A 115,343-nucleotide genomic window follows, 5' to 3' on the forward strand; every position below is an offset into this window, starting at 1 on the left:
GGCGGCCCGCCGAGGCGAACGTGGCGGCGGCGACGGCCATGACGGCGCGTTCGCCGCGGTGGCCGCGCTGCCCTTCGACGACCTTGGCGCGCAGGTGGACCAGCACCTCCGGGATGTCGATGCGGACCGGGCACGCCTCGAAGCAGGCGCCACACAGGCTCGACGCGAACGGCAGGGACGCGGTCTGCTCGTCGACCGGGTGGCGGTTGATGCCGCGCAGCTGCGGGGTGAGGATCGCGCCGATCGGGCCCGGGTATGCCGAGCCGTAGGCCTTGCCGCCCGTGCGTTCGTAGACGGGGCACACGTTCAGGCACGCGGAGCAGCGGATGCAGCGCAGCGCCTGGCGGCCGACCGGGTCGACGAGCGTGTCGGTGCGGCCGTTGTCGAGCAGGATGAGGTGGAACTCCCGCGGGCCGTCGCCGGGCGTCACGCCGGTCCACACGGACGTGTACGGGTTCATCCGCTCGGCCGTGGAGGAGCGCGGCAGCAGTTGGAGGAAGACCTCCAGGTCCCGCCACGTCGGCAGGAGCTTCTCGATGCCCAGGACGGTGACGAGCACCTCGGGCAGGGTCAGGCACATGCGGCCGTTGCCCTCGGACTCCAACACCACAATCGAGCCGGTCTCGGCGATGGCGAAGTTGCCGCCGGAGACGGCCATACGGGCACGCAGGAACTTCTCCCGCAGGTGCAGCCGGGCGGCCTCGGCCAGCTCGGCCGGCGCGTCGCCGATGCCCTCGGGCGCGGGGCGGCCGACCGCGCCCATCTCGCGGACGAAGATGTCGCGGATCTCGGCGCGGTTGCGGTGGATGGCCGGCACGAGGATGTGCGACGGCAGGTCGTGGCCGAGCTGGACGATCAGCTCGGCGAGGTCGGTCTCCCAGACGTCGATGCCCTCGCGCTCGAGGGCGGCGTTGAGCTCGATCTCCTGGGTCGCCATCGACTTGACCTTGACGATCTCGTCGACCTCGTGCTGCTTGGCGATCCGCGTGACGATCGCGTTGGCCTCGGCGGCGTCGCGGGCCCAGTGGACCACCCCGCCGGCCTCCGTGACCTTCTGTTCGAGGTGGGTGAGCAGCTCGGGCAGCCGGGCCAGGACGTCGTCCTTGATGGCCGCACCGGCCTCGCGCAACGCCTCCCAGTCGGGCATCTCGGCGATGGCACGCAGGCGCCGGTCCCGGATCGTCGTCGTGGCGCGGTCCAGGTTCGCCCGCAGCTGGGCGTCCCGCAATGCCACCCGGGCCGCCTCCGGGAACGGCGGCATGCCGAGAAACGTCGGCGTGCTCATGCCGTCACCTCCGCTGCGCTCCGGCGCCGGCATGAGTCAGACCTGAGCTGATGATTCGCTCGCTGACGCTCGCTCATGTCGAGGCCAGGATCTCAGCGAGGTGCATGGTCCTCACCGGCGAGGCAGAACGCGACATCAGGCCACCGATGTGCATGAGGCAGGACGTGTCGGTGCTGGTCAGCACGTCGGCGCCGCTGCTGGCCACGTCGGCGACCTTGTCCTCGCCCATGGCGACGGACGTCTCCGGGTTCTTCACGCTGAACGTACCGCCGAAGCCGCAGCACTCCCGTGGGCTGGCCAGGTCGACCAGGGTCAGCCCGTCGACAGCGCGCAGCAGCCGGTGGGGCCGGTCGCCGACCTTCAGCAGGCGCAGCGAGTGGCAGGTCTCGTGCAGCGCCACCCGGTGGGGGAACACCGCGCCCACGTCCGTCACGCCGAGCACGTCGACGAGGAACTCGGTGAACTCATAGGTCGGCGGGGTGGCGACCGCCGGATCGACGACCTGGTGGAAGTGGCGCACCATCGAGGCGCACGACGCCGACGGCGTGACCACCGCCTCGTACCCGGCAAAGGTTTCGGCGAAGCCGCGCGCCAGGGGGACGCACTCGCGGCGGTACCCCGAGTTGAAGTGCATCTGGCCGCAGCAGGTCTGCGCCGCCGGGAAGTCCACCTCGACACCGAGACGCTCCAGCACCGTCACCGTGGCCTTGCCGGCCTCCGGGAACAGCGTGTCGTTCAGGCAGGTGACGAACAGCGCGACCCGCATCGCCTCACCTCACTCCGATCCGCGCCGCGGCCGCGTCCCAGGCCTTGGCCGCCGCCCGGTCCGGTTCGAACCGGCGGGTCGGCTGCGACGCCCGGACCACGGCCCGCAGGCTCGCCAGGTCGCGCGGGCCGCCGTCCGCGCCCGCCTGCACGAGCACATTACCGAGCGCCGTCGCCTCCACTGGCCCGGCGACCACGGGCAGGCCGCACGCGTCGGCGGTGAGCTGGCACAACAGGTCGTTGCGCGACCCGCCGCCCACGATGTGCACCTGGTCGACGTCGCGCCCGGACAGCTCCGCCGCCCCGCGCACCGCGGCCCGGTGGGCGACGGCCAGGCTGTCGAACACACACCGGGCGTACGCCGCGGGCGAGGCCGGCACGGGCTGGTCGGTGCGCCGGCAGTACGCGTCGATGCGTGCCGGCATGTCGCCGGCCGGCAGGAAGGTCGGGTCGTCCGGGTTGACGACGCTCACGAACGGCGGCGCGGTGTACGCGGCGGCGACCAGGTCGGCCGTCTCGGCCGACAGACCGACGGCCCGCCAGGCGCGCTGGCACTCCTGCAGCAGCCACAGTCCCATGACGTTGCGCAGGTAGCGGATCGTGCCGTCCAGCCCGGCCTCGTTCGTGAACCCGGCCGCCCGCGAGGCTTCAGTCAGCACGGGCGACGGGAGCTCCACGCCGACGAGCGACCAGGTGCCACACGAGATGTAGGCGAACCGGTCGCCCGTTGCCGGCACCGCCGCCACGGCGGAGGCCGTGTCGTGCGACCCGACTGCCACGAGCGTGCCGTCCAGGCCGGTCGCGGCGCGCAGCGGGCCGATCACCGTGCCCGGGTCGCGCAGCCGCGCGAACAGGTGCCGGGGCAGGCCGGCGGCGGCGATCAGCTTGTCGTCCCAGTCCCGGGCGATCGCGTTGTACAGCTGCGTCGTGGACGCGTTGGTGCGCTCCGCGCCCCGCTCGCCGGTCAGCCAGTACGCGAAGAGGTCCGGCAGCATGAGCATGCCGCCGGCCGCCGCGAGCCGGGCGGGATCGTCGGCGCGCAGCTGGTAGAGCGTGTTGAACGGCTGCTGGGCGAGGCCGGTGCGGCGGTACATCTCGGCCGGGTCGAGCGGGTCGACGCGGTCCCCGGTGCGCCGGTCGCGGTAGTGGTACGGCAGCCCCAGCAGCGCGCCGCCGGCGTCGAGCAGGCCGTAGTCGACGGCCCACGAGTCGATGCCGGCCGACCGGGGCCGGTGCGGCTCCGCGGCGCGCAGCCCGGCCAGCACCTCCTTGTACAGGCCGAGCACGTCCCAGTGCAGCCCGTCGGGCAGCTCGACCGGCTCGTTGGCGAACCGGTGCACCTCGGTCAGCTCGACCCGGTTCCCGTCCACCGCGCCGACGATCACCCGGCCGCTGGACGCGCCGAGGTCGACCGCGACGTAGGCGCTCATCGCAGGAACGCGGCCGCCACGCCCGCGTCGACCGGGATGTGCAGGCCGGTGGTGTGCGACAGGTCGCCGGCGGTCAGCGCGTACACGGCGTTGGCGACGTGCTCGGGCAGCACCTCGCGCTTGAGGATGGTGCGCTGGGCGTAGTACGCGCCCAGCTCCTTCTCGGGGACGCCGTAGACCGCGGCGCGCTGGGCGCCCCAGCCGCCGGCGAAGATTCCCGAACCGCGGACCACGCCGTCCGGGTTGACCCCGTTCACGCGGATGCCGTGCGCGCCCAGTTCGGCGGCGAGCAGCCGGACCTGGTGGGCCTGGTCGGCCTTCGTCGCGCCGTACGCGACGTTGTTGGGGCCGGCGAAGACGGAGTTCTTGCTGGAGATGTAGACGATGTCGCCGCCCATGCCCTGCGCGACCATGGCGCGGGCGCTCTCGCGCGAGACCAGGAACGAACCCTTGGCCATGACGTCGTGCTGCAGGTCCCAGTCCTGCTCGGTGGTCTCCAGCAGTGGCTTGGAGATGGACAGGCCGGCGTTGTTGACGACCAGGTCGACGCCGCCGAACGCCAGCGACGCCGCCGCGACGGCGGCCGCGACCTGCGCCGCGTCGGTCACGTCCACCGCGACGGCGACCGCGACGTCGGAGCCGCCCAGCTCGGCGGCGACCTTCTCCGCGGCCCCCGCGTCCCGATCGGCCACGACCACGCAGGCGCCCACGGCGGCCAGTCGGTGCGCGATGGCCCGGCCGATGCCCGACCCGCCGCCCGTGACCAGCGCGACCCGGGTCGCGAGCGGCTTCGGCTTCGGCATGCGCCGCAGCTTGGCCTCCTCCAGCGCCCAGTACTCGATGCGGAATTTCTCGGACTCGTCGATCGGGGCGTAGGTCGACACCGCCTCGGCGCCACGCATGACGTTGATGGCGTTGACGTAGAACTCGCCGGCGACGCGGGCGGTCTGCTTGTTCGCGCCGTAGCTGAACATGCCCACGCCCGGGACGAGGATGATCGCGGGGTCGGCGCCGCGCATCGGCGGGCTGTCCGGGGTGGCGTGCCGCTCGTAGTACGCCGCGTAGTCGGCCCGGTACTGCTCGTGCAGCTCCTTCAGGCGCGCGGTCACGTCTTCGCGGGACGCGGTCGCCGGCAGGTCCAGCACCATCGGGCGGACCTTCGTGCGCAGGAAGTGGTCGGGGCACGAGGTGCCCAGCGCGGCCAGCCGGGGGTGCTCGGCGCGGGCGAGGAAGTCCAGCACGACGTCGGCGTCGGTGAAGTGCCCGACCTGCGGCCGGTCGGCCGATGCCAGCCCGCGCAGCAGCGGAGCGAGTTCGGCCGCCCGCGCCCGGCGCGCCTCCTCCGGCAGCGCCTCGAAGCCCGCGACCACCGGCCCGAACGGCTCCGCCGACCCGGTCTCGATCAAAAACCTTTCCGCGGTACGGATGATGTCGAGCGAGTTCGCCTCGCACTCGGCGCTCGTCGCGCCCCATGCCGTGATCCCGTGCCCGCCGAGGATGGCGCCGACCGCCTGCGGGTTCGCCGCTTGGATCGCCGCGATGTCCAGGCCGAGCTGGAAGCCCGGGCGCCGCCACGGGACCCACACCACGCGGTCGCCGAAGCACCGGCGGGTCAGCTCCTCGCCGTCGGCCGCCGTGGCCAGCGCGATGCCGGAGTCGGGGTGCAGGTGGTCGACGTGCGGGGCGTCGACGAGCCCGTGCATCGCGGTGTCGATCGACGGCGCCGCCCCGCCACGCCCGTGCAGGCAGTAGTCGAACGCCGCCACCATCTCGTCCTCCCGGTCCTCGCCGGGGTAGACGCCGGCCAGGTCCCGCAGCCGGTCCAGGCGGAGCACCGCGAGGCCGGCCTCGGTCAGGGTGCCGAGGTCGCCGCCGGAGCCCTTGACCCACACCAGCTCGGTCGGCTCGCCGGTGACCGGGTCGGTCGCCGTGCCCTTCGCGGAGGTGTTGCCCCCGGCGTAGTTGGTGTTGCGCCGGTCGGCGCCGAGCCGGTTGGATCGATCCAACAGCTCCGCGACGGCGTCGGGGATGGTCATGAGCGTTCCGTCCTCGGGTGGTGGTGGCGTAGGCCATGAACCGTTTCAATTCCCGGGCGATCGTATGCAGAGCGCTCGCGGGGCGTCAAGAAGCAGCCGGACCCGTAAACGGCTCAGGGCGCGGACCTTGTGGTCCGTGCCCTGGATTCTGCGATGGGTCTTCGCGCCCGTGTTGCCGTAGATTGAGAGCTTGCAATGAGAAGGTGTTGGCCGGGTTACGTCGTCGAGGGTGGGACGACGCCGATCGTGTGCAGCACCTTCACGTACAGGCGCTGGTCGCCGGTGGCGACGGCCAGCGCCAGGCCGGGGCCGCGGCGTAGAAGCCCGCCCGCGCCAGCCGGGTCGGCGCGACCGGGCTGATGAGCTGGCGGAACCGGTCGAAGATCGGCGGCTCGGGCCCCTCGTCGGGCCGCATGAGGTGCGGAACGTACGTGACGGTCAGCTCCCGGGCCTGGATCGCGGCCACCGGTAGCGGGGCGTCGGCGTGCGCGCCCATGCCGACGAGCATCGCCGTCCCGGCCGGTCGCAGCGCCGCGATCGCCGACCGGACCACCGCCTCGGCGCCGGTGCACTCCAGGAGTAGGTCCGGCTCGACGGCGGCCAGGTCCGGCCGCGTACGCGCGTCGATCGCCTGGTCGATGCCCAGTTCGGTGGCCAGGCGCAGCCGGTCGTCGTTGACGTCGACGATGGCCACGTGCGTCCCGATCCAGCCGTGCTCGAAGTAGTGCACGTCCGAGCCGCAGACGCCGACCGACGCGACCCGCACCGTCGCGCTGGTGGCGCAGCCACGCGAGAGCCGCACGCCCGCCCGTGTGCGGATCGCCGCCGAACTCGTGGTCCGCGCGTCCACCCCGGCGACCGCCGACTGACACTGCGACGATCACCATCGGGTGGTTCAGGTGGAGTGCCGTTGCGCTGCTTGCGCGGGCTTCGGTATCGGTCCTCACGGCGTGAACATGTTCGCGCCGACCGTGAACAGCAGGATCGAAGCAAGGATCATCACCAGGCGGCCGGGTCGGCCCAACGGCTGCACCTCCGCCCGATGAGTGCCCACGCGCGATCGTCCCGGGTCCGGCGGTGCAGTCTCCATGTTGCGGTCGTTGGTGCGGTTAGGTGGGTTCCCGGTGGGTAACCGGCTTGGGTCAGCGGCACTCCCGGGTCGCCGTGGACTGGAATCGATCTGATACGGAGGCCACCCGTTACTCGACCGGCAGCTCGAGAGCAGTCAGGTCAGGCCGGACGAGAGACAGCGGCGAGGGCGGAGGCTTGGCTGGATGGGTCTCGGTCCGGGCGTGGCACAGCTGGCAGCGCCGCTGGGGCGTCACCTTGGCGAGAAAGATCGGCTCTGCGGCGTGGGGCAGGCACCGAGGAGGACCCATGGAACTGACGGCCACGACAACCATCCGCAAACCCGTACCGGAGGTCTACGCGTTCTGGCGCGATCTGGAGAACCTGCCGGCGTTCATGGCGCATCTCGAGAAGGTCCGCGTCACCGGTGACCGGACGAGCCACTGGGTCGCCAGTGCCCCGTTCGGAAAGAACGTCGAGTGGGACGCGGAGATCGTCGACGAGGTGCCGGGCGAGAAGATCGGATGGCGGTCGACTGATGACGCGGACGTGCCGAACGCCGGCACGGTCCGGTTCGTGCCCGCGCCGGACGGTGTGAGCACCGAGGTGCGCGTCGTCCTGGTGTACGACATTCCGGGCGGCACGGTGGGCAAGGCGGTTGCCAAGTACTTCGGCGAGGAACCGCACCAGCAGGTCGACGACGACCTGCGCCGGCTCAAGCAGGTGCTGGAGACCGGCGAGGTGGTCCGTTCCGACGGCGCCCCGTGGGGCAAGCGGGCCCGCGAGGAGTTCCCTCAGCGTCCCGCGCAGCCGCTGTCGGACGCCGAACGCGCGAAGGGATCGGACCGGTGAGGGCGAACACCTGGGCGGGCCGCAACAAGGTCGAGGTCCGTGACGTGCCGGACCCGAAGATCCTCAACAGCCGCGACGCCATTGTCCGGATCACCTCAACCGCGATCTGCGGCTCGGATCTGCACCTGGTCAACGGGTATGTGCCCACGATGCAGGACGGCGACGTCATGGGCCACGAGTTCATGGGCGAGGTGATCGAGGTCGGCGCGGGGGTACCCGCGGAAAAGCTGCGGGTCGGCGACCGGGTCGTCGTGCCGTTCCCGATCGCGTGCGGCGCGTGCGCCGCCTGCGCCGCCGAGTTGTACTCCTGCTGCGAGAACTCCAATCCCAACGCCGGGATCGCGGAGAAGATGTTCGGCCACCCGCTCGCCGGGATCTTCGGCTATTCGCATCTGACCGGGGGCTTCGCCGGCGGTCAGGCACAGTACGCGCGGGTGCCGTTCGCCGATGTCGGCCCGTTGAAGATCGAGTCGGAGCTGACCGACGAGCAGGTGCTGTTCCTGTCCGACATCCTGCCCACCGGCTACATGGGCGCGGAGATGTGCGACATCCAGCCGTCCGACGTGGTGGCGGTGTGGGGCGCCGGCCCGGTCGGCCAGTTCGCCATGGACAGCGCCCGCGTGCTCGGCGCAGCCAAGGTCATCGCCATCGACAAGGAGCCGTACCGGCTGCAGATGGCCGAACGCGCCGGCCACACGCCGGTGAACTTCGAGGAGGTCGACGTGCGGTCCCGGCTGCTGGAACTGACCGGTGGGCGGGGACCGGACAAGTGCATCGACGCGGTCGGTATGGAGGCCACCCACGGCAGCGCGCATATCCACGCGTACGACCGGGTCAAGCAGGCCATCCGGTCGGAGACCGACCGCCCGCACGCGCTGCGCCAGGCGATCCTGTCGTGCCGCAGCGGCGGCGTGGTCTCCGTGATCGGCGTGTACGGCGGTTTCATCGACAAGTTCCCCGCCGGCGCGTGGATGAACCGGTCGCTGACCCTGCGTACCGGCCAGTGCCACGTGCAGCGCTACATGAAGCCGCTGCTGCAGCGCATCGAGCGCGGCGAGATCGATCCGACCCGGATCATCACCCACACCCTGCCGCTCGACGAGGCCGCACACGGCTTCGACATCTTCAAGAACAAGCAGGACAACTGCGAGAAGGTCGTCCTCAAACCCTGACGTGGAGGGCATGACCATGCCGAAGGCAGTGGGTATCGACCTTGGCACGACGAATTCGGTGATCGCCACCATGGAGGGCGGTCAGGCCGCGGTCATCCCGAACGCGGAAGGGTCCAGGACGACGCCGTCGGTGGTGGCGTTCACCGAGGCGGGGGAGCGGCTGGTCGGCCAGCTCGCCCGCCGGCAGTCGATCCTGAATCCGAAGGGGACGATCTACTCGGCGAAACGTTTTATCGGCCGGCGGTACGACGAGGTGGCCAGTGAGCTCAACGCGGTCACCTTCGACGTGGTGTCGGGGCCGGACGGTGCCGTGCGGTTCAAGGTGCGCGACAGGCTCTACGCGCCGGAGGAGGTCTCCGCGCTGGTACTGCGCAAGCTGGTGGAGGATGCCTCGAAGTACCTGGGCGAGAAGGTGACCGAGGCGGTCATCACGGTGCCGGCGTACTTCAACGACGCGCAGCGGCAGGCGACCAAGGACGCCGGTCGCATCGCCGGGCTGGACGTGCTGCGGATCATCAATGAGCCGACCGCGGCGGCCCTGGCCTACGGGCTGGACAAGCGCCAGCACGAGACGGTTCTGGTGTTCGACCTCGGCGGCGGGACGTTCGACGTGAGCCTCCTCGACGTCGGGGACGGCGTGGTGGAGGTGCGGGCGACGGCCGGCGACACCCATCTGGGCGGGGACGACCTCGACCGGCGCGTCGTCGACCACCTGGCCGACGAGTTCCAGCGCTCCGACGGTATCGACCTGCGCCGCGACCCGCAGGCGTTGCAGCGGTTGTTCGAGGCGGCGGAGCGGGCGAAGGTGGAGCTGTCCTCGGTCAGCCAGACCACCGTGAACCTGCCGTTCATCACGGCCGACGCGAACGGGCCCAAGCACCTGAACATGACGCTGACCCGGGCCAGGTTCGAGGATCTCACCCGGGACCTGATCGAGCGCTGCCTCGGCCCGGTCGAGCGGGCCATGACCGACGCGAAGGTCACCGCGAACGACATCGACGAGGTGATCCTGGTCGGCGGGTCGACCCGGATCCCGGCCGTGCAGCAGCTGGTGCGCCGCCTGACCGGCGGCAAGGACCCGAACATGACGGTCAACCCGGACGAGGTGGTCGCGCTCGGCGCCGCCATCCAGGCCGGGGTCATCAAGGGCGAGGTCAAGGACGTACTGCTGCTGGACGTCACCCCGTTGTCGCTGGGCGTGGAGACGATGGGCGGCCTGATGACGAAGGTCATCGAGCGCAACACGACGATCCCGGCCCGCCGGACCGAGGTGTTCAGCACCGCCGAGGACAACCAGCCGGCCGTCGACATCGTGGTGCTGCAGGGCGAGCGCGAGCGGGCCGCCGACAACCGGGTACTGGGCCGGTTCCGGCTGGAGAACATCCGGCCGGCTCCGCGCGGGGTACCGCAGATCGAGGTCACCTTCGACATCGACACCAACGGCATCCTGAACGTCACCGCCCGGGACTCCGACACCGGCGCGGAGCAGCGCATCACGATCAGCGAGACGACGAACCTGGACACCTCCGAGATCGAGCGCATGGTCGCCGACGCGGAACGGAACCGGGACGCCGACACCCGCCTGCGCCAGCTCATCGACGCCCGCAACGAGCTCGACGCGGCCGCCTACCAGGTGGAGCACCGGCTGGGCGAGCTGGGTGACGCGGTGCCGGTCCACGAGAAGGCCCGGGCCGAGACCCTCGTCGCCGACGCCCGCCAGGCCATCAAGGAGGAGGCGCCGCTGGAGCGCCTGCGGTCGCTGACCGGCGAGCTGCGGCAGGTCTACCAGAGCCTGGGTGCGGCGGGCGTCCCGCCGCCGCGCCGGGAGCCGTCCGATGGCCAGCCGGGCGGCCAGTCCGGTGGTGCTCAGGACGACGACGTCATCGATGCCGAGTTCAGCGCGGGGTGAGGGGGATGACCGACGAGCAGGCGACCGACCCGCCGACCGTGGAGTCGGCCGAGGCCAGCGAGCTGCGGGCCCGCGTCGCTGAGCTGGAGGACCGGTGGCGGCGCGCGCTCGCCGACTTCGACAACCTGCGCAAGCGGGTCGCCCGCGAGTCGGCGACCCAGCGTGACGCCGAGCGGGCCCGGGTGGCGGGGCTCTGGCTGCCGGTCGTCGACAACCTCGATCTCGCCCTGGAGCACGCGGCCGACGACCCGTCCGCGATCGTGGAAGGCGTCCGGGCGGTCCGGGAGCAGGCTCTCGACATCCTGGCCCGGCTCGGGTTCCCCCAGCGTTCCGACGTGGGGGAGCGGTTCGACCCGGCCGGGCACGAGGCGGTGGCCGCCGTCTCCGTCCCGGACACGTCGCCCGGCACCGTCGTGCAGGTGGTACGGCCGGGGTACGGGGCCGGCGAGCACCTGTTGCGTCCGGCGGCCGTGGTCGTGGCGAAGGGCGACTGATGGCGGCCCGGCGCGACTTCTACGAAGCCCTGGGAGTGGCGAGAAGCGCCAGCCGGGATGAGATCCAGCGGGCCTACCGGAAGCTGGCGCGGCAGTACCACCCGGACATGAACAAGGAGCCGGCCGCCGAAGAGCGGTTCAAGGAGATCTCCGAGGCGTACGACGTGCTGTCCGACCCGGACGCCCGCCAGCGGTACGACCAGTTCGGCCCCGGCTTCCGCCAGGTCGCTGCGGGCGTCGACCCGCAGGCCTGGGCCGCGCGCGGCCGGGCGGGCCCCGGTGCCCGACCCGGCGCCGGCGCGCGGCGCGGTGGCGGCCCAGGCTCCGGTCCGGACGTCTGGTTCGACGCGGGTTCCGCCGACGATATCGGTCTCGATGACCTGCTCGGTGGCTTCTTCGGCGGCCGTGGCCGGCGTGGCTGGGGCCCGATTGCGGGAGCCGACCAGGAGGCGGAGCTCACTCTCACGGTCGACGAGGCATACCGGGGCGGGCGCCGGCGGGTCTCGCTCGACGGGCGCGACCTCGCCGTCACGATTCCGGCCGGGGTCGCCGACGGCCAGCGGATCCGGCTCGCCGGCCAGGGTGGACGGGGTACCGACGGCGCCGCCCCGGGCGACCTCTACCTCGTCGTCCGCCTGGCGCCGCACCCGCGCTACCGGGTCGACGGCAGGGACATCACCGTCGACCTGCCCCTGACGCCCTGGGAGGCGGCGCTCGGCGCGTCGGTCGCGATCGACACCCCGGGTGGCGAGACCAAGGTGAAGGTACCGGCCGGCACGTCGTCCGGGCGGCGGCTGCGGCTGCGCGGACGGGGCCTGCCGCACCCCCGGGGTAGGCCCGGGGACCTGTACGCCGAAGCCAAGATCATGGTGCCCGCCACGCCGTCCGACGACGAGCGGCGGTTGTTCGAGCAGCTCGCCGCGGTGTCCACGTTCGACCCCAGGAGGCAGCGGTGAGCTATCCCCTCGTCCCGTCGTCCACGCTCGCCGGCCGCGGCCCGGATCCCGGGTGCCGCGACGTCGAGTCGTTCGCCCGCGCGACCCGGCTCCATCCGGACGTGGTCCGCCACCTCGTGGTACTCGGGCTGCTCGACCCGCAGCGCGACCGGGCCGGCCGGCTCTGGTTCCCGCCGGCGCAGCTCGTAGTCGCGGCCCGCATCCAGCGACTGCGCAGCGCGTTCGCCCTCAACTACGCCGCCATCGGGCTCGTCCTCGACCTGCTCGACCGCGTCACCGAGCTGGAACGCGAGCTGCGCACGGCGCCACAGAGACCCGCCGGAGGCCGGTCATGGACCTGAACCGCCTGACCCAGAAGTCGCAGGAGGCCCTGCACGACGCGCAGACGAAGGGGCTGCGCTACGGGCACACCGAGGTCGACGGGGAACACCTGTTGCTCGCGCTGCTCGACCAGCCCGAGGGCCTGGTGCCCCGGCTGCTCGACGCGGCCGGCACCGATCCCGACAAGTTGCGCGCGCGACTGGAGGACGAGCTGGACCGCCGCCCCCGGGTCAGCGGACCGGGCGCCGCACCCGGCCAGGTCTACGTGACCCAGCGCCTGGCCCGGTTGTTCGACGCCGCCGAGCGGGAAGCGAAGCGGCTCAAGGACGAGTACGTGTCGGTCGAGCACCTGGTGATCGCTCTGCTCGACGAGGGCTCCGCAACGGCCGCCGGGCGGCTGCTGCAGGCCGAAGGGCTGACCCGCCAACGTTTCCTGGAGGCGTTGACCGGGATCCGCGGCAACCAGCGGGTCACCTCCGCGATGCCGGAGGTCGCGTACGAGGCGCTGGCCAAGTACGGCCGGGATCTGGTCACCGACGCGGCCGCCGGAAAACTTGACCCGGTCATCGGGCGCGACAGCGAGATCCGGCGTGTGGTGCAGATCCTGTCCCGCAAGACGAAGAACAACCCGGTCCTCATCGGGGATCCGGGCGTCGGGAAGACCGCGATCGTCGAAGGGCTGGCCCAGCGGATCACCCGCGGCGACGTGCCCGAGGGGCTACGCGACAAGATCGTCTTCGCGCTGGACATGGGTTCGCTGGTCGCCGGCGCCAAGTACCGGGGCGAGTTCGAGGAACGGCTCAAGGCGGTACTGGGCGAGGTGCGCGCCGCCGAGGGTCGGATCCTGCTGTTCGTGGACGAGCTGCACACGGTCGTCGGCGCCGGGGCGGCCGAGGGCTCGATGGACGCGGGCAACATGCTCAAGCCGATGCTCGCCCGGGGCGAGCTGCACATGATCGGCGCGACGACCATCGACGAGTACCGCAGGCACATCGAAAAGGACGCCGCGTTGGAGCGCCGGTTCCAGCCGGTGCTCGTGGAGGAACCCTCCGAGGAGGACGCCATCTCGATCCTGCGCGGGCTGCGCGAACGCCTGGAGGTGTTCCACGGTGTGAAGATCGCCGACAACGCGCTCGTGTCCGCCGTGGTGCTCAGTCACCGGTACATCTCCGACCGGTTCCTGCCCGACAAGGCCATCGACCTGGTCGACGAGGCGTGCGCGATGCTGCGTACCGAGATCGACTCGATGCCGGCCGAGCTGGACGAGCTGACCCGTCGGGTGACCCGCCTGGAGATCGAGGAAGCGGCGCTTGCCAAGGAGGACGACCCGGCCAGCCGGGTCCGGTTGGAGCAGCTGCGCAAGGAGCTGGCCGACCTGCGCGCGGAGGCCGACGCGCTGCGCGCGCAGTGGGACGCCGAACGCCAGGCGCTCAGGCGGGTGCAGGAGCTGCGCCAGGAGATCGAGCAGGTCCGCTACGAGGCGGACGAGGCCCAACGCCGGTACGACCTCAACCAGGCCGCGGAACTGCGCCACGGCCGGCTGCCCGAGCTGGAGCGCCGGCTGGAGGCCGAGGAGCAACGGCTGTCGGCGAAGCAGGGCGGCAGGCGGCTGCTGCGCGAGGTGGTCACCGAGGAGGAGATCGCCGGGATCGTGTCCCGCTGGACCGGCATCCCCGTCAGCCGCCTCGCGGAGGGTGAGCGGGAGAAGCTGCTGCGGCTGGACGAGATCCTCCACGAGCGCGTGATCGGGCAGGACGAGGCCGTGCAGCTGGTGGCCGACGCCATCATCCGCGCCCGGTCCGGCATCAAGGACCCGCGCCGGCCGATCGGGTCGTTCGTCTTCCTCGGGCCGACCGGGGTCGGCAAGACCGAGCTGGCCAGAGCGCTGGCCGCCGCGCTGTTCGACACCGAGGAGAACATCGTCCGCCTCGATATGAGCGAGTACCAGGAGCGGCACACGGTCAGCCGGCTCGTCGGGGCGCCGCCCGGCTACGTCGGATACGCGGAGGGCGGGCAGCTCACCGAGGCGGTGCGCCGAAAGCCGTACTCGGTGGTGCTCTTCGACGAGATCGAGAAGGCGCACACGGACGTGTTCAACACCCTGCTCCAGGTCCTCGACGACGGCCGCCTCACCGACGCGCAGGGCCGCACGGTCGACTTCCGCAACACCGTGATCATCATGACCTCCAACATCGGGTCGGCGTACCTTCTCGACGGCGTCACCGCCGACGGTGAGATCAAGGAGGACGCCCGCAACGCGGTGCTGGGCGAGCTACGCGGGGACTTCCGTCCCGAGTTCCTCAACCGCGTCGACGACATCGTGCTCTTCAAGCCGCTGACCCAGGCGGAGATCGAGCGCATCGTCGAACTCATGTTCGCCGATGTCCGCGCCCGGCTGGCCGAAAGGCGGATCCGCCTGGAGCTGAGTGAGGACGCCGGCCGGTTCATCGCCAGGCGTGGCTACGACCCGGTGTACGGAGCGCGGCCACTGCGTCGCTTCATTGCCCGCGAGGTAGAGACGCGCGTCGGCCGCGCGCTGCTGGAGCGGGAGGTCCGCGACGGCGCGCTGATCCGGATCGACGTCAAGGGCGACGAACTGACCGTCGCCTTCGAGAACTCCCCGGAGGCTGTCTGAAGCCGCCCCGGTGGGCCGGACAGGTTGTCCGGCCCACCGCGGCGACGTCGATCCCTGGTGTGTCCACCGGGTTCACGCCGGCCCGCGAGTACCGGCAGGTGCTCAGGACATCACGCAGGCGCGCCCGTTGACCGTGCATGACACCGAAGTGGGCGCCTTCTGGTCTGAGATGTCGAACTGCACCCGTAGCGTCTGGCCGTTTCCCGCCGCCAGCGGGGCGCCCGCGGTAAATGTCCAGCTGTTGCCGGTCCGACCGACCTTGGGAGACGGGGCGCCGTCGACCCAGGCCGCGGCGTTTGCCGTGATTCCGCTGCCGTAGGTGAGCAGGATGGTCCAGCTCTGCTGGCTGGCGGTGTCGTTGTGGAGCACCACGGACGCCTGGAAGCGCCCTGTCCAGACGACGTCGAGTGAGTAGGTCCCCGCCAGGGTCGCGGTGGCGGGCGTGGTCCCGGGCTCGGTCGGGGTGGGTCTGGTCGCGGTGGGGCGCGACCGGGCGGCGGTCGTGGGAACCGGACCGGCCGCTTTCGTGGTGGTCGGGGCCCTGGCCGGCGATCCTATGACGCCGTCGGTCCCGGGGCTCGGCGTGCCGGCCTGCGACGGCGGTGCGCCCGAGGTCGCCGCGCCGGACGGCGGGACTTCCAGCGGCGCCGTCGGGACGTACGCGGCCGTCGGCGCACCGTTGCCGGTCACCGGTTCCGCTGGGCCTTTGGCGCGGCCGACGTCGACCAAGGCCCACGCGCCGCACGCTATGACGAGCACCACGATGGCGATGAGTGCCACCGGTCCGGGCTCGCGCGGGAACGACGGCAGGCGCCGGCGCACATTCGGCTCCTGCGCCGGCCTCGCGGCGGAATGTCTGCCCACGGCCAACACGATCTCCGATCCGCCGTTCGGCGCGCAACCGCGCGGGGCGCTCCGCCCGGACCAACTCGGGGTGGCCGGAACGGGAAGCCCACTCCGGGAGCCCTGGCGGCGAGAGGACTGGCAGTGGATCGCGAAGCCCTCGGGGTACATTCCCGACATGGATCACCCGCGGCGGCGGTCGAGGAAAGGACCCAACATCGCCTGGGGAGTGGCCTTTGGATGCCTCATGATCACCATAGCGGCACGCGCACCCTTCCTGCCGTTTCACGGGACGCGATGGGACATAGCCCTGTGGGCCGTCCAGGGCATCTTGATGGCCCTCGTGGCCGTCCTCGTTTGGTGGGAGCGGCGCGGCAAGGCTGACCAGTCCGGGGTCGCCGAATCGTGCCGACACGATCGGGAGCACCCTGGGAGACGATGACAGGCACAAGCGGGAGTACGACGCGAAGCGTCACCGTCACCCTGACTGTGACCCGAGGCCTGTGCTATTACGCTGTCACCGTGTTGCCCGCCTCCGCTCCGCTGCTGCTCGTGCTGGACGGCAACAGCCTCCTGCACCGGGCATACCACGCGGCGCCGTTCGGGGAGATCCTCGACAAGCAGGGGCGCCCTGTCTGGGCCATCAGGGGACTGGTAAGCCTCGTGGCCCGGGCCGCGGCGCGGACCAGACCGGACGCCGTCCTGATCGGGTTTGACTGCGCCGAGCATTCCGCCCGCAAGGACGACTTCTCCGGCTATAAGGCGCACCGCGCGGAGAAACCGGCCGAGCTCGTCGAGCAGTTGCTGGTCGCACCTGAGCTGCTCCGGGCGGCGGGGCTGGGTACGGTCGTGCCGACGTCCTACGAAGCCGACGACGTGCTCGCCAGTGCCGCCGCCCACGCCCGCCGCGCGGGCTGGCGGTCCGTGGTGGTCACCAGCGACCGGGACTCGTTCGCGCTCATCGACGCGTCCACGTCGGTGTTGCGGGTGCGCAACGGGGGTCTCGACGAGGCGACGCTGATGACGGCGACGACGCTCACCGCGCTCTGCGGCGTAGAACCCTGGCAGTACCGTGACTTCGCGGCGCTGCGCGGCGACCCGTCGGACAACCTGCCCGGGGTGCGGGGATTCGGCGCCGCCACGGCCGCCCGGCTGCTGGCCGGGTTCGGCACGGTCGATGCGGCCTGGGCGGCTCAGGACGGCGGGGATGAGCAGGCGGTGCGGGCCGTCGTGGGCTCCGCGGCCAGCGCCGCCCTGGCCGATCCGGCCATGCGCGAGGCGGTGGAGCGCAATCGCCGGCTCATGCGGATGCGGGACGATCTGCCGATGCCGGCGCTGGACTCGGTCCGCCTGCCGGTGCCGTTCGGCCGGATGAAGCGGGCCCTGGCGGAGCGTGGGGTCTTCCTCGGCCCGTCGCTGTGGGCCTTGACCGGCGGCATTCCTCCGGCGGGTGAGGACGACCAGGTGCAGGTTCCGCAGCCGTGGATGTGGTCACCGCGTTCCCGCCGCCGGGAACCCCTACCAGGACAGCTCGCCCTGTTCTGATGCTGACCGGGGGGCTAAACTATGGATTGTGCATAAGTGCGGGGAGGGACCGTCATAGCCACGCCACCCAGGCCGACCGTCGCGCGGGCCGCCAAGACCGCCCAGTCCTGGGCGGTCGACGTGCTCCGCGAGCAGATCATGTTGGGGCAGATCCGGCCCGGCGATCGGCTGCGTCAGGTCGAGATCGCCGCTGAGCTGGAGCTGTCCACGACACCCGTGCGCGAGGCCTTCCGCTCGCTGGCGACGGAGGGCCTGGTGCAGATCGACGAGCACCGCGGTGTCGTCGTCCGCAAGCTCACTCTCGAGGAGTGCATCGAGATGCAGGAGCTGATCGCCATCGTCGAACCGGACAACCTGCGCCACGCCGTGCCGCGGATGGACGCGGCGACGCTGGCCGAGGCCGATGCCATCTGCCGGAAGATGGACCGCGCCGATGTCGGCAACCGCTATGCGTTGCTCAACCGCGAGCTGCACCTCACGTTGGCCCGGGCGTCCGGCCGTCAGCGGGCCATCGCCCTGTTGGCTGAGCTGCTGACCCTCAACGCTCTGCACGTTCCGTCCGACAGCACCCGGCTGCCCGGCCGCCGGGCGCAGGCACAGCGGGAACACCGCGCGCTGGTGGAGGCGGCCCGTGCCGGCGACGCCGAAGAGGCCGCGCGCGTGGTGTACGAGCACTGCCAGCCGATTCTGACGCTGCTGAGGGGCGACCTCGCGCGCAACGGCAACGGGTAAGGGCGCCGGTCGGGCTTTGTTGCGACAGGGCACCGTTCTGTAAGCAGTTCGTTTCACCCCTTGTCCGATCGCCCATGCATGGTCCACGCTCTCGGGAGAGAATATTATGCACAATCCATAGTCCACAGCTGCGGAGGGAGCGGGCGCGCAAATGATCAAAGGTGCGGTGGGCGACTCCCGTACCGCGGTCTCCGCCCCGGCGGTGGCCCTGATCGTCATCTGCCAGAGCATGCAGGGCTTCTCGCTCGGCGGCATCGCCCTCTTCCTGCCGCTGATCCGCGACGACATCGGGTTGACCTTCGCGGAGGCGGGCACGCTGGGCGCCGTTTCGCTGCTGGTGTTCGCGGCCATGCAGGTGCCGGCGGGCTACCTGGCGGACCGGTTCGGGCCCAAGCGCCTGTTCCTGCTCGGATTGCTCGGACTCAACCTCTGCTCCCTGGCGTTCGCGCAGCTGCACTCGTTCGAGGCCCTCCTCGTCAACCAGGCACTCTCGGGCCTCGCCCGGTCCTTCGTCTTCGCGCCCGGGCTGCTCCTCATTACCCACGAGTTCCCGGCCGAACGCCGGGCGACCGCGCTCGGGCTCTACGTGGCCGGCGGTTTCTCCTCCAACGTGCTGCTCAGCCTGGTCGGCCCGGTGCTGGTGGGCGTTGTCGGGTGGCGATGGATCTTCGTCGGCTTCTCCGTCCTCGGTCTCGCGGTGACGCTGCTCTACTGGCGCGTCGGGAGTCCGGGGCCGGCCGGTCAGCGCGACTCCTACGTGCGGCTGCGGGAGCTGCCTCGCCTGCTCGCCCATCCGGTCATGTGGGTCGCGGGCGGCGTCCAGTTCGTCCGGTACTCCGTGGTCAATGGTGTTGGGTTCTGGCTGCCGAGCTACCTCGTGGCCGACAAGGGCTTCTCCCTGCACACGGCCGGGTTGTTGCTGGGCGCGGCGGCGGTCGTGACCGCGCCGTCGAACTTTCTCGGCGGCCACGTATCCGACCGGCTGCAGCGTCCCGCGCTGGTCATCGGGGTGTCGTTGGCCGTGCTCACGGTGACTCTCCTGGTGCTGGCCTCGGCCCGGTCGACGCCCGTCGTGGTCGGTGTGGTCCTGCTTCAGGCGGTGTTCCTCCAGTTCTACTTCGGGCCGCTCTTCGAGATCCCCACGAGGGTGCTCGGCGACCGCACCGCCGGGCTGACCAGTGGCTGGTCCAACCTCTGGGCGAACGTCGGCGGCCTGACCTTCGCCTTCGGGCTGGGCCAGGCCAAGGACGTGACCGGATCGTTCGCCGTCGGCCTGTACGCGATGGTCGGCCTCTGCCTGCTCGGCCTGGTGGGCGCGTACGCACTCTCGGTCCTCCTGGCCCGGTCGCGGGAACAGGAACAGGCGCAGGCACCGCAGTTCGCCGCCGCCAGCGCCGAGCGCGGCTTGTGAACTGGCGGGCGGTTGCCCGAGCCGGGTCGCGGAAACGCCCGACGTCGGCGGGGGAGCCCGGCGCGTTCGCCGCGCTGTCCATCCCGCTGTTCCGGGCCATGTGGCTCGCGGAGTTCGCCGGCGACGTGGGCAACTGGATGCACACGGTCGGCGCGCAATGGGTGATCATCGGACATCCGGACGCCGTGCTGTTCGCGGCGCTCCTGGTGGGGGCCGCGCGCATGCCGAGCCTGGCGCTGGCGGTCCCCTTGGGCGCGATCGCCGACCTGTTCGACCGGCGCCGGCTGCTCCTGTGGTCACAGGCCTTCCAGGTGGTGGTCGGCGCGGCCCTCGCCGTCGCGAGCCTGCTCGGACGGCTGACGCCGGTCGCGTTGCTGGCGTTCACGCTGCTGCTCGGACTCGGCTCCGCGCTGTCCATGGTGGCGTTCCAGGCCCTGGTGCCCCAGTTGGTACCGCCGTCGCGACTGCATTCCGCGGCCGCCCTGACCCAGGTGAACCTGAACATCGCCCGGGTGGTGGGGCCGATGCTCGGCGGTCTGCTCGTCGCCGTGATCGGACCGACGTCGGTCTTCGCCCTGGACGCGCTGTCCTACCTGGTCTTCGTGGTCGTCCTGTGCTTCTGCACGGTCCCCGGCCGGCCGCCCGGTCCGCGCCCGCAGTTCCGGCACGCGCTCGTCGAGGGCGTCGGCTACGTCCGGCGTTCGGTCCTGATGCGGCGGATCCTGGTCCACTCGTTCCTGACCGGGATCCCGTGCGCCGCCGTCTGGGCGCTGCTGCCCTCGGTGTCCACGCTGCGTCTCGGCGCCGGTGCGCCCGGGTACGGTCTGCTCCTCGCGGCCGCCGGCGTGGGCAGCATCTGCGGGGCCGCGCTCCTGCCGCTCGTACGTCGATGGGCGAGCGACAACGCGAGCCTGATCCTCGGCAGTGTGGTCACGGCCGCGGCGCTGGCCGTGCTGGGTGCGGTGGACAGCCTCGCGGGCGCGGCGCTGGCGTTGTTCGCCTTCGGTACCGCCTGGATGGTCATGCAGACGCCGTTGGCCGCCACCATGCAGCTGATCGCCCCCGACTGGGTGCGGGGGCGGGCGATGGCCCTGTTCCAGACCGTGCGTACGGGAAGCCAGTCGCTCGGCGCGGTCGGGTGGGGCCTGCTGGCGACGAACCTCGGGCTGCTCGCGGCAGTCGAGGTGTCCGCGGCGGCCATGGCGCTCGCGGCGCTGCTCGCCGTGTGCTGGCCGGTCGGCCCGGGAAGGCGCGCGGCCGGCCAGCCGGACGAGGAGCACGTTCAGCGAGCGGCGACGGTCATCCCTCGACTGCCCGGTTGACGCCGGCCGCGGCCTGGGCGATGCCGTCGGTGACGAGGTTCGCCCCGACCGTGAGGACGGCGATGGCGATGATGGGCAGCAGGACGCTCATGGGTGCCAGGGTCAGGCCGTTCTGGTTCTCCTGGATCATCAGGCCCCAGTCGGCCGCCGGCGGACCCGAGCCCAGCCCCAGGTAGGCGAGCCCCGCGATCGCGCCGATGGACTGGGTCAGCCGCAGGCCGAACTCGACCGTCAGCGGCGCCGCGATGTTCGGCAGGATCTCGCTGGCCAGGATCCGCCGGGTGGGCGTGCCGGTGCCCTCGGCGTAGCGAACATAGTCCGAGTCGCGTACCTGCATCGTCGATGACCGCACGATCCGCGCGGTGTACGGCATGATGCCCAGACCGACGACGCCGACCAGCACCCAGTCGTGGGGCCCGCTCACGGTGATCAGGAGCAACGCGAGCACGATGCCGGGGAAGGCGAGGAGCAGGTCCGCCAGCCGCATGACCGCCTCGTCGGCGAACCGGGTCGAGTAGCCGGCGAGCAGCCCCAGCGCCGTTCCGGTCCCGACGCCGAGGACGGTGCCGAGAAACGCGATAACAAGGATCGACCGACCGCCGAGGAGGAACCGGCTCAGCACGTCGCGGCCGAGATTGTCGGTGCCCAACGTCGCGACGTCGGAGTTGGCGAGGAAGGGAATGTCGACGAACTCGGTCGCACTGTATGGCGCGAGGAACGGACCCACCATCGCCACCGCGACGAGCAGGCCGACGGCGACGAGCCCGATCCGGGTACGCCGCAGGCCGAGCGCCTGCCGGAGGAATCCGCGGTGCCGGCGCATCGGCGTGGTGACAGAGGTCGGTGCGGTGACGGTCATGGGTGCGTTCCCCACCTTTCCGGGTACGGGGTTCACAGCAGTTTCGTCCGCAGGCGCGGCGTGGCGAAGGCGACGGCGAGGTCGGCCAGCAGATTGATCACAACGCAGATCGCCGCGAGCAGCACGACGATCGTCTGGACCACGGGGACGTCGCGATGGTTGACCGCCTGCACGAGCTCGTAGCCGACGCCCGGGTAGGAGAAGACGGTCTCGACCACGATGATGCCGCCGGTGAGGAAGAGCAGCGTCAGGGCCAGGGCCTGGATCATCGGCCCCAGACCGTTGCGCAGGGCGTGCCGGAAGATGACCCGCCGCTCAGGCAGCCCTTTGAGCCGCGCCAGCATGATGTAGTCGCTCTGCAGTACGTCGATCATGGCTGCGCGGACCATGCGGATCGGGTAGGGGATCATCGACAGCACGGCCGCGATCATGGGCGCCACCACGAGATCGAGCTGCAGCCAGACCGACTTCTCCGGATCGATGATGCTGGCGGCGGGCAGCCAGTGAAAGACGTTCGTCGCGAAGAAATAGATGACCAGTACGCCGATCGCGAAGCCCGGAATCGCGCTCAGCACCAGCGTGAGGACCGAGTTGACGTTGTCGAAGGCGCGGCCGTTGCGGATCGCGCTCAGCGTGCCGATGCCGATCGCGAGCGGACCCATCACGAGCATGGCCATGATGCTGAGCACCGCCGTGTTCTCCATGCGGCTGCCCACGATGTCGGAGACGCTCAGGCTAGACACCAGGGAGCTGCCCCACTCGCCGGTGAACAACCCCTTGATCCACGTTACGTACTGGGTGAGCAGGGGCTGGTCGAGGCCGAGCTGGCGGGTCAGCGACTCGAACTGCTCCGGGGTGGCGTCATGACCAAGCAGGCTGGTCACTGCGTCGCCCGGCAGCAGGTGGATCGTCACGAAGACGAGCACCGATATCAGCCACAGCATGAGCAGTCCACCGGCCAGCCGGCGGATCAGCATAGATTTGATCATGACGCCCTCCGCGTTACTTGAACGAGACCAGCCGGTAGCGCCACGCGCCCAGACTCCAGCCGTTGGAGTTGAACGGCGTGAAGCCGGTGAGGTTCTTGCTGTACACATCGAGGTTGTTCTTGAAGGTGTGGACGATGTCGGGGCCCATCTCGTAGAACCGCTGGAAGAGCTTGCCGCCCAACTCCTTCTGCAGGGCCGGGTCGGTCGTCTTCAGCAGGTCGCGGTAGATGGCGTCGCCCGCGGGGTCGTCCCAGTGGCTGTCGTTCGCGCCGCCGCCCTTCAGGAACCGCCCGGAGTAGCTCAGACCGATGACGCTCGCGGCCCAGTAGCCGTTGGTGAAGGGCCAGTCCTTGAACTTGGCGTCGTACGCGGTGGGTGACAGGTTCTCGATCTTCACCGTCACGCCGGCGGCCGCGGCCTGCTGCGCGAACACCTGGGCCGAGTTGACCAGTCCGCCGTTCTCGGGGGTGGTCGTCAGCGTGACCGTCATGCCCTCGAGGCCGGCGGCCTTGAGCAGGGACTTGGCCTGGTCGATGTCCTGCACCCGCTGGGGCAGGGTGGGGTAGGCCGGGTCGGCCGGGTTGGGCATGTCGTTGGCGATCTCGGCGTACCCGCTGTAGGCCTGCTTCACCATCGCCGGTCGGTCGACCATGAGCCGGAACGCCTGACGCACCCGGACGTCGTTGAAGGGTGCCAGGTCCACCCGCATGGTGATCGGCTGGTAGAAGCCCGACTTCGTGATCATCGTCTCGAACTTGCTGGACGACCCGATCTGGGCCAGCACGGTCGGGTCCACACCGTCGATCGCGTCCACCTGGCCGGCCAGCAGGGCGGCCGTCCGCGAGGTGTTGTCGGCGAACGTGATGATGTGGACCTCGTCGAGGTAGGGCTGGCCCTCCAGCCAGTAGTTCGGGTTGCGCACGAAGACGCTGCGGGCACCCGGGGTGAAGCTCTTGTACTTGAACGGTCCGGTCCCGACCGGGTTCGCCGGGTCGTAGTCGGTCGGCAGGATGCTGGTCGTGGCCGACCCCCACCGCTTGGGGAACATCGAGTCCGGCGTGATGAGGTTGAACTGCACCGTACGGTCGTCGATCTTCTTGAGATCGTTCGGGTTGACGGCCGCGAGCGCGGTCTTGGCCCGGCCGTAGTTGTCCGGGTTGAGGATCCGCCGGACCGTGAAGATCAGGTCGTCCGCGGTCAGCGTCTTGCCGTGGTGGAACTCGACACCCTGCCGGAGCCGGACCGTGGCCACGGTCGCGTCGGCGTTCAGCTCGATGGACTCGGCCAGCGCGAACTCCAGGTGGTACGGCAGCTCCGAGCTGAGGTACATCAGGCTGTCGTACAGGTTCTGCGACCGCTGCTGGTCCATGTCGGTGGAGCTGAAGTGGGCGTCCAGGGTGTCCTTGGTGCCACCGATGCTGCCGACGCGCAGCGTGCCGCCGCGCTTGGGCGGTCCGCTCGGCGACGGGTTCGACGAGGAGTCGGGGGTGGAGGTGCCGCACGCGGCCAGTGCGGCCAGACCGATGGCGCCCGTGCCGCCGGCGAGGAAGGAACGTCGGGAAAGTGGAGGAGCCATGGTTACACCTTTCGGGTGGCGACGATGTCGGCGACGATCGCGTTGGCGATCGCCAGGGTCTGGGCACCGCGGGAGTCGTGCGTCGCGCCGCCGTTGTGGGGGGTGAGGACGACGTTGTCCATCGCTCGTAGGGCGAGCGGGATGTAGGGGTCGTGCACGACGGGGGGCTCGTGCCAGTACACGTCGAGCCCGGCGCCGGCGATGACGCCGTCGCGAAGCGCGCGGATCATCGCGTCCTCGTCGACCAGCCGGCCACGGCCGACGTTGATGAAGTACGCCGTGGGCTTCATGAGGGCGAACTCGCGCTCGCCCATCAGGCGCAGGTTGCGGTCCTCGAAGTTGGCGAGCATGCAGACGTAGTCGCCGCGCGCGATCAGCTCATCCGGGTCGCCGACCCACTCGACGCCCAGCTCCGCCTCCTCGGCCTCGGAGAGTGCGGTCCGCTTGGTGTACAGCACGGTCATGTCGAGCGCGCGGAGCTTGCGTACGGCCTGCCGCGCCACCCTGCCCAGGCCGTAGAGCGCGACGGTCTTGCCGGTGCAGCCCTGGCCCATCAGGTCCATCGTCATTTCCTGGAAGAACCCGTTGCGGCGGCAGTACCTGTCGGCCTCCACGACCCGGTAGGCCAGATTGAGGATCAGGGCCACCATCAGGTCCGCTGTGGCCCGCGGGTTGAGCCCGTAGCCGTTAAGGCTCCACCCGCCGTCGGCCGGCGGCGCCGGGCGGTCGGCGATGAGCAGCTTGATGCCGGCCTTCTCGCAGGCGTCGACGGCGTGCAGTTCCGGCCGGGCGGCGGCGAGGCCGTAGCCGCGCAGCTCAGGGTTCGCCGCGACCATCGACTCCGAGATTGGCGTCGAATGCATGCAGAAGATGTAGTCCGACCGGCGCGCGGCACTCTCCAGCTCGCCGATACTCACCTCGCGGTGGGCCCAGGGAAAGACCTCGACCTCGCCATACTCGCGCAGCCGGTTCAGCGCGACGTCGGGAACCGGCTGCGAAACGAAGATCTTCGGTACCATCACGCAACCCTTCGTGGGGAACGACGTTGATCGGGGTCAGGGGCGTTGGTAGCGCCGCACGCCCAGGTAGGTGAACAGGATCGTGATGCCGCCCGTCCACAGGGCGTAGTGGACGAAGGGCGTGAGCAGGTCGCCACCGACCGCGAGGTGCCGGGACAGGTCGACCACCGAGGTCACCGGGTTGACGCGGGCGAAGGCCTGCAGCCAGCCCGGCATCTGGTCGATCGGGGCGAAGCCGGAGCTGCCGAAGACGAGCGGCAGCGTCGGCGTGATCAGCATCGTCTGGGCCGCCTCCGGATCGCGGGAGGTGAGTCCGACCCAGGCGGCGAACGAGGTCACCGCCAGGCCGAACAGTGCGATGGCGCCGATCGACGCGACGGCCCGCAGCGCGCCGAACTGGAACTGGAAACCGACGAATATGACCGCGATGGCGGCGAGCACCGCGGTCTGGACACTGATCCGGATCGTGTCGCTGATGGTCCGGCCGACCAGGGCGGCGGATCGCGCGATCGGCAGCGACCGCAGCCGGTCGTTCATCCCGGACGACGAGTCGTGCGACACGGCGACGCCGGTGCGCATCGCGGCCACCATCACGGCCTGCGTGAGCACCCCGGGGATGACGTAGTCGCGGTAGGCGACGCCCGGGATCCGGGCCACGTTGTTGAAGACGTAGGCGAACAGCATCATGTTGGTGAGCGGCTGCACGATGGACAGCAGCAGCAACTGCCGGTTCCGGTAGAACTTCAGCAGGTTGCGGTGCACCAGGGTGGCGATGTTCGCGCCGACCTGGCCGGGGGTCAGCCGGTCGATCTCCGGGAGCGCGCCGGGGCCGCCCGAGTGGCCGAGCTGGAGCAGGCTCATGAGCTCGCGCCCTCCGCGGTCAGGGCGGCGAAGACCTCGTCGAGTGAGGCGCGGCGCAGCGCGATGTCGTCCAGGAGGAGGTTCTCGGCGTCGAGGAGCCGGACGGCGTCGACGACCGAGTAGGTGCCGGAGGGCACGGTGACGTTCACCCTGCCGGCCACGGTGCCGGCTCCGATCGCGCTCTCCCCGAGGCCGGCCCGGTGGGCCAACAGCTTGGCCGCCTGGTCGGCGACGGTCTGCTCGGGTGCGACCAGCTCCAGAACGTCACCGCCGTAGGTCGCCTTGAGCTCGGCCGGCTTCCCCGAGGCGACCGCGCGTCCGTGGTTGACGACGGTGACGTGGTCGGCCAGGCGATCGGCCTCTTCGAGGTACTGGGTGGTGAGCACCACGGTCGTGCCCTCGCGTCCGAGGTCGCGTACGACGGTCCACAGCTCTTCCCGGCTCGGGGGGTCGAGGCCGGTTGTCGGCTCGTCGAGGAACAGCACCCCCGGCGGCTTGACCAGGCTGGCGGCCAGGTCCAGCCGCCGACGCATGCCACCCGAATAGGTACCGGTGAGCCGTCCGGCAGCCGCGCCGAGCATGAACCTTTCGAGCAGCTCGTCGGCCCGGCGTTTGGCCGCCGCGCGGGTCAGGTGGTACAGCCGGCCCACCATGATCAGGTTCTCGCGGCCGGTGAGGTCGCCGTCGACCGCCGCGTACTGACCCGTCAACGCGATGACCGTCCGCACGCTGTGCGACTGGCGGGCGATGTCGAATCCACCGACGAAGGCCTGGCCGGTGTCGGCGGTGTCGAGGGTGGTGAGGATCCGGATCGTCGTCGTCTTTCCCGCCCCGTTCGGACCGAGCAGGGCACCGACCGTTCCCTCCTGGACGTGGAGATCGAGTCCCTCCAGCGCCCGGGAGGAGCCGAAGGACTTCGTGAGCCCTTCCGCCACGACGCCCCGCTCCATCGATCACCTCGCCCGTCGACCACACAATGGATTGTGCATAATCTCTTGAGACGTGATCGTGGCGCGTGACGCCGAGCGTGCGCAAGCGTCGAAACGAGATGCTTACAAACTGGCCGTCAGCCGAAACACTGCAGGTAGCTGCCGAACATTACGAATCGAGAAACATTGTTAGGGCTGTGTTTCCGGTCTTGCTCTTCGGTTCCGGCCACGGTGATACTCGGCTGCATTGTGGATTATGCACAATGACCGCGCCGATCACCGTCGGCGCCACCGACTAGCTTCGAGGTGACAGGTGCCCGAACGAATCTTCGTCGTTCAGCCGATTCCCGAGCCGGCCCTGGAGATGATGCGCGCCGTCGCCGAGGTCGAGGTCTATCCGTACACGGACCGGATGGTCACGGTCGACGAGCTGTACGCCGTCTCCCGTCGCTGTGACTACATCTTCGCGATGCACGAGACGATGGTCCCGGCCGCGGTGGTGGCCGATCAGCCGCGCCTGAAGGGCATCGCCGTCGGTGGTAGGGACGCGTCCGACATGATCGACGTCCCGGCCTGCGAGGCGGCGGGCGTACAGATGATCCACGCGATGCCGGACGCGCAGCCCGCGGCCCGCGCCGGCAACGCCAAGGCCACCGCGGACCTGACCCTGAGCCTGCTGCTCTGCCTGGCCTACCGGGTCGTGGAGGCCGACCACTACACCCGCCGCAACGGTACGTTCCAGGAAATGACGATGGACCTGATGGGCCAGGGGTGCACCGGCAAGACCGTCGGGGTAATCGGGATGGGACGGGTGGCGCGCGAGCTCGTACCGAGGCTCAAGGCCGTTGATCTGCGGGTGGTCTACACCAAGCGGACCCGGCTGAGCGAGGAGGAGGAGCGCGAGCTGGGCATCGAGTGGGTCGGCGAGCTCGACGACCTGCTGGCGATGAGCGACTACGTGACGATGCTGGCCAACTACAACGCCAGCGCCCACATGATGATGGGCGCCGCCCAGTTCGCCCGGATGAAGCCGACGGCGTACTTCATCAACTCGGGCCGGGGCCGGCTGGTCGACGAGAAGGCGATGATCGACGCCCTGCAGAACGGTGTCATCGCGGGCGCCGGACTCGACGTGTACTGGCACGAGCCACCGGTGGTCCATGACCCGTTCGTGCCGCTCGAGCTGCGCAAAATGGACAACGTCGTCCTGGCGCCCCACAACGGCGGCGCCACCTGGGACTCACGGACCAGGCAGACGCTCGGGATGGCGCGGGCGCTGGTCGCCCACATCGAGGCCGGTGGAACCGCGTGAGCCCGTCCGGGGTGTTGCGGTGGGGCCTCGTCGGGACCTCGGGCTACGCAGAGCGGGCGTGCCTGCCCGCGTTCGCACAGACGGAGTCCGCTGAGCTTGTCGCGGTGGCCAGCAGTTCGCCCGAGCGGGCCGCCGGGTTCGCGGCCACCCACGCGATCCCGGCCGGTTACGGCAGCGTCGACGCGTTGTGCGCCGACGACAGCGTACGGGCGGTGTGGATCGCCTCGGCCAGCCATCAGCACGTCGAGCACGCCCACGCGGTCATCGCCGCGGGCAAGGACGTACTCCTGGAGAAGCCGACCGCGCTCAATGCCAAGCAGGGCTGGGAACTGGTCGAGGCGGCCGCTGCCGCCGGGGTCAGGTTGGCCACCGGCTACCAGGCGCGGTACGTGCCGGCGCACCAGAAGATGCGCGACCTCATCGGCTCCGGTGAGCTCGGCACGGTGGTGGCCCTGCGGTCCCTCTACGGCATGCGCCGCACGGGGCCGCCCCGCACCTGGCGCGGCGAGAAGGAACTGGCGAGGTGGGGCGTGCTGGCTGACATCGGTACGCACCACATCGACCTGATGCGCATGCTGATCGGCGAGGTCACCCACGCGACCGGGTACACCGCGCACCAGCGGGGCTTCGAGACCGAGGACCTCGCGGTCGCGTCGCTGCGCTTCGCCTGCGGCGCGCTCGGCACCATGACCGTGACCGGCAGCTACTTCCGGCCGACCACGGTGATGGAGATCGTCTGCACCGAAGGCTCGGTCATCGCGGTGGACACGTCACCGGACGGTCAGGGCCGCGCGACGATGGTGCGCGCCGACGGCACGGCCATCGACATCACCGGCGAGACGCCCAACTCCGTCCAGGCGCAACTGGCGACCGTGACCGCGGCCTTCCTCGGCGGCGACGTCGCGTACGCGACGGGCGACGACGGCGCGCGCAACCTCGAGATCCTGGAAATGATCGCGCCCTGACGAGCCTTTTGTTAAGCCTTGCGACCTCGATGTAAGCAATCGATGTCAGCGGTTGCCAACGGGTGGCGAGGCTCGAATCGTAGGTAAGCAAACACTGTGCACAATCCATCACCAGCGAGTCGCAGAGCGGAGAGTGCGGTCATGCCAGGCAAGGGCGCGGGACTGCTGGAGGTGGACTCGGTGTCGGTCCGGGTCGACGCCGCCACGCCGTACGAGATCCTCTCCGACGTCAGCCTGTCCCTGTCGGCCGGCGACGTCCTCGGCCTGGTCGGCGAGTCCGGCTCAGGGAAGACGACGCTGTCGTTGGCGCTGCTGGGCTACGCCCGCCCGGGGACCGAACTCTCCGGCTCGATCCGCATCGACGGCACTGAGATCCTGGCGACCACCGAGGTCGCCCGCCGGCGGGCCCGCGGGCATCTGGTGTCCTACGTGCCCCAGGATCCGATGACGGCGATGAATCCAGCCCTGCGCATCGGCGTCCAGCTCGAAGAGATGCTGGCGCCGAGCCGCGGGCAGGCGCGTCGGGACAACCGGCTGCGGATCAGCGAACTGCTGGACAAGGTGCACCTGCCCACGGACGAGGGGTTCCGCAAGCGCTACCCGCACCAGCTCTCCGGCGGCCAGCTCCAACGCGTCAGCATCGCGATGGCGATGCTGAACCGGCCCCGCCTGATCGTGTTCGACGAACCGACGACCGGGCTCGACGTCACCACCCAGAGCCGCGTGCTGGACACCATCAGCGAGCTCATCGGCAGCGAGAACGCCGCCGCGGTCTACGTGACGCACGACCTGACCGTGGTCGGATCGATCGCGAACCGGGTCGCGGTCATGTACGCGGGCATGCTGGTCGAGGAGACGTCGACCGCCACGCTGCTGACCCGTGCGGCCCACCCGTACGCGCGACGGCTGGTCCTCGCCACGCCGAGCGCCTCGCGCCGGCGGGAGCTGGTCGGGATCCCGGGCACCCCCGTGAGCCCGAAGGACCGCGGCCCGGGCTGCGCGTTCGCGGCCCGGTGCGAGCTGCGGGAGCCCATCTGCACCGAACAGGCACCCGAGCTGGTCGAGGTCGGGCCCGGCCACCGTGCGCGCTGCCACCGGACCGGGGTCGTCCGGGCCCACGCCGACCTGGCCAGCGTGCCGGACCGGTCGTCCGCCTGGGAGGCGCGGCCGGCCGAGGACCCGGCGCTGCTCACGCTGTCCGGGGTCAGGGCGTTCTACGGACGGCACCAGATCCTGCACGACGTCAACCTGTCGGTGCGGGAGGGCACCTGTCTGGCACTGGTCGGCGAGTCGGGAAGCGGAAAGACCACGCTCGCCCGCTGCCTCAGCGGACTGCACCCGGAGACCACGGCCGGGAACATGACCTTCGCGCAGCGGAGCGTGCCGTGGCCCGCCCGCGAACGTACGGCGTCCAACCTGCAGGAGATCCAGTACATCTTCCAGAACCCGCTCGGGTCATTGAACCCACGGCACACCATCGGCCGGATCGTCGCCGCGCCGCTGATGACGTTCGGTCTCGGTGGGCAGGGCATGAGCCGCCGACGTCGCGTACGCGAACTCCTCGAGCAGGTCGCCCTGCCGGCGGACTACGAGCACCGGTACCCGGCGCAGCTCAGCGGCGGCGAGCGGCAGCGCGTGGCGATCGCGCGGGCCCTGGCCGCGCAACCCCGGCTGCTCGTGTGCGACGAGATCACCTCGTCGCTGGACGTGTCGATCCAGGCGTCGATCCTGCAGCTGCTCGGCCAGCTCCGCCAGACGACGAACCTCACGCTGCTGTTCATCACCCACCACATCGGCCTGGTGCGGGCGATCGCGGACGACATCGTCATCCTCAACCGGGGCCACGTGGTCGAACGTGGCGTCGCCTCCGACGTCCTGGACCGGCCCAGCGACCCGTACACGATCGAGCTGCTGTCGAACACTCCGAGCATGGACAACGTGACCAGCGATCCCGCCCGGCGGGCGGTTGCCGCGATGCCCGCGCGCGCGGTCGCCTGAGCCGGCGCCATCTTCGCGGTGACTGGTCCCAGGAGCCGTCGCAGATGCGACACGCGGCCCTGCTGTCCGGTGCATGACCTACGCAAGCAAATCCGTCGATGGCCCATAACGGTGGAGCGCACCCCGCAGGTCGCCGCCGTAAAGGAGCATCGTATGCAACTCTTCAGAGGCAACGTCGCGACCGACATCAACGGTCGTACCCTCGCCCGGGTGGGCATCGCCGCGGCGCTGGCTTGTCTCACCGTGTTCTCGATGTCGTCACCAGCCCTGGCGGATCCGCAGCCGGACAACCCTGTCGAGCATCCCACCGCGGGGTGGTCGGGCCAGTGGCAGTTCTCCGGTCCGCATGCCTGGTCACTCACGATGACCATGCCGGGCGCCGTGGTCGCCATCACGGGCTGGGACGAGGACAACAGCCGCTACTTCTCCGGCACGATCACCGATACGACATCGGTCAAACGATGCTCCACCATCAAGTTCTACGAGGGCGGCGGCATGGCGTACTACACGGCGTGCGACGGGACCGTCTCCTTCTCGCAGTTCGACAACACGCCAGGCACCTACGACTTTGAACTGCGCCAGTCGGGCGACTATCACGAGGGCACGAACCAGAACCTGTGGAATGCCGTGTCGTACCTGACCGTGCCGTCCACCAAGTACCACGCCGAACTGCGCGCGACGGGCACCGGAGCGAGTTGGAACTATGTCTCTGCGAGCCAGGTCAACTATTGGATTATTCGTCCTGGTGGCAGCGTGTTCGGGACGGCCAATGGGGACGGCGCCGGCGCTCGCTCCACGTCGGCGACGATCTACGCTGCTGAGTGCACCCGGACTCGCATCGCCGATTCGGGGGACACGGTCGTGGCCACGAAGGACGTGTGCGCGGGGCAATCGCCCGGCACCATCTCCGCGTCCAATTTCGGGGGGTACCACGGGTTTGAGGTGGAGAACTGCGTGGTCCGGCCCCTGGTGACTGTCGTAGGTGGCGGCACCACGGTCGGCCGTCCCGGGCCGCAGCATTGCGTCCCGCTCAATGTCAGGTAGGAGTTTGTAGCGGGGCGCCCAGGACCGTCGGCGCCAGCACGGGGCCTGCGCAAGCGGTTGCTCAGGCCCCGGCGGTGCCGTGGTCAGATCGTGCCGTGGTCAGATCACACGAGGCGGCGGATGTCGCCCAGCGCCCGGTAGAACCCGCCGCGGCTGGCCTCGCGGACCTCGGTGACGAGGTAGCGGGCGTTGGCCTCGCGGATGCCCTTCGGGAACTGAACCTGCCACGTCTGGTCGTAGCCGGGGCTGACCACCCGGATGCGCAGGCGGCTGCCCTCCTGGACGCACTCGACGATGACGCCCGCGGAGGTGTCGCTGGTTACCTCGACGGTGGTCGACGGGGCGACGCTGTCCAGCCGCGCCGGCGCCTTCACATCGACGTACTGGGGCACGACGCCCTGCTCGGCGGCGCGCACGGCCGCCTCGCTCGCGTCAATGCAGGCCAGCGAGCCGTCCGTGGTGACGATGTAGAGCTTCTCGTCGTGATACTGCATCGAGTACGCGCTGCCGCAGCCGGTGCCCAGCTTCCACAGGCGCTGGCCGTCGGCGGCGAAGCAGTACACCGAGGAGCGGTTGTCGCCGGCGAAGACGTAGCGGCCGTCGGGGGCGGCGGCGTTGGAGAACACGGTGTCGTCGCAGCGGTACGTGACGCCGGCATCCCCGGACTTGGTGAACTGCATGACAGAGTTGGACGACATGCCGGCGTAGACGGCGTCGGCCTCCTGCCAGCCGAAGAGCACCGCACCACCGGTGGGCTGGTGCCACAGCTCCTTGCCGGTGCGCCAGTCGTAACTGGTCACGCCCCGGCTGTGGCCGTGGTGCACGGCGTCGGCGTCGCAGCGCACCATCCACCCGGAGGAGCCGCGACCCTTCCGGCGCCACAGGAACTCGTCCTCGTGGTCGATGGTGCACACGCCGCCCTCGGCGTCGGAGACGCCGAGGACACCGTCGTGGATGTCCAGCCAGTAGATGTCGATGTCGGGCGCGATCGCGTAGGCCAGGCGCGGCACCTTGCCCGACAGGTCGTAGACGTTGCCGTCGTCGCAGCCGGCGTAGATCCAGGCGTCGTCGCTGACGATGCACTTGACCCCGTCGGGCAGCTGGAACTGCCGCTCCACCGTGGCGTCGTGACGCAGGACGGTGATCGTGCCGCGCTCGTTGCCGACCATGCACACGTCGTCGTCGATGAAGATGCCGAAGGCCGGCGCGCCCGAGCGGTATTTCCACAGCACCGGCGCCGTCTTCGCCGTCGACCGCTGGGAGACGATCTGCCGTCGGGTCACCGAGCGGCGCGCACGCTGCCCGGGGATGGCCGGGGCGTAGCCCTTGCGCACCTTCTCGCCGACCTTCTTCGCGGCGTCGGCCAGCGCTTTCGCCTCGTCGGCATAGGTGGTGGTCTTCGTCTGTCCGGCGTCGCCGATGCGCCCGTACCGGATCGACATCTCGTTGCCGTCAACGGTGACCTCGTAGAACTTGTGCGCACTACCGGTGTCCTCGGACAGCTCCAGATACGTCGTGTGCGGCATCGGTCAAACCTTTCTTGTCGAGCGGGGACGGCGACAGCGTAGCGACGGGGCACGACAAGGACACGCCCACGCCGGTGGACTTCGCTCGGCGAGCAGGTGGCTCTGCGTCATGCTGTGGACAGTGGACTCGCGCTGATCTCTAACGGATCGGTGACCCTATCGAGTGGATCGAGATGGAGTTGGGTGTCTGGCCCGATGCCGACCCGGTCGGGGCCGACCGATGATCGCGCTGTTGGGCGCAATCGCCGCGTGTGTAGCGCTGCTGGTGTGGCCGGTGGCGGTACGCGCTGAGCGTCGCCGGCGTATAGCCGACGACCTGCGGAAGAACGCTGAGGGCCGGGCCACGCTGCTGGTGACGTGGCGGACCAACGGCGGCGGCCCGGCGCGCACGATCTTCGTCGCGGCGTTCACCGTCGGCATTGTGCTGGCGATGGTCTATCTGGCCAGCACTCCCGGTCGGTAGGTGACGCCCTGCCAAACGGCCTCGCGATCACATCGCTGCGTCGAGGGCGGCGTGCAGTTCGTCGGGTTCGAGGACGATCGGGTTGCCCTGCATGCTGCTCGCCTTGGCGGCCTTGGCGACGATGTCGTCGGCGTGCTCGGGTCGCAGCCCGTACGCGCCGAGCCCGCCGACGCCCAGCATGGTCTGCGTCTCGCGCAGCCAGCCGACGCCGTCGGTGACGGAAGCGTCGGGTCGCCCCGTCAGGATCCGCGCCGCCTCCTCGTAGCGGGCCAGGGCGGGCGAGTCGGGCTGCCGGGCGCGCAGCGCGCGCGTGTTCGCCGCGACGACGGGTGCCAGCAGGGCTGCGCAGGCCATGCCGTGCGGGATGTCCACCGTCGCGCCGATGACGCCGGCGAACCCGTGGACCGCGCCGAGCTTCGCGTTGGCCAGCGCCATCCCACCCAGCACGCTGCACAGGGACATGTCGCCGCGCGCGTCGACGTCCGTCCCGTCCGCGTAGGCCCGCCGCAGCCCGGTCGCCGCGCGCCGCAACCCCTCGCGTGCGAGCGCGTCGGTGAGCGGGTTCGCCCGTACGGACACGAACGGCTCCAGGCACTGGGTGAGCGCGTCGAGTCCGCTCGAGGCCGTCACGCTCGGCGGGCAGCCCAGGGTCAGGAGTGGATCGACCAACGCGACCCGGGGGATCATCAACGGGCTGCGCAGGCTCGCCTTGATCCGGTGTTCGGGGGACGAGAGCACGGCGTTGGCCGTCACCTCGGCGCCCGTGCCGGCCGTGGTCGGCACGGCCACCAGCGGCACCGACGGCCGGGTGATGCCCCGTCCGTGTCCGATCAGCTCAAGGTAGTCGAGCGGATCGCCGCCGTTGGCGACGATCATGGCGGCAGCCTTGGCGAGGTCGATCACGCTGCCGCCGCCCACGGCGACCACCACGTCGGCGCCCTGTTCTCCGGCGGCGCGCACGGCGGCGCGCGCGTCATCGAGCGTCGGCTCCCCACCGACGGCGAACACTGAGTATGGGACCCCGAGGCCCGCGAGAAGGTGCTCGTGTCGGGCCGGATGCGCTCCGGTGTAAACGATGGCGCGGCTGCCGATGCCAGCGACGATCGGGGGCAGTTCGGCCGCACGGCCGGCACCCACGATCAGCCGGGCGGCCGTGGCGAACTCGAAGGACGCTCCGCTTTCCACCTCAGCTCGTCCATCGCGCGCTGTCGTCGGGAAAGACGACGGAGAATTTCGTGGACTCCCGCGGCACGGCCATCATCTCGGCGACGGCATCGCGCCAGACGGCGTAGTGGGCCGTCTGCTTGTGCGCGGCCGCCGCGTCGGGATCCCGGTACACCTCGACCAGCACGACGCGCGTCGCATCCGACTCGTCCCGCAGGACGTCGAAACGCAGGACACCCGGCTCCGTCACCGACGCCCGGGCGTTGACCAGCGTCGCGGCGAGGAAGTCGTCGACCCGGTCGGGGACCACCTGAACATGAACGTGCACCACGAGCATCCGTCCATCGTGCCGCATCCGCGCCGCCACGGCTGGAAAGTCAACACCGGAGCCACCATCATCTGGCAGGATGCTCCGATGCCGGGTGACTCATCCATGACCTACCGGCGGGTGGGTCGGATCCTTTACGAGATCGGCATGGTCTCCGGGGACGGGATGCGACGCGTCGTTGACGAGTTCGCGGACGTGGCGGATGACGAGTTGAGCCACTACGGGGCCGCGTGCGCCCTGGGATCCTTCGGGGTGGCGGTCAGCATCCACGCCGACGACATCGACTCCATCTATGAGGATTACGCGCATCTGCTCGCGACGGCCGCCCAGGTCGCCGGCGACAGGGTCCAAGTGACCAACGTACGGATCGTCGAGGGCGAAGGTGACTTCGAGGACGGTCGGTGTGACCGGCTGGAATTCGAACGCGACGGCGCGCCCGTTTCCATTGACGCCGAGCACTTCGCGGACGACTACTACGACCCCATCGCAGCCTCGGTCGCGATCCGCCACACCGCCGCAGATGACGATCCCCGCTCCTGGCACAACGTCAGGTTCGACCGCGAGCCACATCGCGTCTACGACGACATCATGATCCTTGCGACGCCTGACCAGGCCGCAGCGCTCCAGGAACACCTGGGCTTCCAGCTTCTCCCCGCCTGAACCTCGGCGGGGAGCCTGGCGTTCATCGCGGGATGTACCAGCAGTTCAACCGGTTGCCGGTAGCGATCGGCAGCATCCGACAGTAACTGTACGGCGAGGTCCAGGCCGGGCTGTCGTATGACATCACGTCGTAGGCGGTGGTGCGTCCCGTCGTGTCCTGACCGGAGACCAGGGAGTAGGTCGGCGAGTAACGCAGTCCAACGTAGGGGCCGAGGCCTCCGTCGGCGCGAGGGTAGTCGGCGTTGAGCCAGGTGTGTGCCTGCCCGAGCCCGTGTCCGATTTCGTGGGCCAGGGTGAGGCCCTGCTCACTGGGGACGCGTTCACCGAGCAGGGTGATGGCATGGTTGCCCTTCGAGGTGGTCTTGTGATTGCCGTGGTGGCCGTCGTCGAGTTCGGGCAGCATGACGGCGAGCCAGCAGCCACCGTTCGGGCACAGGGCGTCGACCTTGGCCTCGGTCCACGACCGCACGTCGAGGTAGCCGGGGCAACTCCAGCGCCCGTCGGCGCCGAGGACGGCCTTGCAGTCGAACAGGGCGTAGGCCTGGTCCACCCACGTCAGATCGTTGATGTTGAGGCTCGAGATGGGCAGTGCGTTCTCGGCTGTCGCCCGTTGCTGGTACCACACCGAGGCCCGTCGGGCCGGCCAGACCGGGCCGGTCAGGCCGACCTGGGCCTGCATCGCGGGTGGGATGTTGGTCCAGCCGATCCGCGCGGCGGTCAGGTTGATCACGACCGGTGCTCCGTTCGGCCCGAAGGCGACCGGCCGCGAGCGCACCGACTGCCATCCCCCGCCGCGCGAGGCGGGCGGTATGACGGTCACGGTGATCCGTCGGCTGCCCGCGTTGGTGAAGGGACGGGGCAGTTCGAACAGGAAGCTGTTGGTGAGGCTCTGCCGGTCGCTGCCGGTGAACGACGCGGTGATCGTGGTGTTGACCAGCGGATAGGTGACCCCCGTCTGTCCCTCCACGGTCAGGGTGGCGGTGACGCCGGACAGCGGCCCCAACCCGTCGTCGAACCCCTTGACGTAGGCCCTGACGAAGGTGCGCTTGTAGGCGATCATCGGCACGGCGGCGTCGGGCGTCTGTACGCCCTGTGTCACCTCGAGCTTTTCGATCGTCACCCGGCCCGGTGCCCTGAACACCTCGGTGCGGATCGTCCAGGCGCCGGAGTTGTCGGCGTAGTTGGGGTCGTTGACGTAGTACAGCAGGCGGACGGGATAGCCGGTGGGCGCGGCGGTGCAGCTGCTCAGCGTGCCGGTCATCATCGGGCTGCCGACCCAACCGCCGGGTTTGTTGTTCCACCGGGCCACCGAGCTGTACTCGTACAGCCCCGGGAACGGCCACGTCGACGGCGCGACCAGTCCGATGCCGTACGGGCCGACCCCCGTACCGGAACTGTCGTACGTCATGGTGCCGGTGACGGTCACCCGCACCACGTCGCCGGGGAGGATCTCGTTGTCCGGTTCGGTGACGTTGGGAAAGCCGGCGCCGACCATGCCGCCCCAGTGGTTGGTGTACTCGACGACGTCCGGCGCCCCGCCCTGCTGGCACCGCTGCATGGCGGTGAGCACGACTGCCGTTCCGGCCTGGGCCGCCGTGCCGGGCGGCAGGGCGACCACGCCGATGAGGGCGACGGTCAGTACGGTGAGGGCTTTCCGAAGGTGACGTGCCACGATGCGCTCCGATCTGCGTGCTGGTCGGGGTGCTACTGCTGCCAGACGGTGTAGGAGATGGTCAGTGGCGCGTCGCCGCCCGGGACCGCGCGGATCTGGATGGCGATGACGTTGCCCTCGGCGGAGCGCGCGCAGGCCCAGTCGCCGGCCCGCATCTGTCCGACCTCGATGAGGTCGTAGTCGTGGGACTCCAGCTCGGCGACGCAGCCGCGCAGGTCCGGCTTCGCGCTGATTCGGGTGATCGGGTACTTGCCGCCGACGGCGGTCCACAGCTCGCGGCCGTCCGCTACCCACCAGAGGTCGGCCCCGGGGCGCACCTCGCCGATCATGCCGGTCTCGGCGTCGAGGTAGTCCTGGTCCTGCAGCGTCACCACGGCCGTACGCAGGACGGCGCCCTTCGACGGCGGGTCGACTGCCGGGGTGGTGCTCGGGGCGCCTGTCGTGTCGGCGGCGCCAGAGGTGGCCATCAGGGTCGGCGTGGCAACGCCCGTTCCGGTCGGCTCGCCGCTGGCCTGGCCGCCATGGCCGGTGGCCGCCGTGACCGGGCCGCCGGTCCAGTAGCGGTCGAGGACCGCGCCGGAGGTGCCGGCACCGATCGTGATGAGCAACGCCATCAGAAGCGCCCGGCGCCCGACCGGACGGCCGTGCAGGTGCACCAACCCGAGGAAGCCGGCGAGGACCGACAACAGCCCGGCGACGAGTACGCCGATGCGTGAGCCGGTGGTCAGCAGTTGTGCGACGGCCGCGATGTCGGCGACCGAGCTGAGCCCGGCCAGCGCGGTGGCCCGTTTGACCGAGCCTTGCCATTCACCGTCGACCGGTCCGGTCGTGCCGACGGTGTGGAAGGCGCCGGGCGTACCGGAGACAGCAGGTGGCGGCTGCGTCTGGGGCATTCTCACGGATCCTCAATTCGTGCGTCGGAGTGGGTCCCGCTGCGACCGACGGTACGGACGGAGCGGTCGCGAGAAATCGGAAGAAGTTCGCGACATTGCCCTTCGCGTCTGCTGACCCGCTTCGAGCAGGAGGACACAATGGATGCTGACGGCGACGGGAAGGGCGGGTGCATGGTGACGGTCATCGGCCGTGCGGCCGAGACGGCCCGCCTGCTGGCCGAACTGGGCCGCAACGACGTTCCGTTCGCCGTATCGATCGAGGGCGAGGCGGGCATCGGCAAGACGGTCCTGCTCGATGAGGTCGTCACGGCCGCGCACGGCGCGCGGGTCCTACGTGCGAGGTGCGTGCAGGCCGAGTCGGGCCTCGGCTACGCCGGCCTGATCGACCTGCTCGGCCCGTACACCACCCAGGTGCTCGACCTGCTCCCCGCGCCCCAACGACGGGCGCTCGAAGTGGCGTTGCTGCTGTCGGACGCCGGCCGGGACATCATCGACCTCCACGCGGTGAGCCGGGCGTTGCTGACCAGCCTGGAACTGTTGGCCCGCGACGCGTTCACGTTGCTCGTCATCGACGACATACAGTGGCTCGATCCGCCGACGGGACGGGCGTTGGCCTTCGCGCTCCGCCGGCTTGAGGGAACGGCGGTCGGGTTGCTGGCGACCCGGCGCACGGAGAGTCCCAACGACCCGTATCCGGTCGATCTGGTTGGCGTACGCCACACGCGCGTGGCCCTGCAACCGCTGGCCGACGAGACGCTGGCCGCGATCGTGCGGCTCAACTCGACCGCGACCCTGCCGAGCGCGACCGTGTCGCGGCTGGTCACGGTCGCGGGCGGCAATCCGATGTACGCGCTGGAACTCGCCGCGCATCAGTCGGCACAGGCGCAGGACGAGTCGTGGTGGACGCTGCCGCCGAAGCTTCACACGCTCCTCGCCGGCCGGCTCGACCGGCTCTCCGCGCAGGTCACCCTGCCGTTGGCCGCGGTGGCCACGATGCGACATCCCACGGTGGCCGGCATCGGCGCCGCGCTGGGCACGGCCGCTGCGCAGGACCTGCGGCCCGCGCTGGACTCCGGCGTGCTGTCCGTGGTGGAGGGCCGGCTGCGCTTCGTTCATCCACTCCTCGGCATGGCGGCCCGGGCACGCCTCACCGCGTCGGAGCGTCGTGACCTGCACCGTCGGATCGCCGCAGTCGTCGCCGACCCGGAGGAGCGAGCCAGGCATCTCACCGAGGCCGCCGACGGTCCGGATGCCGCCACGGCGGCCGACATCGAGCGGGGAGCCGACGCCGCCCGCGCGCGGGGCGCCCCGGAGATCGCCGCCGAACTGGCCGAGGCGGCCGCCCGGCTGACGCCGGCAGCGGACGTCGTGGGCGTCTGTCGTCGGCTGAGCGCGGCGGCGTACCACCATGTGACCGCGGGGAACGTGGCGCGTGGCCGCCAGAGACTGGCCGCCGCCCTCGACCTCGCGCCAGCCGGTGGTGCGCACGCAGAGCTGCGCTGGCGGCTGGGCATGTTGACCCACCTCGACGGTGACACGGACAGCGCGGTGTCCATATTGGAGGCGGCGCTGGTCGACGCGGCCGATGATCCGCCCATGCAGGCGACGGTCGAGCGCAAGCTGGCAGGTCTGTACCGGCTGCAGGGCCGGATGTCCCGCTCGCTCGAGGTGGCGGACAACGCGTTGCGGTGGGCCCGCGCTGCCGGCGGGAAGAACGTGCTGCTCGAGTCCTTGACGGCCTATGCCGGAACGATCCTGCTCCTGGACGGCGCGATACCGGCGCCGATGTGGCATCAGCTCGACCAGTTGGCGCGGGGCGCGGCGGTCACCGCCGCCCACCATGATCCGGACGGCTTCCTCGCCGTCGCCGACTACACCGTCGGCAACCCGGTCAACGCCGTTGCCCGCCTGGAACGAGTCCTTGGCCGGGCCGTCGCGCACGGTGATGAACTGGGCCAGATCTGGGCTGCCAGCTACCTCGCGCACGCCGAGCTGGTGGCCGGCCGGTGGCAACAGGCCCGCAGTCTGGCCACCGACGCGCTGGACCGGGCCCGACGACTGCCCTCCGTGCTTCAGCTGGGCTCAGCCCTTCACGCGGCAGCCCTGGTGGAAGCACATTTCGGCGAGGCGGACACAGCGCGCACGCACATCGCGGAGCACCTGTCCATGCTCGCCGACTCCGGCCTCAGATACCCCGCGTGCTGGGCCCGGTCGATCAGTGGTTTTCTCTCCTACAGCCTCGGCGACCCGCGGGCCGCGCACGAGGTGCTCGGCCCGCTCATCCGCGAACTGCGCGACATGGGCATCCGGGCCGCCGTGCGACCGCACCTCGTCTGGTACGACATCGACGCGATGGTGGAACTGGGCGATCTCGACGGAGCCGCCGCGCTGGCCGAGGAGCTGCGTAGCTCCGCCGCCGCGCTCGACCGTCCCGCCGCGATGATGACCGCCAACCGGGGCGCGGCGCTGGTGCGGGCCGCGCGCGGCGACCTGCCGGCGGCGACGAGCGCCCTGGCTGCCTCGCTCGCCGTCGCCGACGAGCTGGGCACGCCGTTCGAGCGTGCCCGGACCCTGCTGGCGTTGGGCACCGTGCTCCGCCGGGGTAAGCAGAAGCGCGCGGCCCGTGACCGTCTCCACGAGGCCCGGGACATCTTCGACACGCTCGGGGCGGGTGCCTGGTCGGCCCGGTCGGCTACGGAGCTGACGCGTATCGGCGGGCGCCAACCGACGTCGCACCTGACCGGCACCCAACGCCAGATCGCGCGACTGGTGGGCGAGGGCCTCACCAACCAGGAGATCGCCGACCAGCTGTTCCTCAGCGTGAAGACCGTCGCGGGCCACCTCACCGGCATCTACGCGAAGCTGGGCGTGCGCTCCCGTACCGAACTCGCCCGTCACCAACACGGCTGAACGCCCACCGCGCAGGTCGTAGCTGCGCCGGCCGGGATAGGCCACCGGGGTCGTGGTTATCGCGGTGCGACGCTGCTGCTGGCCAGTGCCGTGCTGAGGCGACCGAAGTACGACGCCCGGCACAGCCAGAAGGTCTTCTCGTCCGGGTGCTCGCGGGCCAGATTCTGATAGTGGCGGGCCCGCTCGATCGGTGCCATGCGGACCTGGTGACCAGGAACGGGCTGCCCGAGCAGTCGACCAACCCGCGTACCAGCGCTCATCTCATGCCTCCGCGGCCAGTACACCTCCGGTCACCATCCGCTGCACAGTGGCCAACGGCACCCGGGCCTGGGCACTTCGACCGTCACGTAGCTGGCCGGGTTGGTCACCCACACATTTCCGGACTCGTCCCCGATGAGGTCGCCGGCGGGTATGCGTCATACCCATCGATGTGACTGCCGGGGAATGGCCATGTACGTACAATCGTATCATTGGTCACGTTACGTCTGAATGAGGTAGTAAACTGCCACGTTGCGGATGGGGGCGCACGGGGGTGCGATCGAGTTCTGCTGCCGTGGCCGCGAGTCGGGTGATCTTGTGACCGCTGGGGGAGTGGCGGCCGCCGGCGGCGACCGGATTCTGCTGACCGCCGGCCCCGGCCCGGGTGGTGGCGACGGCGGCGCCGACCTCGGTGGTGCCGAGTCCATGGCGCACCTGTTCACGAGCACCTTCGGGTACCGCCACGTGCCAATCCTGGATCTCGGCGGGTCTCCGCGCGCCGCTGCGGCCGTGCGGGGCCTCGCGACCGCCGCCGACCGTGACCCGCGGGACCGGATCGTCGTCCACCTTGCCGGGCGCGGCGACGTTGCCGGAGGTGGCGGGTTCGTCCTCCGGCCGCCCGAGGGGGGCGTCAGCGGGGGCGTCGCGCCCGGGCGGCTCGTCGAGGAGCTGGTGCACGGTACCCCCGTTCGCTGCGTGACCCTCATGTTGGACATCTGGTGCGCCGCGCAGGTTGCGGAGGTCGTACGCGCCGAGGTTCCCCAGTGGTTGTCCGACGTGGACGCTGCGGGAGCGCGCCTCGTGGTCGTGGTGGCGACGAGCGCCGCGGACAGCGAGTGGCCGCACGCGTTCCCGGCTGCCTTCGCCCGTGCGGCGGACCACCTGGCGAGCGGCGGTTACTCACAACCCGAACTGCGGCTGGAGACCCTGGTGCGCGTCATGCGGGCCGACCCGCGGCAGCCCGCCGCCCAGACGGTCACCTGCCACCTGGCGGGCGCGGAGGAACCAGCGGGCTTCCTGCCCAATCCCCGGTACGAACCGGGTCTGGCCGGCGTCGATGTGCGACGGCAGGACGAGTTGTGGCGCGACCGTGCGCGATGGTCGGCCGACGACTCCGGCCGGTTCGCGCCGGCGATCGAGTCGTTCGTCGGCCGCAGCCGGGCGTTGACCGACCTGTGTCACTGGCTCATCACCTCCAACCATCCGTGCGTGGTGGCAGGCGAACCCGGTTCCGGCAAGACGGCGGTGCTGACGGTCCTCGCGGCGCTGTCCGACCCGGCCCGCCGTGCCGCCGTCCCCCTGGACCCGCTGCCGGACGCGGCCATGCCGGTCACCGGTCGGATCCCGGCGGTGATCGACGCCGCGCACCGGTCGGCCGAGGATGTCTTCGCCGACATCGCCGCGGCGGTCGAGATCCCGGCCGCTACCGTCGGTGACCTGGTCGACGCGCTCATCGCCGCGCGGCGCATGGTGACGATCCTCGTCGACGGGGTCGATGAGGCCCTCGACCCGGCCGAGCTCACCCGGTATGTGCTGCGCCCGTTCGCCGACGACCCCTCAGCCGCGCTGCGCCTGCTGGTGGGTGCCCGCGCGTATCTGGCACCCGTGCTCGGCCCCGACGTCGAAGTTATTGATCTTGATGCGGCCGGATACGCCGACCCCGCCGGCATGGACGCTCTCGTCCGTACGGTGCTCGTTGAGGCGTACCCGGACAGTCCTTATCGGACCGCGGCCGAAGCGGTGGTCACCGAGACCGCCCGCGCGATTGTCGAGGCCTCCGGCTCCTCGTTCCTCATGGCCCAGGTCGTCGCTCAGACCACGGCGGCCAGTGTTACGCCGGGGGTCGCACCGCAGTGGCACAAGGAACTTCCGCACACCCTGCGCGACGCGGTGTACCAGGACCTGCAGCGTCGGCTCGGCCCGGACGCCCGACGGGCCGCCGATCTGCTTCTGCCCCTTGTCTACGTCCAGGGGCCGGGCCTGCCGTGGGAGGACCTGTGGCCCCGACTGGCCATCGCGCTGGCCAGCGACGCCCGGTACAGCAACGAGGACCTGGTGTGGCTGCGTGACGCGGCCGGCAGGTACGTCACCGAGGGCCGGTCCGGCGACCGGTCCGTCTACCGGCTCGCCAACCGGGCGCTGGCACCGTGCCTCGACGACGGTCGGGATGCCGGATCCGACCATGCCGCGATCATGCAGGTGGTCGCCGAATACGTGCCACGACGCGACGACGGAAGTCCGGACTGGGGCCGCGCCCACCCCTATGCGCGCCACCACCTCGCCGGCCACGCCATCCCCGCGCGCCGCGTTGACGATCTGCTCACCGACGTCGGGTTCCTGCTGGCCACGCCCCTCCCGCAGGTCCGGGCGGCCCTGGACTCAGCCGAGTCGGCCGAGGGCCGGGCGGCAGCCGACGCCTATCGACGGGCCATGGGCCGTATGCGGACGACGCCGCCCGCCGAACACGCCGCCTATCTGGAGCTGGCCGCGCGCTGTGGTGGCCCGCCGGCGCTCGCCGACGCGCTCGCGGGCAGCGGCACGAGCCGCCCGTGGTCCGTGCCGTGGGCCAACTGGCGGCCGCCGATGCCGCACCGCACCCTGACCGGACACGCCGCCGGGACGATGTCCGTGGCGGTCGGCCGGCTGGACGGGCGGCCGATCGTGGTGTCCGGCAGCGACGACCACACCGTCCGCGTCTGGGACCTCGCCACCGGGAAGCCGGTGGGCGAGCCGCTCACTGGCCACACCGGCGGCATCACCGCCGTCGCGACCGGCATTCTCGGCAACATCCCGATCGCGGTCACCGGCAGCGACGACCGCACGGTCCGGGTCTGGAACCTGCGCACCGGTACGGCGATCGGCAACCCGCTGGTCGGCCACACCGCGGGCGGCCTGTCGCTGGCTGTCGGCGGGCCGGCCGCGGACCCGATGATCGTCTCCGGCGGTGACGACTGGACCGTACGTGTCTGGGACGCGCGCACCGGGCGAGCCCTCCACGACCCCCTGGTCGGCCACACCGGTGGCGTCACGTCGATGGCGATCGGAGCCCTCGACGGCGACCCCATCGCCGTCTCCGCGAGTCGGGACGGCACGGTGCGGGTGTGGAACCTGCTCACCGGTGAGCCGGTTCAGCCGGTCGGCAACCCGTTCAGTGGCCACCGCGGCGCCGTCGCGGCGGTGGCGCTCAGCGAGATCGACGGCCAGCCGGTCGTCGTGTCCGGCGGTGACGACCACACGATCCGCGTCTGGAGCGTCGTCACCGGGGCCCCGGTCGGTACGCCCATGGGCGGACATACCGACGGCGTGACCGCGCTGGCGTCGGGTGAACTCGACGGCATGCCCGTCGTCGTCTCCGGCAGCCGCGACCACACGATCCGCGTCTGGAACCTCACCACCGCGACGGGAATCGGCGACCCGCTCGTGGGCCACGTCGGCGGTGTCACCTCGGTCGCGCTGGTCCAGTTCAGCGGTCACCCCGTCGCGGTCTCCGCCAGCCACGATCACACCGTGCGGGTATGGGACTCCGTCGAGCGCCACATCGGGCGCCCGTTCACCGGACACACCGACTCCGTGATGTCGGTCGCCTGCGGCACGCTGAAGGGCAACCCGGTCGCGGTCTCCGGCAGCGCCGACTACAGCCTGCGGATCTGGGACCTCATCACCGGCTATCCGGTCGGCCGTCGGTTGACCGGCCACCAGGGTGGCATCTGGACGGTTGCGTGGGGCCGGCTGAGAGGCCGCCCGATCGCGGTGTCCGGCAGCGCCGACCACCGGATCCGGGTCTGGGACCTGGAGACCCAGCGTCCCATCGGAGAACCGTTCACCGGACACACCGGCTGGATCTGGTCGGTGGCGCTCGGCGAGCTGAGCGGCCGCCCCATCGTCGTCTCCGGCGCCGACGACCACAGCGTCCGCGTGTGGGACCTCGCCACCGGGATACCGGCGCGTGACCCGCTCGTCGGGCACACCAGCGGGGTGACCGCCGTGGCGTTCGGTGAGTTCGGCGGCCGTCCGATCGCGCTGTCCGGTAGCCATGACGCGACCGTGCAGGTCTGGAATCTCACCACGGGGCGCCCGATCGTCGACCCACTGACCGGTCACACCGGCGCGGTCTGGGCCGTGGCGCTCGGCGTGCTGGACGGCCAGCCGGTGGTGATCTCCGGCGGCGCTGACCGTACGGTCCGGATCTGGGACCTGCGCACCGGAAGCCCTATCGGCGGACCGCTCGCCGGCCATACCGAGGCCGTGTACTCACTTGCCGTCACCGAGCTTGCCGGCCAGCCGGTCGCCGTGTCCGGCAGCGACGACGAGTCGGTCCGGATCTGGGACCTCTCCCAACGCCTGGTCGGCAAACCCCTGCGCGGGCACACGGCGGGGGTACGGACAGTCGCTGTCACCCACGTGGCCGAGCGCCCTGTCTGCGTCTCCGGGAGCCACGACCGCACGCTGCGGGTATGGGACCTGACCACGCGGACGGCAATATCGCGGGCCGCTGTCGGCGGCGCGCACGACGTGCGGGCGGTCGCGATCGGCAGGCTCCATGACAGCCCCATCCTGGTTTCCGGCGGCGCCGACGACGCCGTGCGGATCTTCGACCTCGCCACCGGCGCCCCGGTCGGCCGACCGATCGTCGGTCACACCAACGTGGTGGAGGCCGTCGCCGTGGCTCAGGTCGGCGACCGGCCGATGCTCCTCTCGGCCGGACAGGACCACACCGTCCGGACCTGGGACCCCGCCAGTGGTTCGCCGCTCAGCCCGCCGCGTCGCGAACACAGCGACGACGTCGTCGCGCTCGCCGTCGGGCTGGCCGACAACCGCGCGGTCGCGGTCTCCAGCAGCCGCGACCACACCCTGCGCGTCTGGGACCTCGTCACCGGCGCCGCCATGGGTGCCGCCCTGACCGGCCACACCAGCGGCGTGCAGGCGGTGGCGATCGGCCAACTCGATGACATTCCGATCGCCGTCTCAGGCGGTGACGACCACACCGTCCGCGTCTGGGACCTGCGCACCGGCCAGCCGCTCTGCGACCCACTGACGGGTCACATCGTGGACGTCACCGCCGTGGCCATCGGTGAGGTTGACGGTCACCCGGTGGCCATGTCCGCCGGCAGCGACGGTTCCCTCCTGCTCTGGCAACTCGACGCCGGCCACCGGCGGGGGTGGCGGCTGCGCCGCGGACGCGAGCCGGCCGTCATCCGCGACATGCACGTCGATCATCGGGTGGACGCGCTGGCGCTGCACCTGACGGACCGTAGCTTCGTGGTGGCCGGCGGAACGGCGGTCGAGCGCCGCAGCCTCGACGACGACGATGACGTGCGCCGCATCGACGTACTCGGCGACGTGCGGGCGGTAGCCGCCTCCGAGAACCTGGTCGGCGTCGGCACGACGCGTGGACTGCTCGTCCTCGACCTGGCCCCCGGGCCGGCACCGCCGCGGGCCGAAGGGTGATGTGCCCGCTCCGGGTCGCCGTTGTCGGGCGGCCCGGAGCGGGTGGTTGTCCTACGAGATGTCGCGGCGGCGGGTCAGCAGGACCCCGATGCCGCCGGCGACGACGGACCAGGCGAGCATCACCAGCACGCCGACCCACCAGGTAGCAGCCTCCTCGTACAGCTTCGTCGGGGAGATCATGATCTGGGAGGCGATGGGGGGCATCGACACTGCGGCGGTGAGGACCCAGTCGCGCTTGATGAGGTACTCGTGGATCAGTTGGAACACGAGGATCGTGCCGGCGAAGCCGACCAGGTACACCACCATGCAGGTGACGATCGAGCCGATCTGGCTGCGGATGAGCGTCCCGAGGCCGACGCCGAGGATGGCCCACATCAGGTACGCCAGCGCGTTGAACAGGATCGCCCGCTGCACGGACCATTCGTCCAGGCCGTTGCCCACGCCCTTGGCGTTGAAGAACAGCAGGCCGCTGATGATGTCGATGGCCTCGGTGACGAACCAGAACAACATGGCGAGGCTGACGCCGGCGATGAGCTTGCCCACGATGACCCGCGTGCGGCGCGGCGTCGTGAGGAACGTGGCGGTGGCCGTCTGGTACTGGAACTCGTTCGTCATGATGAGCGCGGTCAGTAGGAACACCAGGAGCAGCCCGAAGAACTGGCCGGACGTGTAGATACCGCCCGCCGCCTGGATGACCTGGGCGTGCACGTCGTGGTCGGCCGCCCACTGCGCCTGCATCTGGGCGAGGTCCTCGGGGGGCATGCCCTCCGGCGCCTCGAACGGCATGGGGTTGAGCGCCTCGTCGAGCCTGTAGTTCGCCTCGGCGAGGTTGGCCCACAGCGCGAGCCCGCTGATGACCAGGGACGCGATGCCGAACAGCCACCACGTGTTGGTCGAGAAGATCTTGTAGATCTCGCTGTGGATCAAGCGCAGGCCGGGTGTACCCGCCCGGGGGATGGCGGGACGTTCAACGGTGGTGGTCATCGGATCGCCGCCTTTCCCGCGGTCAGCTGGAGGAACACGTTCTCGAGGTCCGGCTTGTCCGCGACGAGCTCGTAGAGGGGCACCCGCGCCTCCAGTGCCCGGTCGCCCAGTGTCCGGGCGTCGACGCCGGAGACGAGCAGCGCACCGTCCTCGTTGCGGCGGACGACCGTCGCCGGGTCGAGCGCGGCGATCAGCTCGTCCGGCTTCGGGGTGCGCACGCGCAGCTGGGCCGCGCCCATCGAGTCGATGATGTCGGTGACGGTGCCCTGCCGGACGAGCTTGCCCGCGGCGATGATGACCAGGTCGTCGGCCAGGATCTCCATCTCCGACAGCAGGTGGCTGGAGACGAGGACGGTGCGGCCCTCGTCGGCCAGTCCCTTGAGCAGGTCGCGCATCCAGCGGATGCCCTCGGGGTCCAGGCCGTTGGCGGGCTCGTCGAGGATGAGGACCTGCGGGTCGCCGAGCAGGGCCGCGCCGATGCCCAGACGCTGGCGCATGCCGAGGGAGTAGCCCTTGAACTTCCGCTTGGCGGCCGGGGTCAACCCGACGAGGTTCAGCACGTCATCGGCGCGCGAGGCCGGGATCCCGGCGGCGTAGCACAGCATCTTGAGGTGCGCGCGGCCCGTGCGGCCACGGTGGGCCCCGGACGCCTCGAGAATCGCGCCGACGGCACGGATCGGGTCCTCAAGGTCGGCGTAGTGTCGCCCGCCGATGGTCGCGGTGCCGCTGGTCGGTGTGACCAGATTGAGCAGCATGCGCAGCGTTGTCGTCTTGCCGGCGCCGTTCGGTCCCAGAAAACCGGTGACCCGGCCGGGAGCGACGGTGAATGACAGATCATCGACGGCCCGGACCTTCCGGTACACCTTGGTCAGGCCCGAGACGGTGATCTGTCCGTCGCTACGTTCGGTCATGGCTCCTCCCCCCGTACCCTCACGGTGTGTAGGGGTACGGCGGGTAACGTACCGGCGCGGATGCTCTCCGGCGACCCCGAGGTCCCTGCCGGCGTCCCCGGTCGAACGGGCTTGAGAGTCGCTATAAATGGCCGACCGTCCATCGCGGGCGGCCGTTCGGGGCGTGGCGAGCGGCCGGCTTGGGCCCGCAACCCCGGCTAGCGAACGATTGTGAGGCGTTTCCACCCTCCAATATGGTCTCTGACCGTTACGCCGGTGCGGCAGCCGGCCACGGCGGAGGGGACCTGCGCGACGTGACGGACTGGCTCACCGGCCCGGCTGGTACGAACGTGCCGGTACTCACCGGGATGGTGGTGACGGCCGTGCTGTGCTGGCGGCTGCTCGCCCGGCCCGTGTTCGTCGACGCCCGCCACGACGGTGCCGGGCCGGTCGCCCGGGCGGCGGCGCCGTTCGTGCTGGCGCAGGTGCTGGTCGCGGCCGGGTTCTGGCTGAGCCGGTCCACCGACACCATCTGGATCATGCTGGTCCTGGCGGCCATCGTCGGGCTCACCGCCGTGTCGCTGGCGGTGCTCGGGCGGGCCGCGCGGCGGGCCGGCACCGTGCTCAGCGGGCCGACCGTCGCCGTGGTGCTGCTGACCGCGCTGCTCAACGAGATCGGCGCGCTGCTGCTGGTACGCCTGGTGATCGTCAGCGACCCGGACTCGCCGTTCGGGGCGGGGCTGGCCGCCGACGCCTGGCTGCAGGCCCGCGACGCCGTCGGGTACCCGCTGGTCGTGGCCGCCGCCGCGCTCGCCGTGGCCTGGTTCGCGACGGGTACGGGCACCGGACGCGGCGCCGTCGCGCGGGTCCGCCGGTCGCTCGACGGGCGGGTCGCCCGATGGCGCGCGCGTCGGGGCGGGCTTCCCGAGGTGACCGGACGGACCATCACGGGCGGCGCCCTGGTGGCGCTCGCCCTGTTCATCGCGCCCGTGTTCGGCCCGACGACCGGCAGCGCGCACCTGACGATCCTCGGCGTGGCGACGCCGCAGGTCGGGCTGATCGTGCTGATCGCGGTGCTCGCCGCGCTCGTCGCCCGGTACGGGCACCGGTTCAACGCCACCGGGCGGGTCGACATCATCGGGTTCGGGCGGCGGCTGGCCCGGGGACTGGTGTCCCGCGGCGAGGCGCGGGTCATGTGGGTGGACCTGCGGCACATGCTGCTGCCCGTCGGGCTGTTCGTGGCGGTCGCCGCGACCTGCGCGGTACGGCGGGACTTCGGCACCGTGATCCCGGCACTGGCCGCCACGTTCGGCGTGACCTGGGCGGCGACCAGCGACTCGGTGCGCCGCTCGCCGGACCTCACCGAGGACGGCACGTTCTCCCCGGCCACCGTGTGGCGGCGGCTGACCCGGTCGCTGAGCGTCTACCGGGTCTTCATCTGGGCGGCCCTCGTCCTGGTCGGCACCGCCGGCACCGTCGTGGTGCTCGGCACCAGCTACATCCAGGAGCGGGCCACCGTGTGGGCCGACCCGTGGGCGTACCGGTGGGACGCGGGGTGCGCGGTGCCCGGGGGCGCGAAGCCGTCGCCGACGGGGGAGATCTACTGCCAGCAGTCGCTGGCCGCGAACCTGGAGAGCCAGCACTCGCAGGTCGCCCGGGCGCTGTCGGCCGTCGCCGACGGCGGGCTGTGGGGGCGGGGCCTGCGCGACACCGCGTCGGGCATGGTGCCGGCGGGGCAGACCGACTTCATCCTGGCCGTGGTGTGGAACAAGCTCGGCGGCGTCGCCGTGCTGCTGATCTCGGTACTGGTGGTCATGCTCGGCGCGGCCCTGCGTCAGGCCGCGCGGTCCGGCCGTGCCCGCGCCCCGGACGGGCGCGCGGGGCGCCGGCAGGGACAGCTGTGGTTCGGGTTCTTCACGGCCGGGCTCGCGTCCATGATCGTGGGGAACTACCTGTTCGTCTTTCTGGCCACGGTCAACGTCATCCCGCACTCGGGCATCCCCGCGCCGTTCCTGTCCCGGGGCGGCCAGTGGACCCTCGCCCTGCTCGCCGGCATCGCCGTCGTCGTCGTCATCGCGAGCCGCACCGGCCTGGCGACGGCAGCGTCGAGGGTGCCGTCCGCGCGGCCGGTCCAGGCGCCCACGATGGCCCGCCCCGGCCGGCTCGCGGTCGTTGTGCCGCTCACGGTGTGCCTGGCGTGCGCCGCCGTGATCACGGTCGTGCCCTACCAGAAGCCCGGTCTTCCGTTGCCCACGGCCTACGACGAGACCCGGCCCGCGTGCCGGGTGCGCGAGGCGACCCACGACGGGCTCCGCTCCGCGCCGCCGGACCCGGCGCGCTGCTCGACGGACCGGTTGGCGTTCGACCGCACCCGGGTGGAGGTCCGCCTCGGCGACGGGACCGTGCTGGTCCAGGACCGGGGCACGGCGGCCTGGACGTTCGAGGGCACTCCGCAGGCGGGGCTGACGCTGGCCGACCTGAGCGGCCTGCTCAAGGTCGGCGACGGCGGCGTCGGGCTGCTCGACCAGTCGTACGCCGACGTGACGCAGGAGACCGCCGGGACGACGCTCGCCAAGCGGCTGGCCGCGCCGTCGGAGGATCCCGAGGCCGACGGCGTGCTGGACCTGACGATCGACCCGGCACTGCAGCACGCCCTCGCCGACGCGCTGCGCTCGGACGGCACGGCCGCCGCGCCGCCGATGGCCGGCGGCGTCGTGGCCATCGAGGCCGCCACGGGACGGGTCCTCGCCTCCGCCACCGTGCCCGGCTACGCCGAACCCGCCGCCGGCGATGCCGAGGACGCAAAGGCCACCGACGCGGCCGAGCAGTTCCTCAAGGAACACCAGTACTACGGGCCGCTGGAGGGGGAGCGCCTCGACGGCTCGGTCAAGGACACCACCTGCGAGGACGCCGCCGACAGCGGCGAGCCCGACCCGGACTGCTGGCGGTGGTCGGTGATCATCCCCGGCGCGCCCGGCGACGCGGACGGCCTGGCGGCGCTGCGCCGGTACGTGGGCGGCGGCCGCGACGTCGACCTGCCCCTGCCGGAGGTGAACCGGGCCGTCGGCAAGTGGTACGGGCTCGGCTCGACGTTCAAGGTGGTCATCGCGGCCGCGTACCTGAGCGGGGGCGGCCACCCCGACGACGAGCTCGACGCACCCCTGACCGTTCCGCTCGCACCCGAGGTGGTCATCCATAACGCCGGCGGCGGCGCCTGCCCCGGCGGCGAGTCCGGCACCATCACCCTGACCAGGGCGCTCGCCGTCTCCTGCAACACGGCGTTCGTCACCCTCGCCGCCCGCCTCGGCTGGCCCGCGATCGCCGAGCAGGCCCGCAGATTCGGCATGACCGTCGGCGCGTGCCGGGACGAGAAGCCCGCGTTCCTCGCCCACCGTGGCGCCGGAACGGTCGAGTCCTGCGTGCCCGCCGACGTCGACGGCGTGGCGATCGGCAACAACACGCTCGGCGGCCAGGATGTGCAGGGCACGCCGATGGCCATGGCGACCGTGCTGGCCGCGATCGCCAACGGCGGCACGACCGTGGCACCGACCCTGCTGCGCTCGGTGCGCCACCCCGGCTCCGGAAAGGTCGAGCACCCGGTCGGCAGGACGATCGCCGCCGTCGACCCCGCGGTGGCGCAGGAGCTGACCCGCGCGCTGAGCGGGACCTCCGTCGACGGGACCGCCGCAGGCCTCGACGCCGCCGTCAAGACGAAGCTGTGGGTGAAGACGGGGACGCACGAGGTGGTGCCCGCCGGCACGCGCGCGCCCGCCGGCCAGTACGTGATCGTCGACTCCTGGCTGGTCGGGTTCGTCAACACGGCCACCCACGGTCCCGTGGCGTTCGCCGTGGTCATCGAGGCGCGTGACGAGAAGGCCGGCGGCGCCCGTACCCGCCTGGTGGTGCAGCGACTCTGCGCGGCGCTGGGGGTATGAGCGCGGTGACGGGGGACAGGACGTACGAGGCGCTGGTGTGGCGTGTGGTCAACGCGCGCCTCAAGGAGTACTGCGACGAGGTCCTGCTGCACACGGGACGGACGCCGGGCCGGACGGTCGCCGTGACCGTGCTGACCAACCGGTCGTTGGCGGGGGTCCGCGACGACGTGCGCGAGCGTGTCGGCGACTTCCTCGACCGGGACCTGGGCGCCGTCGCCGACGTCGACTTCACCGTGCAGCCCGACCTCGACCCGCCGGGCTGCGCGGTGCACTTCGACACCCTGCCCGACGTCGTCGAGGTCGTCGACGTCGAGGGCGTACGCACGCCGTTGTGGCTGCGGCTCACGTACGCCGGCATGAAGCCCTGGTCGTTCGCCCTCGACTCGGACGACGTGTGGATCCCCGTCGGCCGCAACGTTCCCGGCGACGGGCAGCGCCCGCCGGTCAGCCTGCCCGACTACGTCAGCGCGGTACCGCGTCAGCCGCTGTTGCACATCCGGTACTGGCAGGGGGTCGCCTCGTGGCGGCGCTCGCCGGTGCGCTCGCGGTACGCGGTGCTGGTCGACGGCCAGCGTCTCACGCACGGCCAGGTCCACCCGTGCGTCAGCGAGGGAACCATCGAGTACGTCGTGTCGGGTGACCGGACCCGGCTCGTCTACCACCTTGGCTGGGAGGCCGAACTGTGACCGACCGACCCGTGGAGTACCTGGAGATCCGCCTGGGGGGCCCCGGCTGGGGCGCCTGGCTGAAGGTCGGCGAGCCGGAGTCCGACCACACCCGCCCGGCCGAGTTCCCCGTGACCGTGCCCGGCCGCAGGGAGGCGCGCACCGTGCACGCCGACGTGCGGTACACGGTCGCGTTCGACGAGCCGTCCGGATCCAGCGGCTGGCCCGAATGGCACGTGAAGATCTACCGGTGCGCCGACCAGGGCGACACCGAGGCGCTGCGGCTGTACCTGTGCCGTCAGGCGCTCGCGGTGCAGCAGGCCAACGCCCGCGTGTCCGGCCCGGTCCGGATGGGCATCAAGCCGCCGTGGGCGGTGGTGCCGGTCCACATCGTGCGGGGCGACCTGGAGGAGGAGAGCTTCGACGGCTCGGTCGCCACCCGCATCGCGGCTGACCCCGAGCGGCTGCTGCGCCAGGCCCAGGAGCGGCTGCCGGCCTGGTTCGCGGCCGATCCGGAGGAGGCGGGCCGCACGCTGCTGGCGATCTCCCCGATGGTGGACAAGGTGGACTGGGAGCCGGTGCGCGACGAGCCGGCCACCGAGCAGCTCGCGAAGTTCCTGCACGTCGCCGAAGGGCTGGACACCCTGCACGCGTCGGGCACCGTGCACTGCGACATCAAGCCCGCCAACATGTGCCGCTACCCGGTACGCGGCGTGTCCCAGTACGTCCTCGTGGACGCCGACGCGGCCAGTGGCATCGACGTGGCGCCGACCCTGGTGCGGTCCAACGGCGACTACGCCTCCGCCCGCGTGCGCAGGTGGCGACGGGCGTTGGAGGTCACCCACCAACCGCCGTACCGGCTGGACGCCAACAGCCTGCTGGCCCACGACCGGTTCGGCTTCGCCATGGTGGTGCTCGGCGCGATCACCGGGGTGGCGTGGGTGCACGGCGTCCTGCTCGCCGCCGAGCCCGACGGTCCCCGCCTGGCCGACGATCCGGCGCAGGTACGCGAGATCCTGCGCCGGCAGTGGCCGGACACGCCCACCCGGTCGTGGCAGCCACTCATCGACGTACTCCTCGAGCCGCTCGACCCGGCCGTCGCCGAGTCGGTCAACTGGCGCACCGCCGACTGGCTGGCCCGGCTCGTCGAGGCCGAGAAGCGCTGTCACGTCACCACGGCGGGGATGCGCACCGCGCTGCCCGCCGCCGAGGCCGGCGAGGTCCGCCGGTTCTCCGACGAGCTGCGGGCCATCCAGCGCACGGCCAGGGAGAAGCCGGTGGTGAAGCTCGATCTGGTCGGCCACGGCTGCCAGGTGGTCGAGGCGGCCGCGCTGCGCGTCGCCGTCCACGCGGCCCGGCGCACGGCCCTCGCCAGCGCCGGCACGATCCTGGCGGTCACCGTGATCCTGCTCTACAGCGCGTACGGGTTGGGGAAGTGATGGGCACCGGAAGTTGGCTGCGGCGGCGGGTGGCCGCCGCCTGCGGATCGGCCGACCGCTTCGCGGCGCTCGGCGTGGCGTTCGGCGACTGGCTCCGGCTCGGTGACCAGGCCAGCAGGGCCACCGTCGACCGCGTCGAGCCGTATCTCGCCGCCTACCTCGGTTCGGCCCGGCGTAACGGGTACCGCTGGGGCGCCGCGGTCGGTGTGGCGGCCGGGTTCGGGCTGTCGCTCGTACTCGTGGGCGTTGTCGTCGGTATCGAGGCGCTGACGTGAAGGGCTGGCTGCACCGCACCATGGCACGGTTGCGTCCACGCAAGCGCCCACCGGAGCCCGTCGAGAGCGAACTGCTGACCCGGTTCGGGCGGCACTGCCCGGTGTGCGGGGCGGTGCTGGGCGCGAGCGTGCCGCGCGACGGGCGCACCGGCCGGTTCGAGGTCAGCCCGACCGCGCGGCTGCGGGTCGGGCAGGCCGACGGGTACGGCCGCTATCCGTGGCAGGTGCAGTTGGTCGAGGGCGAGTACCCGCCGGCCAGCTCCACCAATCCCGCGTTCAGCAAGCTCGAGGTCGACTACATCTACCTGCTGTGCGGCGGCGGGCACATTTTCCCCGACGCGGCACCGCTGCTGCACGGTGGCTACGCCGACGCCTCCGATCCGCGCGAGCGCATCGACGTCTGGAACATGATCGCGGCGATCGGCGGTCCGGCGAGCGGCAAGACGTACCTGCTGCTGCGCACCCTCAACCAGAGCCTGGACAACTACGACAACCTCATATTCGACGGCGCGGCGCCCCGCATCCAGCTGCGCGCGCTGAGCCCGCTGGAGATGACCCCGCTGCAGGTACGCACCCGCCTGTACGCGCAGACCCTGTCCAGCGGCCACTTCATCCCCGCCACCGGTACCGACACCCGGGCCACGCCCGCCGGCATCCTGCTCGACGAGCTGCCCGACGCGCACGACGCGATGCAGGAGCTGGTCCGCCGCACCGTCCGGGCGGGCGATCAGCGTGCCGACAACTGGGGCCGGGGCATGCGCCAGCCGCTCGTCCTGCGCGCCGACGTCGGCCCGCGGCGCAGCTGGACCGGGGTGGCCGACCTGCCCGGCGAGATGTTCTCCTCGGACACCGACAACCGCCGGGAGAGCGTCAAGCTGCGCGCCTACGACGCGCTGGTGTGGGTGGTCGACCCGGCCGTCGCGGCGCAGGCCGCGGAATGGCTCGGCGTCGAGGACGAGGAGTCCTACTCCTCGTCGATCGACCTGCTCGAGGGCAGCCTGCGGCCGGGAGCCACCCGGCAGTCCAACGCGAGGGTCGTGCGGACCACGCGCGACCAGATCCAGCGCGACATCGGCCGCGAGCTGACGAAGGTGGACGGCCTGTTCACGACCGAGCGGGGCAGCTCGCTGGAGATGCTCATCGCGGTCACCAAATGCGACCTGATCCGGGAGGCCCTGGGCACCCGTACACTGCACAGACTCGGCGCGGACCGTCTCGTCCTGGACGGCGCGAAGGCATACCTGCTGTTTCTCGCCGCCCGCTGGGCGCAGGGGATGACGAGCGCGGACGACATGGCCGGCGAGGTGCTCGCCTTCATCCACGGTACGGGCACCGCCCGGCAGTCCGACCGCGAGGACCGCGCCGCGCACGTCGCGGACGGCCTGCTCGACCACTACTCCAACGGTGAGGCGTTCTGGAACCTGGCCCACGAGGGCCACGCCGACGTTGTCCGCGTCCGCGGCCGCAACATGAACCTGGCACCGCTGGCCATCGAGGTGCCCGCGATCGGCGCGCACATCGACGGGTCGATGCTCGCCGGCTCGGCGACCCGGATGCTCACCCGGGACCTGGTCATGTCGACGGTCGGCTGCGGCCTGACGTACGGCCTGGGCCTGCGGGGACCCGTCTACAACGTGCTCAACAAGCAGTGGCAGCACATCCGCTTCTTCCTCTGCTCGCCGCTGGCCACCGTACCGGTCGCGAAGGACGACAAGTTGAAGCCGATGCACGACAAGGACCGCTTCCCCCGGGTGGACGACCGTTCGGCGGCGCTCACCCAACTGCTGCTCGCGATGCTCGGAAAGGTACGGGCGTGACGGACATCATCATTACCCGGTACGCGGATCTGACCGGCCGCGGCTTCGACCGTCACCCGGTCGATGACGAAACCGTCGACCGGTCGTTCTGGGAGGCCACCCGGCAGCTCATCGACCGGGCCGTCCCGCAGCCGTCCGACTTCATCCGCAACACGAGCCCACATCCCGTGTGGACGCTGCGCCAGGTCAGGGTCGCCGACGCCTGGTGGTGGGTCTTCTCCGTGCAGGGCCGCGGCGACCGGTTCGGCGTGGCCGGCACGTGCCGTTTCGGTTTTCTCCCCGGTCACCTGCCGGCCCGCGACGCGTGGATGCGGGGCCGCGAGGAGCTGACCCGGGACGACGGCACCCCGCCGGTCGGGCCGACCGACGCGGTGATCGCGAAGGGCGTCGAGGAGGTGATCGTCGGGCTCGCGACCGACGAGCCCGTGGTCCGCCTGCCCGGCACACCCGCCCAGGCGGCGATGATCATCGAGCGGGCGCTCGGTGTCGTGCCACCGGAGGAGGCGGTCAACCGTATCTGGGCGACCTGTCTGCTGCAGGACAACGACCTGCGCAAGGGGGTGTCGACAGTCGCCGGCGGCATGCCCGCCGCGTTCCGCGAATTCGACGCCAAGTTGTACGACCGCATCGACCACCACCTGCCCCGACCGATGGTGAATGGCTCACCGCTGGCGTCCCGGTTCGACCCGGTCTTCGTCAGCGGCGTCAGCCACCTGGTCGCCACGGCGGTGAGCGGCGCCTCGTACACGTGGACCGGTTCGGAATCGCTGACCATGCGGGAGTTCGTCGAGCGGATCTCGAGTCAGGCGAGTGTCGTCGACACGTTTGCCGCCATGCTCATGGACCCCGCCCGCCGCGACGCGGCGCTGCGTAACGACACCGTCCTGCGTCAGTGGGTCGAGGAGCGGCCGGGACAGGCGCTCGACGCGGTGCGGAGACTGCCGGTCGAGCAGCCTGACAAGATCCTCGCGCTCCTTATCGACAAGCAGCGGAAGACCTCGGCCAACCTCCTCGACCTGCCCACCGCGAGCAGTACCCCCTTCTACGCTGAGTGGGCCGACGAACTGCGCGGGCGGTGCGAGAAGATCCTCGGCCGCGGCCGACACTACGGCGGATTCCTCAAGGACCTGGTCGCCGTAGGCCCGTTGCGTGATCCGGCGGACTTCCATGCCGCCCGTGAGTTGTGGGTCGAGACCACCGAGAAGCTGGGTGACCCGGCGTTGCTGACCACCACCATCGAGCTGGAGCTGCGTCGGACCAGGGAGGTCACCGGCGCGGTCCGCACGGCGGTAGGCTGGCTGTCGCGGCCCGCGCAGCAGCTGGCGAACAGTGACGCCCTCATGGTGCAGCTGTCCGGCGAGGTAGCCGCGGACCTGGTGGGGGCGGCCATCACCGGCCACAACGCGGCAGCGGACGCGCGCCGCCTGGCACAGGCCGTGGCGGAGCTGTCGATGCCGGTGGACTCACATGCCACCGCCCAGCACTGGCGCGACGCGTTCCACGGTCAGCTGGGCAGGCGTACACCGAACGCGTCGGTCGCCGCGGCGCTGCAGGCCGTGGACGCCGTCCTGGAGGAGTGTTTCCCGACCGCGCCGCCGGTGGACATCCCGCCGCAGACCCCGACCACGATGGTCTTCCACCCGGACCGGGCGGCGCCATCCGCGCCTCCGCTGGATCCGTACCAGCATCCACTCGATGCGGTAGGGGACTCGCGTTCATCGGTGACGACGGTCCGGCCGGCGCCAGCGCCGCCGGCCCCGGCCGAGCCCGACGCGTCCTGGACTCAGAAGCTGTCCACCCGCCAGCGGATGGCGCTGGCGGCGCTGGCCGGCGCGCTTCTGGTTGTCGGCACCACGTTCGCGGTCGTGAAGCTGACCGAGGCGGGCAGCCAGGGCACGATTGCGACGGCCACGCCGCCCACCACCGCAGAGGCCTCGCCGAGCGGGGTTACGGTCGCGTCGTCCGACCCTCCGCCGACCGAGGAGGTGCCATCGGGCGGCCAGGTGCCCGAGTTGCCACCCGGCGTGACCATCCTGAGGTACGAGGTGGCCGTCGGTGCGGTCGCGAAGGCAGCAGTCAACCCGGAACTCTACTTCGGGCAATGCATGCGCGACGTCAAGGTCATGGCGTACATCCAGATCTTCTGGCGCCAGAACGCCGCCGATCAGAAACCGGTCGACAAGCTGCAGAAGCGCCTGCGTGAACTGAGCAAAATCGATGTACAGCTCCATGAGATGGGCCGGGACGGGCAACCCGACTCCGGTCCCGGGCTGGTCGTCGCCTGCCACCGCAAGTAGCGGTCGAGGCAGAACGGCCGGTCGCGCGNTTGCCGTACGACCAGCGGGTGTCCTCGTCCGACTCGGAGCGGCGGCCGCGGGTGGCGCGCACGTCGCTCTCGTCGTCGGGCCAGTCGGCGAACCCGTCCGCGCGGTACTGCGGCTGGGCAGGCGTCTCCACCGGGGTGCGCGGACGCTCCCGGCGTCCGGCGGCCGGACGGGGGCGGGCCGACTCGACGTCCGAGCGGGCCACGATCTGCTCGACGTTGTCCTTGTGCCGGGCCAGCCGCGCCTCGTACTCCTGCTTGCGGGCCTCCTCGACGTAGGCGAACCGGCTCGCGGCGCTGGCCACGTCGGCCTGGTCGCTGCGCGACAGGACCCGGTCGTACAGCGACGGCGGCCCGAGGGTCATCAAAAACTTCACGAGTACGGGCAGGATCTCGATGGCCGTGATGAACAACAGCAGGGCCAGGTACGCCGTCTTGAGGGTGCTGTTGGTGTCCGCCAGCTCGCTGAGCGCCTCCAACCGGCCGAGCAGCCCGTCGGCGTCGCGGCTGCGCTCGGCGAACGCCTGCTCCTCGGCCTTCTTGTCGGCCACGCGCCGGGTCAGGTCGGCCTGCGCCTTCGACAGCTCGGCGGACGCGCTGGCCCGCGCGTTGACGGTCGCCTCGGTCTGTTTGCTCGCGTGCTCGCGGACCGCCTTGTCGTAGGCGACCTTGGTCGTGTCGCGCAGCGCCTTCGCCTCGTCGGCGAGCTTCTTCTTGATGAAGTAGTCCGAGCCGGCGCCGGGGTTGCCGGTGCCGCCGGTGCCGTCGTGTTCCCGGGTCGCCGCCTCCTGCTTGGTCTGGTAGTCCTTGTTCTGGCTGTCGTACTGCTTCTTGAGCACCTCGATCTGCGGGTCATCGGGGATCTTCTCGATGATCGTGCCGTCGACGACCCCCTGCAGGCGCGCGATCTCCTTCTGCAGGTCGGGGATGCCGTTGTAGCGCACGTCGGTGTCGAGCTTGTGCTGGAACTCGCTCGCCTTCTGCTGCTGGAGCACCACGAGCTGGTTGTTGATCTCGCGCTGGAAGATCCAGAGAACCATCGGTGTCGAGATGACGCCGCCGATGATGGCCGCGAGCAGCAGCCGCGGCATCACCATGATGAGGTTCTGGTACCAGCGGTCGCGGCGCGGCGTGGCGGTCACCAGCCACCGGTCGAGGTTCATGATGGCCAGGCCCCACAGCAGGCCGATCGGCACGGCCCAGTACACCGGTACGCGTACGCCGACCACGAGGGCGAAGGTGCAGGACACGGCGGCCAGCACCGATGTGGTGAGCACGGCGCCCCCCACGCCGACGAACTTCGACCGCTCCCGGGGTGCCGCCTCCAGCACCCGCATGTCCGCGCCGGACAGCCACATCAGCGGCCCGCCCTTGACCCGGGGCGCGCCGCGGCCGGCCTCGGTCAGCGCGGGAGGTGAGTCGTCGGTCGGTTCGCTCACAGGACACTCCGATCCGTCAGACAAGCCACGGGCCGGGCCCGCGCCTGTCGTCCGCGACCGGCCCGCGGCGCGAGCTTCCTGGACGTTAATGAGTCCACAACGGAATGTCGCCAGCCGCCCGTACGAACCTCGGTCCGGTCGGTGCAACGTCACGCGACCATCGGACAGCGCCCGTCGGCGTTATCGACAGTCGTGATCGCTGTACCGGGGATGGCCGCCGAGGACCTCGCGGCGACGGTCGGGCCCGCCGGCTGTGACGGAGTCGCACGTCGACGAACCGCAGGCCGTTAGGCTGGAGCTGTGAAGATCGCTGTCATCGGGGCCGGCGGTGTCGGCGGGTACTTCGGCGGCCGGCTCGCGGCCGCGGGACACGACGTCGCGTTCGTCGCGCGCGGCGCGCACCTTGACGCGCTGCTGCGCGACGGGCTCATCGTGACGAGCGTCGCGGGCGACCTCGCCGTGCGACCCGTTCAGGCGACCGGGGATACCCGCGAGATCGGCGAGGTCGACGCCGTACTCCTGGGTGTCAAGACCTGGCAGCTCGCGGACGCCGTGGCCGCGCTGCCCCCACTGCTGGGCGCGGACACCGCGGTCGTGAGCCTGCAGAACGGGGTGGAGGCGCCGGCCGAGGTCGCGGCCGTGGTGGGGAAGACCGCCGTGCTGCCCGGCATCGCCAAGATCTTTGCCTGGATCGAGGGTGCGGGCCGCATACGTCATGCCGGTGGGGCCGCGTCGCTGGCGTTCGCCGAGTGGGACAACCGGCCCTCGGAGCGGGTCCGGCGGTTGCGCGCCGCGTTCGCTGACGCGGGTGCCGGCGTGACCATTGTCGAGCCCGCCGACATCTGGGCGGAGCTGTGGGAGAAGTTCCTGTTCGTGGTGTCGTTCGGCGGACTGGGAGCGGTGACGGGGGAGCCGATCGGCGTGCTGCGGACCCGGCCGGGCACACGTCGCCTGTTGGCCGACGCGATGACCGAGATCGGGAGGCTCGCCGGCGCGTCGGGAATCAGCCTCGCCGACGACGTCGTGGCGGCCTCGTTGGCGTACGTCGACCAGCAGCCCGAGGCCGGCACGTCGTCGTTGCAGCGAGACATTCTCGCCGGCCGTCGCTCGGAGTTGGAGGCGTGGACCGGTGCGGTGGTGCGCCTCGGTGACCGCACCGGCACCCCGGTCCCGGTCAACCGCACCTTCTACGAACTGCTCAAGCTCCGCGGGGCGTGACCGGCCGTGATGGTTCGGGAGGTCCTGGCGAGATCCGACCTCTCGGATCTCGCCAGGATCAGCTGACGTCAGGTCAGCGGACGGCGAGGGGGACCGAGTCCGGACGGACCGGGGTCGGCAGGGTCGACGAGCCGGACAGGTAGGCGTCCACCGCCGCGGCGGCGGCCCGGCCCTCGGCGATGGCCCACACGATCAGTGACTGGCCGCGCCCGGCGTCACCGGCGATGAACACGCCGTCAACGGTGGATTTCCAACCCGCGTCCCGGATCGCACGACCTCGCAAATCGACCTCGACGCCGAGCGTGTCCAGGAAGCCACCCTCGCCCGCGTCGCCGACGGACACGAAGCCCATCGCCAGGAACACCAGGTCGGCCGGGATCTCCCGCTCGGTCCCCTCGATCTTGGCGAAGCGGCCGTCGACCATCTCGACCTCGTGCAGCGCGAGCGCCCGCACGTTGCCGTTCTCGTCGCCGACGAACCGCTCGGTGTTGACCGCGAACAGCCGCTCGCCGCCCTCCTCGTGGGCGCTGGACGTGCGGTAGATCAACGGCCAGGTCGGCCACGGGGTGAAGTCGGGGCGCAGGTCGGCCGGCCGCGGCATGATCTCCAGCTGGGTCACGCTCTTGGCGCCCTGGCGCAGCGCGGTGCCGAGGCAGTCGGCGCCGGTGTCACCGCCACCGATGATCACCACGTGCTGGCCGGCCGCGTCGATCGGCGACGCGTCCAGGTCGCCGAGCTGCACGCGGTTGGCCGGGACCAGGTACTCCATCGCCGAGTAGATGCCGGCCAGGTCGCGGCCGGGCACGGGAAGGTCGCGCGGAACCGTCGCGCCGGTGGCGATCACGACCGCGTCGAAGTCCGCGCGCAGCTGCTCGACGGACAGGTCCCGGCCGACGTGCACGCCGGTGACGAACCGGGTGCCCTCGGCCTCCATCTGCGCCAACCGCCGGTCGAGGTGGCGCTTCTCCATCTTGAATTCCGGGATGCCGTACCGCAGCAGCCCGCCGATGCGGTCGGCCGACTCGTACACGGTCACCCCGTAGCCGGCGCGGGTGAGCTGTTGAGCGGCGGCCAACCCGGCCGGGCCCGAGCCGATCACCGCGACGTTCTTACCGGTGAGCTGCACCGGGATCTGCGGCGCGACCCAGCCCTCGGCCCAGGCCCGGTCGATGATCTCGACCTCGACCTGCTTGATGGTGACGGCGTCGGAGTGGATGCCGAGCACGCAGGCGGCCTCGCAGGGCGCGGGGCAGAGGCGCCCGGTGAACTCCGGAAAGTTGTTGGTCGCGTGCAGCCGGTCGGCGGCGGCCTGCCACCGGTCGGTGCGCACCAGGTCGTTCCACTCCGGGATGAGGTTGCCCAGCGGACAGCCGTTGTGGCAGTACGGGATCCCGCAGTCCATACAGCGGCTCGCCTGGGTCTGGAGCTTGTCGGACGCGAACGGCTCGTAGACCTCGCGCCAGTCGGAGATCCGGACCGGCACCGGACGGCGCTTGGGCGTCTCCCGGTCGTGCTTCAGGAATCCAGTGGGATCAGCCACGAGCTGCCTCCATGATCGCTTCATCCACGTCGCGACCGGACAGTTCGGCCAAACGACTTGCCTGTAGTACCCGCTTGTAGTCGCGGGGCATGATCGTCGAGAACGCCGCCGAGTGCCGCGACCAGTCGGCGAGGATGGCCTCGGCCACCACCGAACCGGTCTCGGCGTAGTGGCGTTCCACGATGGCCTGCAACTCGACCGCGTCCTCCGCCGACAGCGGCTCGACGTCGACCATCTCGGTGTTGACCAGCGAGTGGTCCAGGTTCAGCACGTGGGCCACGCCGCCGGACATGCCGGCGGCGAAGTTGCGCCCGGTCGGACCGAGCACGACCACGCGACCGCCGGTCATGTACTCGCACCCGTGGTCGCCGACGCCCTCGACGACCGCGACCGCGCCGGAGTTGCGCACGCAGAACCGCTCGCCCACCCGGCCACGGAGGAACAGCTCGCCCGCCGTCGCGCCGTAGAGAATGGTGTTGCCGGCGATGATGTTCTCCTCGGCGGCGAACGCGGCGTTCTCGTGCGGGCGCACGATGACCCGGCCGCCGGACAGGCCCTTGCCGACGTAGTCGTTGGCGTCGCCGAACAGGCGCAGCGTGACCCCCGGCGGCAGGAACGCGCCGAAGGACTGGCCCGCGGTGCCGGTGAGCACGACCTCGATCGTGTCGTCGGGCAGGCCCTTGCCGCCGAACGCACGGGTGACCCGCGAGCCGAGCAGCGTGCCCACCGTCCGGTTGACGTTGCGGACGGGGATCTCGATGCGGACCGGCTGCCCGTCGGTGAGGGCACCCTCGGCCAGCTGGATCAGCGTGTTGTCCAGCGCCTTGTCCAGCCCGTGGTCCTGACCGACGACCTGGCGCAGCGACGTGCCGTCGGGCAGGTCGGGCAGCGCGAAGATCGGCGACAGGTCCAGCCCGGCGGCCTTCCAGTGGTCGATGGCCGGGCGGGTGTCCAGCAGCTCGACGTGTCCGATCGCCTCGGTGAGACTGCGGAACCCGAGCTCGGCGAGGTAGCGCCGCACCTCCTCGGCGATGTACTGGAAGAAGGTGACCACGAACTCGGGCTTGCCGTCGTACTTCTTTCGCAGCTCCGGGTTCTGGGTGGCGATGCCGACCGGGCAGGTGTCCAGGTGGCACACCCGCATCATGATGCAGCCCGACACGACCAGCGGCGCGGTCGCGAAGCCGAACTCCTCCGCGCCCAGCAGCGCGGCGATGACGACGTCGCGACCGGTCTTGAGCTGCCCGTCGACCTGCACGACGATCCGGTCGCGCAGCCCGTTGAGGAGCAGCGTCTGCTGGGTCTCGGCGAGGCCCAGCTCCCACGGCGCCCCGGCGTGCTTGAGCGAGGTCAACGGCGAGGCGCCCGTGCCGCCGTCGTGGCCGGAGATGAGGACCACGTCGGCGTGCGCCTTGCTGACCCCCGCCGCGACCGTGCCCACGCCGACCTCGGCCACGAGCTTCACGTGGACCCGCGCCTGGTCGTTGGCGTTCTTCAGGTCGTGGATCAGCTGGGCCAGGTCCTCGATCGAGTAGATGTCGTGATGCGGCGGCGGGGAGATCAGACCCACGCCCGGGGTGGAGTGCCGCGTGCGGGCCACCCACGGATAGACCTTGTGCGCGGGCAGCTGCCCGCCCTCACCGGGCTTGGCGCCCTGCGCCACCTTGATCTGGATGTCGTCGGCGTTGACCAGGTACTCACTGGTCACGCCGAACCGACCGCTCGCGACCTGCTTGACGGAGCTGCGCCGGGCCGGGTCGTAGAGCCGGTCGACGTCCTCGCCACCCTCGCCGGTGTTGGACTTGGCGCCGATCGAGTTCATCGCGATCGCGAGCGTCTCGTGCGCCTCGGCGGAGATGGAGCCGTAGGACATCGCGCCGGTGGAGAACCGCCGCACGATGCTCTCGACCGGCTCGACCTCGTCGATCGGCACCGGCGGGCGGTCGCCGACCTTCAGCTCGAACAGGCCGCGCAGCGTCGCCCCCCGGCGGGACAACGCGTCCACGGCGGCGGTGTACCTGCTGAACACCTCGAACTGCCGGGTGCGGGTCGCGTGCTGCAGCAGGAACACCGTCTCGGGGTTGAACAGGTGCATCTCGCCCTCGCGGCGCCACTGGTACTCCCCGCCCGTCTCCAGCCGGCGGTGTGCGCTGCGGGTGGCGTTCGCCTGCCAGGCGCGCGCGTGACGGGCGGCGACCTCCGCGTGGATCTCGTCGAGCCCGATCCCGCCGAGCTTGCTCGACGTCCCGGTGAAGTACCGCTCGACGAGCTCCTCGGACAGGCCGACCGCCTCGAAGACCTGCGCGCCCATGTAGGAGGCGACCGTGGAGATGCCCATCTTGGACATCACCTTCAGCACGCCCTTGCCCATGGCCTTGACGTAGTTCCGCGCGGCCTTGTGCGGGTCGACGCCGGCGAGCGCGCCCGTGGCGATCATGTCGTCGATGGACTCGAAGGCCAGGTACGGGTTCACGGCGGAGGCGCCGTAACCCAGCAGCAGGGCCATGTGGTGCACCTCGCGGGCGTCACCGGCCTCGGTGACCAGCCCCACCATGGTGCGGGTCTTCTCGCGGATGAGGTGATGGTGGACGCAGGCCGTGAGCAGCAGCGACGGGATCGGCGCCAGGTCCGCGGTGGAGTCGCGGTCGGACAGCACGATCAGCCGCGCGCCGTCCTCGATCGCCTCCGAGACGTGCCTGCAGATCTCCGTCAACCGGGCCTTGAGGCCCTCGGCACCGTCGCGGACCCGGTACAGGCCCGACACGGTGATCGACGCGAACCCGGGCATGTCGCCGTCGTCGTCGATGTGGATGATCTTGGCGAGCTCATCGTTGTCGAGTACCGGGAACGGCAGGACGATCTGACGGCAGGACGCCTCCGACGGTGCGAGCAGGTTCTGCTCCGGCCCGATCGTGAGGGCGACCGAGGTGACGATCTCCTCCCGGATCGCGTCCAGCGGCGGGTTCGTCACCTGCGCGAACAGCTGACTGAAGTAGTCGAAGAGCAGGCGCGGGCGCTCGGACAGCACCGCGATCGGGGTGTCCGTGCCCATCGAGCCGATCGGCTCGGCGCCGGTGCGGGCCGCCGGGGTGACCAGGACCGACAGCTCCTCCTCGGTGTAACCGAACGTCAGCTGGCGGCGCAGCACCGCCTCGTGGCTGAACGTGAGGTGCTCCCGGTCGGGCAGCTCGGACAGCCGCATCAGGCCATCCCGCAGCCAGTCGGCGTACGGGTGCTCGGCGGCGAGCTCGGACTTGATCTCCTCGTCGTCGATGATGCGGCCGGCGGCGGTGTCCACGAGGAACATCCGACCGGGCTGCAGCCGGCCCTTCGCGACGACCGTGGCCGGGTCGAGGTCGAGGACGCCGGCCTCGCTGGCGAACACGACGAGGTCGTCGCTGGTGCGCCACCACCGGGCCGGACGCAGCCCGTTGCGGTCGAGGACGGCACCGATCCGGGTCCCGTCGGTGAACGCGATGCAGGCCGGACCGTCCCAGGGCTCCATCACCGAGGAGTGGAACTCGTAGAAGGCGCGCCGCGCCGGGTCCATCGTGGCGTTGTTCTCCCACGCCTCCGGGACCATCATGAGCACCGCGTGGGCCAACGGGCGGCCACCCAGGTGCAGCAGTTCGAGGACCTCGTCGAAGCTCGCCGAGTCACTCGCCCCCGGGGTGCAGATCGGGAACAGCCGCGCCAGGTCGCCGGGAATCAGGTCGCTTTCGAGCAGCGCCTCGCGCGCCCGCATCCAGTTCCGGTTGCCGTTGACCGTGTTGATCTCGCCGTTGTGCGCGACGTAGCGGTAGGGGTGCGCGAGCGGCCAACTCGGGAACGTGTTGGTCGAGAACCGGCTGTGCACCAACGCGATGGCGCTCACCAGCCGCGGGTCGGCCAGATCGGGGAAGAACATGACGAGCTGATCGGTGGTCAGCATCCCCTTGTAGACCAGCGTCCGGGCGGACAGCGAGGGGAAGTAGGTGTCGACCCCACGCTCGCGGGTCTCCCGCTCGATCCTGCGGCGCACGACGAACGCCAGCCGCTCCAGGGCAAGGCCGGACCCACCCGCGATGAACAGCTGCGCGAAGTGCGGTTGGACCGAACGGGCGGTCGGGCCGAGGTCGGCGCCGTCCGCGTCGATGGGCAGGTCGCGCCAGCCCACGAGCTCGGCGCGCTCCTCGGCGAGGATCTGCTCGATCACCGCGACGGCAACAGCCCGAAGGTCTGCGTCCGCGGGGAGGAAGGCGTTGCCCACGGCATAGGTCGGGTCGCCCGACGCGGTGGGCTCGGGCAGGGGGAAGTCGGTGACCGCGCGAAGGAACTCGTGCGGGACCTGCATCAGGATGCCCGCGCCGTCACCGGAGTTGGCCTCGGCGCCCGCGGCACCACGGTGTTCCAGGTTGCGCAACGCGGTCAGGCCGGCCTCGACTATGGCGTGCGAGCGTCGGCCGCGTGCGTCCACGACGAAGGCGACACCACAAGCGTCGTGTTCGTTGGCGGGGTCGTAGAGACCTTGGGCGTACGGGGCTGCGGAGAATGTCACGCGTCGGGCTCCGGTTTTACGTCATGCGTCAGCGTCGCTGTGATCATGAGTGCGGAGGGACGTCATCGGCCCAGCAAAGTCATCGGAGCATACACGCTGATCAGCAAGTCCGTAAGGCGCGGGCGGTGCTTACGGTAAGTGAAGCAACGCGATCCGTGCTGGGATCAGAGCATGCCGGAGAGCCGGTACAGCACCAGGGAGCCGGCGACGGCGACGTTGAGGCTCGTGCCCGTACCGATCATGGGTATCTCCACCACGGCGTCGAGCAGGTCGAGCGACTCCGGTGGGATGCCGGTGGCCTCATGGCCGAGCACCACGATGGTGCGGCCGCGGGCCGCGGGCAGGTCCGCGAGCCGGATCGCCTCGTCGGCCAGCTCCACCCCGAGGACCCGGGCGCCGGCCCGGCGCTCGCGGCCGAGCCATCCGGTCGGGTCGCCGACCCGGTGTACGCAGCTGGGCCGGCGCAGCGTGTTGCCGCGGGCCAGGGCCTCATCGACCCACCGGAACGGCGGTACGGCAAGGCACGCGCCGACCGCGTCGCACGTGCGCAACAGGGTGCCGAGGTTGGCGCCGTGCAGGGGCCACAACGGTGCCGCGATCAGGTGGCCCCAGCACCGGGACGGTCGGCGGCGCCGCCGGGCGGCGAGTTCGCGCTGCGGCGTGACCCGGATCGCGGGGCTCATCGGCGGGTGGGACTGCCGCCCAACAGGAACATCGTCATGAGGGGGCGTGCTTAGCGGCGCACGCGGGCCATCACCGGGAACGGTCCGACCATGGTAACCGCGATCCCCGCCCGAGGCTCGGGGTTGATCTGAATCGCGGCACAGAGGGCAGGCAAATCGTACGATTCAAGGAGAATGTCTGCTAGACAGTTCTCGATGAGTTCACGAGCCGCAGCGTCACGTTCTGTTATGTCGCGCCGGTCGCTCCTGTTGGCGGGCGGTGGGGTCACCGTCAGCGCGGCGGGCCTGCTCGGCGGCGTCCGTCCGGCCCTGGCCGACCCGGCCGACCGCGAGGTGCCGGGCACGCCGGCGGCCGCGTGGGCGCGCCTGTACGCCGGCAACCGGCGGTTCGTCGTCGGTCGGGCCCGTCACCCCCGCCAGGGGCCGGCGGACCTGCGCCGGTTGGCGACCGGTCAGCATCCCTTCTGCATCGGCCTCACCTGCGCCGACTCCCGCGTGCCGCCGGAGCTGGTGTTCGACCAGGGGCTCGGCGATATCTTCGACAACCGGGTGGCCGGCAACATCGTCGACGACCTGCTGCTGGGCAGCATCGAGTTCGCGGTCGGGGAGTTCCACAGCCCGCTGATCGTGGTCCTCGGCCACGAGCGGTGCGGCGCCATCGTGGCCACCGTCGACGCGATCCGGACCGGACGCGACGCGTCGGGCCACATCGGCGAGATCGTCGAGGGCCTGCGGCCCGTCGTCGAGCCGCTGCTGGACCAACCGGGTGACGTGGTCGACAACGCGGTCAGCGCCAACGTGCGCGCCCAGGTGGCGCGGTTGACCGGGTCCAGCGACATCATCGCCGGGCGCGTGGCCAGCGGCGGCCTGCGCGTCATCGGCGCCCGCTACGACCTCGACGAGGGGCAGGTCACCGTCGTCGACTGAGATCGACCGTGACGGGCGCGTGCACCTCCACGTGCGTCAGCACGAACCCCGACGCCGGCCGCGTGGGCACGCGGGCCAGGCTGATCCGCAGGTCCTGCGGGGGCACCCGGTAGCTCATGCTGCACGCCAGCGTGCCGACGGCCAGGGCCAGGATCTGGGCCGTCAGCGCCTCCCCGGCGCACCGGTGCCCGGTGGCGGTGTCGCCGCCGCCCTGGGGCACGAACGCGTACGGGTCCGGCATGGCGCCCGCGAACCTGTCCGGATCGAAGCGGTACGGATCGGCCCACACGCGCGGGTCGTGGTTCGTGCCGTACAGGTCGAGCAGCGCCCGGTCCCCGCGCCGCACCACCTCGCCCCGCCAGGTGAACGGCTGCGTGGCGACGGCCGCGACGGCCGGGAAGAACGGGTAGCGGCGGCGCACCTCGTGGCCGAAGTCGACCGGGTCGAGGTCGCCGTCGACCAGCCGGGCCCGCAGCTCGGGGTGGTGGTGCAGGGCGTGCGCCGCGAACACGACGTAGCGCTCGACGGCGACGGTGGATCGCAGCAGGTTGAGCAGCTCCACGGCCGCGACCCGCGCGTCGAGCGGCTGTCCGTCCGGCTCGCGGTGGGCCGCCACGACGGCCAGGGCGGACCCGGACGACGGCGTGACCGAGCCGTCGCGGACGGCCGTGACCAGCTCGACCAGCCACCCCTCGGCCTCCCGGCGGGCCCGCCGCGCCGCCCAGTGCCGCGGGCCGACCGAGAGCGGTCCGTCGATCATGGCCTGCAGTTGGCCGGTGCGCTTCGTGACCTCGTCCACGGGCAGCGGGACGCCGGCCCACTGGCACACGGCCCGGCACAGGATCGGCGGCAGCTCGTCCGCCAGGACCACCCGGGCCTGCCGACGCCAGCCCGGCAGGGCCGCCGCCCACTCGCCCGCGATCAGCTCCAGCAGGTCGGCGCGGCGCTCGTCCGACAGTAGGGACAGCAGCATCGCCTTGCGGTGGCGGTGCCGTTCGCCGTCGAGGCCCTGCACCCCGCCGACCCCGACCAGCGTGCGACGGCCCGGCTCCGGCATGGCGCCCTCGCGACCGAAGCGGGACGGGTCGTAGAACAGACGGGCGGCGTCCGGCCCGCGCAGCAGGACGGTCGGACGTAGCAGCAGCCGCGTGCGGCAGATCTCCGCGTCGCCCATCCGCCGGGCCGGGTACAGGTACCCGTGCCACAGGAGCCTGAGCGTGTCATCCCCCATGAGATACCCCTTTACCCCCATTTTCAGATGTTATGCCGCGCCGCCCATGCCCGTGAGGACTAAGTAACGACGCCTTGTTCCGGATGCCGTCGGTCGGAAACGGTCAGCCATTGAAGTGACTCTCAGGAGGTCGCCATGCCTGAGATGTACTTCCTGGTGCGTTGGCCGGACGGCGCTGACCAGCGCTGCTACTCCCCGTCCACAGTGGTCGAGGACTTCTTCGTCCCGGGCGGGACGTACCCGCTGGCGGACTTCCTGGACCGCAGCCGGCAGGCGCTGGCCATCGCGAGCGAGCGGGTCCGCGCGAAGTACGGCTTCGGGTGCACGTCGGCCGCCGAGCAGCTCGCCGAGATCGAGGCCGCCGCCGCGGCGTACCCGCCCGACGCCACCGTCACGGTAACCGCGCTCACCGACGCGGACGGGGTGCCCCGGTGAGCGTCGCGGGCACCCATCACCCGGTGGTCGTCGTCGGCGGCGGTCAGGCCGGCCTGTCGATGAGCTGGTGGCTGCGCCAGCGCGGCATCAACCACCTGGTCATCGAGGCGAACCGGATCGGCCACGAGTGGCGCGCCCGCCGCTGGGACAGCTTCTGCCTGGTCACCCCGAACTGGCAGTGCCGCCTGCCCGGCTTCCCCTACCGGGGCCCCGACCCGGACGGGTTCATGCTCCGCGACGAGATCGTCCGTTACCTGGAGGACTACGCCGCCTCCTTCGACCCGCCGATCATTACGGGAGTACGGGCGACGCGCCTGCGCCGCGACGCCAGGGGCGTGTTCGAACTCGTCACGACCGCCGGGCAGCTGACCGCCGACCAGGTCGTCGTGGCCACCGGGCCTTACCACACGCCGTCGGTGCCGCGGCTGGCCGAGCGCCTGCCGGACGGCCTCCTGCAGGTCCATTCCAGCGAGTACCGTGACGCGGCGCTGTTGCCGCCCGGCGCCGTGCTGGTGGTGGGCACCGGCCAGTCGGGCTGCCAGATCGCCGAGGACCTGCACCTCGCCGGCCGCGAAGTGCACCTGGCGGTCGGCGGCGCGCCGCGGGTCGCCCGGTTCTACCGGGGCCGCGACTGCGTGGCGTGGCTCGACGACATGGGCCACTACGCCAAGGAGATCGACGAGTTCGCCGACGCGGACGCCGTGCGCCTGCGCGTCAACCACTACGTCACCGGCCGCGACGGCGGGCGCGACATCGACCTGCGGGCCTTCGCCCGCGACGGCGTGCGCCTGTACGGCCGCCTGACCGGTATCGCCGGCACCCGGCTGTCGTTCGCCGCCGACCTGGCCGCGAACCTCGACCATGCCGACGCGGTCGCCGAGGGCATCAAGGACGCCATCGACGCCCACATCGACGCGAACGGCATCAGCGCGCCGACGCAGGCACGCTACACGCCCGTCTGGCAACCGCGCCCGGACCACCCTCGAACGCTCGACCTGGGTGCGGCCGGGATCACCTCGGTGATCTGGTCCACCGGCTTCAGGCGCGACCACCGGTGGATCGAGGTGCCGGTCTTCGACGGGCGCGGGTACCCGATGCACTGGCGGGGCGCCACGAGCTGCCCGGGGCTGTACTTCCTCGGCCTGCCGTGGCAGTACAGCTGGGGTTCGGGGCGGTTCGAGGCGGTGGGGCGCGACGCCGAGTTCCTGGCGGGTCACATCGACGCCTCCCGGCGACTCGCGGACGTGTGCGGCGTGCTCACGGGGGCGCCGACCGAGCTCAACGTCGCGCTGCCGGTCGGGTGACGCGATGCTCTCCGACGCCCACCGCCATCTGGGAGTCCTTCCCGCGTACCCGTTCTACGGCGGGCCGCCCGTCAACCCGGACACCACCGCCCGCGCCACCATCAAGCAACTGATCGCCGACCTCGACGCGGAGGGCACCGACCGGGCGCTGGTGATCCCGAACTACGGCGTGCCCGACCCGGACGTCGCCTTCGGTTTCAACGAGCTCGTCATCGAGGCGGCCCAGCGCGACGACCGCATCCGGGCCGGCCTGTGGGTGTCGCCCCGGCCCGAGGACGAGCACCGCACCGCACGGGCCTTGAAACTGGCCGGCGAGGACGGCGTCCGGGCGCTCAAGCTCAGCTTCCTGCTCGGCGGCCGGCCCACCGACCCCGCGTGCCGGCCCCAGCTGGACCGGATCTTCGCCGTCGCCCGGCAGCACGACCTGGTCGTCCACGTGCACACCTCGCCCGGGGCCGCCTCCGACATCGACGAGGTGGGCCACCTGGTCGACTGGTACGCCGAGGACGTACCCGTGCATCTGGTCCATTTCGGGGGCGGCATGAGCGGGCACATCAAGCTCGCCGGCTCCCGCTTCTTCGACTGGATCGCCGCCGGCAAGCGGGTCTACACCGACCTGTCCTGGGCGATCGGCTTCACCCCCTACTGGCTGGCCGCCGAGATCGACCGGCGCGGCATCGGTGGCGACCGCGTGCTGTTCGCCAGCGACCAGCCGTGGGGCGACTTCGCCGGCGAGTACGCCCGCATGACCTCTGCGGTCGGCGGCGGCCCGCTGCGCGACCTGGTCTTCCGCGACACGTTCGCGGCGCTCTACCCCTGATCACCCCAACACCGAAGGAGACACCGTGACCGAGCTCAGCGAACTCGAGCAGGCGAGCCTCGACGAGATCCCGCACCCCTCGCTGCCGGAGGGTTCCAACATCTACGGCTCCACCAAGGTCTTCCCCGACTACAAGGCGGAGAACGGCGAGACGTACTTCACCCTGGTCCACGGCATCGCGCACGAGTCGTCGGTGAGCTTCGTGGCGATCCTGCAGGCTACCCGCGCGCTGCGGAAGGGCTTCGAGTCGGCGATCTACTTCTACGGCCCCGGCTCGCTGAACTGCCTGGCCACCCGCGGCTTCCCGACCACCGGCAACTCGGCGTTCCCGGGCGAGCACAACATCAACAACTCGCTGAAGACGTTCATCGCGGAGGGCGGCAAGGTCTTCTGCTGCCGGTTCGGCCTGTCGCTGCACGGCGCGCGCGAGGAGGACCTCATCGAGGGCGTCATCCCCACGCACCCGCTCGACGTGCAGGACGCGTTGATCCACTACGCGCGCAAGGGCGCGATCATCAACTCCACCTACATGTTCTAGGAGTCGCCGTGAGCGCTGGCACCGGCACGAGAGTGGATGTGCGTATCTTGACCCGCGCCGAACTGGCCCTGCGTGGCGTCCGGGTGGACAGCCTGCGCCGGCCGGACGGCGCGGGACCCAGCGGCGACGACCACGTGCTCGTCGACGGTGCCAACGCCGCGCTGCCCACCAACCCGTCCAGCCCCTACTCCGTGCGGGACGGACGGGTGTGGCTGGGCGACGAGGACACCGGCCTCACCCTGACCCCGGTGCGCCGACCCAGGTTCTACGACCTCACGACCGCCGACGGCGTCCCGTACGAGAAGATCGCGCGGCTGCACGGCGCGGACGTGCTCGCCACGACGGTCGTGCAGACCTGCATCCGGTACGCCGAGGCCGACCGCTGCCGCTTCTGCACCATCGAGGAGGCGCTCGCCTCCGGGTCCACCGTTGCCGCCAAGACGCCCGAACAGCTCGCCGAGGTCGCCGAGGCGGCGGTGCGCCTCGACGGCGTCCGGCAGATGGTGCTGACCACCGGCACGACGACCGGCCCCGACCGGGGCGCCCGCACCCTCGCCCGCAGCGTGCGGGCGATCCGGGCGGCCGTGCCCGACCTGCCGGTCCAGGTCCAGTGCGAACCCCCGGCCGACCTCGCCTGGATCGGCGAGCTGCACGTGGCCGGCGCCACCGCGATCGGCATCCACGTCGAGAGCCTCGACGACCGGGTGCGCCGCGCCTGGATGCCGGGCAAGGCCACGGTCCCGCTGGCCCGCTACGACGAGGCCTGGGACGAGGCCGTACGCGTCTTCGGCCGCAACCGCGTCTCCACGTACCTGCTGGTGGGGCTCGGCGAGGACCCCGACGAGCTGGTCGCCGGGGCGGGCCGGCTCATCGACCGGGGGGTGTACCCGTTCGTGGTGCCGTTCCGGCCGATGCGCGGCACCCTCGCCGCCCGCGACGGGGTGGGCGCGCCCGACCCGGCCGTGCTCGCGTACGTCACCGAACGGGTGGTCGCCCGGCTGCGCGCGGCCGGCATGTCCGGCGCCGACCAGCAGGCGGGCTGCGCCGCCTGCGGCGCGTGCAGCGTCCTGCGGCCCGCGGGCGGATGACCATGCAGATCTGCGACACCCTGCTGCCGCTGGACGCGATCGACCGGCCACCCGCGTTCCTCATCGAGCCGGCCGACCGCGCCGCCGAGCGGGCGTACCGGTACCTGCGGCACGAGGTCTTCGTGGAGGAACAGGGGATCTTCGGCGAGCACGACCTCGACGAGCGCGACGAGGACCCGCGCACGGTCGTCCTGGTCGCGGGCGACCCGACCGGTCGGGTCATCGGCGGCGTCCGGCTCGGCCCCGTGGACGGCGGCCCGGACCTCGGCTGGTGGCAGGGCGGTCGCCTGGTCGTCGCCCGCGACGCCCGCCGCACCTGGGGCGTCGGGGCCGCGCTGGTCCGCGCCGCGTGCGCGCGCGCCGAGGCCGAGGGCGTGCTCCGCTTCGAGGCGCGGGTGCAGGCCCGCAACGAGGTGCTGTTCCGGCGGCTCGGCTGGATCCCCATCCGGTCGACGATGGTGGCCGGCACGCCGCACGTCCTGGTCCGGTGGCCCATCGGGCGCCTGCGCGCACACGCCACCACGACGAAGTCGGCGCTCGGGCCGCTGCTGGCCGGGCTCGCGCCCGGCGGCGCCGGGTTCGTCGGCGACGACGGGGCGCCCGTGCCCGGCTCCGACCTGGTCGCGGCCTGCGACGCCATCCTGCCGTCGATGGTCAACAGCGACCCCGAGTGGGCCGGCTGGTGCTCGGTGCTGGTCAACGTCAACGACCTGGCCGCCATGGGCGCCACCCCGGTCGGGCTGCTCGACGCCGTGGGCGCCCGCGACCGCTCGCACGCCACCCGGATCCTGGCCGGCCTGCGCCGCGCCGCCCAGGCCTGGGACGTGCCCGTCCTCGGTGGACACACGCAGCTCGGCGTGCCGGCGGCGCTGTCGGTCACCGCGCTCGGCCGCGCCGCGCATCCCGTGCCCGGTGGGGGTGGCCGGCCCGGCCACGCCGTGCGGCTGACCGCCGACCTGAGCGGCGGCTGGCGGCGCGGGTACACGGGCCGCCAGTGGGACTCGACCAGCAACCGCTCCACCGCCGACCTGCGCGCGATGACCGGCGCGCTCGCCGACGTCCGCCCGGCCGCGGCCAAGGACGTCTCCATGGCCGGCATCGTCGGTACCCTCGGCATGCTCGCCGAGGCGAGTGGTTGCGCGGCGGTGCTGGACGTGGCCGCCGTGCCGCGCCCGCCCGGGGTCGCCACCGGCGACTGGCTCACCTGCTTCCCGGGATACGCCATGCTCACCGCCGACGAGCCGGGCCGCCCGGCGCCGCCCGCGGCGACGGCCACCAGCGCCGTCTGCGGCGAGCTCACGCACGGCACGGGCGTCGGGCTGCGCTGGCCCGACGGCCAGATCACCGAGGCGGTCACCGTCGTGACCGGGCTGGGACGAGCATGACGGCCCTGCGGATGGCCGCCGTCGCCGCCGCGTTCGGTCGCGACCTCGAGGAGGACTTCCGCGTCGTCGAGCGGCTCGTCGCCGACGCCCGCGCGCGCCAGGTCCGGCTGCTCGCCCTGCCCGAGGCGTGCCTCGGCGGCTACCTGCTCAGCCTCGACGACGACGCCTACCTCGACGAGGGCCCGCCCGCCCTGGCCCTGGACGGCCCGGAGATCCGCAGACTGGCGGCCCTCGCCGGCGAGCTGACCGTCGTCGCCGGGTACTGCGAGGCCGACGGCGAGCGCCGGTTCAACAGCGTGGTCTGTGTCACCGGCGACGGCGTGCTCGGCAACCACCGCAAGGTCCACCAGCCGCTCAGCGAGGACGCCAGCTACGCCTCCGGCGATGAGTTCCGCGCCTTCGACACGCCCGTCGGCCGGATCGGCATGATGATCTGCTACGACAAGGCGTTCCCCGAGTCCGCGCGCGCGATCGCCCTGGACGGTGCGCAGATCGGCGTCTGCGTCTCGGCGTGGCCGGGCGCGCGCACCAACGCCACCGCCGACCTCGCCGAGGACCGCTGGAAGCGGCGCTTCGACCTGTTCGACCGGGCCCGCGCGCTGGAGAACCAGATCGTCTGGCTGTCCGCCAACCAGGCCGGCACGTTCGGCACGCTGCGCTTCGTGGCCAGCGCCAAGGTGGTCGACCCGGGCGGCGACGTGCTCGCCGACACCGGCGTCGCCGCCGGGATGGCGGTCGCCGACCTCGACGTCGCCCGGGCCCTGGAGACGGCGCGCCGCGCGATGGGCCACCTGCGCGACCGTCGACCGGACGCCTACGCGGCGCCGGTATGACCGTCCGGATCGCGGCGGCCGCCGCGCACTTCGGACGCGATCTCGAATTCTGCCTGTCCCGCATCGGCAAGCTCATCGACGACGCGCGGGCGCAGGGCACCGACCTGCTCGTCCTGCCCAACGCCGCGCTCGGCGGCTACCTGGCCGACCTGCGCCACCCCGACCCCGACGCGCTGCCGCCCGCGCTCAAGCCCGACGACCCGCTCATCGCGCGCGTGGCCGGGCTCGCCGCGGAGATGACCGTCTGCGTGGGCTACTGCGAGGCCGACGGCAACGCCCGCTACAACGCGGCGGTGTGCGTCACCGGCGACGGCGTGCTCGGCCGGCACCGCAAAGTGCACCTGCCCGCCGGGGAGACGGCCGCGTACGCGCCCGGCGACCGGTTCGACGCGTTCGACACCCCGGCGGGCCGGCTCGGCCTGCTCATCGACTACGACAAGACGTTCCCGGAGGCCGCGCGCAGCCTCGCGCTCGACGGCGCGCAGATCATCGGCTGTCTGTCGGCGTGGCCGACCAGCCTCACCAACCGCGCACCCCGGATGGCGCAGGACCGCCAGGCGCGCCTGTTCGACCTCTACGACCAGGCGCGCGCCGCGGAGAACCAGGTGGTACTCGCGTCGGCGAACCAGACCGGCACGCTGGCCGGGCTGCGCTTCCTCGGCCAGTCCAAAGTGGTCGGGCCCGGCGGGGAGATCCTGGCCCGTACGTTCGGCAAGGCGGGCCTCGCGGTCGCTGAGGTCGACGTCGCCGCCGAACTCGACCGCGCCCGCCGGATCCTCGTCCACCTCGACGAGCTGCGCTTCGACGCGTACCGGACCCGTCGGTGAGGATCGCGCTGCTCAGCTACTCCACGAAGCCGCGCGGCGGGGTCGTGCACACCCTCGCGTTGGCCGAGGCGCTCGCCGCCGCCGGCCAGGACGTGACCGTCTGGACGCTCGGCCGGGGCGGCGACACCGGCTTCTACCGCCCGGTCGACCCGGCGGTGCGGCTGCGGATCGTGCCGTTTCCCGACGGGCCGACCGGCGAGACGGTGGGGGAGCGGGTGCTGCGGTCGATCGCCACGCTGCGGGCCGCCTTCGACCCCGGTCCGTACGACGTGGTGCACGCGCAGGACTGCATCAGCGCGAACGCCGTCGGCGCGTGTGTGCGCACCGTGCACCACCTCGACCGGTTCACCACCCCCGAGCTGGCCGAGTGCCACGAGCGGGCGATCGTCACGCCGTACGCCCATGTCTGTGTGTCGGCGGCCGTCGCGGGTGAGCTTCTCGACGGCTGGGGGCTGACCGCGTCGGTGATCCCCAACGGCGTGGCGTTCGACCGGTTCGCGGGCGCCGACGGCGCCCGCTGGCGCGACCGCCTCGGCCGCTACGTGCTCACCGTGGGCGGCATCGAGCCGCGCAAGGGGTCGCTCGATCTTCTCGAGGCGTACGCGCTGCTGCGCGCCACCGATCCGACGGTCGGGCTCGTGGTGGCCGGGGGCGAGACACTGTTCGACTACCGCGACTACCGGGCGCGGTGGGAGCGGCGCGCCACCGAACTGGACGTGACGCCGGTCGTGCTCGGCACCGTCGCCGACGCCGACCTGCCGGACCTGGTGGCCGGCGCGGCCGCGTTCGCCTTCCCCTCGGTCAAGGAGGGCTTCGGCCTGGCCGCCATGGAGGCCCTGGCCGCGGGCGTCCCCCTGGTCGTGCGCGACCTGCCGGTGCTGCGCGAGGTGTTCGGCGCCGCCGCCCGCTTCGCCGCCGACCCCGCCGGCCTCGCGGCGGCACTGGGTGACGCGTTGCACGCCGGTGCCGACCCGGCCCGGCGCGCCGCCGGACGGGCGCTCGCCGCCCGCCACACGTGGGCCGCGGCAGCCCTTCGCCATCTGGAGTTCTACGCGTCCCTGCCGGCGCGGTCGGGTGCTCGGGGTGTGATGTGAGACGCACCTACGTTTGCGCAGCTCCCGTCTTTCTCGCTCGGGGATCATCGCCGCTACGGTTACCCCATGACAGTTGACGTGGTGTACCCGCCCGTGATCGCGGCAGCCAGGATCATGTTCCGGGTGCTGGACCTTCGCATCCGCCTCGACGGCGGGCAGCACATACCCCGCGAGGGTGGTGCCGTGCTGGCCAGCAACCACGTCAGCTACCTGGACTTCATCTTCTGCGGACTCGCCGCCCGACCGTCGAAGCGGCTGGTGCGCTTCATGGCCAAGCAGTCGGTCTTCGACAACCGCGTGTCGGGCCCGCTGATGCGGGGCATGCACCACATCCCGGTGGACCGGGACTTCGGCCTCGGCTCGTACAAGACCGCGCTGGAGCGGCTGAAGGCGGGCGAGGTCGTGGGGGTGTTCCCGGAGGCGACCATCAGCGAGTCCTTCACGGTGAAGGAGACCAAGAGCGGCGCCGCGCGGCTCGCCGCCGCGGCCGGGGTTCCGCTGGTCCCGATGGCCGTCTGGGGTGGTCAGCGGCTGTGGACCAAGGGCCGCCCGCGCACCCTGACGCGTCGTCACGTGCCCGTGACGATCCTGGTGGGTGAGCCGATGCATCCCACCCGCCGGGACGGGCATCAGGCGGTCAGCGATGAGCTCCGCCAGCGGATATCGGCGCTGGTGGGGCGTGCCCAGCGGGAGTACCCCGACGCGCCGGCCGGGCCGGACGACGCCTGGTGGCAGCCGGCCTACCTGGGCGGCGACGCGCCGGAACCGACGACCACGCCGCACGGGTGATCGCCGGGCGAGCTAACCTACGGTACCGTAGGTTCCTGCCTCGCTAGGAGCGTCCGTGACTGCTGAAGCCCTGACCACCGTCGACATGCTGCGTGAGCTCGAGCCCGTGGTGGAGTCGAACCTGAACCGCCACCTTGCCGTCGCGCAGGAGTGGTTCCCGCACGAGTACGTGCCCTGGAGCCAGGGCAGGGACTTCGACGGGATCCTCGACGGGCAGGCGTGGGAGCCGGAGCAGTCGAAGCTGTCCGACGTGGCCCGCACCTCGCTGATCGTGAACCTGCTGACGGAGGACAACCTCCCCAGCTACCACCACGAGATCGCCACGCTCTTCAGCCGTGACGGCGCCTGGGGCACCTGGGTGCACCGGTGGACGGCGGAGGAGGGCCGGCACGGCATCGCCATCCGCGACTACCTGCTCACCACCCGGGCGGTCGACCCGGTCGCGCTGGAGCGGGCCCGGATGACCCACATGAGCGCGGGCTTCGCCAACGACCACCCCGGCAGCGTCCTGCACTCGATCGCGTACGTGTCCTTCCAGGAGCTGGCGACCCGGGTGTCGCACCGCAACACCGGCCGGATCAGCGGCGACCCGATCTGCGACCAGCTGCTCGCCCGGATCGCGCAGGACGAGAACCTGCACATGGTCTTCTACCGCCGGCTGCTCGGCGCGGCCTTCGAGCTGGCGCCCAACCGGGCCATGCGGGCGGTCTGCGACGTGGTGCGGGAGTTCCAGATGCCCGGCCACGGCATCGAGAACTTCGGCCGCAAGTCCGCGCAGATCGCGATGGCGGGCGTGTACGACCCGCGCAGCCATCACGACGAGGTGCTCCAGCCGATCCTGAAGACGCTGCGCGTCCTCGACCGCACCGACCTGTCCGGCGACGGCGAGCTCGCGCGCGACGAGCTGGCCGCGTTCGTCGCCGACCTGGACCAGGCGGCGACGCGTTTCACCGAGCGGCGCGACAGCATCCGCGCCCGCGCCGCCGCCCGGCAGTAGCGCCTACACGGTCCCGAGCAGGTACGCGACGACGTCGGCGGCGCAGTAGCCGGCGCCGTCGCGGTCCAGGTGCGGCAGGAAACTGACGTCCTGCCCGAGGGTCACCAGCGGCGGCTCCACGTACCCGTCGGCGCGGTGCTGGCCCAGACCGATCGTGGCGACCAGGCCGTTGCACAGGCAGCGGCTGCCCACCGTGTCCTCGACCGCCCCGCCCTTGCGGACGTACTCGTCGACGGGCTCGGCCGGGCAGCGGTAGCCCACCGAGCCGTCGGGCCGACGGAACTGGGTGCGCAGGTAGCCCAGATCGCACAGCCGGGGCCTGTCGGCATAGACCTGCTCGTCGGCGGCGCTGCCGGTCAGGGGCACCACCTTGAACGGGAACCCCGTCGGCGAGGCCCGGGCGTCGTTGCGGACGACCAGCGTCTGCTGCGCCGCCTGGGCCAGCAGCCGCTGCCGCAGCTCATCGTCGAGACCGGACTCGCGGCACAGCGCGAACGCCGAGCCGACCTGGATCCCGACGGCGCCCGCATCGCGGGCGGCCGCGAGCCGCTCAGGGCCGGTCTGCCCGCCCGCCAACCAGAACGGCAGGCCGAGGGCGGCGACCTTGCCCACATCCAGCTCGTCACGGGGGCCGTACACCGGCTCGCCGTCGTCGTTGAGGACCATCCGTCCCCGCGGCCGGGCGCTGTGCCCGCCGGCGCCCGCGGACTCCAGGATGAAGCCGTCCGGGCGGGTGACCTCGTCGCGCGCCAGGTAGGCGGCCAGGGTCGCGGACGACACGATGGCCAGCAGCCGCGGTCGCCGCAGAATGGGTACGGCGTCGCCCAACAGATCGTGCGGGTCGATGGCGACGTGGTGGTCCTCGCCCGGTTCGGCACCCTGCACCGTCACGGACAGCCGTGCCGGCCGGCCGGCGGCCAGCGCATCCAGCAGCCGCGGGATCTCGGTGGGCAGTCCCGCGCCCATCAGGATGTAGTCCACTCCGGCGAGCATCGCGCCGTACACCGCCGCCGGGGTCGGCAGCTGCATCTTCTCCAGGTAGTTCACCCCGACCGGCTGGTCGTGGCCCTCCTTGGCCAGGAACACCTCGACGAAGTTGGCGACGGCCGTCAACAGCTGCCGCGAGCAGCGGGCCTTCAGCCCCAGCCGGGGCACCGGCCGGAACGGCCGCCCGGCCGGCACGCCACCCGCCACGAAATACTGGTCGAGGACGCGCTGGACCACGGCGGGAACCGGGAACTGGGCCAACGCCCGCCGCACATGCCCGCCCTCGTCACCGCGCTGCAGGCGACGGGCGAGCAGGACGTCGAGCGCGACCCCGGACACCACCCCGAGCTGCCCGGTCAGCGCCACGGCCCGGGCCAGCCGCCAACTCGAGACGCCGACACCCATCCCGCCCTGAATGAGGACCGGATGCGCCGGCGCCGCCAACGCCGTCACCGCTGCGCCCCGGCGGAGCGCCGGCCCAGCAACCGCCAGGCTGTCGGCAGCACACCGGCCGCCACCACGGCCTTGAGGGCGTCCCCGGGAAGGTAGGGGAACAGGCCCAGGGTCAGCGCCCGGGACAGGTCCACCTTCACCGCGACCATCAACCACGGCACACCGATCAGGTAGATCAGCGCGGTGCCCGCCGCCATCATGCCGATCGTGCGCCACGCCCGCCGGTCCGCGCCGCCGGCGGCCAGGCGCCCGACGATCCCGGCCGCGAGCACGAAGCCGATCAGATAGCCGAACGTGGCGGTCGGGACACCGGAGGTGCCGCCGGCGAACCAGGGCAGACCGGCGGCGCCCGCGATGACGTAGAGCAGCATGCTCGCCGCCCCGCGGGCCGGACCGAGCGCCGCGCCCGCGAGCAGGACCGCGAAGGTCTGCCCGGTGATGGGCACCGGTGAGCCGGGCACGGGCACCGCGATCTGCGCCGCGACCCCCACCAGGGCGGCGGCCCCGACGACCAGTGCCACCTCACGTCCGGCGGAGCGGGGCCACACATCAGCCAGCACCCGCACGGGTCGGTCCGCGACCGTGCTATTTACCATCCTCGGCTCCCATCGTTCGACGAACCTACGGAAGCGTAGGTAACGCGCGACGGGCCGAGCAGGGGCTTTGGTCCCTGATTTCGCCCGAGAGTTCCGACCCGCGCTACTTGCGGCCCGACCCGCCGGCCGGGACGTAGGACCAGACCTCGCTGTGCACCCCGATCGGCGGCGGCGCGGCCTCCCCGCCGCGTTCGGCGGCGGAGCGGTGGCCGTGCGCGAACGCGGGCGAGGCGACCCACGCCTGGAACGCCTCCTCGTCACGCCAGCGGGTGACGACGAGCCAGGTGGTCCGCTCGTCGGTCGGCCGGAGCAGCTCGAAGCCTTCGAACCCGTCCTGGTCGTCGACGGCGCCGGCGCGCGCGGCGAACCGGCGCGCCAACTCGTCACCGCTGTCGGCAGGTACCGTGATCGCATTGATCTTGACGATGGTCATGCGACCATTGTTCCAGCGTGGACCCGATCGGCCGCCGCACGGCGGAGGTGGGCGGCCTCGCGTACACCCGGACCACCACGCGGTCGTCGCGTCCGCCCGATTCACGTGTCCTTACGTGGCCGCCCACCTTGGGCGCCTCAAGCGGCAATGTCGAACCGGGTGTGGGTCTGCGGCGGCGTAGCCTGCGGTGGTGGGTGCGTCGATTGAGGACCTGGCCGCCCGGCTCCGCGCGTTCGCGCACGAGCGGGACTGGGGCCAGTTCCACACGCCGAAGAACCTTGTGATGGCGTTCGCGGGAGAGGCCGGGGAGCTGGTGGCCGAGTTCCAGTGGCTCACGCCCGAGCAGTCCGCCGCCGTCATGGCGGATCCGGAGGCGGCGAGCCGGGTCAGGGCGGAACTCGGCGACGTCATGATCTATCTGACCCGGCTGGCCGACGTGCTCGGCGTCGACCTCATCGAGGCTGCTGCGGACAAGCTTGTCGACTCGGCCCGCCGATACCCGGCTGAACAGGCACGCGGGTCGGCCGCCAAGGCGCGCGACAACGGGCCGGACGCGCCATAGCCGCGCGGTGACCGGCTGCCTACTATTCTGACCACCAGAGCGGTCCGACGGGCTTCCGGATGTTCGGATATGCCCCCCATCCGCACGATCACTTCGTGCTGCCCGGGGACGGTGACGCTGGCGCGCAGGTGTGGGCGCCGGTCGCGTCAGAGCTTGCCGAGAACGTTGATGACCCAGTGGAACAGGACATCGGGCATGTTGTGCAGGCCCACGAGCACGAAGATCCAGCCGGTCAACGCCGCGAGCAGGAGAACCCATCCGACCAGTTTGCCGCGCCGGCTCTCGGCCTCGTGTGCGCCGAACATCGAGCCGATCAGTACCACGGCGAGAACAATCATGCCGACGACGGCGACCGGCCAGGACCACGCCTGGGAAACGCCGAGCCTGATCAGGCCCTGCCGCCAGGCCGGGAAGCTCAGCAGGAGAAACACGACCAGCACGCCTACGTAGAAACAGCCCTGCGCTTCCGTGTGCCGCTCCGCGCGCTGCGCCTTGCTCTCGTGCGGGCCACCGCCCACCGCGATGCCCACCGCCACAAGCATGATCAGCACAATCGCGATCGTCGCGAGTACGTCGGCCACAGTGGTCCTCCGAGTCTCCGAAGCCCTGCAGAGGCCCATGGTCGAGGGCTTCGTCAAGCGCGGGTCGGAAGTAAGATCTCGGATTCCTGTGCAGGAGCATGGCTGGGCTGCATTCTCGTACAGAAAGCGCCGATCTTCACGGCAAGCGAGGGGTGATTTGTCGTTTATCGGGTCGCCGGGACTGCGTGTTCGCACCGTATTTGGCGATCATGGACCGACGTGTGCCAACGGCCGCTGTTAGGACTGCACATTCGCACGGGAGTCGGCGATCTCCCCATGGGGCGCGGACCGTCAGAACATTTACCTGCCAGGCAAATCAGACCTAAAGGTCATTACGTGCGGCTCCTTGTCGTCGACGTGGTAGCGTGGCCGGCCCATGCGCAGGTCAGAGCACGTTTGAGCACCGACTGCACAGCCCCCAGCACCGAAAGCGCAGCCGCACCATGAAGCTCCGCCGCCTCGTCGCCGCCCTCGCCGCCACCGTGACCGTCGCCGGCCTGGCGGCCTGCGCACCGGACGGCGGTGCGGCGGCCAAGCCCCGCTACGCCGGACCCACCCGCACGCTCGTCCTCTACGACAGCACCGGACCGTACGGCTACCTCGGCGAGCTCTACGCGATGGAGACCGCGAACCTGGCGTCGCACTTCGGCACCTGGACCGCCGAACCCGTCTCGCGCTACCAAGCCGGGCAGATCGGTCAGTACACCCTGACGGTCTACGTCGGGTCGACCTACGACGAGCCGATCCCGCCGGCGTTCCTCGACGACGTGGCCGGCGACGCCGGCGCGGTGCTGTGGCTCGGCGCCAACATCTGGCAGCTGGCCAGGAAGCACCCCGACGTGACCGGGCGCACCGGCTTCCGCGCCGACACGTACGACGCCGCGTCCGTGGGCGAGGTGCGCTACAACAGCACGTCCCTGACCCGCGACGCGGAGCACGCCGGCAACCTGGTCGGCGTCGCGGTCACCGACCCGGCCAAGGCCACCCCGCTGGCCCAGGCGGTCCGCGGGGACGGCTCCACCGTGCCGTGGGCGGTGCGGGGCGCGAACCTCACGTACGTGGCGGAGGTGCCCTACACGTACACCACCCCCGACGACCGCTACTACGCGCTGTGCGACCTGCTGTTCGACCTGCTGGGCCAGGCGACCCAGGTGCGCCACCGCGCGCTCGTCCGGCTGGAGGACGTGAGCCCGGCCACCGACCCGGCGCAGTTGCGCGAGATCGTCGACTACCTGCACCGGCGCAACGTCCCGTTCGCGGTGGCCGCGTACGTGCGCTACGACGATCCGACCGGGCTGTACCACCGGGGCAAGCCCGTGCACAGCCAGCTCAGCGACACCCCGGCCCTGATCGAGGCCCTGCGCTACGCGGCCGACCACGGCGGGACCGTGATCATGCACGGCACCACGCACGGGTACGCCGGTGCGCCGAACCCGTACGGGGTCAGTGGCGAGGACTTCGAGTTCTACCGGGCGCGCGTCGCCGACGACGACCGCGTGGTGCTGGACGGTCCGGTGGCGGAGGACTCGGCCGGCTGGGTGCGGGACCGGCTGGAGGCGGCGCGGGCGCAGTGGACGGCCGCGAAGCTGCCCGTGCCGACGATCTTCGAGTTCCCGCACTACGCGGCCAGCGCCCTCGACTACCGGACGGTCTCGGCCGAGGTCACCGCCCGGTACGAGTGCGCCATGTACTTCTCCGGGGTGCTGGCCGGCACGGCCCCCGACGCGACGCGCTACGCCAGCCAGTGCTTCCCGTACCCGGTGCGTGACGTGTACGGGGCGCCGGTCATCCCGGAGACGCTCGGCAACGTGCAGACGCGGCCGTACAACGGGCACGCGACGCGCTCGCCGGACGACATCCTGGCCTCGGCCAAGCGCCAGCTCATCGTGCGCGACGGCGTGGCGAGCTTCTTCTACCACCCCGCCCTGGGGCTGGGCGGCCTCCCGAAGATCATCGAGGGCATGCAGGCCATGGGCTACACGTTCGTGCCGGCCACGTCCGCGATCCTGCGCTGACGCCGGGCGGCTCAGCGCGGGGCGACGGAGTCCAGGATGGCGTGCACGACCAGGCGCTGGTAGTTGTCCCACTTGGGGTTGCAGGTGGTCAGCGTGAGCCAGCGGTCCCGGGGCTCCGCCCCGGCGTGCCCCGGCACGGGTGCCACGACGTCGACCGCGGTCGGCGCGACGACGCGCTGCTCGGTGACGAGGTAGGTGAACGTCCGGGTACGGGTCTCGACGATGATCGGGTCGCCTGGCCGGAGCCGGTCGAGGTCCCAGAAGACGGACGGCATCCGGTGGCCGGCGACGGCGAAGTTGCCGAGCTCACCGGGCATCGCGGAGGTCGGGTAGTGGCCCGGGCCGTAGCGCAGGTTGTCGGGGGAGACCCCTTGGACGACCACCCAGTCCTTACGCAGGCCGGGGATGCGCAGCCGGGCGACCGCCCTGCCGTTCGCGGGCGGCGCGCCGTAGGTGGCGGGGGCGGGCGCGGCCGAGGCCGAGGCCGGGCCCGACGCGGGCACCGGTGCGGGGGTGGTCGGCGCCACGACGACCGGCTCGTCCCACAACTGGGCGAGCTGCCGGTCGAGGTCGCGTTGGTGGGCGCTGACCGCGAGGCCGGTGCCCCAGATCTCGTACGCCGCGAACAGGACGAACACCGCGCCGAAGGTCAGGATGATCTCGCCGAGGGTGGCCCGTAGCCGGGCCGCGGGCCCGGGCCTCTGGTTGGTCATGCGGCGGCCGGTCAGTCGAGGACGCCCGGGAGCAGCCGGCGCAGCGCGGTCACGTCGTACACCTGGCGGATCTCCCTGATGCGGCCGTCGGCGACGGCGAGGAACTCGATGGTCCGGACGGTCCCGCCGGGGGCCGTGCAGTCGTAGACGAGCGCGGCCCTGTCGGCGGTGTAGGTCTCCCCGGTGAGCCGGACCGCGGTGCTCGCGGCCGCGAGCCGGGTGAGGGCGTCGACCAGGGTCGGTACGTCGGCCGGAAGGGCGAGGTTCCACTCGACCGTGGCCCCGGGCCCGATGAGGTCGAGCGCCCGGGCGCGGTCGCCGTGCGTCCACGCCTCGACATATCCGTGTGCCACGCCCTTGGTGGCCGACTCGTCGGCGATGCGACCGACCTCCTCGCCCGTACCGGGAGAGTTGATCTTAGCATGGTTTGGGTGGTTACGCGTGCCCCGGACCCATTCTTGCGGAATGGGTCCGGGGCACGCGCCACGCTCAGTTGGCCAGGACGGACTGGCCGGAGACGAACGTGTACCCCTGGCTCTTCAGCCCACTGACGATCTGGCTGAGGTACGACGTGCCCAGGAACGGGTGGTAGAAGAAGCTCGCCACGCCGTCACGGACGACCAGGTTGCGCTTGGCCGACGCGAGGATGTCGGCCGGCAACCGCGGCGGGTGGGTGTTGTACCACTCGGGCTCCACGTTGCCGATGTTCTCCGGGATCACGTTCGAGCCGTACACGTCGCGGACGGAGTACGGGAAGAACTGACCCAGCGGCCGGGTGTAGTCGACCGCGCCGCCCTTGAGCACGCCGGGGAAGTAGAGGCCCCGGTCGTAGCGCGTGCCGACCAGCGAGGTCACCGTCCGGTAGTCGGTGGCGCTGCCGGCGTAGTGCGGGAACTCGAAGATGGTCGGCACGCTCAGTCCGGCCCGGGTGAACGCGGTCGCCGAGGCCTGGATGCGGCCGGCGGCCCAGCTGGTCGAGTCCTCGGCCACCGGACCGTCGTAGATCACGCGGTCGTTCTCGTCGACGTGCGCCCGGTAGAACTCGAAGTCGTTCGCGCTGACCCCGTCGTACGGGTTGGCCACGTTGCCGTACTGGTGGGTGTAGCCGTGCATGAGCAGCGTGCCGCCGCGCGACTGCATGTGCTTGAGCGCGCTGACCACCTTCGGCTTGTCGGCGAGCGTGTAGTCGCGGTCCCGCAGCGCCGTGCTGATCACGCCGTTCGGGTCGCGGTAGCGGGGGTAGACCGCCACCGAGAACGGCACCTTCTGGGCGTACAGGTAGTCGGCGATGGCCTTGAGCTCGGCCGGGTCGGAGTCCGGCCCGACGTCCTCGATCCGGACGAGGGCGCGGTGCCGGTTCAGGCCCGCCTGGCTCGCCGAGCCGACCGCGTCGAACAGGATGTCCGAGAACGCGATGTACCGGTCGTCGTGGGTCACGTACGAGAACGGGATCTCGCCGACGTACGTGAAGTTGCCCGACCGGACGGCCCACGGGAACGTCGTCCCGTCGGGGCGGTACGCCGTGGCGAGCACCGTGGCGCGCGCCGGGTCGTAGATGACCTGGTCCATGATCCCGGACCCGTTGATCGTGTCGCGGGTCAGGCTCGTGCCCTTGTAGTCGACCCGGGACACCGTGGCGAAGTCGAACTGCTTCCAGATGAAGCCGCGGTTGGCCACGAAGTTCGGGTCGCTGGCCGTGAGCTGCCAGATGTTGTCGTACATCCACGTCACGGGGATCGTGGTCGTGGTGACGTCGGCGAGGAACGCGGCCGGCAGCGGCTCGTCGTAGGTCGAGCCGATGTACACCACCGACGTGTAGGCGTCCAGCTCGCCGGCGGTGTAGCCCGACACCGGGTGCGCGGACCAGGCGTTGAAGTGCGACACCAGGTTCGCGGTCTGCTCGGCGTAGACCTCGCCGAGCCAGCCCCAGTCGCCGGTGTTGTCGAACAGGATCAGCGTCCGGCCACGACTGTTCGAGCCGGGCGCGCCATTGCCCGTGGTGACACCGGCCGCCGCCGCCTTCGGCGCGGTGACCGTCGACGTGACGACCCGCTCCAGGGGACGGGTGCGCTTGGGCCGCTGCGGCGCCGGCAGCTGGTCGTCGGAGCGTTCGATCTTGGACTTCGCGCCGTGGTGGAACGCACCGGCGTGGCCACGGTCGACCGCCGACGCCGGCGAGACGTTCATGGCCAGCGCGGCCGCGAGCGTGGCCACCGACGCCACGGCCACCGTCGCCCGGCGGGCCAGGCGCCGGTGCCGGCTGGTCGTGAATGGGGAGCGCATCAGACTGCCGTCCTCAGGGAAGCGCCGTTGACGGTCGGTCCGACCGGCGGCATGGGTTCGGGTCGGTCCGCGAGCCCGAGCAGGGCGGCGACCGCCTGCTCGGTGCGGCCAGCGGCGAGTCCGTCGCCGTACGGGTTCCCGGACGCGGTCATCGCGTCGCGGGCCGCCGGGTCGTCGAGCAGTCTGCTCGCCTCGGCGATGATCAGGTCGGTGTCCGTACCGACGAGCCGGGCGCAGCCGGCGTGCAGCGACTCGACCCGTTCGGTCACGTCGCGCAGGACGAGCGCGGGCACGCCGAACGACGGCGCCTCCTCCTGGATGCCGCCCGAGTCGGTCAGCACCAGGTACGCCTCGGACAGCAGCCGGGACAGCGACGTGTAGGGCACCGGATCGGTGACCGTGACGCGCTCCACGCCGGCCAGACCCGCGTCCACCTGCTGGCGTACGGCCGGGTTCGGGTGGCTGGGCAGCACCACGTGGATGTCGGGGTAGCGCTCGATCAGCTGGCGCACGGCGGCCAGCACCCGGTCCAGCGGCTCGCCCCACGACTCGCGCCGGTGGGCGGTGACGAGCACGAGCCGCTCGTCGCGGGCCATCGCCTCCGCGATGCGCTCGTCCTCGTACGGCATCCGCTTCGCCGCGACCATCAAGGTCGCGTCTACCACGGTGTTGCCGACAACCGTGACCTTGTCCGCGGCGATGCCCTCGTCGAGCAGGTTCATCGCGGCGAGCGCCGTCGGCGCCAGGTGCACGTTCGTCACCTGGGCGATGAGGCGACGGTTCGCCTCCTCGGGGAACGGCGAGTCCAGGTCCCCCGAGCGCAGCCCCGCCTCCAGGTGCACGACCGGGATCCGCTGCCAGAACGCGGCGAGCGCGCCGGCCAGCGCGGTTGTCGTGTCGCCCTGCACCACGACGGCCGCGGGCCGGTTGTGCAGGAAGAGCTGGTCCAGGGCGCCGACCAGGCCGTTCATCAGCTCGGGCTGGCTTCCCGTGTGGCGTTCGATCTCCAGCGTCACGTCGGCGGTGAGGTCGAACGCTTCGAGCGCCTGGGTGACCATGGTCGGGTGCTGTCCGCTGGCGACGATGACCGCACGCAGCCGGCCGGCCGCGCGCATCGCCACGGCGACGGGTGCGAGCTTCACGGCCTCCGGACGCGTACCGGCGATGAGGAAGACGGGGGGCGGATGTTGCATGGCGGAGCCTCGGTTCTCTGTACGTCGCTTCCGTGCGTAAGGAGATCCATGTGGGTAGTGCGGGGGACAGGGCTCAGACCGGGAGCGGCTCCTCGACGAGTCGTTCGGTCTTGGCCCAGGTCTGCTTGCGGCTGATCTGGCGGCCGATGGCACGGACGGTGGCGATCAACCCGAAGACCAGGAAGATCGGATAGACGACGGCGGCCAGGAGCATGCGACCCAACCGCTCGTCGCGCAGCTGCATGCGGTGGGCCACGGCCCACACCATGCCGGGGGACACGGTCGCGCCGGCCCACAGGCCGAGCGCCGCGAGCAGCGCCGGCCAGTCCTCGACGTAGTGCGCGGGCTGCCCGCCCGGCAGGAGCGCCACGGCCCCGTACCCGAAGACGCCGATGACCGCCGCCGCGCCGATCGCGTTGATCCACGGCGCGAGCAGGTAGTACAGCATCTCGATCATGGCCGTGTTGCCGACCCTGCGGGACGCGATGAGCCGTGGCACGTACGACACGCACTGCAGGTTGCCCTGCGCCCACCGGGTGCGCTGACGCAACAGGCGTCGGGGATCCACGACGCCCTGCTGCGTGACGACCGACCGGGGCAGGAACCGTATGCCGACGCCGGCCAGGTGCAGGCGTAGGCCCAGCTCCAGGTCCTCGACCAGGCAGCGCGACCACGGCGCGTCGCCGAGCCCGATGAGCGACGACAGCCGCGCGAACTGACCGTTACCGCCCAGGCCCACGCTGCCGACGGCGTTGCGTAGCACCTGGGCGGCGCTCACGATGCTGCCGAACTCCAGGTCCTGGACAGCACCCAGGATCCGGTCCCGGTTGTGGATGCGTACCCGGCTCTGCACCGCCCCGACCTGCGGGTCGCGCAGCGCGCGGCACACCTCCAGCAACATGTTCGCGCTGCCCCGGCCGTCGCCGTCGATCACACCGATGACGACGTCGGCCGGGTCCAGCCGCTCGTGGCGCGACCAGTCCCGGATGGCCCGGTACGCGGCGTTGAGCGCCTCGCCCTTGCCCTGCCGGGCGTCGGGCGCGACCCGTCGCAGGACGAACAGGTTCGGGTGGTTCATGGCGGCGAGGACGGCGGCGGTGCCGTCGTCGGAGCCGTCATCCACCACCAGTACGCGCGAGATCGCCCCCACGGGTGGGGCGAGGTCCAACGCGGCGGCGACCGTACGTCCGACCACGCGCTCCTCGTTGAGGCAGGGGACGACGATCCAGTAGTGGCGGGGACCGACAGTAGCCTTGTCGTCACGCTCCGCCGCGCGCCGTGCGCGGCGGGCCTCCCATACCGACATCACGAGGATGATGAGGTGGTAGAGCGGCCACAGGACCAGGATCGCGAGGCCGATGTCGACGAGACTCATGTCTTATTCCCCGGAGTTCGTCCGGTCAGGAACCCTGACGGCGCAGTCGGCCCGACCGCATCAGGAGGAGACCGGCGATGAGCATGGCGCAACCGGCGATCGCGATAGCGAGCGTCGGGCTGCCCGTGATGGGGAGCGTGGGCGCGGTCGCGGCGCCGGTGGCCCCGACAACCTTGGTGGTCGACATGATCCCGTCCTTTCGATGCATGCATGCATGGCCACGGATATAAGGGAAAGTGGACCTTTTCACCGTGGGTCGCAGGGACGCTACGGGTCAGCTGAGCGTTTTTCTAAGCGAGTTACCTGGTCAGGGGCCATGACTGTCCGTTCGGATGAGTCCGAAACGGCGCGCACGGGCGGCGACGGCGACAGTCGGCGACTTCAGGGCCGCCATCGGGCATATCCGGGCGTACCTGTTGAAGTCAGAGTTACCTCAGGTGACAGAGTTGCGCGCGCTACCGCGCGCGAAAACGGGTCGGCCCATCGGTCGACATCGCTGACTGGCGGCTACGGCCGGGCCTCGGGCCGTGCGCCACCGGCTGTCGAGCGCGACATCATGACCAGTCCTTATGATCGGTCCTTGAGGTGGCGGGGCTCAGGTGAGGGTTCCCCGGTGCCGATGGGGCCGGGGTGAGATGTCAGGCGCGCGTTGTGGCAGTGGCCCTCGCGGCGGTCCTGGCGCTGCTCGGCGCCGCTCCGGCGCGCGCGGACGAGCCGACGGCGCCCGGGTACGCGGACTTCGCGGCGGCCGGCGAGCACACCGTCGCCGTCGTGCCCGTCTACTGGACCGGGCCCGACGCGCAGACGACCACGAGCCTGCGCTCGCTCGCCCGGCAGATGGGCGACTACTGGAGCGAGCAGACCAACGGGGCGATCACCATCCCGGACGCCCGCATCACGGTCCACGACTGGACGCCGATCGCCGACCCGGGCGGGTGCCACAAGGAGGACATCTTCTACGCGGCCCGGGACGCGGTGAACGAGCACGCCGGCTCGTACCACAAGCATGTGATCGTCTATTTCCCGGCGACGGCCTACTGCCCCTGGGAGGGTACGGCGTCGGTCGGGGACGAGGGCAACATCTTCGACGGCACGTACGGCTGGATGTGGATCAACGGCTACACCGCCGGGGACGTCTGGGCGCGCGAGTTCGGACACAACCTGAGCCTCGGGAACGCGCGCGGCGCCAAGTGCCGCACCGCCGCGGGCGTCCAGGTGCCGCTGAGCGACCTCTGCGAGACGCGCGACTACCAGGACCACGACCTGATGGGGGCGGCCCGCGGGCACGACGCGTTCACCCTCAACACGGCGTTGGCCGACCGGATCGGCCTGCTCGCCCCCGGCGCGGTGGACACGGCGCGCGCGGGTGCCTCGTACACGCTCGCGCCGGTGAGCTCGCACGCCGGGCTGCGGGCGGTCACGGTCGCGCTGGCCGACTCCATCCTCTACATCGAGTACCGGCCGCGGGTGGGCCGCGACGCGGCGATGCCCCCCGGTTGGGCCGGCGTCCAGGTGCGGCAGCGCGACACCTGGGGCTACTTCTCGCGGGTACTGGCCATGAACCCGGACGGCGGCGACGGCCTGCTGGCCAACGTCGCCGCACGCGTGGGCGTCGGATGGCGCATCCCCGGCACGTTCCTGACGCTGGTCGTGGACGGCACCGACGCCACAGGCGCCCGGATCCGGTTCGCGACCCAGCCGGACAGCACCCCGCCGCCGGAGCCGCAGGCGCCGACGGTCGCGGGCACGGCGACCGTCTCGGGCGCCGCGGCGCGCGACGGGATCGTCGGCGGGGACCTGTACGCCAGTTGGCCCGCCCTCGTCGACCCGGACTCCGGCATCGCCTCGTTCCACGTGTACGTCGACGACGACCTTGTCGGGACCGTCCCCGGCACCACGTTCGGGTCGTACCTGCCGACGCCGTCCGCCGGGGTCCACCGGGTCCGCGTCGACGCGACCAACAACGCCGGCCTGACCTCCAGCAGCGCGGAGTCGTCCTTCCACGTCGAGCCGGCGCCGTCGGCGCCGGCCGCCCCGGCCGTCACCGCGACGTCCCAGGGGTGGCACCTCGGCGGCGACCTGACCCTGGACTGGGCGGCGGTGCCCGACGCGGACGTCACCGGGTACGAGATCGTGGTGGACGCGACGCCCGTCGACGTCGTCGGCGCCGACACCACCCACTACCGGTTGGGCATTCTGGAGTCGGGGTACCACAGCGTGCGGGTGGTCGCGGTCAACGCTCTCGGCCTCGGCTCGACGAGCGCCATGGCCGACTTCTGGTTCGACGCGACGGCCGCGCCGGCGCCGGCCGCGCCGAGCGTCACCGCCGCCGCGCAGTACCAGGGGATCCTGCGCGGCACGCTACGGGTCAACTGGCCGTTCGTGATCGACAACGAGTCCGGGACCGCGTCGTACCGCGTGTTCCTGGACGACGTCCCGGTCGCGAGCGCGCTCAACGCGGGCCACCCGGTGTCGGTGAGCGCGCCACGGACTGGCGTCCACCGGGTGCGCGTCGACGCGGTCAACGGCGCCGGGCTGACCAGCGCCGGCGCGACCACGACGATCCGGGTGGACAACAGTGGACCGGCGCTCGCGCCGCCGACCATCGCCCTGCGGCCGGGCGCGGCCGCCGGCGGCACCCCGGTGACGATCACGGCCGCCGCCGTCGACGCCGACGCCGGCGTCTGTTCGGTCGGCACCACTGTGGACGGCCGCCTGGTCGGCACCACGTCGCGGGTGAACACCACCCTTCCCGCCAGCGGCAGGGCCACGGTGCGCGTCACCGCGACCGACTGCCTGGGCAACGTCACCACGGTCACGAGGGACGTCACCACGGCCACCGTGGCGGAGACGGCGGCGCGGTACTCGAGCGGTTGGAGCACGCGGGAGGCCAGCGCGTACGCCGGCCGCGCCGAGCGGTTCACCCGGCGCACCGGCGCGACGGCGACGTACACGTTCACCGGCTCGCAGGTCGCGTGGACCGGGTCCCGCGCGGCGACCACCGGCGCCGTGACGGTCTATCTCGACGGCCGGCGTGTGGCGACCGTCGACACGCGCGGCCGCGCCGCGAGCCGCCAGGTCATCTGGGCCACCAGCACCGCGTACGGCACGCACACCGTGAAGATCGTGGCCAAGGGGACGGCCGGCCGCCCGACCGTCGCCCTGGACGGCTTCATCACCGTGCGTACTCCGTAATTTGTAGCTATTTGCCGGTAACAGGCCGCTCGCTGTGCTTCGATCGGTATATCCGGCTCGTCGGCTGGCGGGAGGCGGCTGTGCAGACCTCGAAGACAGCCTTGATCACCGGCATCACCGGCCAGGACGGCTCCTACCTGACCGAGTTGCTGATCAACAAGGGATACATCGTCCACGGGATCGTCCGCCGGTCGTCGTCGTTCAACACCGGGCGGATCGACCACCTGTTCCAGGATCCGCACGACGAGGACCGCCGGCTGATCCTGCACTACGGCGACCTCACGGACGGCAGCAACGTCGCGCGCCTACTGGAGGGCATCCAGCCGGATGAGATCTACAACCTGGCGGCGCAGAGTCACGTGCGGGTGAGCTTCGACATCCCCGAGTACACCGCCGACGTCACCGGGCTGGGCACGCTGCGCATCCTGGAGGCCATCCGGGAGTCCGGCGTCCGGTCGCGGTTCTACCAGGCCTCGTCGTCCGAGCTGTTCGGCCTGGTCCAGGAGGTGCCGCAGACCGAGACCACCCCGTTCTACCCGCGTTCGCCGTACGCGGTGGCCAAACTCTTCGCGTACTGGATCACCAAGAACTACCGGGAGAGCTACGGCCTCTACGCCTGCAACGGGATCCTGTTCAACCACGAGTCGCCCCGCCGCGGCGCGACATTCGTCACCCGCAAGATCACACGCGGGCTCGCCCGGGTCCGGCTCGGCATCGACCCGGCGCTCTACCTCGGCAACCTCGAGGCCAAGCGCGACTGGGGCTACGCCAAGGACTACGTCGAGGGCATGTGGCTGATGCTCCAACAGGACGAGGCCGAGGACTTCGTACTCGCGACCAACGAGACCCACACGGTGCGCGAGTTCGTGGAGCGGACCGCGGCCACGCTCGACATGGACCTGGGGTGGCAGGGCGAGGGCGTCGAAGAGACCGGCGTCGACCGGCGCACCGGCAAGGCGATCATCCACATCGACCCCCGGTACTTCCGCCCCGCCGAGGTGGACCTGCTGATCGGCGACTACAGCCGGGCGCGGACCCGGCTCGGCTGGAAACCGACCGTGACCTTCGCCGAACTCGTCCGGATCATGGCCGAGTCCGACCTGGCCCGGGAGTCCGTGCTGGCGGGTGTCACGCGGTGATCAAGCTGGTGAAGTCGAGCTTCCACGAGGAGGCTCGCACCAAGGCGGCCCTCGCGGAGTTCATCCTGAACTCCGACGTGCTCAGCATGAGCGAGCAGTGCCGCCGCTTCGAGGCCGGTTTCGCGGCCAGGCAGGGCCGCCGGTTCGCCGTCTTCGTGGACAACGGCAGTGTGGCCAACCTGCTGCTCATCCAGGCGATGCTGAACGCGGACCGGTTCCGGCCGGGCGGGAAGATCGGCTTCTCCGCGCTGACCTGGCCCACCAACGTCATGCCGCTCATCCAGCTGGGGCTCACGCCGGTGCCGCTGGACTGTGAGCTGGCCACGCTGAATGTCTCCCCGCGCGGCCTGGCGCCGGTGCTCAACGACCTGTCGGGCCTGTTCCTCACCAACGTGCTCGGGTTCTGCGACGACCTGCCCCGCATCCGCGACGACTGCGCCGCCGCCGGGGTGACGCTGCTCGAGGACAACTGCGAGTCGCTCGGTTCGGTCGTCGACGGCCGCCTGCTCGGCAACTTCGGGCTGGCCGCCACGTTCTCGTTCTTCGTCGGGCACCACATGTCCACGATCGAGGGTGGCATGGTCGTCACCGACGACGAGGAGCTGTACGAGCACCTGCTCATCGGCCGGACCCACGGCTGGGACCGCAACCTCGACGCGTCGGCCGCCGCGCGGCTGCGCGCCGGGCACGGTGTCGACGACTTCTACGCCCGGTACACCTTCTACGAGCTGGCGTCCAACTTCCGGCCGACCGAGATCGCCGGTTTTCTCGGCAACACCCAGCTGCCGTACTGGGATGAGATCGTCACGCGGCGGGCCGACAACTTCGCCCGGTTCGCCGCGGCGCTCGCGGACAACGACGAGGTGCACCGGCTGGACGTCGGGCACATGGACCTCGTGTCGAACTTCGCGATGCCCGTGGTCTGCCGCGACCCCGGCCTCGCCGGGCGCTACCGGGCGCGGTTCGACGGGGCGGGGGTGGAGATCCGGCCGGTGATCGCGGGCAACGTGACCCGGCAGCCGTTCTACCGGCGGCACGTGTCGCAGCCCGCCGCGTGCCCGAACGCCGACCTGGTCCACGAGAACGGCTTCTACTTCGGCAACAACCCCGAGCTGACCGACGACGAGCTGACCCTGCTGTGCGCGCAGCTGCGCAAGCCGCATGGCTAGCGTCTACGTCGCCGGCCACCAGGGCCTGCTCGGCTCGGCCGTGGTCCGGCGCCTGCGTCGCGACGGGCACGCCGACCTGGTGCTGCACCCCCATACCGAGCTCGACCTGCGCGACCAGCGGGCGGTGCGGGAGATGTTCGCCCGCGACCGCCCCCGGGTCGTGGTGGACTGCGCGGCCCGCGTCGGCGGGATAGGCCTGCGCCGCGACCACCCCACCGAGTTCCTGCTGGACAACCTGGAGATCCAGAACAACCTCATCCGCGCCGCCGTCGACGCGCGCGTGGCCGCCTTCGTGTTCATCAGCAGCGCCAGCGTCTACCCGGCCGACTGCCCGCAGCCCATGCGCGAGGAGCACCTGTTCACCGGGCCCTTCGAGGCGACCCAGGAGGCGTACGCCCTGGCCAAGGCCGCGGGAATGAAACTCTGCGAGTACGTGCGCACCGAGTACGACCTGTCGTTCGTCTCCTGCCTGCCCACCAACCTGTACGGCGAGCAGGACGAGCTCGACCCGGGCGGCGCCCACGTGATCCCGGCGCTGCTGCGCCGGATGCACGACGCGCGGCTCGCCGACGATCCGGCGGTCACGGTGTGGGGCAGCGGCGCGACCTGCCGGGACTTCCTGCACGTCGACGACGCCGCCGATGCGGTCGTGTGGCTGCTGGGGCAGGAGCGCCCGCCGGCGGTGCTCAACATCGGCACCGGCCGGGAGGTGTCGGTGCGCGACCTGGCCGAGACGGTCCAGCGGGTCGTGGGCTACCCCGGGCGGCTCGTCTTCGACGCGAGCATGCCGGAGGGTCCGCGGCGGCGGCTGCTGGACGTGTCGCGCGCCCACGCGGCCGGCTGGCGGCACACCATCGAGCTGGAGGACGGCCTGCGCCGCCTGTACGACCGGTTCCTCGCCGCGTGAGTATCAGGCCCGAACGGTGCGCAGTGCCCGGACCCGTTCCGCGTCGCCGGTCATCCGCTCCGCGAGGTAGGTGTTGTAGGCGGTCTCGCCCGCCTGGTAGCTCACCGGGGAGTTGACCCGCCGGTAGCCCGCGTCGACGTCGGCCTTGCCCACCAGGGGATGCAGGTGCTCGATGATGACGTCGTCGAGGTAGCGCAGGCAGCCCGCCTTCCTGCCCAGGTCGGCCCAGAAGTTGTCGATGTAGAGGTGGGTCAGCGTCGGGGGAGCGACCCAGCCCAGTTCCCGCACGATGTCCGCGGTGATCGCGACCTGGGTGGGCAGGCGTTCACCCTGGATCAGGTCGTTGCCGTAGACGATGCCGGTGCCCAGGTCTCTTAGTGCGCGCACGAACCGGCTGTCCCAGCCGTGCGTACGCGGGCGGTTGTCATCGCCCATGAACCCGACCGCGAAGGCCCCGACGCCCTGCAGCGCCGCCACCCCGACCAGGTTCAGCGCCGCCACCATCGACCGCGACGGTGTCCGGAACACCCCGACCCGACGGTCGGCCAGGCCGGCCCAGTCGTCCGGTGTCGCCGCGTCGAGATCGACGAGCGGAACGTCCGCGCCGGCGGCGTACTCGGCGGCCGTCTCGTCGTTGTCGTCCACCGCGAGCGCCAGCAGCGTGTGGGCCGTACACGTCTCGGCGAAGGCGGCCGCGAGCGGCGCGGCGGTGGCGGGCCGTGCCCGGGTCGGGATCACGATGACGAGGTCGACCATGGCGGTACCTCCACTCGGACGATATCCCGCTACATGATATGCCCGTTTTTTCGTGTTAGTTCTAGGCCGGGGCCATCTCCACCGACGCGGCGACCCGCGGGGTGTACTCCCGCAGGCGGGCCAGTACCTCCTCGGACTCCGCGTCGGAGACATGTTCGATCGCCTGTGCGAACACGGCGCCCGCTGTCTCGTCGTCGTAGAACTCCATCGCCATCGCCGCCGCGATGACCCGCTGCGGCGCGGGGTTGCCCTCGTCGGCCGCCACGGTCAGCAGCGGACACGCGGCCGGCAGGCCGGCCGCCCGCACCCGCGCCGACCAGTTGAACCACTGGCCCACCGACAGCTCGCTACTGACCTTGGCGAGCACCGCGATGACGGCGTCGCGCGCCTCGGCCGCCGACCAGGTCGCCGCGAGCACCCGGTCGATCTCCCCGAGGTTGAGGGGCCGCTCGCCGGCGGACAGACTCTCGTTCAGGCGGATGGTGGCGTCGCCGAGCCTGTTCGCATCCAGCAGCGCGCTGATCTCCGCCCGGGGGCCCTGCAATCGGCTGGCGTTCACGCGGTCCTCGGCCGGGCTGTGCGGGGTCGACCGCAGGTTACGTCCGGCGGTACCCGCCGCGGCGTCCGCGATCCGCAGGCTCAGGCCGGGGAACAGGCCCTCGCACGGCACCGGTTCGCCGGTGATCCGGTCGACCATGACCTCGGACTCGGACCCGGTGAAGCGCCCGATCTCGGTCCGGAACAGCCGCGGCGCGGGTTGGCTCCCGACCCTCACCGCGAGCACGTTGCTCCTGGTGGCGAACATGAGCTGGCCGCGCATGGCCATCGGGTTGCCCTCGGCCACCTCGTCCGGTTCCAGCGCCAGGGTCCACTCGGCGGTGACGTGGGACAGCGCCTCGCTGCGGGCGGCGCCGAAGTCGCCGTCCCAGCCGCCCTCGACGACCACCGCGCCCGCCGCGCGGGCGATCTCCACCGTACGGTCGGTGGACCCGAGGTCGCGCACCACGATCTCGTCGACGAACGGTCGCACAGCGCTCAGGCAGTCCGCGAGGTGCGCCTCGTCGTCCCGGGTGAGCAGCACCGCGGAAAGGAACGCTCCCTCCGCCGAGGTCGCCGCCGGGCGCAGGGCGCAGTCCGTGCTCCGGTGCAGCACGAGCGCATTCCGCGCCAGTACGACGCGGCCGCGCGCGGCGAGCGCGGGGTACGGCAGCAGGTCGTGTACGGGTCCGCCGACCGCGGTCAGCGCGTCGCGCCGCACGGCCGCGCACACCGGGCCGAGCCGCCCGACGTCGGTCACGCCGTCGCCGTCCCAGTCGGCGGCGAAGCGCGCGGCGGCCGCCGGGTCCGTCGGCGACTCCACCCGCTGCGGGCCGAAGGTGCGCGTACAGGAGGGGCCGGCGGCGACCACGGTCGGGTCGTCCAGCGCCGTGACGAGCTCGGCCAGCCAGCCGGGCGACGGCGCGGTGTCGCCGTCGAGGAAGACAACGATCGGAAGGGTGGTCGCGGCGACGCCGGCGGACCAACATTCCTCGGGTGTATCGGAGGCCACCTCGATGACCCGCAGCCACTCCTGTCCCGCTGCCACGTCCAACAACGCCGTCCGGGTGGCGGGGACCACGCAGACCACCTCGTCCTGCGGGCCACAGTCGCGCCGCACGGCATCGAGGACATCGGGGAAGTCGCCGGTGGGGCCGCTGGCGAGCAGGACGAGGGAGACGGGAGCATGCGTCATACGGGGCTAATCGACCGCCCGCACCCGATCATGAAGGGTTAGATCCGGCTTTTGTAAAGATCGCCTAAATTTCCCTAACCTCCGGCGGCCGGGTCTGGCCGGGTGGACAATCTCCAACTGCCCATCGACCGCCTGCGCGGCGACAGGCTTCCGGACGACTGCGAGGCGCTTCTGGCCGCGGGAGACCTGCGGGGCATCGCCCCGTCCCCACTCGGGGGCGATGGTGCACGGTGGTTCTGGCGTTCTAGGGTCGGCCCATGCTCGATGCCGCCCCGCTCATCTGCGTCGCCGTGGTGGTCGTGGTCCTGATCGTCGGTTGGGTGCTGGGGCGCCGGCGGGCTGGTGCCCGGAGCGGCAACGACCTGGTCGCTGATCAGCTGGCCGCGCGGGCGGACCAGGCGCCGCCGGCCGACCTGGAACGGCGCCTGCGTGAGCTGCTCATTCAGCGCCAGAAGATCCAGGCCGTCAAGCTCCTCCGCGACCACACCGGCGCGAGCCTCACGGACGCGAGCGACGCGGTCGACCGGATGGACAACGGCCAACCCCTGTGGCTGCCCGACACCACGGCCACGCTCAACCTGCCGCAGGCCGATCTCGACCAGGTACGGGCGTTGAAGCGGCAGGGCAAGCTCATCGAGGCGATCAAGACGTACCGGCAACTGACCGGGTTGGGCCTCAAGGAGGCCAAGGATGCGGTCGACCTTCTCTGAGCATTGCGGACGGTGTCAATGTGACAATTTCCCACCTGGTTTTCCTCAGGTTCACCCAGGCAGATCAATAAATGTAAAGATAGCTTCTGGATTGTTGTCGACTTGGGAAGATTTTCCACCCTCAGTTCCATATCCGCCCTGGTGAGGGGTTGTCTGCCGACGTCGCTGGTGTTTCACTCTGCGCCTCGCTGAGCGACTGACGTCACACAGCAATTACCTCGCAAGGACGGGAGGAATACCCAGCATGAAAATTCGCATGACGCGTCGGCGCGCTGTCGCCGTAACGGTTGGGTCTGTTGTTATCGGGGGTGCGGCTGTCATTCCAGCCCTACCCGCCAGCGCTGCCGGCGCGTGCAGCGTCACGTACGCCATCACGAATCAGTGGTCCGGCGGGTTCCAGGGCGCCGTCACCTTGAAGAACACCGGCGACCCGTGGACCTCATGGACCCTGAAGTTCGCCTTCGCCAACGGCCAGACGGTCACCCAGGGCTGGGGCGGCACGTGGTCGCAGAGCGGCGCGAACGTCACGGTCTCCAACGTCTCGTACAACGGGTCGGTCGCCTCCGGCGGGTCCATCACGGACCTCGGCTTCACCGGCAACTGGGGCAGCGCCAACGCGGTGCCGACGGCGTTCTCCGTCAACGGCATCACGTGCGGCGGTAGCACCCCCGCGACGACCGCCGCAGCCACGAGCGCGCCCGCCACGACGGCGGCGGCCACATCGAAGCCGCCGACCACGTCCGCGCCCGCGACGACCGCGCCCAGCACCACGGCGTCCGCCACGACGTCGGCGACGCCGACCGCGAGTGCCTCGGTGGGCGCGCCGAGCACCGCCCGCGTCGACAACCCGTACGCCGGCGCGAACGGGTACATCAACCCGGAGTACGCCGCCAACGTCACCGCCACGGCGAACTCCAAGGGCGGCACCCTCGGGGCGGCGATGGCGAAGGTCGCGTCGGTGCCGACGGCCGTCTGGCTGGACCGCATCGCGACGATCAACGGCACCAGCGCCGCCCGCGGCCTGGCCGCGCATCTCGACGCCGCGCTGGCCCAGCAGACCAGCAGCGGCAAGCAGGTCGTCGCCACGATCGTGATCTACGACCTGCCCAACCGGGACTGCTCCGCGCTCGCGTCGGCCGGTGAGCTGCTCATCGCCAACGACGGGCTCAACAAGTACAAGTCCCAGTACATCGACCCGATCGTGTCGATCATGAGCCAGAGCAAGTACGCCCCGCTGCGGATCTCGACGATCATCGAGCCGGACTCACTGCCGAACCTGATCACGAACCTCAGCTTCACCAAGTGCGCCGAGGCCAACTCGACCGGGGCGTACGTGGACGGTGTCGCGTACGCGGCCAGCAAGCTGCACGCGATCCCGAACGTGTACACCTATGTTGACGTGTCGCACTCCGGCTGGCTGGGCTGGGACTCGAACCTGACCCCGTTCGTCAACCTGATGGCCACGCTGGCCGGCAGGACCACGGGCGGGTTCACCGCGTACGACGGCTTCGTCAGCAACACGTCGAACTACACGCCGACGACGGAGCCGCTCATGACGGCGACACAGAACATCGGCAGCAACCCGGTCCGCTCGGCGAACTACTACCAGTGGAACCAGTTCATCGACGAGCTGTCGTACGTGCAGTCCCTCCGGTCGGCGCTCATCACCAAGGGCTTCCCGAGCACGATCGGCATGCTCATCGACACCTCGCGCAACGGCTGGGGCGGCTCGGCCCGACCCGCGAACGCGTCGACCTCGACGGACCTCAACACGTTCGTCGACGCCACCCGCATCGACCGTCGCAACCACCGCGGCAACTGGTGCAACCAGACCGGCGCCGGTCTCGGCGCCCGGCCGCAGGCCAACCCGGCGACCGGCCTGGACGCCTACGTCTGGATCAAGCCGCCGGGCGAGTCGGACGGCTCCAGCTCGGCCATCGCCAACGACCAGGGCAAGGGCTTCGACCGGATGTGCGACCCGACGTACACCGGCAACAGCCTGAACGGCAACAACCTCACGCGCGCACTGCCCAACGCCCCGCTGGCCGGCCAGTGGTTCGCGGCGCAGTTCGAGCAGCTGGTCCAGAACGCGTACCCCGCGCTCTGATCGTCTCCCCGGGTGACGGGGGCGCCGGTTCTCCGGCGCCCCCGTCGCGTTTGACCAGCCTTACAACTACGGCAGCAGCGCTGCCGCGCGGTCGATGTCGCTCTGCTTCACGGACACCGAGCCGAACGTCTTCACGGCCTGGTAGTACGTCCAGGCCAGGGAGTTGCAGGCCGGCCGGACCACCGCGCTGTACGTGGCGCACCGACGCTTGAGGTCCTCGTAGAACGCGCTGTCGAGGCGGCTCTTGTTCGCGGAGAACGTGCCGACCGCCTTGTAGTTGCGGTAGCCGAAGTCGTGCCGGTAGCAGGCGAGCTTGAAGTCGAAGCCCAACGGGTTGTCCGGGCTGCTGGAGCAGTAGTCGGTGCTCCAGTTGAACTCGTAGGCGGCCCAGGCCGACTGGTTCCGGCGGGCCGAGTTCCAGGCGTTGTAGCTGGTGACGCTGGTCTGCGTCCAACTGGACAGGACGGCCGCCTTGTCCGCCGGGATGGTGGCGAGGGCCGGTTGGCCGAAGCCGAGCAGGACGGCGGTCGCGGTGGCGAACACGATGATGAGCCGACGGGTCATGGTGTGACCTCCGGGGGGACGGGGTTACTGGCGGGTCACCAGTGCGCTCAGTGTCCGCCCATGGATGGACATGTCCCTATACGACGAATGGACCCTTCGCGTCCGCCGCGCGAACGGGCGATCCGCCGGCACGGCGTACCCGCAGAAGTGAGTAGCCGCGCCGGCGGTGACCTACGTCAGGACGCGGTCCGCGACCATTGCTGGTTGTTGCCGGAGCCGCAGGTGTACTGCTGGATGTCCGTGCCGTCGCCGGTGCCGGAGCTGACCACGTCCAGGCACTTGCCGCTGTGCCGGGCGACGATCTGGAAGTAGCTGCCGGTGGCCCGCCACTGCCACTGCTGGTTCGTGCCGCCGCCGCACGTGTACTGGATGATGTTGGCGCCGTCGGCCGTGGAAGCGTTGGCGACGTCGAGGCACTTGCCGCTGTTCTGGTTGACGATGCGGTAGTAGCCGCCGCCGGCGTCGGCGAAGGTCCACTTCTGGTTGCCGCCGCCGTTCCAGGACCACTGCTTGATCTCGGCGTTGTTGGCCATGGACGCGCTGATCACGTCGATGACCTTGCCGCTGTGCCGGGCGGTGATCCGGTAGGTCTGCCCGCCGACGCCGGTGACCGTGCCGGCGGCGGCGTCGATGGTGACCTGCGGGTACCAGCTCAGGCTCATGCTGGTCGCCGACGGGAAGCTGATCGGCAGCCAGACGTACTGGGAGTCGTTGACGGGGCCGTTCCAGGCCCCCGCCCACCGGTCGCCCATATACAGGTAGCTGGTTCCGGACGTGCCCTGGATCGGGAGCACGTAGGTCGGCTGCGAGCTGTAGGTGGTCCCGTCGCCGACGTTCGTCCACCCGCTCCAGGGGCCGGAGATGCTCGACGCGGTCGCGTACTTCGCCTGGTTCGGGCTCCACCCCGTCGCCCCCGAGGTGAGCAGGAAGTACGTGCTGCCGCGCTTGAACATGGCCGGCGCCTCGCGGTGACCGCCGGGCCAGAAGTTGCCCACCAGCGTGTTCACGGAGAGGTAGTCCGGGTTGAGCCGGTAGATGTGCAGGTCGTAGTTCTCGTTCGCCGCCGAGATCATGTACGCGGTGCCGTTGTCGTTGTACAGCGTGATGTCGCGCGACATGTGGTTCAGCGGGCGGAAACTGCCGTGGTACGTGTAGTTCCCGTCGACCGTGGCCGACGAGGCGACGGCCGCGCGCGCCTCGCTGTAGTTCGAGGCGTTCTCCTTGTGCATCCACATCACGTAGCGCCCGGTGGAGGCGTTGTAGATGACCTTGGGGCGCTCGATGTTGGCCGACGCCAGCTCGGACGCCGAGTTCTGGGTGAGCACGTTGTTGCGGAACTCCCAGGTGCGCAGGTCCGTGGAGCGGTAGACCGACACGGCCTTGAACGTGTTGTTGGCGTTGCGGTTCTCGCCGAACCAGTAGTAGTAGTCGCCGACCTTGAGCACGCCGCCCCCGTGCGCGTGTACCGGGTTGCCGCTCGTGTCCGGGAACTGGGTGCCGTTGGTGACGGTCACCGCCGCGGCCTGCGCGGCCGGCAACCCGAAACCGACAAACCCGGCGAGTACGAGCGCTGCCACCAGCACCGAGCCCGCCGCGGTGCGCCTTCGTGAACTCATGGGGTCCCCTCTCCGATCGACACACCTGAGTGCAACGTTTCGGGGAGGTTTGGTAAAGGTTACGAACGCGTTCGCACCCAACCATCCACAAACGTTCAGCCAAAGGTGGTCCGAACGGTGCGGTAGGTCTGGCTGTCATTCCATTGTCATTACTAAATGTGTCGATACGCTGACGCCTGGTTGCATGCGGCCCACGGACCGGGGCCGCACGACCGACGGAGGCGATGGTCGACATGGGCGGACTCATCGAGGTGCCGTTCGCCGGCGAGGGCGCCGGCGAGGGCGGGCTGACCTGGGGTCAGCAGCGCATCTGGGCGGAGATCCAGTGCTCCGGCGGCGCACTGAACATGGGCGGCATCATGCCGATGCCGCCGACCACGACGATCGACGAGATCACCCGGCTGCTGGCCTTCATCATGGGCCGGCACCCGTCGCTGCGCACCCGGCTGCGGTTCACCCCGGACGGCGACCCCCGGCAGGTGGTCTCGGCGGCCGGCGTGGCCACTCTGGAGGTCATCGACGTCGAGGACGTCGACCCGGCCGAGCTGGTCGCGCGGTACGCCGCCGGGCGGTTCGCGGGCGACCTGCCACTGGTGCTGGCCGACCCGGCGCGCGTGAGCGCGGACGAGGTCGCCGAGGGCGTACAGATGCGCTTCTGGGAGCCGTTCGACGAGGAGCGCGACTGGCCCGTGCGGATGGCGGTGATCCGGGTGGCGGGCACGATCACCCACCTGGTCGTCATGTACAACCACGTCGTCATCGACGGCGAGGGCCTGGGCGTCCTGGTCGCCGACCTGGCCACGATGGACCCGGCGACGGGCACCGCGACGGCCCCGCCGCCGGGCCCGACGCCCCTGGAACTGGTCGAACTGCAGCGCACGCCGGCCCACCAGCGGCGCAGCGAGGCCGCCCTGCGCCACTGGGAGAAGGCGCTGCGAACCGTGCCGGCCCGACCGTACGGCGGCCCATACCCGCCACAGGAGCTGCGGTTCTGGGAGCTGGAGTACGAGTCGCCGGCCGCCGAGCTGGCCATGCACGCCATCGCGGCGCGCTGCCGGGTCGACGCCAAACCCGTCATGCTCGCCGTGTTCGCCCTCGCCATGTACCGGCTCACCGGGGTTCATCCCAGCGCGGCCCAGATCCTGGTCAACAACCGGTTCCGGCCAGGGCTGTCCGACACGATCAGCCCGCTCAACCAGGCCGGACTGTGCGTGCTCGACGTCGACGGGGTGCCCTTCGACGAGATCGTGGCCCGCGCCGCCCGCGCCGTCATGAACGCCGGCATGTACGCGTACTACGACATGGCCCGCCACCGCGAGCTCGTGGCCGCCGTCGGCCGCGAGCGCGGCGAACAGCTCGAACTCACCTGCTTCCTCAACGACCGGCGCACCGCCGTCCGCCCCGACCCGGACCGCGTGCCCACGCCGCAGGACGTGCGCGCCGCGCTGCCCCAGTCGCAGCTGCGCTGGCGGCGGCGCGTCGACCGGCCCAACAAGGGCATGTACCTGCACGTTCTCGAGAAGACGGGGACCTGTTGGCTCTTGCTGACGGTCGACACCGCCGACGTGCCGCCGGACGACATGGTCCGGCTCGTGCGCGAGGTCGAGGCCGTCGCGGTCGAGGCCGTGGTGGGGGAGCGGGTGCGCGGATAGGGCGGGCCGTTACGGAAGCGGCAGCGGACCCCCGTGCCCGGGCAGTCCCCGGTCGGGCGGGATCGGCTCCTCGGCGCCATCACCGGCGGCGATCCCGTGACTGGTGGTCTGGCCCGCGAGGCGCTGGTAGTACGTCGACACGTGACCGAGTGCGTTGTTCGTCGCCGCCAGCAGGGTCGCCCCCGCCTGCTCGATGACCGCAGCCTCGTGGGTCTCGAAGGCCCGGATGCCCTCCAGTACGGCCGCCTTCAGGTCCCGCAGCAGTCCGACGTCGACGTGCGCGTACAGCCGGCACAGCGCCGCGACCCGGCGCGGGTCCTCGCCGCTGAGGAGCAGCTCCTTGACGGCCGGGACGGAGTGCCGGACCAGGGCCACGTCCGGCCGGGCCGCCACGGCGGCGGCCTCGGTGTCGAAGGCCCGGATGTCCTGGTGCGGGTCGCAGAAGCCGACGGTGAGCTGCCACAGGGCGCGCAGGTCCTCGTTCACCAACCCGTCGAGGTAGCTGACCAGGAACCGCCGGTGCGCCTCGACGACGTACTGCGCCTTGAACGGCGTCAGCTCGGCGGGGTCCTCGCCCGCCGTGGTGACCAGCGTCGTGAACCCGTAGTCGGCGGTCAGCGCGTTCTCCATGCCGACCAGCAGGTACACGAACCGGACCCAGGTGCGGAACAGCTCCTCCAGCGGCAGCGAGCGCAGGCCCTCGGCGGTGAGCACGACGCCCCACCGGGCGTCGAAGCGCAGCCGGCGCAGCTGGCCGATCTGGTACATCGCGAGCTGGGCGTCGATCTCGGCGTGCGCGTGGTGGAGAACCTTGCGGTACGCCGCTGTCGCGTCGAGCCCGACGTGGTTGCGGATGATGTGCGGCCCGCCGATGTGCAGGTGCAGGAACTCGCTCACGTCGTACACCGCGCCGCCGACCGCCATCCAGTGGCCCGTCCCGGCGGTGTTGTGCCGGGCCAGGTCCGAGACCTCCAGGCGGGGACCCTGCTGGGCGTGGCCGAGGTAGGTGGTGAAGACGTCCTCGGCCAGCCGGCCGTCGGCCATGAGCTGGCGGATGAACTCGCGGCCGTCGCCGGGCACGATCCCGGTCAGCGCCTCGCGCACGGACACGGCGAACGGCGCGCTGCCGCAGATGTAGACGTGCGCGCCGCGACCGCCCTCCTCGACGGGTCGCAGCAGCTCCCACAGCGCGTCCGCGTCGGCCCGGATCACGTCGCCGACCCGACGGCGCTGGCCGGCGCCGACGACGTGCCGGGCGCCGTCGAACGTCACCGCGGCGTCGGCGCGGGAGAACGCGACCGAGAGGGTCAGCCGGCCGGCTGCCGCCGCCGCGTCCAGCGGGGCGTGCTCGGCGAACTCCGCCGGCGCGCGTACTCCGAGGTAGAGAAGGTTGTGACCGGCGCCGGTGCGCGCGGCGACGAAGCCCAGGAACGGGGCGATCCCGGAGCCGGCCGCGAACATGACGACAGGCCGGTCGGGGTCGGCGGGCAGCCGGAACCGGGGCGTCGAGACGATCTGCAGCGCCAGCCGCTGCTGGCCGTCGACGCTGGCCCGGCGCAGGAAGTGCGACGCGGTGCCCTGCCGCTGGCGGGGGTACGACCACGGGGTGTCGGCGGAGGTGTAGCCGAGGCCGGCGACGACCAGGCGCAGGGTGTCGGCGGCCCGGCCGGGCGGCGGGGCCGAGGCGATGGAGTAGAGGCGGAACGGCTCGGGCGGGACCACCGAGCAGAACGCGTCGTCGTCGCGCGGATCGGCCTTCCACAGCCGGGTGACGTCATACCCGCCCGCGTGCAGCAGGTTGAGGACGTCCCACAGCTCCCACTGGTCCTCCATGCGCGCGTCCACGACGCGCTGCCACGCGCCCACGGCCGTCAGCCGCACCAGCCGCTTCGCCACGTCCCGGCCGATCGGCCGCAGGCGGGCGAAGCGCAGCAGCGTCCGCAGCGGCAGCACGTCGACGTCGCCGTAGCCCTCCCGGCAGGCCACCGCCGCCTGCCACGCGGGGCTGAGGCGGACCAGCTCGTCGCCCGTGGCCTGCAGGGCCGCGACCGTGCGGCGCACGAGCGCGTCGTCGTTCTCGGGCAGCACGCCGACCCGGTCGCCGGGCAGGTGGTGCACGCCCTGGCCGGCGACGTCGATGTCCAGGTAGCAGGTCCAGCGGCCGGAATCCCCGACGACCACGCGGCCGCGGCGGGCGGTCCCGAACACCACCGGCGGGCCCACGGGCGGGCGGCGCTCCTCGCGGACGACGGCCAGCTCGTTGTCGACCTTGTCCCAGGTCCGGTCCTTGAACAGGCCGGTGAACCGGGCCCCGGTCGTCACCTGCCGGCCGACCTTGAACGACACCTCCAGGAACCCGTACGCCTTGATGCGGTGCAGGCCCATCCAGCCGCGGTCGCCCACATACGCGTCGAGCATCGCGTTGTAGACGCCGCGCAGCGTCCGGCTGCGGGTGTCCTCGACGTACTGGCGCACCGACACCTCGCGCAGCGCGGCCACCAGCTCCTGCCAGTGCCTCGGGAAGAACCCGGCCAGGTAGGTGCTCTGCTGGCCGACCACCGAGCCGTAGTCGCGGCGCTCCAGGAACGCGTCCAGCGCGTGGATCTGCGGCTGCGCGGTGCCGCTCGGGCTCGGCGCGCCGTCGAAGATCGGCACCCCGGCGGTGCCGACCGTCTTGGCCCACAGCACCTGGTCCAGCGGGTACCGGCCGCGGGGATTGGGGTCGATCTGCGGGTAGATCGCCTGGGTGACGTGGTGCAGCCGGTCATGGATCACCAGCAGCGACTTCTCCAGCGCGACCGGGTCGTCCGCGACGACCGCCTCCTGAGCCTCGATCATCGCGCCGAGGACGGGCGTGAGCCCCATCGCGAACTCGGTGGTGACGAGGTAGAACCACTGCTCGGCCGCGTTGTCCCAGGTGGGCACGAGCAGGTCCAGGTTGGCCAGTTCGCGTGGGCCGGCCGGGTCGCGCAGCCGCCAGTTGTAGAAGAACAGGTCGATGTAGGAGACGGCCGGGACCTTCTTGCCCAGCCGTCTCGACACGGTGGTCCACGGCCGCAGCAGCGACTCCGGCAGCGCGGCCGGCGGGTCGATCGCCATGTACTGGTAGGCGTGCGCGAACACGCCGAGCAGCGTCGAGGCGCGCAACAGGTACGGGTCGGGCAGCGCCCCGGCCCGGGCGTCGAGGACCGGCATGGCGTCGAACGCCCGGCGCAGCGACAGGCGGCGGAACAGCTCCGGCAGCTGCACGATCATGTCGTCCCAGGCCCGGTGCGAGTCGGGGAAGGCCAGCAGCGGCTGCTCGGCCGGCAGGAACCCGTGCGCGAGCGACAGGAACCCGTCGAGCTCGTGGCCTACCTCGCGGTTGTGCGCCTCGGCGGCCGCCACCACGCGCCGCGCGGCGACGCCCTGCGGCCCGACCGGCCGCAGCGCGGTCATCTCGGCGGCGTCGAACATCCGCGTCGCCTCGGGATCAACGAACGACCAGCGCAGGTCGTACCGGCCGATGCGCAGCCAGTCGCCGGCGGCGAGCACGCGGCGCGTCACCCGCTCGCCGTTGACGTACGTCCCGTTGGTGCTGCCCAGATCGGTGATCACCAGCTCGCGGTCGACGAACTCCAGCCGCGCGTGCTGTCGGGAGATGTTGCGGTCGTCGAGCGCGACCACCGCCGTCCCGCTGTCCCGGCCCAGAGTCGCCGGCAGTGGGCACACCCGCTCGTTGGTCTCGTGGGTGTGCCGATCGATGATGACCAGCCGGACGTCAGGAATGGTAGATCACCGCTCGGCACAGATCGGCCCGGGACAGCGTGCCCACGAGCGTGCCGTCGTCGACCACCGCAAGCCTGCGCAGCCCCCGGTCGAGCATCACCACCGCCGCCCGGGCGAGCTCGTCCGTCGACCGGACCGTCGCCACGTCGCGCGCGACGAGCGGGTCGACCGGGCGCTCGGCGAGCGATCGGCCCCGCTCCAGGAAGATCCGGAACGCGTCGGCGAGCGTCCCGCCGCCGGCGGTCACGTCGTCGAAGCCGGGCAGCATCGCCCGGACGAGGTCCTCTTCGGACAGTGACCCGACGAACCGGCCGTCGTGGTCGAGGACCATCAGGTGCCCGACCTCGGAGACGCTGACCATCTCGGCGGCCCGCCGGATCGTCGCGCCCAGCCGGACGTACGCCGGAAACGCCGTCATGACGTCGCTGACCAGCACGCCACCTCCCAGACCCGCACGATCGACCACCCTTGGCGAACAGATTCACGAATTGCGTGGAGCAGGGCGGCCGCGAGGCTCTGCGGCAGCGGTTGGATTTTATCGACGCCGCCGGGCTCCGGGCTGTCGGATGATTTGCGATTGCCCGGGGTCGATGGGCCTGTTCCGGCCGCCAGAGCCGCTACGATCACCCCTCCCGAAGATCTGGCCCTGGAGGTGTCCCCCGTGGCAGCGACGCGCGGTCGACGTTCGCCCGTTCTGCTCGTCGTCGGCGCCACGATGACTGTGGCGGCCCTGATCGCCGGCGTGGCGCTGACGCTGTCCGACGACGGGCCGGACGACCACGCGAACGCGAGCCCGCCGGCCACGGCCAACTCCGCGTCGACGCAACCGACCAGGCCCACCACCGGTCCGACGGCGAAGCCGACGCCGACCCGTCCCGCGATGTCGCCCTATCCGGGCAACACGGGCGTGCCGGTGGGCTGGTCCCCGAAGCGCACCGTCAACGGCGACCTGACCGTCCGCAAATCGGGCCAGGTCGTCGAGGACTACCTGGTCAAGGGCTCCGTCATCGTGGCCGCCGCCAACGTGACGATCCGCCGCACCCAGGTGGCGGGCGGCCAGATCACCAACGACGTGAACGGCCGGTGCAACAACGGCCTGGTCATCGAGGACACCTCGGTCACACCCCCGGTCGGCCAGGACCGGTCCAACGGCGGGACCAGCGGGGTCATCGGGCCGGGCGGCTACACCGCCCGCCGCGTAAAGATCACTAACCGCGAGGAGGGGTTCCGTGTCGGCGGCCGCAACGTCGGCTGCGGGAAGGTCGTCATCGAGAGCTCGTTCGCCCGCATCGTCCCGCCGCAGCCGTGCGGTGACTGGCACGGCGACGGCGTCCAGGGCTACGACGGCCCCGCGCTCACCGTCAGGAACCTCACCGTCGACTTCGTCGAGACGGGCGCGTGCGGGGGCACGGCGGCGTTCTTCTACCCGGACGGCCAGGGCAACACGTCGGTGACGATCGACGGCCTGCTGGTCAAGGGTGGCGGTTACCCGTTCCGGCTCGGCACGCCCGGCAAGGTCAGTAACCTCATGATTGTCAAAGACTCCTGGGGGTACGGGCCGATGGAGGTCAGCTGCGGCCGGGTCTCCGCGTGGTCGGCGCGCCTGGTCACGGTCGACGCGAACTACCAGCCCAGGACGGTACGGAGCCAACCGTGCACCCGATGACGGTGTTCGTCAACGGTTCTGTCTTCACCGGACACGGCCGGCGGTCCCGGCCCGGTGCGGTCGGGGTGCGCGACGGGCGGATCGTGTCGGTGGGGGAGCCGGCCGACGTCCTCGCCGCCGCCGGGCCCGGCGCCGACGTGGTCGATCTGGCCGGCGGCCTGCTCATGCCGGGCTTCCAGGACGCGCACGCGCATCCGGTCTGCGCCGGCCACGCGATGCTCGAGTGCGACCTGCGCGCCCTGTCCACACCCGACGAGTACCTCGCCGAGATCGCGCGGTACGCGCGGGCGCGTCCCGACCTGGAGTGGATCACCGGCGGCGGCTGGTCGCTGGCGTCGTTCCCGGGCGGTACGCCGTCGCGGCACCTACTGGACGCCGTCGTCGCGGACCGGCCGGTCGTGCTGCCCTGCCAGGACGCGCACAGCAGCTGGGTCAACAGCCGCGCGCTGGAGCTGGCCGGTGTCGACCGGTCCACTCCGGATCCGCCCGACGGCCGCGTCGAACGCGACGAGCACGGCGACCCGTCGGGCACGCTGCACGAGGGCGCCATGTCGTTGGTCGGCCGGCTCGTGCCGGCGCCGTCCGAGGCCGACCTCGACGCCGGTCTGCTCGCCGCCCAGGAGCGCCTGTTCTCGCACGGCGTCACCGCCTGGCAGGACGCCATCGTCGGCGGCGGGTTCAACGGCTTTCCCGACCCGTACGCGGCGTATCTGCGGGCGGGTGCGTCCGGCGCGCTGCGGGCCCGCGTGGTGGGCGCGCTGTGGTGGGACCGGGAGCGCGGCGCGGAGCAGATCCCGGAGCTGATCGAGCGCCGGGCCGGCGGGCGTGCGGGTCGCTTCGCGGCGACCAGCATCAAGATCATGCAGGACGGGATCGTCGAGAACTTCACCGCCGCCCTCACCGAGCCGTACCGGGACGCGTGCGGGTGCGTGACCGCCAACGCGGGGCTGAGCTTCGTCGAGCCGGCGGCCCTGCGCGAGCACGTCACGCGGCTGGACGCCGAGGGCTTCCAGGTCCACTTCCACGCACTCGGCGACCGGGCGGTGCGCGAGGCGCTCGACGCGGTCGAGGCCGCCCGGGACGCCAACGGCCCCGGCGACCGGCGCCACCACCTCGCGCACCTGCAGGTCGTGCACCCCGACGACGTGCGCCGGTTCGCCGCGCTCGGCGCCGTGGCCAACATCCAGCCGCTGTGGGCCTGCCACGAGCCGCAGATGGACGAGCTGACCATCCCGTTCCTGGGCGGGCGGCTCGCTGCCCGGCAGTACCCGTTCGGTGACCTGTGGCGCGCCGGGGTGCGTCTGGCCGCCGGCAGCGACTGGCCGGTGAGCAGCCCCGACCCGCTCTGGGGCGCGCACGTCGCGGTCAACCGGGCGCTGCCCGGGCAATCCCGGCCGCCGTTCCTGCCGGGGCAGGCGCTCGACCTCGCCACCGTGCTCACCGCGTACACGGCCGGCAGCGCGTACGTGAACCACCTCGAGCACGAGACCGGGACGATCGAGGTCGGC

Annotated in this window: 89 protein-coding genes and 2 pseudogenes (1 of these 91 running past the window's edge); 50 read left to right on the forward strand and 41 right to left on the reverse strand. The window is 71.3% G+C overall.

What is annotated here, in order from left to right; genetic code table 11:
• The 5 genes from ABD211_RS00490 to ABD211_RS00510 form a co-directional block, all read right to left on the reverse strand.
• On the reverse strand, window positions 1–1,285 hold a 1,285-nt coding region (locus ABD211_RS00490), incomplete at its 3' end, for a lactate utilization protein B (protein WP_344124994.1).
• Between the two features lie 73 nt (window positions 1,286–1,358).
• Window positions 1,359–2,051 carry a (Fe-S)-binding protein gene (locus ABD211_RS00495; RefSeq protein ID WP_344124995.1) on the reverse strand — a complete coding sequence of 231 codons (693 nt, stop codon included), beginning with the start codon at window positions 2,049–2,051 and terminating at the stop codon, window positions 1,359–1,361.
• Between the two features lie 4 nt (window positions 2,052–2,055).
• Window positions 2,056–3,480 (reverse strand): rhamnulokinase, encoded by a 1,425-nt coding sequence (locus ABD211_RS00500; RefSeq protein WP_344124996.1) that lies wholly within the window; start codon window positions 3,478–3,480, stop codon window positions 2,056–2,058.
• The gene (locus tag ABD211_RS00505) at window positions 3,477–5,516 is read right to left on the reverse strand and encodes a bifunctional aldolase/short-chain dehydrogenase (RefSeq protein WP_344124997.1); all 2,040 of its coding nucleotides are present in this window, start codon (window positions 5,514–5,516) and stop codon (window positions 3,477–3,479) included. Before ABD211_RS00505 ends, ABD211_RS00500 begins: the two co-directional genes overlap by 4 nt.
• Window positions 5,517–5,775: 259 nt before the next feature.
• A complete protein-coding gene (locus ABD211_RS00510) occupies window positions 5,776–6,318 on the reverse strand; it encodes a zinc-binding dehydrogenase (protein ID WP_344124999.1) in 543 nt (180 codons plus the stop codon).
• A 575-nt stretch (window positions 6,319–6,893) separates the two neighbouring features.
• Between ABD211_RS00510 and ABD211_RS00515 the strand changes: the two genes are divergently transcribed.
• Genes ABD211_RS00515 through clpB form a run of 7 tightly spaced genes read left to right on the forward strand, consistent with a single transcriptional unit; the run spans window position 6,894 to window position 14,923 of the window.
• Window positions 6,894–7,436, forward strand: a complete 543-nt coding sequence (locus ABD211_RS00515) for an SRPBCC family protein (RefSeq protein ID WP_344125000.1) — start codon at window positions 6,894–6,896, stop codon at window positions 7,434–7,436.
• Window positions 7,433–8,608, forward strand: coding sequence for a zinc-dependent alcohol dehydrogenase (locus tag ABD211_RS00520; protein ID WP_344125001.1), 1,176 nt, complete (start codon window positions 7,433–7,435; stop codon window positions 8,606–8,608). Before ABD211_RS00515 ends, ABD211_RS00520 begins: the two co-directional genes overlap by 4 nt.
• 16 nt (window positions 8,609–8,624) lie before the next feature.
• Window positions 8,625–10,517 (forward strand): molecular chaperone DnaK, encoded by a 1,893-nt coding sequence (dnaK, locus tag ABD211_RS00525; RefSeq protein WP_344125377.1) that lies wholly within the window; start codon window positions 8,625–8,627, stop codon window positions 10,515–10,517.
• Window positions 10,518–10,522: 5 nt separating this feature from the next.
• The gene (locus ABD211_RS00530) at window positions 10,523–11,011 is read left to right on the forward strand and encodes a nucleotide exchange factor GrpE (protein WP_344125002.1); all 489 of its coding nucleotides are present in this window, start codon (window positions 10,523–10,525) and stop codon (window positions 11,009–11,011) included.
• Window positions 11,011–11,967 carry a DnaJ C-terminal domain-containing protein gene (locus ABD211_RS00535; RefSeq protein ID WP_344125003.1) on the forward strand — a complete coding sequence of 319 codons (957 nt, stop codon included), beginning with the start codon at window positions 11,011–11,013 and terminating at the stop codon, window positions 11,965–11,967. The genes ABD211_RS00530 and ABD211_RS00535 overlap by 1 nt, the downstream gene beginning before the upstream one ends.
• The gene (locus tag ABD211_RS00540) at window positions 11,964–12,308 is read left to right on the forward strand and encodes a chaperone modulator CbpM (protein WP_344125004.1); all 345 of its coding nucleotides are present in this window, start codon (window positions 11,964–11,966) and stop codon (window positions 12,306–12,308) included. The genes ABD211_RS00535 and ABD211_RS00540 overlap by 4 nt, the downstream gene beginning before the upstream one ends.
• Window positions 12,299–14,923, forward strand: a complete 2,625-nt coding sequence (gene clpB, locus ABD211_RS00545) for an ATP-dependent chaperone ClpB (protein ID WP_344125005.1) — start codon at window positions 12,299–12,301, stop codon at window positions 14,921–14,923. Before ABD211_RS00540 ends, clpB begins: the two co-directional genes overlap by 10 nt.
• Before the next feature lie 102 nt (window positions 14,924–15,025).
• Here the strand turns inward: clpB and ABD211_RS00550 are convergent, their stop codons facing one another.
• Window positions 15,026–15,745, reverse strand: a complete 720-nt coding sequence (locus ABD211_RS00550; protein WP_344125006.1) for a hypothetical protein — start codon at window positions 15,743–15,745, stop codon at window positions 15,026–15,028.
• Between the two features lie 543 nt (window positions 15,746–16,288).
• On the opposite strand from ABD211_RS00550, the gene ABD211_RS00555 reads away from it, so the two are divergent.
• The 4 genes from ABD211_RS00555 (at window position 16,289) to ABD211_RS00570 (ending at window position 20,776) form a co-directional block, all read left to right on the forward strand.
• Window positions 16,289–17,311, forward strand: coding sequence for a 5'-3' exonuclease (locus ABD211_RS00555; RefSeq protein WP_344125007.1), 1,023 nt, complete (start codon window positions 16,289–16,291; stop codon window positions 17,309–17,311).
• A gap of 120 nt (window positions 17,312–17,431) precedes the next feature.
• Window positions 17,432–18,043: a GntR family transcriptional regulator gene (locus ABD211_RS00560; protein ID WP_344125008.1), complete on the forward strand. Its 612-nt coding sequence runs from the start codon at window positions 17,432–17,434 to the stop codon at window positions 18,041–18,043.
• 166 nt (window positions 18,044–18,209) lie between these two features.
• Window positions 18,210–19,454, forward strand: coding sequence for an MFS transporter (locus ABD211_RS00565; protein WP_344125009.1), 1,245 nt, complete (start codon window positions 18,210–18,212; stop codon window positions 19,452–19,454).
• Window positions 19,451–20,776, forward strand: coding sequence for an MFS transporter (locus ABD211_RS00570; protein WP_344125010.1), 1,326 nt, complete (start codon window positions 19,451–19,453; stop codon window positions 20,774–20,776). Before ABD211_RS00565 ends, ABD211_RS00570 begins: the two co-directional genes overlap by 4 nt.
• On the opposite strand, the gene ABD211_RS00575 is transcribed toward ABD211_RS00570, so the two are convergent.
• Genes ABD211_RS00575 through ABD211_RS00600 form a run of 6 tightly spaced genes read right to left on the reverse strand, consistent with a single transcriptional unit; the run spans window position 20,754 to window position 27,030 of the window.
• The gene (locus ABD211_RS00575; RefSeq protein ID WP_344125011.1) at window positions 20,754–21,635 is read right to left on the reverse strand and encodes an ABC transporter permease; all 882 of its coding nucleotides are present in this window, start codon (window positions 21,633–21,635) and stop codon (window positions 20,754–20,756) included. The two genes, ABD211_RS00570 and ABD211_RS00575, sit on opposite strands and share 23 nt — an antisense overlap.
• Window positions 21,636–21,667: 32 nt before the next feature.
• Window positions 21,668–22,624: an ABC transporter permease gene (locus ABD211_RS00580; protein ID WP_344125012.1), complete on the reverse strand. Its 957-nt coding sequence runs from the start codon at window positions 22,622–22,624 to the stop codon at window positions 21,668–21,670.
• A gap of 13 nt (window positions 22,625–22,637) precedes the next feature.
• Entirely contained in the window at window positions 22,638–24,200 is a 1,563-nt protein-coding gene (locus ABD211_RS00585) for an ABC transporter substrate-binding protein (protein WP_344125013.1), read from the reverse strand.
• Between the two features lie 2 nt (window positions 24,201–24,202).
• Window positions 24,203–25,219, reverse strand: a complete 1,017-nt coding sequence (locus tag ABD211_RS00590; RefSeq protein ID WP_344125379.1) for an NAD(P)-dependent oxidoreductase — start codon at window positions 25,217–25,219, stop codon at window positions 24,203–24,205.
• Between the two features lie 36 nt (window positions 25,220–25,255).
• Window positions 25,256–26,080 carry an ABC transporter permease gene (locus tag ABD211_RS00595; RefSeq protein WP_344125014.1) on the reverse strand — a complete coding sequence of 275 codons (825 nt, stop codon included), beginning with the start codon at window positions 26,078–26,080 and terminating at the stop codon, window positions 25,256–25,258.
• Window positions 26,077–27,030: an ATP-binding cassette domain-containing protein gene (locus ABD211_RS00600; protein ID WP_344125015.1), complete on the reverse strand. Its 954-nt coding sequence runs from the start codon at window positions 27,028–27,030 to the stop codon at window positions 26,077–26,079. Before ABD211_RS00600 ends, ABD211_RS00595 begins: the two co-directional genes overlap by 4 nt.
• A 292-nt stretch (window positions 27,031–27,322) precedes the next feature.
• Between ABD211_RS00600 and ABD211_RS00605 the strand changes: the two genes are divergently transcribed.
• The 4 genes from ABD211_RS00605 to ABD211_RS00620 all read left to right on the forward strand — a co-directional run bounded on the left by ABD211_RS00605 (window position 27,323) and on the right by ABD211_RS00620 (window position 32,328).
• Window positions 27,323–28,321 carry an NAD(P)-dependent oxidoreductase gene (locus ABD211_RS00605; RefSeq protein ID WP_344125016.1) on the forward strand — a complete coding sequence of 333 codons (999 nt, stop codon included), beginning with the start codon at window positions 27,323–27,325 and terminating at the stop codon, window positions 28,319–28,321.
• Complete coding sequence (locus ABD211_RS00610; RefSeq protein ID WP_344125017.1) at window positions 28,318–29,286, forward strand: Gfo/Idh/MocA family protein; 969 nt, start codon at window positions 28,318–28,320, stop codon at window positions 29,284–29,286. The genes ABD211_RS00605 and ABD211_RS00610 overlap by 4 nt, the downstream gene beginning before the upstream one ends.
• 141 nt (window positions 29,287–29,427) lie before the next feature.
• Window positions 29,428–31,284, forward strand: a complete 1,857-nt coding sequence (locus ABD211_RS00615) for an ABC transporter ATP-binding protein (protein ID WP_344125018.1) — start codon at window positions 29,428–29,430, stop codon at window positions 31,282–31,284.
• 153 nt (window positions 31,285–31,437) lie between these two features.
• A complete protein-coding gene (locus ABD211_RS00620) occupies window positions 31,438–32,328 on the forward strand; it encodes a hypothetical protein (RefSeq protein WP_344125019.1) in 891 nt (296 codons plus the stop codon).
• A 104-nt stretch (window positions 32,329–32,432) separates the two neighbouring features.
• Here the strand turns inward: ABD211_RS00620 and ABD211_RS00625 are convergent, their stop codons facing one another.
• Window positions 32,433–33,854, reverse strand: coding sequence for a WGR domain-containing protein (locus ABD211_RS00625; RefSeq protein WP_344125020.1), 1,422 nt, complete (start codon window positions 33,852–33,854; stop codon window positions 32,433–32,435).
• Between the two features lie 274 nt (window positions 33,855–34,128).
• Between ABD211_RS00625 and ABD211_RS00630 the strand changes: the two genes are divergently transcribed.
• Window positions 34,129–34,317, forward strand: coding sequence for a hypothetical protein (locus ABD211_RS00630; RefSeq protein WP_344125021.1), 189 nt, complete (start codon window positions 34,129–34,131; stop codon window positions 34,315–34,317).
• A gap of 27 nt (window positions 34,318–34,344) precedes the next feature.
• Here ABD211_RS00630 and ABD211_RS00635 read toward each other — a convergent pair whose 3' ends face one another.
• Both ABD211_RS00635 and ABD211_RS00640 read right to left on the reverse strand, forming a co-directional pair.
• Window positions 34,345–35,502, reverse strand: coding sequence for an iron-containing alcohol dehydrogenase (locus ABD211_RS00635; protein ID WP_344125022.1), 1,158 nt, complete (start codon window positions 35,500–35,502; stop codon window positions 34,345–34,347).
• A 1-nt stretch (window position 35,503) separates the two neighbouring features.
• Window positions 35,504–35,809 carry an antibiotic biosynthesis monooxygenase gene (locus ABD211_RS00640; protein WP_344125024.1) on the reverse strand — a complete coding sequence of 102 codons (306 nt, stop codon included), beginning with the start codon at window positions 35,807–35,809 and terminating at the stop codon, window positions 35,504–35,506.
• Between ABD211_RS00640 and ABD211_RS00645 the strand changes: the two genes are divergently transcribed.
• Window positions 35,798–36,469: a hypothetical protein gene (locus ABD211_RS00645; protein ID WP_344125026.1), complete on the forward strand. Its 672-nt coding sequence runs from the start codon at window positions 35,798–35,800 to the stop codon at window positions 36,467–36,469. The two genes, ABD211_RS00640 and ABD211_RS00645, sit on opposite strands and share 12 nt — an antisense overlap.
• A 22-nt stretch (window positions 36,470–36,491) precedes the next feature.
• Here the strand turns inward: ABD211_RS00645 and ABD211_RS00650 are convergent, their stop codons facing one another.
• Together ABD211_RS00650 and ABD211_RS00655 are read right to left on the reverse strand one after the other, a co-directional pair.
• The gene (locus ABD211_RS00650) at window positions 36,492–38,141 is read right to left on the reverse strand and encodes a zinc metalloprotease (RefSeq protein WP_344125028.1); all 1,650 of its coding nucleotides are present in this window, start codon (window positions 38,139–38,141) and stop codon (window positions 36,492–36,494) included.
• 32 nt (window positions 38,142–38,173) lie between these two features.
• The gene (locus ABD211_RS00655) at window positions 38,174–39,034 is read right to left on the reverse strand and encodes a hypothetical protein (protein ID WP_344125030.1); all 861 of its coding nucleotides are present in this window, start codon (window positions 39,032–39,034) and stop codon (window positions 38,174–38,176) included.
• A 138-nt stretch (window positions 39,035–39,172) separates the two neighbouring features.
• Here ABD211_RS00655 and ABD211_RS00660 point away from each other — a divergent pair, with 138 nt between their 5' ends.
• The gene (locus tag ABD211_RS00660) at window positions 39,173–41,944 is read left to right on the forward strand and encodes a helix-turn-helix transcriptional regulator (protein ID WP_344125032.1); all 2,772 of its coding nucleotides are present in this window, start codon (window positions 39,173–39,175) and stop codon (window positions 41,942–41,944) included.
• A 56-nt stretch (window positions 41,945–42,000) separates the two neighbouring features.
• Here the strand turns inward: ABD211_RS00660 and ABD211_RS00665 are convergent, their stop codons facing one another.
• Window positions 42,001–42,204 carry a hypothetical protein gene (locus ABD211_RS00665; protein WP_344125034.1) on the reverse strand — a complete coding sequence of 68 codons (204 nt, stop codon included), beginning with the start codon at window positions 42,202–42,204 and terminating at the stop codon, window positions 42,001–42,003.
• Window positions 42,205–42,520: 316 nt separating this feature from the next.
• Here ABD211_RS00665 and ABD211_RS00670 point away from each other — a divergent pair, with 316 nt between their 5' ends.
• Complete coding sequence (locus ABD211_RS00670) at window positions 42,521–47,650, forward strand: WD40 repeat domain-containing protein (RefSeq protein ID WP_344125036.1); 5,130 nt, start codon at window positions 42,521–42,523, stop codon at window positions 47,648–47,650.
• A gap of 51 nt (window positions 47,651–47,701) precedes the next feature.
• Here ABD211_RS00670 and ABD211_RS00675 read toward each other — a convergent pair whose 3' ends face one another.
• Window positions 47,702–48,634, reverse strand: a complete 933-nt coding sequence (locus ABD211_RS00675) for an ABC transporter permease (RefSeq protein WP_344125037.1) — start codon at window positions 48,632–48,634, stop codon at window positions 47,702–47,704.
• Window positions 48,631–49,545 (reverse strand): ABC transporter ATP-binding protein, encoded by a 915-nt coding sequence (locus tag ABD211_RS00680; RefSeq protein WP_344125040.1) that lies wholly within the window; start codon window positions 49,543–49,545, stop codon window positions 48,631–48,633. The genes ABD211_RS00675 and ABD211_RS00680 overlap by 4 nt, the downstream gene beginning before the upstream one ends.
• A 233-nt stretch (window positions 49,546–49,778) precedes the next feature.
• Here ABD211_RS00680 and ABD211_RS00685 point away from each other — a divergent pair, with 233 nt between their 5' ends.
• Genes ABD211_RS00685 through ABD211_RS33820 form a run of 6 tightly spaced genes read left to right on the forward strand, consistent with a single transcriptional unit; the run spans window position 49,779 to window position 59,952 of the window.
• A complete protein-coding gene (locus ABD211_RS00685; protein ID WP_344125042.1) occupies window positions 49,779–53,459 on the forward strand; it encodes a penicillin-binding transpeptidase domain-containing protein in 3,681 nt (1,226 codons plus the stop codon).
• On the forward strand, window positions 53,456–54,145 hold the full coding sequence (locus tag ABD211_RS00690) for a hypothetical protein (protein ID WP_344125044.1): 690 nt from the start codon (window positions 53,456–53,458) through the stop codon (window positions 54,143–54,145). The genes ABD211_RS00685 and ABD211_RS00690 overlap by 4 nt, the downstream gene beginning before the upstream one ends.
• Complete coding sequence (locus ABD211_RS00695) at window positions 54,142–55,563, forward strand: hypothetical protein (protein ID WP_344125046.1); 1,422 nt, start codon at window positions 54,142–54,144, stop codon at window positions 55,561–55,563. Before ABD211_RS00690 ends, ABD211_RS00695 begins: the two co-directional genes overlap by 4 nt.
• Entirely contained in the window at window positions 55,563–55,838 is a 276-nt protein-coding gene (locus tag ABD211_RS00700) for a hypothetical protein (RefSeq protein ID WP_344125048.1), read from the forward strand. Before ABD211_RS00695 ends, ABD211_RS00700 begins: the two co-directional genes overlap by 1 nt.
• Window positions 55,835–57,655: a hypothetical protein gene (locus tag ABD211_RS00705; RefSeq protein WP_344125050.1), complete on the forward strand. Its 1,821-nt coding sequence runs from the start codon at window positions 55,835–55,837 to the stop codon at window positions 57,653–57,655. Before ABD211_RS00700 ends, ABD211_RS00705 begins: the two co-directional genes overlap by 4 nt.
• A complete protein-coding gene (locus ABD211_RS33820; protein ID WP_425560313.1) occupies window positions 57,652–59,952 on the forward strand; it encodes a hypothetical protein in 2,301 nt (766 codons plus the stop codon). Before ABD211_RS00705 ends, ABD211_RS33820 begins: the two co-directional genes overlap by 4 nt.
• 358 nt (window positions 59,953–60,310) lie before the next feature.
• Here ABD211_RS33820 and ABD211_RS33825 read toward each other — a convergent pair.
• A pseudogene (locus ABD211_RS33825) lies at window positions 60,311–61,336 on the reverse strand (DUF4407 domain-containing protein); the annotation flags it as partial.
• Between the two features lie 381 nt (window positions 61,337–61,717).
• Here ABD211_RS33825 and ABD211_RS00715 point away from each other — a divergent pair.
• Entirely contained in the window at window positions 61,718–62,635 is a 918-nt protein-coding gene (locus tag ABD211_RS00715) for a 2-dehydropantoate 2-reductase (protein ID WP_344125053.1), read from the forward strand.
• Window positions 62,636–62,708: 73 nt separating this feature from the next.
• Here ABD211_RS00715 and ABD211_RS00720 read toward each other — a convergent pair whose 3' ends face one another.
• From ABD211_RS00720 to ABD211_RS00730, 3 genes are all read right to left on the reverse strand, one after another.
• On the reverse strand, window positions 62,709–64,175 hold the full coding sequence (locus ABD211_RS00720; RefSeq protein WP_344125055.1) for a glutamate synthase subunit beta: 1,467 nt from the start codon (window positions 64,173–64,175) through the stop codon (window positions 62,709–62,711).
• Window positions 64,168–68,712, reverse strand: a complete 4,545-nt coding sequence (gene gltB / locus ABD211_RS00725; RefSeq protein ID WP_344125057.1) for a glutamate synthase large subunit — start codon at window positions 68,710–68,712, stop codon at window positions 64,168–64,170. The genes ABD211_RS00720 and gltB overlap by 8 nt, the downstream gene beginning before the upstream one ends.
• Before the next feature lie 164 nt (window positions 68,713–68,876).
• A complete protein-coding gene (locus tag ABD211_RS00730; RefSeq protein WP_344125059.1) occupies window positions 68,877–69,395 on the reverse strand; it encodes a TrmH family RNA methyltransferase in 519 nt (172 codons plus the stop codon).
• 228 nt (window positions 69,396–69,623) lie between these two features.
• On the opposite strand from ABD211_RS00730, the gene ABD211_RS00735 reads away from it, so the two are divergent.
• Complete coding sequence (locus ABD211_RS00735) at window positions 69,624–70,322, forward strand: carbonic anhydrase (protein WP_344125061.1); 699 nt, start codon at window positions 69,624–69,626, stop codon at window positions 70,320–70,322.
• On the opposite strand, the gene ABD211_RS00740 is transcribed toward ABD211_RS00735, so the two are convergent.
• Entirely contained in the window at window positions 70,306–71,553 is a 1,248-nt protein-coding gene (locus ABD211_RS00740) for a cytochrome P450 (RefSeq protein WP_344125063.1), read from the reverse strand. The genes ABD211_RS00735 and ABD211_RS00740 overlap by 17 nt on opposite strands.
• Window positions 71,554–71,688: 135 nt before the next feature.
• On the opposite strand from ABD211_RS00740, the gene ABD211_RS00745 reads away from it, so the two are divergent.
• The 11 genes from ABD211_RS00745 (at window position 71,689) to ABD211_RS00795 (ending at window position 81,663) form a co-directional block, all read left to right on the forward strand.
• Window positions 71,689–71,988 carry an MSMEG_0570 family nitrogen starvation response protein gene (locus ABD211_RS00745; RefSeq protein WP_344125065.1) on the forward strand — a complete coding sequence of 100 codons (300 nt, stop codon included), beginning with the start codon at window positions 71,689–71,691 and terminating at the stop codon, window positions 71,986–71,988.
• Entirely contained in the window at window positions 71,985–73,292 is a 1,308-nt protein-coding gene (locus tag ABD211_RS00750) for an MSMEG_0569 family flavin-dependent oxidoreductase (RefSeq protein ID WP_344125067.1), read from the forward strand. The genes ABD211_RS00745 and ABD211_RS00750 overlap by 4 nt, the downstream gene beginning before the upstream one ends.
• A gap of 4 nt (window positions 73,293–73,296) precedes the next feature.
• A complete protein-coding gene (locus ABD211_RS00755; protein WP_344125070.1) occupies window positions 73,297–74,112 on the forward strand; it encodes an amidohydrolase family protein in 816 nt (271 codons plus the stop codon).
• A 25-nt stretch (window positions 74,113–74,137) separates the two neighbouring features.
• A complete protein-coding gene (locus tag ABD211_RS00760) occupies window positions 74,138–74,650 on the forward strand; it encodes an MSMEG_0572/Sll0783 family nitrogen starvation response protein (protein WP_344125072.1) in 513 nt (170 codons plus the stop codon).
• Window positions 74,651–74,658: 8 nt separating this feature from the next.
• Window positions 74,659–75,738, forward strand: coding sequence for an MSMEG_0568 family radical SAM protein (locus ABD211_RS00765; protein ID WP_344125075.1), 1,080 nt, complete (start codon window positions 74,659–74,661; stop codon window positions 75,736–75,738).
• Window positions 75,708–77,123: an MSMEG_0567/sll0787 family protein gene (locus ABD211_RS00770; RefSeq protein ID WP_344125077.1), complete on the forward strand. Its 1,416-nt coding sequence runs from the start codon at window positions 75,708–75,710 to the stop codon at window positions 77,121–77,123. Before ABD211_RS00765 ends, ABD211_RS00770 begins: the two co-directional genes overlap by 31 nt.
• On the forward strand, window positions 77,120–77,956 hold the full coding sequence (locus tag ABD211_RS00775; RefSeq protein WP_344125079.1) for a carbon-nitrogen hydrolase family protein: 837 nt from the start codon (window positions 77,120–77,122) through the stop codon (window positions 77,954–77,956). The genes ABD211_RS00770 and ABD211_RS00775 overlap by 4 nt, the downstream gene beginning before the upstream one ends.
• Window positions 77,953–78,783 (forward strand): carbon-nitrogen hydrolase family protein, encoded by an 831-nt coding sequence (locus tag ABD211_RS00780; RefSeq protein ID WP_344125081.1) that lies wholly within the window; start codon window positions 77,953–77,955, stop codon window positions 78,781–78,783. The genes ABD211_RS00775 and ABD211_RS00780 overlap by 4 nt, the downstream gene beginning before the upstream one ends.
• Window positions 78,780–79,877 carry an MSMEG_0565 family glycosyltransferase gene (locus tag ABD211_RS00785; protein WP_344125083.1) on the forward strand — a complete coding sequence of 366 codons (1,098 nt, stop codon included), beginning with the start codon at window positions 78,780–78,782 and terminating at the stop codon, window positions 79,875–79,877. Before ABD211_RS00780 ends, ABD211_RS00785 begins: the two co-directional genes overlap by 4 nt.
• A 66-nt stretch (window positions 79,878–79,943) precedes the next feature.
• Entirely contained in the window at window positions 79,944–80,666 is a 723-nt protein-coding gene (locus ABD211_RS00790) for a lysophospholipid acyltransferase family protein (protein ID WP_344125085.1), read from the forward strand.
• 85 nt (window positions 80,667–80,751) lie between these two features.
• The gene (locus ABD211_RS00795; RefSeq protein WP_344125381.1) at window positions 80,752–81,663 is read left to right on the forward strand and encodes an acyl-ACP desaturase; all 912 of its coding nucleotides are present in this window, start codon (window positions 80,752–80,754) and stop codon (window positions 81,661–81,663) included.
• Window positions 81,664–81,666: 3 nt separating this feature from the next.
• Here the strand turns inward: ABD211_RS00795 and ABD211_RS00800 are convergent, their stop codons facing one another.
• The 3 genes from ABD211_RS00800 to ABD211_RS00810 all read right to left on the reverse strand — a co-directional run bounded on the left by ABD211_RS00800 (window position 81,667) and on the right by ABD211_RS00810 (window position 84,132).
• Window positions 81,667–83,055 (reverse strand): nitronate monooxygenase, encoded by a 1,389-nt coding sequence (locus ABD211_RS00800; protein ID WP_344125382.1) that lies wholly within the window; start codon window positions 83,053–83,055, stop codon window positions 81,667–81,669.
• 44 nt (window positions 83,056–83,099) lie between these two features.
• Window positions 83,100–83,699: a biotin transporter BioY gene (locus ABD211_RS00805; RefSeq protein ID WP_344125087.1), complete on the reverse strand. Its 600-nt coding sequence runs from the start codon at window positions 83,697–83,699 to the stop codon at window positions 83,100–83,102.
• 103 nt (window positions 83,700–83,802) lie between these two features.
• A complete protein-coding gene (locus ABD211_RS00810) occupies window positions 83,803–84,132 on the reverse strand; it encodes an antibiotic biosynthesis monooxygenase family protein (RefSeq protein ID WP_344125089.1) in 330 nt (109 codons plus the stop codon).
• Window positions 84,133–84,322: 190 nt separating this feature from the next.
• Here ABD211_RS00810 and ABD211_RS00815 point away from each other — a divergent pair, with 190 nt between their 5' ends.
• The gene (locus ABD211_RS00815; RefSeq protein WP_344125092.1) at window positions 84,323–84,694 is read left to right on the forward strand and encodes a nucleotide pyrophosphohydrolase; all 372 of its coding nucleotides are present in this window, start codon (window positions 84,323–84,325) and stop codon (window positions 84,692–84,694) included.
• A 146-nt stretch (window positions 84,695–84,840) separates the two neighbouring features.
• On the opposite strand, the gene ABD211_RS00820 is transcribed toward ABD211_RS00815, so the two are convergent.
• On the reverse strand, window positions 84,841–85,275 hold the full coding sequence (locus ABD211_RS00820) for a hypothetical protein (RefSeq protein WP_344125094.1): 435 nt from the start codon (window positions 85,273–85,275) through the stop codon (window positions 84,841–84,843).
• 443 nt (window positions 85,276–85,718) lie between these two features.
• On the opposite strand from ABD211_RS00820, the gene ABD211_RS00825 reads away from it, so the two are divergent.
• Window positions 85,719–87,290, forward strand: a complete 1,572-nt coding sequence (locus tag ABD211_RS00825; RefSeq protein WP_344125096.1) for a DUF2334 domain-containing protein — start codon at window positions 85,719–85,721, stop codon at window positions 87,288–87,290.
• A gap of 11 nt (window positions 87,291–87,301) precedes the next feature.
• On the opposite strand, the gene ABD211_RS00830 is transcribed toward ABD211_RS00825, so the two are convergent.
• The 6 genes from ABD211_RS00830 to ABD211_RS00855 all read right to left on the reverse strand — a co-directional run bounded on the left by ABD211_RS00830 (window position 87,302) and on the right by ABD211_RS00855 (window position 93,041).
• Window positions 87,302–88,003, reverse strand: a complete 702-nt coding sequence (locus ABD211_RS00830; protein WP_344125098.1) for a class E sortase — start codon at window positions 88,001–88,003, stop codon at window positions 87,302–87,304.
• 11 nt (window positions 88,004–88,014) lie between these two features.
• Window positions 88,015–88,356 (reverse strand): nuclear transport factor 2-like protein, encoded by a 342-nt coding sequence (locus ABD211_RS00835; RefSeq protein WP_344125100.1) that lies wholly within the window; start codon window positions 88,354–88,356, stop codon window positions 88,015–88,017.
• Between the two features lie 136 nt (window positions 88,357–88,492).
• A complete protein-coding gene (locus tag ABD211_RS00840; RefSeq protein ID WP_344125103.1) occupies window positions 88,493–90,286 on the reverse strand; it encodes a DUF2334 domain-containing protein in 1,794 nt (597 codons plus the stop codon).
• Window positions 90,286–91,479: a non-hydrolyzing UDP-N-acetylglucosamine 2-epimerase gene (gene wecB / locus ABD211_RS00845; RefSeq protein ID WP_344125105.1), complete on the reverse strand. Its 1,194-nt coding sequence runs from the start codon at window positions 91,477–91,479 to the stop codon at window positions 90,286–90,288. The genes ABD211_RS00840 and wecB overlap by 1 nt, the downstream gene beginning before the upstream one ends.
• Before the next feature lie 73 nt (window positions 91,480–91,552).
• Window positions 91,553–92,854, reverse strand: coding sequence for a glycosyltransferase (locus tag ABD211_RS00850; protein ID WP_344125107.1), 1,302 nt, complete (start codon window positions 92,852–92,854; stop codon window positions 91,553–91,555).
• 25 nt (window positions 92,855–92,879) lie between these two features.
• Window positions 92,880–93,041 (reverse strand): LPXTG cell wall anchor domain-containing protein, encoded by a 162-nt coding sequence (locus ABD211_RS00855; protein ID WP_344125109.1) that lies wholly within the window; start codon window positions 93,039–93,041, stop codon window positions 92,880–92,882.
• A 464-nt stretch (window positions 93,042–93,505) separates the two neighbouring features.
• On the opposite strand from ABD211_RS00855, the gene ABD211_RS00860 reads away from it, so the two are divergent.
• The 4 genes from ABD211_RS00860 (at window position 93,506) to ABD211_RS00875 (ending at window position 99,264) form a co-directional block, all read left to right on the forward strand.
• Entirely contained in the window at window positions 93,506–96,049 is a 2,544-nt protein-coding gene (locus tag ABD211_RS00860; protein ID WP_344125111.1) for a phage tail protein, read from the forward strand.
• Between the two features lie 80 nt (window positions 96,050–96,129).
• Complete coding sequence (gene gmd, locus ABD211_RS00865) at window positions 96,130–97,188, forward strand: GDP-mannose 4,6-dehydratase (RefSeq protein WP_344125113.1); 1,059 nt, start codon at window positions 96,130–96,132, stop codon at window positions 97,186–97,188.
• A complete protein-coding gene (locus ABD211_RS00870) occupies window positions 97,185–98,357 on the forward strand; it encodes a DegT/DnrJ/EryC1/StrS family aminotransferase (protein ID WP_344125115.1) in 1,173 nt (390 codons plus the stop codon). The genes gmd and ABD211_RS00870 overlap by 4 nt, the downstream gene beginning before the upstream one ends.
• On the forward strand, window positions 98,350–99,264 hold the full coding sequence (locus ABD211_RS00875) for a GDP-L-fucose synthase family protein (protein WP_344125117.1): 915 nt from the start codon (window positions 98,350–98,352) through the stop codon (window positions 99,262–99,264). The genes ABD211_RS00870 and ABD211_RS00875 overlap by 8 nt, the downstream gene beginning before the upstream one ends.
• A 3-nt stretch (window positions 99,265–99,267) precedes the next feature.
• Here the strand turns inward: ABD211_RS00875 and ABD211_RS00880 are convergent, their stop codons facing one another.
• Window positions 99,268–100,020 (reverse strand): hypothetical protein, encoded by a 753-nt coding sequence (locus tag ABD211_RS00880; protein ID WP_344125119.1) that lies wholly within the window; start codon window positions 100,018–100,020, stop codon window positions 99,268–99,270.
• A 61-nt stretch (window positions 100,021–100,081) separates the two neighbouring features.
• Window positions 100,082–101,752 (reverse strand): glycosyltransferase family 2 protein, encoded by a 1,671-nt coding sequence (locus ABD211_RS00885; RefSeq protein WP_344125121.1) that lies wholly within the window; start codon window positions 101,750–101,752, stop codon window positions 100,082–100,084.
• 257 nt (window positions 101,753–102,009) lie between these two features.
• On the opposite strand from ABD211_RS00885, the gene ABD211_RS00890 reads away from it, so the two are divergent.
• The 3 genes and pseudogenes from ABD211_RS00890 (at window position 102,010) to ABD211_RS00900 (ending at window position 104,569) form a co-directional block, all read left to right on the forward strand.
• Complete coding sequence (locus ABD211_RS00890; RefSeq protein ID WP_344125123.1) at window positions 102,010–102,462, forward strand: ribosomal protein L7/L12; 453 nt, start codon at window positions 102,010–102,012, stop codon at window positions 102,460–102,462.
• A 256-nt stretch (window positions 102,463–102,718) separates the two neighbouring features.
• Window positions 102,719–103,057: pseudogene (locus tag ABD211_RS00895) on the forward strand (cellulose binding domain-containing protein); the annotation flags it as partial.
• A gap of 219 nt (window positions 103,058–103,276) precedes the next feature.
• Window positions 103,277–104,569 (forward strand): glycoside hydrolase family 6 protein, encoded by a 1,293-nt coding sequence (locus tag ABD211_RS00900; RefSeq protein ID WP_344125383.1) that lies wholly within the window; start codon window positions 103,277–103,279, stop codon window positions 104,567–104,569.
• Between the two features lie 66 nt (window positions 104,570–104,635).
• On the opposite strand, the gene ABD211_RS00905 is transcribed toward ABD211_RS00900, so the two are convergent.
• Complete coding sequence (locus ABD211_RS00905) at window positions 104,636–105,133, reverse strand: phospholipase (RefSeq protein ID WP_344125125.1); 498 nt, start codon at window positions 105,131–105,133, stop codon at window positions 104,636–104,638.
• 176 nt (window positions 105,134–105,309) lie between these two features.
• Complete coding sequence (locus ABD211_RS00910) at window positions 105,310–106,749, reverse strand: RICIN domain-containing protein (RefSeq protein ID WP_344125127.1); 1,440 nt, start codon at window positions 106,747–106,749, stop codon at window positions 105,310–105,312.
• A gap of 233 nt (window positions 106,750–106,982) precedes the next feature.
• Here ABD211_RS00910 and ABD211_RS00915 point away from each other — a divergent pair, with 233 nt between their 5' ends.
• Window positions 106,983–108,401 (forward strand): condensation domain-containing protein, encoded by a 1,419-nt coding sequence (locus ABD211_RS00915; protein WP_344125129.1) that lies wholly within the window; start codon window positions 106,983–106,985, stop codon window positions 108,399–108,401.
• Between the two features lie 9 nt (window positions 108,402–108,410).
• On the opposite strand, the gene ABD211_RS00920 is transcribed toward ABD211_RS00915, so the two are convergent.
• On the reverse strand, window positions 108,411–112,112 hold the full coding sequence (locus ABD211_RS00920; protein ID WP_344125131.1) for an FHA domain-containing protein: 3,702 nt from the start codon (window positions 112,110–112,112) through the stop codon (window positions 108,411–108,413).
• A gap of 49 nt (window positions 112,113–112,161) precedes the next feature.
• Complete coding sequence (locus ABD211_RS00925) at window positions 112,162–112,605, reverse strand: CBS domain-containing protein (RefSeq protein ID WP_344125134.1); 444 nt, start codon at window positions 112,603–112,605, stop codon at window positions 112,162–112,164.
• A 225-nt stretch (window positions 112,606–112,830) separates the two neighbouring features.
• Here ABD211_RS00925 and ABD211_RS00930 point away from each other — a divergent pair, with 225 nt between their 5' ends.
• On the forward strand, window positions 112,831–113,835 hold the full coding sequence (locus tag ABD211_RS00930) for a hypothetical protein (protein ID WP_344125136.1): 1,005 nt from the start codon (window positions 112,831–112,833) through the stop codon (window positions 113,833–113,835).
• Window positions 113,832–115,343, forward strand: the 5' portion of a protein-coding gene (locus ABD211_RS00935) for an amidohydrolase (protein WP_344125138.1). The gene runs 120 nt beyond the window's last position; only the first 1,512 of its 1,632 coding nucleotides appear in the window; the start codon lies at window positions 113,832–113,834; its stop codon lies beyond the right edge, outside the window. The genes ABD211_RS00930 and ABD211_RS00935 overlap by 4 nt, the downstream gene beginning before the upstream one ends.

It is taken from the genome of Luedemannella flava (assembly GCF_039528515.1).
Taxonomy (GTDB): domain Bacteria; phylum Actinomycetota; class Actinomycetes; order Mycobacteriales; family Micromonosporaceae; genus Luedemannella; species Luedemannella flava.

Excerpts from the sequence above, each read along its gene's own strand:
- ABD211_RS00780 (WP_344125081.1), top strand. The coding sequence starts at position 77,953 with ATGACCGTCCGGATCGCGGCGGCCGCCGCGCACTTCGGACGCGATCTC.
- ABD211_RS00805 (WP_344125087.1), bottom strand. The coding sequence starts at position 83,699 with ATGGTAAATAGCACGGTCGCGGACCGACCCGTGCGGGTGCTGGCTGAT.
- ABD211_RS00505 (WP_344124997.1), bottom strand. The coding sequence starts at position 5,516 with ATGACCATCCCCGACGCCGTCGCGGAGCTGTTGGATCGATCCAACCGG.
- ABD211_RS00735 (WP_344125061.1), top strand. The coding sequence starts at position 69,624 with ATGTCGCGCCGGTCGCTCCTGTTGGCGGGCGGTGGGGTCACCGTCAGC.
- ABD211_RS00700 (WP_344125048.1), top strand. The coding sequence starts at position 55,563 with ATGGGCACCGGAAGTTGGCTGCGGCGGCGGGTGGCCGCCGCCTGCGGA.
- ABD211_RS00840 (WP_344125103.1), bottom strand. The coding sequence starts at position 90,286 with ATGCGCTCCCCATTCACGACCAGCCGGCACCGGCGCCTGGCCCGCCGG.
- ABD211_RS00885 (WP_344125121.1), bottom strand. The coding sequence starts at position 101,752 with ATGACGCATGCTCCCGTCTCCCTCGTCCTGCTCGCCAGCGGCCCCACC.
- ABD211_RS00595 (WP_344125014.1), bottom strand. The coding sequence starts at position 26,080 with ATGAGCCTGCTCCAGCTCGGCCACTCGGGCGGCCCCGGCGCGCTCCCG.
- ABD211_RS00795 (WP_344125381.1), top strand. The coding sequence starts at position 80,752 with ATGCTGCGTGAGCTCGAGCCCGTGGTGGAGTCGAACCTGAACCGCCAC.
- ABD211_RS00585 (WP_344125013.1), bottom strand. The coding sequence starts at position 24,200 with ATGGCTCCTCCACTTTCCCGACGTTCCTTCCTCGCCGGCGGCACGGGC.
- ABD211_RS00495 (WP_344124995.1), bottom strand. The coding sequence starts at position 2,051 with ATGCGGGTCGCGCTGTTCGTCACCTGCCTGAACGACACGCTGTTCCCG.
- ABD211_RS00800 (WP_344125382.1), bottom strand. The coding sequence starts at position 83,055 with ATGGGTGTCGGCGTCTCGAGTTGGCGGCTGGCCCGGGCCGTGGCGCTG.
- ABD211_RS00600 (WP_344125015.1), bottom strand. The coding sequence starts at position 27,030 with ATGGAGCGGGGCGTCGTGGCGGAAGGGCTCACGAAGTCCTTCGGCTCC.
- ABD211_RS00875 (WP_344125117.1), top strand. The coding sequence starts at position 98,350 with ATGGCTAGCGTCTACGTCGCCGGCCACCAGGGCCTGCTCGGCTCGGCC.
- clpB (WP_344125005.1), top strand. The coding sequence starts at position 12,299 with ATGGACCTGAACCGCCTGACCCAGAAGTCGCAGGAGGCCCTGCACGAC.
- ABD211_RS00665 (WP_344125034.1), bottom strand. The coding sequence starts at position 42,204 with ATGAGCGCTGGTACGCGGGTTGGTCGACTGCTCGGGCAGCCCGTTCCT.
- ABD211_RS00910 (WP_344125127.1), bottom strand. The coding sequence starts at position 106,749 with ATGAGTTCACGAAGGCGCACCGCGGCGGGCTCGGTGCTGGTGGCAGCG.
- ABD211_RS00830 (WP_344125098.1), bottom strand. The coding sequence starts at position 88,003 with ATGACCAACCAGAGGCCCGGGCCCGCGGCCCGGCTACGGGCCACCCTC.
- ABD211_RS00810 (WP_344125089.1), bottom strand. The coding sequence starts at position 84,132 with ATGACCATCGTCAAGATCAATGCGATCACGGTACCTGCCGACAGCGGT.
- ABD211_RS00790 (WP_344125085.1), top strand. The coding sequence starts at position 79,944 with ATGACAGTTGACGTGGTGTACCCGCCCGTGATCGCGGCAGCCAGGATC.
- ABD211_RS00745 (WP_344125065.1), top strand. The coding sequence starts at position 71,689 with ATGCCTGAGATGTACTTCCTGGTGCGTTGGCCGGACGGCGCTGACCAG.
- ABD211_RS00530 (WP_344125002.1), top strand. The coding sequence starts at position 10,523 with ATGACCGACGAGCAGGCGACCGACCCGCCGACCGTGGAGTCGGCCGAG.
- ABD211_RS00535 (WP_344125003.1), top strand. The coding sequence starts at position 11,011 with ATGGCGGCCCGGCGCGACTTCTACGAAGCCCTGGGAGTGGCGAGAAGC.
- ABD211_RS00615 (WP_344125018.1), top strand. The coding sequence starts at position 29,428 with ATGCCAGGCAAGGGCGCGGGACTGCTGGAGGTGGACTCGGTGTCGGTC.
- ABD211_RS00660 (WP_344125032.1), top strand. The coding sequence starts at position 39,173 with ATGGATGCTGACGGCGACGGGAAGGGCGGGTGCATGGTGACGGTCATC.
- dnaK (WP_344125377.1), top strand. The coding sequence starts at position 8,625 with ATGCCGAAGGCAGTGGGTATCGACCTTGGCACGACGAATTCGGTGATC.
- ABD211_RS00730 (WP_344125059.1), bottom strand. The coding sequence starts at position 69,395 with ATGAGCCCCGCGATCCGGGTCACGCCGCAGCGCGAACTCGCCGCCCGG.
- ABD211_RS00855 (WP_344125109.1), bottom strand. The coding sequence starts at position 93,041 with ATGTCGACCACCAAGGTTGTCGGGGCCACCGGCGCCGCGACCGCGCCC.
- ABD211_RS00580 (WP_344125012.1), bottom strand. The coding sequence starts at position 22,624 with ATGATCAAATCTATGCTGATCCGCCGGCTGGCCGGTGGACTGCTCATG.
- ABD211_RS00880 (WP_344125119.1), bottom strand. The coding sequence starts at position 100,020 with ATGGTCGACCTCGTCATCGTGATCCCGACCCGGGCACGGCCCGCCACC.
- ABD211_RS00675 (WP_344125037.1), bottom strand. The coding sequence starts at position 48,634 with ATGACCACCACCGTTGAACGTCCCGCCATCCCCCGGGCGGGTACACCC.
- ABD211_RS00685 (WP_344125042.1), top strand. The coding sequence starts at position 49,779 with ATGGTCTCTGACCGTTACGCCGGTGCGGCAGCCGGCCACGGCGGAGGG.
- ABD211_RS00645 (WP_344125026.1), top strand. The coding sequence starts at position 35,798 with ATGAACGTGCACCACGAGCATCCGTCCATCGTGCCGCATCCGCGCCGC.
- ABD211_RS00755 (WP_344125070.1), top strand. The coding sequence starts at position 73,297 with ATGCTCTCCGACGCCCACCGCCATCTGGGAGTCCTTCCCGCGTACCCG.
- ABD211_RS00575 (WP_344125011.1), bottom strand. The coding sequence starts at position 21,635 with ATGACCGTCACCGCACCGACCTCTGTCACCACGCCGATGCGCCGGCAC.
- ABD211_RS00590 (WP_344125379.1), bottom strand. The coding sequence starts at position 25,219 with ATGGTACCGAAGATCTTCGTTTCGCAGCCGGTTCCCGACGTCGCGCTG.
- ABD211_RS00655 (WP_344125030.1), bottom strand. The coding sequence starts at position 39,034 with ATGCCCCAGACGCAGCCGCCACCTGCTGTCTCCGGTACGCCCGGCGCC.
- ABD211_RS00890 (WP_344125123.1), top strand. The coding sequence starts at position 102,010 with ATGCTCGATGCCGCCCCGCTCATCTGCGTCGCCGTGGTGGTCGTGGTC.
- ABD211_RS00690 (WP_344125044.1), top strand. The coding sequence starts at position 53,456 with ATGAGCGCGGTGACGGGGGACAGGACGTACGAGGCGCTGGTGTGGCGT.
- ABD211_RS00915 (WP_344125129.1), top strand. The coding sequence starts at position 106,983 with ATGGGCGGACTCATCGAGGTGCCGTTCGCCGGCGAGGGCGCCGGCGAG.
- ABD211_RS00515 (WP_344125000.1), top strand. The coding sequence starts at position 6,894 with ATGGAACTGACGGCCACGACAACCATCCGCAAACCCGTACCGGAGGTC.
- ABD211_RS00625 (WP_344125020.1), bottom strand. The coding sequence starts at position 33,854 with ATGCCGCACACGACGTATCTGGAGCTGTCCGAGGACACCGGTAGTGCG.
- wecB (WP_344125105.1), bottom strand. The coding sequence starts at position 91,479 with ATGCAACATCCGCCCCCCGTCTTCCTCATCGCCGGTACGCGTCCGGAG.
- ABD211_RS00620 (WP_344125019.1), top strand. The coding sequence starts at position 31,438 with ATGCAACTCTTCAGAGGCAACGTCGCGACCGACATCAACGGTCGTACC.
- ABD211_RS00905 (WP_344125125.1), bottom strand. The coding sequence starts at position 105,133 with ATGACCCGTCGGCTCATCATCGTGTTCGCCACCGCGACCGCCGTCCTG.
- ABD211_RS00775 (WP_344125079.1), top strand. The coding sequence starts at position 77,120 with ATGACGGCCCTGCGGATGGCCGCCGTCGCCGCCGCGTTCGGTCGCGAC.
- ABD211_RS00680 (WP_344125040.1), bottom strand. The coding sequence starts at position 49,545 with ATGACCGAACGTAGCGACGGACAGATCACCGTCTCGGGCCTGACCAAG.
- ABD211_RS00850 (WP_344125107.1), bottom strand. The coding sequence starts at position 92,854 with ATGAGTCTCGTCGACATCGGCCTCGCGATCCTGGTCCTGTGGCCGCTC.
- ABD211_RS00500 (WP_344124996.1), bottom strand. The coding sequence starts at position 3,480 with ATGAGCGCCTACGTCGCGGTCGACCTCGGCGCGTCCAGCGGCCGGGTG.
- ABD211_RS00740 (WP_344125063.1), bottom strand. The coding sequence starts at position 71,553 with ATGGGGGATGACACGCTCAGGCTCCTGTGGCACGGGTACCTGTACCCG.
- ABD211_RS00825 (WP_344125096.1), top strand. The coding sequence starts at position 85,719 with ATGAAGCTCCGCCGCCTCGTCGCCGCCCTCGCCGCCACCGTGACCGTC.